The sequence below is a fragment of the Pseudomonas shiyinii genome (assembly GCF_056725765.1).
Genome location: NZ_CM161522.1, coordinates 3,356,512 through 3,469,859, shown reverse-complemented (window position 1 = coordinate 3,469,859; position 113,348 = coordinate 3,356,512). Strand labels below are relative to the sequence as shown.

Annotated in this window: 99 protein-coding genes, 2 tRNA genes and 3 pseudogenes (2 of these 104 only partly in view); 66 read left to right on the top strand and 38 right to left on the bottom strand. The window is 64.1% G+C overall.

The genetic code is table 11. The features are described from left to right. Positions 1-780, bottom strand: partial view of a proline--tRNA ligase gene (locus ACXHGZ_RS15585; RefSeq protein ID WP_368829737.1) — the start only. 936 nt of this gene lie to the left of the window's left edge; only the first 780 of its 1,716 coding nucleotides appear in the window; its start codon is at positions 778-780; the stop codon falls past the left edge of the window. Positions 781-940: 160 nt separating this feature from the next. Further along, entirely contained in the window at positions 941-2,257 is a 1,317-nt protein-coding gene (locus ACXHGZ_RS15580; RefSeq protein ID WP_480460515.1) for an OprD family porin, read from the bottom strand. A gap of 707 nt (positions 2,258-2,964) precedes the next feature. Between ACXHGZ_RS15580 and ACXHGZ_RS15575 the strand changes: the two genes are divergently transcribed. Beyond that, positions 2,965-3,384, top strand: a complete 420-nt coding sequence (locus ACXHGZ_RS15575) for an HIT family protein (protein WP_480460514.1) — start codon at positions 2,965-2,967, stop codon at positions 3,382-3,384. Between the two features lie 4 nt (positions 3,385-3,388). Further along, a complete protein-coding gene (locus tag ACXHGZ_RS15570) occupies positions 3,389-3,595 on the top strand; it encodes a SlyX family protein (protein WP_480460513.1) in 207 nt (68 codons plus the stop codon). A gap of 52 nt (positions 3,596-3,647) precedes the next feature. Here the strand turns inward: ACXHGZ_RS15570 and ACXHGZ_RS15565 are convergent, their stop codons facing one another. After that, positions 3,648-4,241, bottom strand: coding sequence for a cold shock domain-containing protein membrane protein (locus ACXHGZ_RS15565; protein ID WP_480460512.1), 594 nt, complete (start codon positions 4,239-4,241; stop codon positions 3,648-3,650). A gap of 264 nt (positions 4,242-4,505) precedes the next feature. Between ACXHGZ_RS15565 and ACXHGZ_RS15560 the strand changes: the two genes are divergently transcribed. The 18 genes from ACXHGZ_RS15560 (at position 4,506) to ACXHGZ_RS15475 (ending at position 18,125) form a co-directional block, all read left to right on the top strand. Continuing rightward, on the top strand, positions 4,506-4,979 hold the full coding sequence (locus ACXHGZ_RS15560; RefSeq protein ID WP_480460511.1) for a Dps family protein: 474 nt from the start codon (positions 4,506-4,508) through the stop codon (positions 4,977-4,979). A 179-nt stretch (positions 4,980-5,158) separates the two neighbouring features. Next, positions 5,159-5,485 carry a ribbon-helix-helix domain-containing protein gene (locus tag ACXHGZ_RS15555; RefSeq protein WP_480460510.1) on the top strand — a complete coding sequence of 109 codons (327 nt, stop codon included), beginning with the start codon at positions 5,159-5,161 and terminating at the stop codon, positions 5,483-5,485. A 93-nt stretch (positions 5,486-5,578) separates the two neighbouring features. Then, positions 5,579-5,800 (top strand): FmdB family zinc ribbon protein, encoded by a 222-nt coding sequence (locus ACXHGZ_RS15550; RefSeq protein WP_043209521.1) that lies wholly within the window; start codon positions 5,579-5,581, stop codon positions 5,798-5,800. Positions 5,801-5,894: 94 nt separating this feature from the next. Next, positions 5,895-7,670, top strand: a complete 1,776-nt coding sequence (aspS, locus tag ACXHGZ_RS15545; protein WP_324818467.1) for an aspartate--tRNA ligase — start codon at positions 5,895-5,897, stop codon at positions 7,668-7,670. A 108-nt stretch (positions 7,671-7,778) separates the two neighbouring features. Further along, on the top strand, positions 7,779-8,531 hold the full coding sequence (locus ACXHGZ_RS15540; RefSeq protein ID WP_480460507.1) for a YebC/PmpR family DNA-binding transcriptional regulator: 753 nt from the start codon (positions 7,779-7,781) through the stop codon (positions 8,529-8,531). Between the two features lie 188 nt (positions 8,532-8,719). Beyond that, positions 8,720-9,244, top strand: coding sequence for a crossover junction endodeoxyribonuclease RuvC (ruvC, locus tag ACXHGZ_RS15535; RefSeq protein WP_084854481.1), 525 nt, complete (start codon positions 8,720-8,722; stop codon positions 9,242-9,244). Positions 9,245-9,353: 109 nt separating this feature from the next. Then, the gene (gene ruvA, locus ACXHGZ_RS15530) at positions 9,354-9,971 is read left to right on the top strand and encodes a Holliday junction branch migration protein RuvA (protein WP_480460505.1); all 618 of its coding nucleotides are present in this window, start codon (positions 9,354-9,356) and stop codon (positions 9,969-9,971) included. After that, complete coding sequence (ruvB, locus tag ACXHGZ_RS15525; protein WP_084854483.1) at positions 9,968-11,014, top strand: Holliday junction branch migration DNA helicase RuvB; 1,047 nt, start codon at positions 9,968-9,970, stop codon at positions 11,012-11,014. Before ruvA ends, ruvB begins: the two co-directional genes overlap by 4 nt. A 125-nt stretch (positions 11,015-11,139) precedes the next feature. Beyond that, entirely contained in the window at positions 11,140-11,592 is a 453-nt protein-coding gene (gene ybgC / locus ACXHGZ_RS15520; protein WP_084854484.1) for a tol-pal system-associated acyl-CoA thioesterase, read from the top strand. 2 nt (positions 11,593-11,594) lie between these two features. Next, positions 11,595-12,290: a protein TolQ gene (gene tolQ / locus ACXHGZ_RS15515; RefSeq protein ID WP_084854485.1), complete on the top strand. Its 696-nt coding sequence runs from the start codon at positions 11,595-11,597 to the stop codon at positions 12,288-12,290. A gap of 14 nt (positions 12,291-12,304) precedes the next feature. Next, on the top strand, positions 12,305-12,757 hold the full coding sequence (gene tolR / locus ACXHGZ_RS15510) for a protein TolR (RefSeq protein WP_084854486.1): 453 nt from the start codon (positions 12,305-12,307) through the stop codon (positions 12,755-12,757). Continuing rightward, on the top strand, positions 12,757-13,833 hold the full coding sequence (gene tolA, locus ACXHGZ_RS15505; RefSeq protein ID WP_084854487.1) for a cell envelope integrity protein TolA: 1,077 nt from the start codon (positions 12,757-12,759) through the stop codon (positions 13,831-13,833). The genes tolR and tolA overlap by 1 nt, the downstream gene beginning before the upstream one ends. Before the next feature lie 26 nt (positions 13,834-13,859). Beyond that, positions 13,860-15,131, top strand: coding sequence for a Tol-Pal system beta propeller repeat protein TolB (gene tolB / locus ACXHGZ_RS15500; protein ID WP_216356221.1), 1,272 nt, complete (start codon positions 13,860-13,862; stop codon positions 15,129-15,131). 54 nt (positions 15,132-15,185) lie between these two features. After that, positions 15,186-15,686 (top strand): peptidoglycan-associated lipoprotein Pal, encoded by a 501-nt coding sequence (gene pal / locus ACXHGZ_RS15495; RefSeq protein WP_084854489.1) that lies wholly within the window; start codon positions 15,186-15,188, stop codon positions 15,684-15,686. Positions 15,687-15,692: 6 nt separating this feature from the next. Then, positions 15,693-16,490: a tol-pal system protein YbgF gene (gene ybgF, locus ACXHGZ_RS15490; RefSeq protein WP_480460502.1), complete on the top strand. Its 798-nt coding sequence runs from the start codon at positions 15,693-15,695 to the stop codon at positions 16,488-16,490. A gap of 160 nt (positions 16,491-16,650) precedes the next feature. Continuing rightward, positions 16,651-17,298, top strand: a complete 648-nt coding sequence (gene queE / locus ACXHGZ_RS15485) for a 7-carboxy-7-deazaguanine synthase QueE (RefSeq protein WP_480460500.1) — start codon at positions 16,651-16,653, stop codon at positions 17,296-17,298. Between the two features lie 15 nt (positions 17,299-17,313). Continuing rightward, positions 17,314-17,988, top strand: coding sequence for a 7-cyano-7-deazaguanine synthase QueC (queC, locus tag ACXHGZ_RS15480; protein WP_480460498.1), 675 nt, complete (start codon positions 17,314-17,316; stop codon positions 17,986-17,988). A 61-nt stretch (positions 17,989-18,049) separates the two neighbouring features. After that, positions 18,050-18,125 (top strand) — tRNA-Lys (locus tag ACXHGZ_RS15475). 139 nt (positions 18,126-18,264) lie between these two features. Here the strand turns inward: ACXHGZ_RS15475 and ACXHGZ_RS15470 are convergent. The 7 genes and pseudogenes from ACXHGZ_RS15470 to ACXHGZ_RS15440 form a co-directional block, all read right to left on the bottom strand. Then, positions 18,265-19,566 carry an NAD(P)/FAD-dependent oxidoreductase gene (locus ACXHGZ_RS15470; RefSeq protein ID WP_480460496.1) on the bottom strand — a complete coding sequence of 434 codons (1,302 nt, stop codon included), beginning with the start codon at positions 19,564-19,566 and terminating at the stop codon, positions 18,265-18,267. 60 nt (positions 19,567-19,626) lie between these two features. Then, the gene (locus ACXHGZ_RS15465; RefSeq protein ID WP_480460495.1) at positions 19,627-21,189 is read right to left on the bottom strand and encodes an amino acid permease; all 1,563 of its coding nucleotides are present in this window, start codon (positions 21,187-21,189) and stop codon (positions 19,627-19,629) included. 726 nt (positions 21,190-21,915) lie between these two features. Further along, the gene (locus ACXHGZ_RS15460; protein WP_480460494.1) at positions 21,916-23,685 is read right to left on the bottom strand and encodes a phosphoethanolamine transferase CptA; all 1,770 of its coding nucleotides are present in this window, start codon (positions 23,683-23,685) and stop codon (positions 21,916-21,918) included. 120 nt (positions 23,686-23,805) lie between these two features. Continuing rightward, positions 23,806-24,753: a cation diffusion facilitator family transporter gene (locus ACXHGZ_RS15455; protein ID WP_480460493.1), complete on the bottom strand. Its 948-nt coding sequence runs from the start codon at positions 24,751-24,753 to the stop codon at positions 23,806-23,808. A 120-nt stretch (positions 24,754-24,873) separates the two neighbouring features. After that, positions 24,874-25,386: pseudogene (locus ACXHGZ_RS15450) on the bottom strand (methyl-accepting chemotaxis protein); the annotation flags it as partial. A 393-nt stretch (positions 25,387-25,779) separates the two neighbouring features. Continuing rightward, a pseudogene (locus ACXHGZ_RS15445) lies at positions 25,780-26,781 on the bottom strand (PDC sensor domain-containing protein); the annotation flags it as partial. Between the two features lie 283 nt (positions 26,782-27,064). After that, the gene (locus tag ACXHGZ_RS15440; protein WP_480460491.1) at positions 27,065-28,417 is read right to left on the bottom strand and encodes an APC family permease; all 1,353 of its coding nucleotides are present in this window, start codon (positions 28,415-28,417) and stop codon (positions 27,065-27,067) included. A 505-nt stretch (positions 28,418-28,922) separates the two neighbouring features. Here ACXHGZ_RS15440 and ACXHGZ_RS15435 point away from each other — a divergent pair. Together ACXHGZ_RS15435 and nadA are read left to right on the top strand one after the other, a co-directional pair. Beyond that, positions 28,923-30,431, top strand: coding sequence for a YdgA family protein (locus tag ACXHGZ_RS15435; protein ID WP_480460489.1), 1,509 nt, complete (start codon positions 28,923-28,925; stop codon positions 30,429-30,431). Positions 30,432-30,682: 251 nt separating this feature from the next. Continuing rightward, positions 30,683-31,741 carry a quinolinate synthase NadA gene (gene nadA / locus ACXHGZ_RS15430; RefSeq protein WP_084854500.1) on the top strand — a complete coding sequence of 353 codons (1,059 nt, stop codon included), beginning with the start codon at positions 30,683-30,685 and terminating at the stop codon, positions 31,739-31,741. Positions 31,742-31,851: 110 nt separating this feature from the next. On the opposite strand, the gene ACXHGZ_RS15425 is transcribed toward nadA, so the two are convergent. After that, positions 31,852-33,288, bottom strand: coding sequence for a M48 family metalloprotease (locus ACXHGZ_RS15425; RefSeq protein ID WP_084854501.1), 1,437 nt, complete (start codon positions 33,286-33,288; stop codon positions 31,852-31,854). Positions 33,289-33,406: 118 nt separating this feature from the next. Between ACXHGZ_RS15425 and ACXHGZ_RS15420 the strand changes: the two genes are divergently transcribed. Both ACXHGZ_RS15420 and ACXHGZ_RS15415 read left to right on the top strand, forming a co-directional pair. After that, positions 33,407-33,646: a sulfurtransferase TusA family protein gene (locus tag ACXHGZ_RS15420; protein WP_480460486.1), complete on the top strand. Its 240-nt coding sequence runs from the start codon at positions 33,407-33,409 to the stop codon at positions 33,644-33,646. A gap of 21 nt (positions 33,647-33,667) precedes the next feature. After that, positions 33,668-34,738, top strand: coding sequence for an AI-2E family transporter (locus ACXHGZ_RS15415; protein ID WP_480460484.1), 1,071 nt, complete (start codon positions 33,668-33,670; stop codon positions 34,736-34,738). A 118-nt stretch (positions 34,739-34,856) separates the two neighbouring features. Here the strand turns inward: ACXHGZ_RS15415 and ACXHGZ_RS15410 are convergent, their stop codons facing one another. Together ACXHGZ_RS15410 and ACXHGZ_RS15405 are read right to left on the bottom strand one after the other, a co-directional pair. Further along, on the bottom strand, positions 34,857-35,330 hold the full coding sequence (locus tag ACXHGZ_RS15410) for a peroxiredoxin (RefSeq protein ID WP_368829732.1): 474 nt from the start codon (positions 35,328-35,330) through the stop codon (positions 34,857-34,859). Between the two features lie 10 nt (positions 35,331-35,340). Continuing rightward, the gene (locus ACXHGZ_RS15405) at positions 35,341-35,901 is read right to left on the bottom strand and encodes a glycine cleavage system transcriptional repressor (protein WP_196144914.1); all 561 of its coding nucleotides are present in this window, start codon (positions 35,899-35,901) and stop codon (positions 35,341-35,343) included. A 259-nt stretch (positions 35,902-36,160) separates the two neighbouring features. Between ACXHGZ_RS15405 and dapA the strand changes: the two genes are divergently transcribed. The 13 genes from dapA to abaF all read left to right on the top strand — a co-directional run bounded on the left by dapA (position 36,161) and on the right by abaF (position 54,870). Beyond that, entirely contained in the window at positions 36,161-37,048 is an 888-nt protein-coding gene (dapA, locus tag ACXHGZ_RS15400; RefSeq protein WP_084854506.1) for a 4-hydroxy-tetrahydrodipicolinate synthase, read from the top strand. Positions 37,049-37,065: 17 nt separating this feature from the next. Continuing rightward, entirely contained in the window at positions 37,066-38,181 is a 1,116-nt protein-coding gene (bamC, locus tag ACXHGZ_RS15395; RefSeq protein WP_084854507.1) for an NlpB/DapX family lipoprotein, read from the top strand. Then, positions 38,182-38,940 carry an MBL fold metallo-hydrolase gene (locus ACXHGZ_RS15390; protein WP_480460481.1) on the top strand — a complete coding sequence of 253 codons (759 nt, stop codon included), beginning with the start codon at positions 38,182-38,184 and terminating at the stop codon, positions 38,938-38,940. Between the two features lie 29 nt (positions 38,941-38,969). Further along, positions 38,970-39,680 carry a phosphoribosylaminoimidazolesuccinocarboxamide synthase gene (gene purC, locus ACXHGZ_RS15385; RefSeq protein WP_043213139.1) on the top strand — a complete coding sequence of 237 codons (711 nt, stop codon included), beginning with the start codon at positions 38,970-38,972 and terminating at the stop codon, positions 39,678-39,680. Positions 39,681-39,772: 92 nt separating this feature from the next. Further along, positions 39,773-39,862, top strand: a tRNA-Ser gene (locus tag ACXHGZ_RS15380). Between the two features lie 384 nt (positions 39,863-40,246). Beyond that, on the top strand, positions 40,247-46,552 hold the full coding sequence (locus ACXHGZ_RS15375; protein WP_480460480.1) for a hypothetical protein: 6,306 nt from the start codon (positions 40,247-40,249) through the stop codon (positions 46,550-46,552). Further along, positions 46,549-47,136, top strand: coding sequence for a hypothetical protein (locus tag ACXHGZ_RS15370; protein ID WP_480460478.1), 588 nt, complete (start codon positions 46,549-46,551; stop codon positions 47,134-47,136). The genes ACXHGZ_RS15375 and ACXHGZ_RS15370 overlap by 4 nt, the downstream gene beginning before the upstream one ends. Beyond that, a complete protein-coding gene (locus tag ACXHGZ_RS15365; RefSeq protein WP_480460476.1) occupies positions 47,133-48,974 on the top strand; it encodes a YncE family protein in 1,842 nt (613 codons plus the stop codon). Before ACXHGZ_RS15370 ends, ACXHGZ_RS15365 begins: the two co-directional genes overlap by 4 nt. Continuing rightward, a complete protein-coding gene (locus ACXHGZ_RS15360) occupies positions 48,950-49,537 on the top strand; it encodes an SCO family protein (protein WP_480460474.1) in 588 nt (195 codons plus the stop codon). The genes ACXHGZ_RS15365 and ACXHGZ_RS15360 overlap by 25 nt, the downstream gene beginning before the upstream one ends. Then, on the top strand, positions 49,534-50,949 hold the full coding sequence (locus tag ACXHGZ_RS15355) for a cytochrome c/ABC transporter substrate-binding protein (protein WP_480460472.1): 1,416 nt from the start codon (positions 49,534-49,536) through the stop codon (positions 50,947-50,949). The genes ACXHGZ_RS15360 and ACXHGZ_RS15355 overlap by 4 nt, the downstream gene beginning before the upstream one ends. Beyond that, entirely contained in the window at positions 50,927-52,447 is a 1,521-nt protein-coding gene (locus tag ACXHGZ_RS15350; RefSeq protein ID WP_480460470.1) for a hypothetical protein, read from the top strand. Before ACXHGZ_RS15355 ends, ACXHGZ_RS15350 begins: the two co-directional genes overlap by 23 nt. Positions 52,448-52,627: 180 nt before the next feature. Continuing rightward, positions 52,628-53,290, top strand: coding sequence for a GntR family transcriptional regulator (locus ACXHGZ_RS15345; RefSeq protein WP_480464069.1), 663 nt, complete (start codon positions 52,628-52,630; stop codon positions 53,288-53,290). Between the two features lie 218 nt (positions 53,291-53,508). Further along, positions 53,509-54,870: a fosfomycin efflux MFS transporter AbaF gene (gene abaF / locus ACXHGZ_RS15340; RefSeq protein ID WP_480460469.1), complete on the top strand. Its 1,362-nt coding sequence runs from the start codon at positions 53,509-53,511 to the stop codon at positions 54,868-54,870. Positions 54,871-54,971: 101 nt separating this feature from the next. On the opposite strand, the gene ACXHGZ_RS15335 is transcribed toward abaF, so the two are convergent. The 6 genes from ACXHGZ_RS15335 to ACXHGZ_RS15310 form a co-directional block, all read right to left on the bottom strand. Then, on the bottom strand, positions 54,972-56,258 hold the full coding sequence (locus tag ACXHGZ_RS15335; protein ID WP_480460467.1) for an NAD(P)/FAD-dependent oxidoreductase: 1,287 nt from the start codon (positions 56,256-56,258) through the stop codon (positions 54,972-54,974). Positions 56,259-56,334: 76 nt separating this feature from the next. Further along, positions 56,335-56,994, bottom strand: coding sequence for a GntR family transcriptional regulator (locus ACXHGZ_RS15330; protein WP_324815160.1), 660 nt, complete (start codon positions 56,992-56,994; stop codon positions 56,335-56,337). 108 nt (positions 56,995-57,102) lie between these two features. Further along, positions 57,103-58,680: an aldehyde dehydrogenase (NADP(+)) gene (locus ACXHGZ_RS15325; RefSeq protein ID WP_480460465.1), complete on the bottom strand. Its 1,578-nt coding sequence runs from the start codon at positions 58,678-58,680 to the stop codon at positions 57,103-57,105. 111 nt (positions 58,681-58,791) lie between these two features. Continuing rightward, on the bottom strand, positions 58,792-59,739 hold the full coding sequence (locus tag ACXHGZ_RS15320) for a dihydrodipicolinate synthase family protein (protein WP_084858010.1): 948 nt from the start codon (positions 59,737-59,739) through the stop codon (positions 58,792-58,794). A gap of 70 nt (positions 59,740-59,809) precedes the next feature. Continuing rightward, complete coding sequence (locus tag ACXHGZ_RS15315; RefSeq protein ID WP_324815152.1) at positions 59,810-60,742, bottom strand: 4-hydroxyproline epimerase; 933 nt, start codon at positions 60,740-60,742, stop codon at positions 59,810-59,812. A 152-nt stretch (positions 60,743-60,894) separates the two neighbouring features. Further along, the gene (locus ACXHGZ_RS15310; protein ID WP_480464067.1) at positions 60,895-61,608 is read right to left on the bottom strand and encodes a PAS domain-containing protein; all 714 of its coding nucleotides are present in this window, start codon (positions 61,606-61,608) and stop codon (positions 60,895-60,897) included. A gap of 476 nt (positions 61,609-62,084) precedes the next feature. On the opposite strand from ACXHGZ_RS15310, the gene ACXHGZ_RS15305 reads away from it, so the two are divergent. The 3 genes from ACXHGZ_RS15305 (at position 62,085) to ACXHGZ_RS15295 (ending at position 65,288) form a co-directional block, all read left to right on the top strand. Further along, positions 62,085-63,707, top strand: coding sequence for an APC family permease (locus ACXHGZ_RS15305; protein WP_480460462.1), 1,623 nt, complete (start codon positions 62,085-62,087; stop codon positions 63,705-63,707). Positions 63,708-63,803: 96 nt separating this feature from the next. After that, positions 63,804-64,820 carry an Ldh family oxidoreductase gene (locus ACXHGZ_RS15300; RefSeq protein ID WP_480460460.1) on the top strand — a complete coding sequence of 339 codons (1,017 nt, stop codon included), beginning with the start codon at positions 63,804-63,806 and terminating at the stop codon, positions 64,818-64,820. A 276-nt stretch (positions 64,821-65,096) separates the two neighbouring features. Then, the gene (locus tag ACXHGZ_RS15295) at positions 65,097-65,288 is read left to right on the top strand and encodes a DUF4223 family protein (RefSeq protein ID WP_084858005.1); all 192 of its coding nucleotides are present in this window, start codon (positions 65,097-65,099) and stop codon (positions 65,286-65,288) included. Between the two features lie 152 nt (positions 65,289-65,440). Here the strand turns inward: ACXHGZ_RS15295 and ACXHGZ_RS15290 are convergent, their stop codons facing one another. From ACXHGZ_RS15290 to ACXHGZ_RS15265, 6 genes are all read right to left on the bottom strand, one after another. Further along, positions 65,441-65,932, bottom strand: a complete 492-nt coding sequence (locus tag ACXHGZ_RS15290) for a GNAT family N-acetyltransferase (protein WP_480460458.1) — start codon at positions 65,930-65,932, stop codon at positions 65,441-65,443. A gap of 93 nt (positions 65,933-66,025) precedes the next feature. Next, complete coding sequence (locus tag ACXHGZ_RS15285; protein WP_480460456.1) at positions 66,026-66,496, bottom strand: Lrp/AsnC family transcriptional regulator; 471 nt, start codon at positions 66,494-66,496, stop codon at positions 66,026-66,028. Positions 66,497-66,520: 24 nt separating this feature from the next. Continuing rightward, positions 66,521-67,828, bottom strand: a complete 1,308-nt coding sequence (locus ACXHGZ_RS15280; RefSeq protein WP_480460455.1) for an NAD(P)/FAD-dependent oxidoreductase — start codon at positions 67,826-67,828, stop codon at positions 66,521-66,523. Positions 67,829-67,959: 131 nt separating this feature from the next. Then, entirely contained in the window at positions 67,960-68,799 is an 840-nt protein-coding gene (locus ACXHGZ_RS15275) for a transporter substrate-binding domain-containing protein (protein ID WP_084858001.1), read from the bottom strand. Positions 68,800-68,837: 38 nt separating this feature from the next. Then, positions 68,838-69,599: an amino acid ABC transporter ATP-binding protein gene (locus tag ACXHGZ_RS15270; protein ID WP_324815134.1), complete on the bottom strand. Its 762-nt coding sequence runs from the start codon at positions 69,597-69,599 to the stop codon at positions 68,838-68,840. Between the two features lie 15 nt (positions 69,600-69,614). Beyond that, on the bottom strand, positions 69,615-70,580 hold the full coding sequence (locus tag ACXHGZ_RS15265) for an amino acid ABC transporter permease (RefSeq protein ID WP_368829717.1): 966 nt from the start codon (positions 70,578-70,580) through the stop codon (positions 69,615-69,617). Between the two features lie 327 nt (positions 70,581-70,907). On the opposite strand from ACXHGZ_RS15265, the pseudogene ACXHGZ_RS15260 reads away from it, so the two are divergent. From ACXHGZ_RS15260 to ACXHGZ_RS15245, 4 genes and pseudogenes are all read left to right on the top strand, one after another. Next, positions 70,908-71,939, top strand: a pseudogene (locus tag ACXHGZ_RS15260) (HAMP domain-containing protein); the annotation flags it as partial. A gap of 114 nt (positions 71,940-72,053) precedes the next feature. Continuing rightward, positions 72,054-72,794 carry a methyl-accepting chemotaxis protein gene (locus ACXHGZ_RS15255; RefSeq protein ID WP_418889830.1) on the top strand — a complete coding sequence of 247 codons (741 nt, stop codon included), beginning with the start codon at positions 72,054-72,056 and terminating at the stop codon, positions 72,792-72,794. A gap of 204 nt (positions 72,795-72,998) precedes the next feature. Then, positions 72,999-73,631, top strand: coding sequence for a hypothetical protein (locus ACXHGZ_RS15250; protein WP_084858355.1), 633 nt, complete (start codon positions 72,999-73,001; stop codon positions 73,629-73,631). A 16-nt stretch (positions 73,632-73,647) separates the two neighbouring features. Continuing rightward, positions 73,648-74,277, top strand: a complete 630-nt coding sequence (locus ACXHGZ_RS15245) for a helix-turn-helix transcriptional regulator (RefSeq protein ID WP_480460453.1) — start codon at positions 73,648-73,650, stop codon at positions 74,275-74,277. A gap of 52 nt (positions 74,278-74,329) precedes the next feature. Here ACXHGZ_RS15245 and ACXHGZ_RS15240 read toward each other — a convergent pair whose 3' ends face one another. Further along, positions 74,330-75,055, bottom strand: coding sequence for a TorF family putative porin (locus ACXHGZ_RS15240; protein WP_480460452.1), 726 nt, complete (start codon positions 75,053-75,055; stop codon positions 74,330-74,332). Positions 75,056-75,292: 237 nt separating this feature from the next. Continuing rightward, the gene (locus ACXHGZ_RS15235; protein WP_480460451.1) at positions 75,293-77,014 is read right to left on the bottom strand and encodes an amidohydrolase; all 1,722 of its coding nucleotides are present in this window, start codon (positions 77,012-77,014) and stop codon (positions 75,293-75,295) included. A gap of 244 nt (positions 77,015-77,258) precedes the next feature. Here ACXHGZ_RS15235 and ACXHGZ_RS15230 point away from each other — a divergent pair, with 244 nt between their 5' ends. The 3 genes from ACXHGZ_RS15230 (at position 77,259) to ACXHGZ_RS15220 (ending at position 80,805) form a co-directional block, all read left to right on the top strand. Continuing rightward, complete coding sequence (locus ACXHGZ_RS15230; protein ID WP_480460449.1) at positions 77,259-78,188, top strand: LysR family transcriptional regulator; 930 nt, start codon at positions 77,259-77,261, stop codon at positions 78,186-78,188. 153 nt (positions 78,189-78,341) lie between these two features. Next, a complete protein-coding gene (locus tag ACXHGZ_RS15225) occupies positions 78,342-79,412 on the top strand; it encodes a C45 family autoproteolytic acyltransferase/hydrolase (protein WP_480460448.1) in 1,071 nt (356 codons plus the stop codon). Between the two features lie 58 nt (positions 79,413-79,470). Continuing rightward, positions 79,471-80,805: an MFS transporter gene (locus tag ACXHGZ_RS15220; RefSeq protein ID WP_480460447.1), complete on the top strand. Its 1,335-nt coding sequence runs from the start codon at positions 79,471-79,473 to the stop codon at positions 80,803-80,805. A gap of 120 nt (positions 80,806-80,925) precedes the next feature. On the opposite strand, the gene ACXHGZ_RS15215 is transcribed toward ACXHGZ_RS15220, so the two are convergent. Beyond that, the gene (locus ACXHGZ_RS15215; RefSeq protein WP_480460446.1) at positions 80,926-81,816 is read right to left on the bottom strand and encodes a LysR family transcriptional regulator; all 891 of its coding nucleotides are present in this window, start codon (positions 81,814-81,816) and stop codon (positions 80,926-80,928) included. Between the two features lie 317 nt (positions 81,817-82,133). Between ACXHGZ_RS15215 and ACXHGZ_RS15210 the strand changes: the two genes are divergently transcribed. The 6 genes from ACXHGZ_RS15210 to moaB all read left to right on the top strand — a co-directional run bounded on the left by ACXHGZ_RS15210 (position 82,134) and on the right by moaB (position 91,334). Next, positions 82,134-84,695: a type VI secretion system Vgr family protein gene (locus ACXHGZ_RS15210; RefSeq protein ID WP_480460444.1), complete on the top strand. Its 2,562-nt coding sequence runs from the start codon at positions 82,134-82,136 to the stop codon at positions 84,693-84,695. After that, entirely contained in the window at positions 84,692-86,716 is a 2,025-nt protein-coding gene (locus tag ACXHGZ_RS15205) for a T6SS effector phospholipase Tle3 domain-containing protein (RefSeq protein ID WP_480460443.1), read from the top strand. Before ACXHGZ_RS15210 ends, ACXHGZ_RS15205 begins: the two co-directional genes overlap by 4 nt. Next, positions 86,713-88,377, top strand: coding sequence for a type VI lipase adapter Tla3 domain-containing protein (locus tag ACXHGZ_RS15200; RefSeq protein ID WP_480460442.1), 1,665 nt, complete (start codon positions 86,713-86,715; stop codon positions 88,375-88,377). Before ACXHGZ_RS15205 ends, ACXHGZ_RS15200 begins: the two co-directional genes overlap by 4 nt. A 69-nt stretch (positions 88,378-88,446) precedes the next feature. Beyond that, positions 88,447-89,982: a type VI lipase adapter Tla3 domain-containing protein gene (locus ACXHGZ_RS15195; protein WP_480460441.1), complete on the top strand. Its 1,536-nt coding sequence runs from the start codon at positions 88,447-88,449 to the stop codon at positions 89,980-89,982. Next, positions 89,982-90,251 carry a PAAR domain-containing protein gene (locus tag ACXHGZ_RS15190; protein ID WP_480460440.1) on the top strand — a complete coding sequence of 90 codons (270 nt, stop codon included), beginning with the start codon at positions 89,982-89,984 and terminating at the stop codon, positions 90,249-90,251. The genes ACXHGZ_RS15195 and ACXHGZ_RS15190 overlap by 1 nt, the downstream gene beginning before the upstream one ends. Positions 90,252-90,794: 543 nt before the next feature. Continuing rightward, the gene (moaB, locus tag ACXHGZ_RS15185; RefSeq protein WP_084858368.1) at positions 90,795-91,334 is read left to right on the top strand and encodes a molybdenum cofactor biosynthesis protein B; all 540 of its coding nucleotides are present in this window, start codon (positions 90,795-90,797) and stop codon (positions 91,332-91,334) included. Positions 91,335-91,364: 30 nt separating this feature from the next. Here the strand turns inward: moaB and ACXHGZ_RS15180 are convergent, their stop codons facing one another. Next, entirely contained in the window at positions 91,365-92,264 is a 900-nt protein-coding gene (locus ACXHGZ_RS15180) for a bestrophin family protein (RefSeq protein ID WP_480460439.1), read from the bottom strand. 20 nt (positions 92,265-92,284) lie between these two features. After that, a complete protein-coding gene (gene moaA / locus ACXHGZ_RS15175; RefSeq protein WP_324817413.1) occupies positions 92,285-93,289 on the bottom strand; it encodes a GTP 3',8-cyclase MoaA in 1,005 nt (334 codons plus the stop codon). Positions 93,290-93,568: 279 nt separating this feature from the next. Here moaA and ACXHGZ_RS15170 point away from each other — a divergent pair, with 279 nt between their 5' ends. Further along, a complete protein-coding gene (locus tag ACXHGZ_RS15170) occupies positions 93,569-95,893 on the top strand; it encodes an FdhF/YdeP family oxidoreductase (RefSeq protein WP_480460438.1) in 2,325 nt (774 codons plus the stop codon). A gap of 261 nt (positions 95,894-96,154) precedes the next feature. On the opposite strand, the gene ACXHGZ_RS15165 is transcribed toward ACXHGZ_RS15170, so the two are convergent. Next, positions 96,155-96,613, bottom strand: a complete 459-nt coding sequence (locus ACXHGZ_RS15165; protein WP_224456519.1) for an Lrp/AsnC family transcriptional regulator — start codon at positions 96,611-96,613, stop codon at positions 96,155-96,157. 156 nt (positions 96,614-96,769) lie between these two features. Between ACXHGZ_RS15165 and ACXHGZ_RS15160 the strand changes: the two genes are divergently transcribed. After that, positions 96,770-97,951 carry a trans-sulfuration enzyme family protein gene (locus ACXHGZ_RS15160; protein WP_480460437.1) on the top strand — a complete coding sequence of 394 codons (1,182 nt, stop codon included), beginning with the start codon at positions 96,770-96,772 and terminating at the stop codon, positions 97,949-97,951. An 87-nt stretch (positions 97,952-98,038) separates the two neighbouring features. Here ACXHGZ_RS15160 and ACXHGZ_RS15155 read toward each other — a convergent pair whose 3' ends face one another. Further along, the gene (locus tag ACXHGZ_RS15155; protein WP_084858373.1) at positions 98,039-98,272 is read right to left on the bottom strand and encodes an HP1242/YdcH family protein; all 234 of its coding nucleotides are present in this window, start codon (positions 98,270-98,272) and stop codon (positions 98,039-98,041) included. Positions 98,273-98,537: 265 nt separating this feature from the next. Here ACXHGZ_RS15155 and ACXHGZ_RS15150 point away from each other — a divergent pair, with 265 nt between their 5' ends. From ACXHGZ_RS15150 to ACXHGZ_RS15135, 4 genes are all read left to right on the top strand, one after another. Beyond that, positions 98,538-100,178, top strand: a complete 1,641-nt coding sequence (locus ACXHGZ_RS15150) for a phosphoethanolamine transferase (RefSeq protein ID WP_480460436.1) — start codon at positions 98,538-98,540, stop codon at positions 100,176-100,178. Between the two features lie 79 nt (positions 100,179-100,257). After that, entirely contained in the window at positions 100,258-101,388 is a 1,131-nt protein-coding gene (gene rnd, locus ACXHGZ_RS15145) for a ribonuclease D (protein ID WP_324817005.1), read from the top strand. Continuing rightward, positions 101,388-101,681: a YcgL domain-containing protein gene (locus ACXHGZ_RS15140; protein ID WP_043215465.1), complete on the top strand. Its 294-nt coding sequence runs from the start codon at positions 101,388-101,390 to the stop codon at positions 101,679-101,681. The genes rnd and ACXHGZ_RS15140 overlap by 1 nt, the downstream gene beginning before the upstream one ends. A gap of 78 nt (positions 101,682-101,759) precedes the next feature. Continuing rightward, on the top strand, positions 101,760-102,692 hold the full coding sequence (locus ACXHGZ_RS15135; protein ID WP_480460435.1) for a D-2-hydroxyacid dehydrogenase: 933 nt from the start codon (positions 101,760-101,762) through the stop codon (positions 102,690-102,692). 118 nt (positions 102,693-102,810) lie between these two features. Here the strand turns inward: ACXHGZ_RS15135 and ACXHGZ_RS15130 are convergent, their stop codons facing one another. Further along, positions 102,811-103,404: a nitroreductase family protein gene (locus ACXHGZ_RS15130; RefSeq protein WP_465001325.1), complete on the bottom strand. Its 594-nt coding sequence runs from the start codon at positions 103,402-103,404 to the stop codon at positions 102,811-102,813. Between the two features lie 145 nt (positions 103,405-103,549). Between ACXHGZ_RS15130 and ACXHGZ_RS15125 the strand changes: the two genes are divergently transcribed. Together ACXHGZ_RS15125 and ACXHGZ_RS15120 are read left to right on the top strand one after the other, a co-directional pair. Further along, on the top strand, positions 103,550-103,999 hold the full coding sequence (locus ACXHGZ_RS15125; protein ID WP_084858377.1) for a YcgN family cysteine cluster protein: 450 nt from the start codon (positions 103,550-103,552) through the stop codon (positions 103,997-103,999). Positions 104,000-104,047: 48 nt separating this feature from the next. Further along, positions 104,048-105,256, top strand: a complete 1,209-nt coding sequence (locus tag ACXHGZ_RS15120; protein WP_480460434.1) for a hypothetical protein — start codon at positions 104,048-104,050, stop codon at positions 105,254-105,256. Positions 105,257-105,272: 16 nt separating this feature from the next. On the opposite strand, the gene ACXHGZ_RS15115 is transcribed toward ACXHGZ_RS15120, so the two are convergent. The 3 genes from ACXHGZ_RS15115 to ACXHGZ_RS15105 all read right to left on the bottom strand — a co-directional run bounded on the left by ACXHGZ_RS15115 (position 105,273) and on the right by ACXHGZ_RS15105 (position 106,677). Further along, complete coding sequence (locus tag ACXHGZ_RS15115) at positions 105,273-105,608, bottom strand: YgaP family membrane protein (protein WP_084858379.1); 336 nt, start codon at positions 105,606-105,608, stop codon at positions 105,273-105,275. Between the two features lie 158 nt (positions 105,609-105,766). Further along, positions 105,767-106,237, bottom strand: coding sequence for an RNA methyltransferase (locus ACXHGZ_RS15110; RefSeq protein WP_480460433.1), 471 nt, complete (start codon positions 106,235-106,237; stop codon positions 105,767-105,769). Positions 106,238-106,305: 68 nt separating this feature from the next. After that, positions 106,306-106,677 (bottom strand): YajD family HNH nuclease, encoded by a 372-nt coding sequence (locus ACXHGZ_RS15105; protein ID WP_084858381.1) that lies wholly within the window; start codon positions 106,675-106,677, stop codon positions 106,306-106,308. Between the two features lie 131 nt (positions 106,678-106,808). Here ACXHGZ_RS15105 and ACXHGZ_RS15100 point away from each other — a divergent pair, with 131 nt between their 5' ends. Further along, positions 106,809-107,084, top strand: coding sequence for a hypothetical protein (locus tag ACXHGZ_RS15100; protein ID WP_480460432.1), 276 nt, complete (start codon positions 106,809-106,811; stop codon positions 107,082-107,084). 63 nt (positions 107,085-107,147) lie between these two features. Here ACXHGZ_RS15100 and ACXHGZ_RS15095 read toward each other — a convergent pair whose 3' ends face one another. Further along, positions 107,148-109,190 carry a S9 family peptidase gene (locus ACXHGZ_RS15095; RefSeq protein WP_480460431.1) on the bottom strand — a complete coding sequence of 681 codons (2,043 nt, stop codon included), beginning with the start codon at positions 109,188-109,190 and terminating at the stop codon, positions 107,148-107,150. Positions 109,191-109,392: 202 nt separating this feature from the next. On the opposite strand from ACXHGZ_RS15095, the gene ACXHGZ_RS15090 reads away from it, so the two are divergent. The 3 genes from ACXHGZ_RS15090 to ACXHGZ_RS15080 are packed head-to-tail and all read left to right on the top strand — an operon-like array spanning position 109,393 to position 111,211. Continuing rightward, positions 109,393-109,887 carry an MFS transporter gene (locus ACXHGZ_RS15090; protein WP_480460430.1) on the top strand — a complete coding sequence of 165 codons (495 nt, stop codon included), beginning with the start codon at positions 109,393-109,395 and terminating at the stop codon, positions 109,885-109,887. Between the two features lie 16 nt (positions 109,888-109,903). Then, complete coding sequence (locus ACXHGZ_RS15085) at positions 109,904-110,677, top strand: class II glutamine amidotransferase (protein WP_480460429.1); 774 nt, start codon at positions 109,904-109,906, stop codon at positions 110,675-110,677. A gap of 12 nt (positions 110,678-110,689) precedes the next feature. Beyond that, entirely contained in the window at positions 110,690-111,211 is a 522-nt protein-coding gene (locus ACXHGZ_RS15080) for a DUF2937 family protein (RefSeq protein ID WP_480460428.1), read from the top strand. 108 nt (positions 111,212-111,319) lie between these two features. Here the strand turns inward: ACXHGZ_RS15080 and ACXHGZ_RS15075 are convergent, their stop codons facing one another. Next, positions 111,320-112,231, bottom strand: coding sequence for a LysR family transcriptional regulator (locus ACXHGZ_RS15075; RefSeq protein ID WP_084858387.1), 912 nt, complete (start codon positions 112,229-112,231; stop codon positions 111,320-111,322). Between the two features lie 130 nt (positions 112,232-112,361). On the opposite strand from ACXHGZ_RS15075, the gene ACXHGZ_RS15070 reads away from it, so the two are divergent. Next, positions 112,362-113,348, top strand: the 5' portion of a protein-coding gene (locus ACXHGZ_RS15070; RefSeq protein WP_324817761.1) for an MFS transporter. Its footprint extends 300 nt past the window's final position; the window shows 987 of its 1,287 coding nt (coding positions 1-987); its start codon is at positions 112,362-112,364; the stop codon falls past the right edge of the window.

Sequence of the window (113,348 nt, the reverse complement as noted above, 5' to 3'; positions counted from 1 at the left end):
GGCATCGGGCGTGTCGACCAGGCGCAGCTCCTCGGTGGGGGCAGGGCGCACGGTTTCACGCGGGATGGCTTCGGCCTTCTCGATGTTGGCGGCGTAGTCGGAGCTGTCGCTGAAGATCACATCGTCTTCGCCGGACTCGGCCAGGACATGGAACTCATGGGAGTAGCTGCCACCGATGGAGCCGGTGTCGGCCTGCACCGGACGGAAGTCCAGGCCCAGGCGGGTGAAGATATTGGTGTACGCCTGGTGCATGCGGTCGTAGGTTTCCTGCAGGGAAGCCTGGTCGGCATGGAAGGAATAGGCGTCCTTCATGATGAATTCGCGGCCGCGCATCAGGCCGAAGCGCGGACGGATCTCGTCACGGAACTTGGTCTGGATCTGGTACATGTTCAGCGGCAGCTGTTTATAGCTGGACAGCTCGTTGCGCGCGAGGTCGGTGATGACCTCCTCGTGGGTCGGGCCAACGCAGAACTCGCGGTCATGGCGGTCCTTCAGGCGCAGCAGCTCCGGGCCGTATTGTTCCCAGCGGCCGGATTCCTGCCACAGCTCGGCGGGCTGGATGCTCGGCATCAGCACTTCCAGGGCTCCGGCGGCATTCATTTCCTCGCGGACCACCGCTTCGACCTTGCGCATCACCCGCAGGCCCATCGGCAGCCAGGTGTACAGGCCGGAGGCCAGCTTGCGGATCATGCCGGCGCGCAGCATGAGCTGATGGCTGATGACCACTGCGTCGGCAGGGGTTTCTTTCTGGGTGGCGAGCAAATATTGACTGGTGCGCATGGTGAGCCGTGTCGATTGCCTAAGACGTTGAAATGACCCCGCATTGTACGGGGGCGAAGCGAAGGCGTACAGGATGCCCCAGGGCGGGGCGCTTGTCAGCCAAGAAAAAGCCCGGCGATCGCCGGGCTTTTCCAGTGCGGGGCAAATGCAAGCCAGGGGCTTACAGGATGCTCAGCGGGTACTCGACGATCAGGCGCAGTTCGTCCAGCGATGGGGAACCGTAGTAGACACCATCGGAGGAGCGGTAGGTGGCCTGGCGTACGCGGAAGCTCAGGTCTTTGGCCGGGCCTTCCTGCAGCACGTACTTGATGTCGATGTCGCGTTCCCATTCCTTGCCGTTGCTGGTGCCGGCGACGTTGGCGTCGGTACCGCGCACGTAGCGAGTCATGAAGGTCAGGCCTGGGATGCCGTATTCGGCGAAGTTCAGGTCGTAGCGAGCCTGCCAGGACTTCTCGTCTTCGGCGTTGAAGTCGGAACGGGCAACGGAGTTGGCCAGGAAGATACTGCCGCCACCATCGACGCCATAGGCATAGTCGCCGTCACCGGTGACTTTCTGGTAGGCCAGGGTGAAGGTGTGTGCGCCAATGTTGTAAGCGCCCGAGAGGCTGAATGCGCGGTTGTCGAGCTTGTCGCCGTCAAAGGCGCGAGCGCGGTCACCATCGCTCTTGGTGTCATAGATGTTGAAGTCGAACACCAAGCCTTGCTTGTCGGAGATTGGCAGGGCCCAGTTGACGTTGGCGTAATATTTACGCCAGTAGTCTTCAACCTTGGAGTAATACAGGCTGGTGCTCAGGTTATCGTTAAAGGCATAGGTGCCGCCAACGATGTTGGCTTCTGTCAGGCCAGGGTTTTTGATGCCGGTGTCGCCGTCGCGGCCGCCGATGCTGTCCTTATAGGTCTGGGCCTGAGCGTTAAGGCGTGTGAAATGACCGGCATTCAGTTCGAGGCCTTCGATTTCGTTGCTGGTCAACAGGAAGCCTTCGGCGACTTCTGGCAGCAGGCGGCTATCATCGGTAGCGAAGACCGGCAGGGCGGTGAATTGTCCGCCATACTTCAACACGGTGTCGGAGATGCGCAGTTTCACGGCGCCGTGAGCTTCAGAGTAGTCGTCTTGCGCACGACCATCCTCGCCGAGTGGGAACAAGCCTGTGCCCGCGCGGCCGCGACCGCTGTCCAGTTTGACACCCAGGAGTCCGATCGCATCCACACCGACACCTACGGTACCCTGGGTGAATCCGGACTCGAAGGTGCCCACGAAACCTAGGCCGGTCTCTTCCACGCGGCTCTGACGGTCGCCGGTATCGGGATCCCGGTCATTGTTACGGAAGTCACGGCTGAAATACAGCATACGGGTCTTGACGTTCAGCTGGCTGTCTTCGATGAAACCCTTGGATTCATCCTGCGAAGAGGCCAGGGCCAGCTGCGAGGTCCCTGCCGCGACGGCCAGGGCGATCATGCTCCACTTCATCACGCGCATCGTGATTTGCTCCTTTGGTTTTAGGAAGAGTACCGCTGCGCCCAGGTTTTTTAGTTATAGGGGCAGCTCTTTCTTTTTATGTCGGCGAAAATGTATATCACGCTGACTGTGCTTGGCGACAAAGAAAAAACAACCTTTTGATAACTTTTTCACAATGTCGCTTTTAGTTAGATCCGTGTCGCAAATCACGCCCTTTTCAGGGTCGTACAACGCCAGCGCCGTTATCACTCTCGTCACAAATGTGTAACAAACATAAGTAAGCGAGCGAAACTCCCTGGAAATCCATGCCGCTGTTGTTATTTGTCGCGTACCTGCCGGTTGCAGGCATCGTGCCGACTTGAATGACAGGGAATGCAACAAGCGTGCTCAAAATCACGAACTCTTCATGAAATTTTCACATCCGCTGCGGACGAGGCGAGAAAACCTCCGCAAACACGGGGCGAAGCATGTCTGATGGTGTGCCAGGAGTCGCATGGAGCGCCTGCGATAAAACCTGCCATTGAAGTCAATGTGTTACCGCCACTTGTTAATCCGAGTAGAAAGCAGTGGGGCGTATCGCGCGGGCGGGCCTCCTTTTGGTGCGAAAAGTAGCGCAGTGTTACCGCGGTGAGCACAACAGTGCTCCTGCCAGGGTGCTGAAGCAGGGTATCCTTGGCTTCATTGGCCCGTAGTGCCCGCTGGGCCGTTTCACGTTGAGGAGGTTTGCCGTGTTTGTCCTGGATTCGCGTCTGCAACAGGATTCCCTGGTGTTGGGAGATCTGCCGTTGTGCCGGCTGCTGTTGAGCAAGGATGCCAACTACCCCTGGTTCATCCTGGTGCCGCGGCGTGCCGAGGTCAGCGAGCTGTTCCAGCTGAGCGAGGCCGACCAGCAACAGTTGTGGAAGGAAACCACCTACCTGGCCGAGACCCTCAAGGGGTGTTTCGCGGCCGACAAGATGAACGTGGCCACCCTGGGCAACGTGGTCAGCCAGCTGCACATGCATGTCATCGTGCGCCGCCGTGACGATGCCGCCTGGCCGGCTCCGGTGTGGGGGCGCCATCCTGCGGTCGACTACACCCCGGAGCAGGTCGAGGCGATCCGTCAACGCTTGCGCGCGGTATTGAACGAAGACTTCAAGGAGGCCTGACGCCATGTCGCTGGAGTCGAGAGTCGTCGAGCTTGAAAGCCGTCAGGCGTTTCAGGATGACACCATCCAGGCGCTTAATGACGTGGTGGTCGAGCAGGCCCGCGTGATCGAGCGCCTGCAGTTGCAGATGGCCGAGTTGATCAAGCGCTACGAGGAAATGGTGGGGCCGTACGGCAGCGAGGGAGAGGAGGCGCCACCGCCTCATTATTGAAGTGCGGCCAATGGCGTGGCGGGCAAGCCGCTACGCCACGAACCGCCCAGGGTCAGCGGCGGGAGACCGCGACCACGTCTTCGGCCTGCAGGCCCTTGTCACGGTGCATCACCGAGAACTCCACGCGTTGGCCTTCGACCAGCACGCGATGCCCTTCGCCACGGATGGCGCGAAAGTGCACGAAGATATCGTCACCCGAGTCGCGGGAAATGAAGCCGAAACCTTTGGAGGTGTTGAACCACTTGACTGTGCCGGTATCGCGCTTGCCGCCATCCTGGGTGACGCCCTGGCTGGCGCGGGGCTTGCCGATGCTGCGGGCGAAGCCTGCGCCCAGGTGCAGGGCGACGGCGGCGACGGCGCAGAGCAAGGCAGGCAGGTCGCCCAGCTCCGGGCGGGCCAGCAGCGTCACGGTCTGCAGGACCACGGCCAGCACCAGCAGGGCGCAGGCCAGGTATTGCAGCTGCTGGCGCAGGCCTTTGTAGTAGTGTGGCAGGGCTGGGGCCAGGAGCAGGTTGAGCAGGCCGAGCAAGGCCAGGTAGACGGCTTCAGGTTGCTGGAGGAAAGGTGTAGCTTCGGTTTTGAGGCTGGGTATGAGCGATAGCAGCAAAGCTGCCACGCCCGTCACCAGATGGACGATCTTGAACATTTGGGTTGGCTCACATTGATAAGGCCGATCACAGGAAGAGCTGCCAGGGTGGTGCGCAGGTGTAAGGCGCGATCACACGGTTGGCAGCCTATGCACCCGGCAATGACAGTCCGCACGGGTGGCACGGTGCCTATTTAACAGCAAAGGCCGGGGGTTCTCAAACCGCGAGGGATGGATTGCCCTGGGTCACAGGCAGGAACGGGTAGGTCTGATACAGTTTGTGATGCCCACTTGATGACCAAGCCTTGTGAAAAGGAGAGATCCATGGCAATCGATATCGGTATCAGCGAAGAAGACCGCAAGTCCATCGTCGACGGGCTTTCACGCCTGTTGTCGGATACCTACGTGCTGTATCTGAAAACCCACAACTTCCATTGGAACGTCACCGGCCCGTCATTCCGTACCCTGCACTTGATGTTCGAAGAGCAGTACAACGAGCTGGCCCTGGCGGTCGATTCGATCGCCGAGCGGATCCGCGCCTTGGGCTTCCCGGCGCCGGGCTCGTATGCCTTCTATGCGCGCCATTCCTCGATCAAGGAAGAAGAGGGCGTGCCGGCGGCGGACGAGATGATCCGCCAGTTGGTCCAGGGCCAGGAGGCGGTGGTGCGTACTGCGCGCAGCATCTTCCCGGTGGTCGACAAGGTCAGCGACGAGCCGACGGCCGACCTGCTGACCCAGCGCATGCAGGTGCATGAGAAAACCGCCTGGATGTTGCGCGTGCTGCTCGACGGCAATTGATCGCCCCGCCGTAGGGCGATGCAAGGCCTGGTTCCGCGACCGGAACCAGGCTGCTCCATTTCCTCGAGGAAGGTTTTGCCACTGCTCTCCAGGCGCCTGCGGCGCTTTATTGGGCGCGCCCCTCGTGCACAGCACTTGGGTGTCTTCCCAGGCGATGGAGTGGTGCGGTGGATATAAGGATGCAGCAAGGCAAGCGTGGTGCTTGCCAGGGAAAATGGCCGGGCAAGCAGTGCGTTGACCCGTTCAGGGCTGATTTCGACATGGTGCAGGTCAGGCCGGTCTCGCGTTCGGTCCGGCTCAATGGCTTTGCCACCTGCCTGCGCCTGGAAGTGGTGTACTGGCGGATCCTGGAGCGGATCGCCGAGGCCAATCAGTGTACGGTAAGCGCAGTGTTGTCCTATGTGGACCGGGAAGTGCACCTGCGTCATGGTGGGGTGCGCAACTTCAGCGGCCTGGTCCGGGTCATCTGCGTGGCCTGGTTGCTCGATCCGCCCAGCATGCGTTGATCGCCAGGCGGGCTGCACGGCTGTCCTTAACCATATATAATCCCGCTTTTCACTGCCCCCGGCAGTCAGCGTTGTGGTTGACGAGAGACACCCATGCCCCTTTATGACTATCAATGTGCATCCTGCGACCACCGTATGGAGGTGTTGCAGAAGATCAGCGCCGCGCCGCTGACCGATTGCCCGGCGTGCCAGGCGCCGGCGCTGAAGAAGCTGTTGTCGGTACCCGGTTTCCGCCTGAGCGGCAATGGCTGGTACGAGACCGATTTCAAGACCGGGGCGAAAAAGAATCTGGCAGGCGGCGACAAGGCCGACTGAGTTGAATTGCAGTGACCGGGTCTTGCAGTATTAGCCCCTCAGGGCGGCCAGACCTCCACCGAATACACGAATCACGAGAAGCGAAACCACCATCATGATGCGCAGCCATTATTGCGGCCAACTGAACGAGCGCCTGGACGGCCAGGAAGTCACTCTTTGCGGCTGGGTCCATCGTCGTCGCGACCACGGCGGGGTGATCTTCCTCGACATCCGTGACCGCGAAGGCATGGCCCAGGTCGTCTTCGACCCGGATCGCGCCGAGACTTTCGCCAACGCTGACCGCGTGCGCAGCGAGTACGTCGTGCAGATCACCGGCAAGGTGCGCCTGCGTCCGGAAGGCGCGGTCAACCCGAACATGGCCTCTGGCGCCATCGAAGTGCTGGGCTACGAGCTGACCGTCCTCAACGAGGCCGAGACTCCGCCGTTCCCGCTCAACGAATACTCCGACGTGGGCGAGGAAACCCGCCTGCGCTACCGCTTCATCGACCTGCGGCGCCCGGAGATGGCCGACAAGCTGCGCCTGCGTTCGCGCATCACCAGCAGCATCCGCCGCTACCTGGACGAGAACGGCTTCCTCGACGTCGAGACGCCGATCCTGACCCGCGCTACCCCGGAAGGTGCCCGTGACTACCTGGTGCCGAGCCGCACCCACGCCGGCAGCTTCTTCGCCTTGCCGCAATCGCCACAGCTGTTCAAGCAGCTGCTGATGGTGGCCGGCTTCGACCGCTACTACCAGATCGCCAAGTGCTTCCGCGACGAAGACCTGCGTGCCGACCGTCAGCCGGAATTCACCCAGATCGACATCGAGACCAGCTTCCTCGACGAATCCGAGATCATGGGCCTGACCGAAGGCATGATCCGCAAGCTGTTCAAGGAAGTCCTGGACCTGGAGTTCGGCGAATTCCCGCACATGACCTATGAAGAGGCCATGCGTCGCTACGGCTCCGACAAGCCTGACCTGCGTATCCCGCTGGAACTGGTCGACGTTGCCGACCAGCTCAAGGATGTTGACTTCAAGGTCTTCGCCGGCCCGGCCAACGATCCTAAGTGCCGCGTCACCGCCCTGCGTCTGCCAGGCGGCGCCAGCATGCCGCGCAGCCGTATCGACGAATACACCAAGTTCGTCGGCATCTACGGTGCCAAGGGCCTGGCGTACATCAAGGTCAACGAACGTGCCAAGGGCGTCGAAGGTCTGCAGTCGCCGATCGTCAAGAACATCCCCGAGGCCAACCTCAACGTGATCCTCGATCGCGTGGGTGCAGTCGATGGCGATATCGTGTTCTTCGGCGCCGACAAGGCCAAGATCGTCAGCGAAGCCTTGGGCGCGCTGCGTATCCGCCTGGGCCACGACTTCGAGCTGCTGACCTGCGAGTGGGCGCCGATGTGGGTCGTTGACTTCCCGATGTTCGAAGAGAACGACGACGGCAGCTTCAGCGCGCTGCACCACCCGTTCACCGCGCCCAAGTGCACCCCGCAGGAGCTCGAGGCCAACCCCGCCGGTGCTCTGTCCCGTGCCTACGACATGGTCCTCAACGGCACCGAGCTCGGTGGTGGTTCGATCCGTATCCATCGCAAGGAAATGCAACAGGCCGTGTTCCGCCTGCTGGGCATTGGTGCAGAAGAGCAGCAGGAGAAGTTCGGCTTCCTGCTCGACGCCCTGAAGTTCGGCGCGCCGCCCCACGGTGGCCTGGCCTTCGGCCTGGACCGTCTGGTGATGCTGATGACCGGCGCCCAGTCGATCCGTGAAGTGATCGCCTTCCCGAAAACCCAGAGTGCCGCGTGCGTCATGACCCAGGCCCCTGGCCTGGTGGATGCCAAGGCCCTGCGCGAGCTGCACATCCGTCTGCGCGAGCAGACCAAGGTCGAGTAATCGGCCCGGGCGCTTCCCGATGGAGGCGCCCACGCGCTTCGGCGCCGTTTTCTCGCGTTCCGCCCTTCGGGGCGGAACCTGTTTCTGTTTGAAGGATTTGGAGACGTTATGGCTGGTCATTCGAAGTGGGCAAACATCAAGCACCGCAAAGAACGCCAGGATGCCAAGAGAGGCAAGATCTTCACCAAGTGGATCCGCGAGCTGACCGTCGCCGCCAAGCAGGGCGGCGCCGACCCGGCCTCCAACCCACGCCTGCGCCTGGCATTGGACAAGGCCCTGGGCGCCAACATGAGCCGCGACATCATCGATCGCGCCGTCGCCCGTGGTGCCGGTACCAACGAAAGCGACAACGTCGAGGAACTCAGCTACGAAGGCTACGGCCCCGGTGGCGTGGCGATCATGGTCGAGGCCATGACCGACAACCGCAACCGTACCGCGGCCGCTGTGCGCCATGCCTTCGCCAAGTGTGGCGGCAACCTCGGCACCGACGGCTCGGTGGCCTACCTGTTCGAGCGCAAGGGGCAGATCAGCTTCGCCGCCGACCTGGGCGTGGACGAAGAGGCCTTGATGGAGGTGGCCATGGAAGCCGATGCCGACGACGTGGTTGGCAACGATGACGGCTCCTTCGACGTCTTCACCTCGTTCAACAGTTTCTACGCGGTACGCAACGCCTTGGAGGAAGCCGGTTTCAAGGCTTCGGACGCCGAGATCGTGATGCAACCGACCACCAGTGCCGAGCTGGACCAGGAGGGCGCCGAGAAGGTGCTCAAGCTGATCGACATGCTCGAGGACCTGGATGACGTGCAGAACGTCTACTCCAATGCCGAAATCTCCGACGAGATCATGGAAAAACTCGGCTAAGGTATCTGGTTTATCCTGGCATGGCTCGTTGAGCCTGCGGCCCTTTCGCGGCACAAGGCCGCTCCTACAGGTACAGCGACGTTCCTCAGGTCGGCGCGATGTCTGTAGGAGCGGCCTTGTGCCGCGAAAGGGCTGCAAAGCAGCCCCAGGGGCCGCGCGCGTCGTATTCTTTATCTATTGCAGGCGTTATGACTCTGATTCTTGGTATCGACCCCGGCTCGCGCATCACCGGCTTCGGTGTGGTGCGCCAGACTGCCCGTGGCTGCGAGTACGTGGCGTCTGGCTGTATCCGCACCGGCAGCGGCGAGCTGCATGAGCGCCTGCAGATCGTGTTTCGTGGTGTCAGCGAAATCATTCGCCAGCACGGGCCCGTGACCATGGGCATCGAGCGAGTGTTCATGGCGCGCAATGCCGACTCGGCCCTCAAGCTCGGCCAGGCGCGGGGCGCGGCCATCGTCGCCGCCGCCGAAGCCGGCCTTGAGATCGCCGAGTACAGCGCCAGCCAGGTCAAGCAGGCCGTGGCAGGTACCGGCGGCGCCAACAAGGAGCAGGTCATGCTGATGGTCATGCACCTGTTGAAGCTGACGCAAAAACCGCAGGTCGACGCCTCCGACGCCCTGGCCATCGCCCTGTGCCATGCCCATACCCGCTCCAGCCTGGTGCCCCACGGCCTGGCCACGGCGCGGCGAAGAGGCGGGCGCTTGCGTCTTTGAGCGCTTCATGCGCAGATACAAATTTTGTCCGGGTGAAACGTTCACCCGTTGCATTTGCTGATAGGGTTGAGCGGTCTTCGACCGGCTCCCCGAGAGGAAGGATCGGAACGTGATTGGACGTTTGCGCGGCACCCTGGCGGAAAAACAGCCGCCGCACCTGATTATCGACGTCAACGGCGTGGGCTACGAGCTGGAAGTGCCGATGACCACCCTGTATCGCCTGCCCAAGGTCGGCGAACCGGTGACCGTGCATACCCACCTGGTGGTGCGTGAAGATGCGCACCTGCTCTATGGCTTCGCCGAAAAGCGCGAGCGCGAGCTGTTCCGCGAGCTGATCCGGCTGAACGGGGTTGGGCCGAAGCTGGCGTTGGCGCTGATGTCCGGGCTGGAAGTGGACGAGCTGGTGCGCTGCGTGCAAGCCCAGGACACCTCGGCCCTGGTGCGTGTGCCGGGCGTCGGCAAGAAGACCGCCGAGCGCCTGCTGGTCGAGCTCAAGGACCGCTTCAAGGCTTGGGAAACCTCGCCTGCCATGTTCACCCTGGTGTCCGATGGCCCGCTGCCGGTCAGTAGTGCCTCCACGGCCGAAGCCGATGCGGTCAGCGCCCTGGTCTCCCTGGGCTACAAGCCCCAGGAGGCGAGCAAGGCGGTATCGGCGATCAAGGACAAGTCTGGCCTGAGCAGCGAGGAGCTGATTCGCCGTAGCCTCAAAGGGATGATTACCAAGTGATCGAAGCCGACCGACTGATCGCCGCCAGCGGGCGCGACCGCGAAGACATCCAGGACCGTGCGATCCGCCCGCTGCGCCTGGAGGAATACATCGGCCAGCCGGTGGTGCGCGAGCAGATGGCACTGTTCATCCAGGCGGCCCGTGGGCGCAACGAGTCCCTGGACCACACCTTGATCTTCGGCCCGCCCGGCCTTGGCAAGACCACGCTGGCCAACATCATCGCCCAGGAAATGGGCGTGTCGGTCAAGAGCACCTCGGGCCCGATCCTCGAGCGCCCGGGCGACCTGGCGGCCATGCTGACCAACCTCGAGCCCCACGATGTGCTGTTCATTGACGAGATCCACCGCTTGTCCCCGGTGGTCGAGGAAGTGCTCTACCCGGCGATGGAAGACTTCCAGCTGGACATCATGATCGGCGAGGGGCCGGCGGCCCGCTCGATCAAGCTGGACCTGCCACCTTTCACCCTGGTCGGTGCCACCACCCGTGCCGGCATGCTGACCAACCCGCTGCGCGATCGCTTCGGTATCGTCCAGCGCCTGGAGTTCTACAGCAACAGGGACCTGGCCACCATCGTCAGCCGTTCGGCCAACATCCTGGGCCTTGTGATCGAGGACGAAGGCGCCTATGAGATCGCTCGCCGGGCCCGTGGCACCCCGCGGATCGCCAACCGCCTGCTGCGTCGGGTGCGCGACTATGCCGAGGTGCGTGGCAAGGGCGAGATCACCAAGGCGGTGGCGGACATGGCACTGAACCTGCTGGATGTCGACGAGCGTGGCTTCGACCATTCCGACCGTCGCCTGCTGCTGACCATGATCGAAAAGTTCGACGGTGGCCCGGTGGGGGTCGACAACCTGGCGGCAGCCATCAGCGAGGAGCGCCATACCATCGAGGACGTGCTCGAGCCATACCTGATCCAGCAGGGCTACATCATGCGTACGCCACGCGGGCGTGTGGTCACCCGTCACGCCTACCTGCATTTCGGCCTGAACATTCCCGGCCGCTTTGCCGAAGGTGGCGAATTTTCCGATCCCGACGATGAATGACAGATCGAATTGGGGTTTTCGTGGTCCTACCGCTGGCACGCCCTTGCGGCGCTGGCAATAAGACATTATCGATGCAAAAACAGTTGCCGGGGCGGATTGGCAAGCTGAGGAGTAAGCACTAGAGTATGCGCGCGCAAAAAGGCCTGGAACCGTTCGCCCACCGCTGTCGCGTCTATTACGAGGACACCGACGCAGGTGGCGTGGTGTATTACGTCAATTACCTGAAATTCATGGAGCGTGCACGCACCGAGCGGCTGCGGCACCTGGGGTTTTCCCAGGCCGAGCTGGCAGGCCAGAACCTGCTGTTCGTGGTCCATTCCAGCGAAGCGCGCTACCACGCGCCGGCGCGGCTGGACGACGCGTTGCGGGTGACCGCGCAAGTACTTGAATTGAATCGCGCCAGCCTGCGCTTCGTGCAGCAGGTCTGGCGGGAAAAGGATGAAACGCTGCTCTGCGAGGGGCAGTTCCTGGTGGCCGCCGTGCGCGCCGACACTTTCAAACCCCGGGCCATACCCCAAGAGCTGCGCGACGCCTTTCTGGCGGACGGCACGGGTACTCAATCGAACGCAGGAGAATAAGCGTGGAAGCTAACGTCGTCGACCATACCTCCATGTGGAGTCTGGTCAGCAATGCCAGCATTGTGGTGCAGCTGGTGATGCTGACCCTGGTGGCAGCCTCGGTCACCTCATGGATCATGATCTTCCAGCGCAGCACCATGCTGCGCGCCGGTCGTCGTGCGCTGGATGCCTTCGAAGAGCGCTTCTGGTCGGGCATCGACCTGTCCAAGCTGTACCGTCAGGCAGGCAGCAACCCAGACCCGGATTCCGGCGTCGAGCAGGTGTTCCGTGCCGGCTTCAAAGAGTTCTCGCGCCTGCGCCAGCAGCCGGGCGTCGACCCGGATGCGGTCATGGAAGGCGTTGGCCGTGCCATGCGCGTAGCCATCTCCCGCGAGGAAGAGAAGCTCGAACAGAGCCTGCCGTTCCTGGCCACCGTCGGTTCCACCAGCCCGTACATCGGCCTGTTCGGTACCGTCTGGGGCATCATGAACTCCTTCCGCGGCCTGGCCTCTGCCCAGCAGGCGACCCTGGCCACCGTGGCCCCGGGTATTGCCGAGGCGCTGATCGCCACTGCGATCGGCCTGTTCGCCGCGATCCCGGCAGTCATCGCCTACAACCGTTTCTCGGCCCGCAGCGAAGTGCTGATCGGTCGTTACTACACGTTCGCCGACGAGTTCCAGGCGATCCTGCACCGCAAAGTACACACCAGCGAAGAGTGATCAGGTAGAAGCCCATGGCCCGAGTTCGCCACAAACGCAAGCCGGTCGCCGAGATGAACGTGGTGCCCTACATCGACGTGATGCTGGTGCTGCTGGTCATCTTCATGGTGACCGCTCCCATGCTCAACCAGGGCGTGAAGGTCGACCTGCCCAAGGTTTCCAGCGAAGCCTTGCCCCAGGACAACAACGTTCAGATCCTGACCATCTCGATCAAGGCCGACAAGACCTACTACTGGAACCTCGGCAGCGAGGTCGACACCGACAAGCAGATGGACAAGGCCATGACCTTGCCGGAAATGACCGACGCGGTGACCAAGATCATTGCCGCCGGTCGTGACCAGGGCAAGCAGACCCAGGTCTTCATCCGTGGCGACAAGGCCGTCGACTACGGCGCGGTCATGGGCGCCATGGGTGGGTTGCAGAAGGCCGGTGTCGGTAACGTTGGCCTGATTACCGAGGCGCCCTGATGCAACAGCGAGAGCCATCCGCCTCGGAAAGCTACTTCTGGCCCAGTATCTGGGCCATCGGTCTGCATGTGCTGGTGTTCGCGATGCTGTTCGTCAGCTTCGCCATGACGCCGGAACTGCCGCCGTCCAAGCCTATCGTCCAGGCCACGCTCTACCAGCTCAAGTCCAAGAGCCAGGCGACCACCCAGACCAACCAGAAGATCGCCGGGGAAGCGAAGAAAACCGCTTCGCGCCAGACCGAAGTCGAGCAGCTGGAACAGAAGAAGGTCGAGCAGGAAGCCATCAAGGCCGCGGAACAAAAGAAAGCTGACGCCGCTCAAAAGGCCGAAGAGGCCCGAGAGGCCGCCGAGGCGAAGAAGGCTGAAGAGGCTGCCAAAGCCGCCGAAGCCAAGAAGGCCGCCGAGGCCAAGAAAGCCGAAGAGGCGAAGAAGGCCGCCGAGAAGCAGCAGGCCGACATCGCCAAGAAAAAGGCCGAGCAAGAGGCGAAGAAGCAGGCCGAGGAAGAAGCCAAGAAGAAGGCCGCCGAGGAGGCGAAGAAAAAAGCCGCCGAGGAGGCCAAGAAGAAAGCAGCCGAGGACGCCAAGAAGAAAGCGGCGGCCGAGCAGGCCAAGAAAAAGGCAGCTGAAGACGCCAAGAAGAAGGCGGCGGCAGATGCTCAGAAGAAAAAGGCCCAGGAAGCGGCCCGCAAGGCAGCGGAGGACAAGAAAGCCCAGGCCCTGGCCGAGCTGTTGTCCGACACCACCGAGCGGCAGCAGGCCCTGGCCGATGAGCGTGGCGATGAAGTGGCCGGCGATTTCGACGACCTGATTCGCATGCGGGCAGCCGAAGGTTGGGCACGTCCGCCGTCCGCACGCAGGGGCATGACGGTAGTCCTGCAGATCAACATGCTGCCCGATGGCACCATCACCAATGTCAGCGTGGCGCGCTCCAGCGGTGACGGCCCGTTCGACGCCTCGGCGGTGGCAGCAGTGAAGAACATTGGTCGTTTGACCGAAATGCAGGGCTTGAAGCCGAACGAGTTCAATCCGTATCGTTCATTCAAGATGACATTTACACCTGAGGATCTTGCGTTGTGATTAAACGTCTGAAAGGACTGCTGGTCATGCTCTGCTGCGTGGCAGGTATGGCCGTGGCAGAGGAAAAGAACATCCTGGTCACCAGCGGCAGCGACCGGGCGACCCCGATCGCGGTGGTGCCGTTCGGTCTGCAGGGTGGCAGCGTGCTGCCGGAAGACATGGCCGAGATCATCGGCAATGACCTGCGCAACTCCGGTTACTACTCGCCCATTCCACGGCAGAACATGATCAGCCAGCCGAGCCAGGCCAGCGAAGTGATCTTCCGTGACTGGAAGGCCTTGGGCGCCCAGTACGTGATGGTCGGCAGCATCGTGCCGGCCGGCGGTCGTCTGCAGGTGCAGTACGCCCTGTTCAACGTCGCCACCGAGCAGCAAGTGCTGACCGGCAGCGTCGCCGGCGGCGTCGACCAGCTGCGCGACATGGCGCACTACATCGCCGACCAGTCGTTCGAGAAGCTCACCGGCATCAAGGGCGCGTTCTCCACCCGCATGCTGTACGTGACCGCCGAGCGCTTCTCTGCCAACAACACCCGCTACACCCTGCAGCGCTCGGACTACGACGGTGCCCGCGCCGTGACCCTGCTGCAGTCCCGCGAGCCGATCCTGTCGCCGCGCTTCGCGCCGGACGGCAAGCGTATCGCCTATGTCTCGTTCGAGCAGAAGCGTCCGCGCATCTTCGTCCAGCACATCGATACCGGTCGCCGTGAGCAGGTCACCAACTTCGAAGGCCTCAATGGTGCCCCGGCCTGGTCGCCGGATGGCTCGCGCCTGGCCTTCGTGTTGTCCAAGGACGGTAACCCGGACATCTACGTGATGAACATGGGCTCGCGCCAGATCACCCGCGTCACCGCCGGCCCTGGCATCAACACCGAGCCGTTCTGGGGCAAGGATGGCAACACCCTGTACTTCACCTCCGACCGTGGCGGCAAGCCGCAGGTGTACAAGACCTCCATCGGTGGTGGTGGTGCCGAGCGCGTGACCTTCGTGGGCAACTACAATGCCAACCCGAAACTGTCGGCTGACGAGAAGACGCTGGTGATGATCCATCGCCAGCAGGGTTTCACCAACTTCAAGGTGGCTGCGCAGGACCTGGAGCGTGGAAGTGTAAAGATTCTTTCGGACACCAGTCTTGATGAGTCTCCCACTGTTGCGCCAAACGGCACCATGCTAATCTACGCCACCCGCCAGCAGGGCCGGGGAGTCTTGATGCTCGTCTCTCTCAACGGACGCGTGAGGCTCCCGCTTCCTACCGCGCAAGGCGAAGTCAGAGAACCGTCCTGGTCCCCTTACCTGAACTGATTGCGGCGTAACACTATTTGCTTAACACACTGGGGTTTCATTAGGAGTTTCACGATGGAAATGCTGAAGTTTGGTAAATTCGCTGCGCTGGCTCTGGCCATGGCCGTAGCTGTAGGTTGCTCCTCCAAGGGCGGTGACAACGCTGGCGAAGGCGCCGCTGTTGACCCGAACGCTGGCTACGGTGCCAACACCGGCGCTGTCGACGGCAGCCTGAGCGAAGAAGCCGCCCTGCGCGCAATCACCACCTTCTACTTCGAATACGACAGCTCGGACCTGAAGCCAGAAGCCATGCGCGCCCTGGACGTTCACGCCAAGGACCTGAAAGCCAACGGCAACCGTGTTGTCCTGGAAGGCCACACCGACGAGCGCGGTACTCGCGAGTACAACATGGCTCTGGGCGAGCGTCGTGCCAAGGCCGTTCAGCGCTACCTGGTTCTGCAGGGCGTTTCCCCTGCTCAGCTGGAACTGGTTTCCTACGGCGAAGAGCGTCCGGTTGCCACTGGTGGCGACGAGCAGTCCTGGGCTCAGAACCGTCGCGTAGAACTGCGTAAGTAAGTTCCTATGCGTATGTGCCGTCGTGCTGTAACCGTCCTCGCACTCAGCCTGCCGCTTGCGGCCTGGGCTGAGGTTCCCGTAGTAGATGACAACGCGAGCGGCTATCCGCCTGCGGGTTATGGCACGAGCGGCGCCTATGCCGGGGCAGGGGCTTCGACCCCTGCCTCTGCACAGGGCCAGCTGTTCATGCAGCTGCAGCAGATGCAGGACCAGATTTCCCGCCAGCAGGGCATCATCGAAGAGCTGCAGAACGATGTGGCCCGTATGAAGCAGGAAAGCCTGGAGCGTTACAAGGATCTGGACAGCCGCATCAACAGTGGTGCTGCGCCTGCCCAGGCTCCCGAGAATTCTTCCACCGGTGGTGCCGCCGCCGGTGCTGCCGCTGGCGCCGCTGCCCAACAGTCGGCCGCCAGCAGCGAACCCGGTGATCCGGCGAAAGAGAAGCTCTATTACGACGCCGCTTTCGACCTGATCAAGCAGAAGGACTTCGACAAGGCCAGCCAAGCCTTCGCCGCCTTCCTGCGCAAGTACCCTAACAGCCAGTACGCCGGCAATGCCCAGTACTGGCTTGGCGAGGTGAACCTGGCCAAGGGCGACCTGCAAGGTGCCAGCCAGGCCTTCGCCAAGGTCGGCCAGTTGTACCCCAAGCACAGCAAGGTGCCTGACTCGCTGTACAAGCTGGCGGATGTCGAGCGTCGCATGGGCCACACCGACAAGGTCAAGGGTATCCTGCAGCAGGTCATCACCCAGTACCCCGGCACCTCCGCCGCGCAACTGGCCCAGCGCGACCTGCAAAAGCTCTGAATATCGCCTGACGAAAGAAACCCGCGCTTGTCGCGGGTTTTTTCGTTAGAATCTTGGCCCTTTTTTCGTAAACACGCTGTTGCGGATAACGCTATGTCGAGTCCGTACCAGTGCCTGACGGAGGCGGACAGCCTGTTTAGCTGTCACGCCCGTGGCGACCATGCAAGACACATTACGCATCACCGAAGTCTTTTACTCGTTGCAGGGTGAAACACGAACGGCGGGGCTGCCCACCGTATTCGTGCGTCTCACCGGCTGCCCTTTGCGCTGCCAATACTGTGACAGTGCCTACGCCTTCAGCGGCGGCACCCTTCGTACCCTTGACGATATCCTCGAGCAGGTGGCGGGCTTCCGGCCGCGCTATGTCTGCGTGACCGGGGGCGAACCCTTGGCCCAGCCCAACGTGCTGGCGCTGTTGCAGCGCCTGTGTGACGCCGGCTACGAGGTGTCCCTGGAAACCAGCGGTGCCCTGGATATCGCCCGCGTCGATAACCGCGTCAGCCGCGTGGTCGACCTCAAGACCCCGGGCTCGGAGGAGTCGCACCGTAACCGCTACGAGAACATCGAGCTGCTGACCCGTAACGACCAGGTCAAGTTCGTGATCTGTTCCCGTGAGGACTACGACTGGGCGGTCTCGAAACTGATCCAGTACAACCTGGCCGAGCGCGCAGGCGAAGTGCTGTTTTCGCCCAGCCACCACCAGGTCAATGCCACCGACCTGGCCGACTGGATCATCGCCGACAACCTGCCCGTGCGCTTCCAGCTGCAGTTGCACAAACTGCTGTGGAACGACGAGCCTGGCCGCTGATAAAGGAGTATGAACATGACTGAGAAACGTGCGGTAATCCTGCTGTCTGGCGGCCTGGACTCGGCCACCGTGGTTGCCATGGCCAAGGCCGAGGGCTATAGCTGCTACACCATGAGCTTCGATTACGGCCAGCGCCACCGCGCCGAGCTGAACGCTGCAGCGCGAGTTGCCCGAGACCTGGGCGTGGTCGAGCACAAGGTGATCGGCCTGAACCTGGACGGCATCGGTGGCTCGGCCCTGACCGATACCAGCATCGATGTACCTGAGGCACCTGGCGAGGGCATTCCGGTCACCTACGTGCCCGCCCGAAACACGGTCTTCCTGTCCCTGGCCCTGGGCTGGGCGGAAGTGCTTCAGGCCCGCGACATCTTCATCGGCGTGAACGCCGTGGACTACTCGGGTTACCCGGATTGCCGTCCCGAGTTCGTCGAGGCGTTCGAGCGCATGGCCAACCTGGCCACCAAGGCGGGCGTGGAAGGGCAGGGCTTCCGTATCCAGGCCCCCTTGCAGAACCTGAGCAAGGCGCAGATCGTCCAGGCCGGTATCGCCCGGGGCGTGGACTACAGCCTCACGGTGTCATGCTACCAGGCGGACGACGACGGCCGTGCCTGCGGCAAGTGCGACAGCTGCCGCCTGCGTGCCGAAGGCTTCAAGGCGGCGGGTGTCGGGGACCCGACTCGATATTTTTAAAAAAAGTTGCGATGGGGTGTTGATTTCCCGTTAGAAATCAGTATTATACGCGCCATCCAACGGGTCGTTAGCTCAGTTGGTAGAGCAGTTGGCTTTTAACCAATTGGTCGTAGGTTCGAATCCTACACGACCCACCATATATGAAGAGCCCGCCTTTCAAGGCGGGCTTTTTCATTTGCGCGTCATTCAGATAGATCCGGCAGCTCCTGGTGTTGCGACTGTAGGCGAGGGCCTGGCCCTTGATCGCGGGGGCATGACCCTTCTGGATGCGCAGGCTCAACCTTCTCCAACCCTGTTCAGCCGCCGTGCATCGAAGGCATCGATCGTTTGGTACGCGGTATAGGTCGCCTGCGCCGCCAACAAACCGGCAACACCAAAGGTACGGGTCAAGCCAAACTGCCCGAACCCTGCCGGTACAGGCAACCTGCGGGCGATGGCATCGGCGAGCACCTCGCCGGCCACCGTGGTGGGCGCCATGCCGTGGCCGCCGAAACCTACCGCATGCCAGATGCCGTTGTCGTCCTGGCCGATCTGCGCCATCTGATGGCGTCCGTAGCTCATCAGGCCACCCCATGAATAGTCGATGTCCACGTCCTCGAGCTGAGGGTAGACCGTGACCAGGTCGGCCTTGAGCAGCTTGGCGATGGCTTCGGGGCCGCGATCGAGGATGGAAATACGCCCGCCCCACAGGATCCGACTGTCCTTGAGCGGGCGGTAATAGTCGAAGGCGAAGCGGGTGTCGTAGATCGCCGACTCGCAGGCGATCGCGTCCTTCAGCCTCTCGCCCAATGGCTGGGTGGCGACCACGTAGGTGGCGATGGGCAACACTGCGCGCTCCACTGGGCGATAGACGCCACGGGCGTAGCCGCCGCCGGAGAACACCACTTCTTCGGCATGTACCTCGCCGCCCTCGGTTCGCACGACATATTTGCCGGCGCGTCGTTCGATCGCCAGCACCGGAGAGTGTTCGAACAGGCGCGTGCCGAGGTCGGTAAGCGCGCGTGCCACGCCGCAGACGTATTTGAGCGGATGGAAGTGGAAGGCATTGCGCTCGAGCAGCCCACCGTAATAGCGGTCAGTCTTGAGCATTTCTTTCAGCTCGCCGGGCGCGATGTGTTCCCACTCCACGCCGTAGGCTTCTTTCATCAGTTGGCGGGGCTTTTCCAGGCGCGACGGGTCATTGAACCAGTTGGCCAGGATCACCCCTTTGTCCACCAGGTCGCAGTCGATGCTGTAGTGGCGGGCACGGCTGCGGATCAGCTCCACCGCGTCGAGCGTCAGTTGGTACAGGCGCCGCGCCTCTTGTGCGCCCAGAGTATCGAGCAGGGCACCGTTGCCCAGGCTGTAGCCGCCGAAGACGAAACCGCCGTTGCGCCCGGAGGCGCCATGCCCCACCCGGTGCGACTCCAGCACCACCACGTCGGTGACGCCACGTTCGGCCAGGCCCAGGGCGGTCGACAGACCTGCCAGGCCGCCCCCCAGGATGCAGACGCGGGTGTCGGTACGGCCGGCGTGGGCCGGGTAGGAAACCCGATCGACGGAGGCTTCGTAGAAGGATTGAAGGAAATCGGTGCTCATCGCAAGGTCCATGCGGTAGTGGCGCCGGGCAGAAGGCTGCCGACGCCGTGCCAAAGGGTGTCAGGCGGTAGTCTGGGGGCTGGCGATCGCCAGGTTGCTGGCATCGCTTTCGGCGCTGTGGCGCGCCTGCCGCCGGCGAACCTCGATCACGCTGAAGTCCATATCCCGGTAGCGGACGATGCGCGAACGGGTGATCAACTTGTGGCCAAGCCACATCACCGCGAACAGCACCAGGCCGATATAGGTCGCGGTGGCGCCCATCCAGTCGATGCGGTCGCCGATGAACGCCTGGTAGTTCTGGCCCAGCATCACCACCATGCACAGGGCGAAGGCGAAGAACGGCCCGAACGGGAAGAACTTCGAGACATAGGGCAGCTTGTCCAGGCTATGGCCCTGCAGTTTGTAGCCGCGACGGAAGCGGTAATGGCTGATGGCGATGCCCAGCCAGGCGATGAAGCCCAGCATGCCGGAGGTATTGAGCAGCCACAGGTAGAGCTTGCCGGGGCTGAACAGGAAGCTCAGCAGGCACAGGCCGGCCACCACCGAGGTGGCCAGCAAGGCCCACACGGGTGTGCCCGAGCGGGTGACCCTGGCGAACAGCGCGGGCGCCTTGCGCTCCACGGCCAGGCTGTAGAGCATGCGCGAAGAGGCGTACATGCCGGAGTTGCCGGCCGAGAGCACCGAGGTGAGGATCACGGCATTCATGATGGCCGCAGCGGCCAGCATGTCGGCTTTTTCGAAGATCAGGGTGAAGGGGCTGATGGTGATGTCCGAAAGCCCGTCCTTGAGCAGGCGCGGGTCGGTATAAGGAGTCAGCAGGCCGATCACGATGATGGTGCAGACATAGAACAGCAGGATGCGCCAGAAGATCTGGCGCACCGCCTTGGGAATGTTGCGCCCGGGGTTTTCCGTCTCCCCGGCGGCGATGCCGACGAACTCGGTGCCCTGGAACGAGAAGCCGACGATCATGGCCACCCCGATCAGCGCAGGCAGGCCACCGGCGATCGGTGCGTCGCCGATCTGCCACAGGTGTGCGCCGCCATCTTGGCCACCTTCGACGATGCCCATCAGCATCAGCACGCCCATGACGATGAAGGCGATGATGGTGATGACCTTGATCAGCGCGAACCAGAACTCCGTCTCGCCGAAGCAGCGCACCGAGGCGACGTTCAGGACGAACAGCAGGCCCAGGAACACGGCGCTCCAGATCACCCCGGGTGTGTCCGGGAACCAGTAGGCCATGATGATCTGTACGGCGACCAAGTCCACGGCGATGGTCACTGCCCAGGAATACCAGTAGTTCCAGCCCAGGGCGAAGCCGAAGCTTTCGTCCACGTACCGTGAGGCGTAGGTAGAGAACGAGCCGCTGACCGGCATGCAGGCGGCCAGTTCGCCCAGGCTGGTCATCAGGAAGTACACCATCAGGCCGACGATCGCGAAGGCGAGCAGGGCGCCGCCGGGCCCCGACTGGGCGATGGTGGCGCCGGAAGAGACGAACAGGCCGGTGCCGATCGAACCGCCGATGGCGATCATGTTCAGGTGGCGGCTGTTGAGAGTGCGTTTCAGACGGCCCGCGGGCGTGTTCGCGGCGGTTGAACGTGCGTGTTCATTGGATTGGGTCATGGGCAACCTATTTGACCTCGTTCAGTTTGAGTTTTTTGTTCTTGTTCTGTCCTGGCTGGCGCGTCGTGCTTCGCGCGGGCCAGGCTGTACGGCCCAAGGTTCAAGAATTCGCTCGCCATCAATGGCGGGCGAATTCATTGACCGGGGTCAGTATCGGCGTGCGAAGTGCTGCCCAACAAACGACCTTTAGGCACTAAATCATTCTGTTTTGGAATGAAGTCGGCGAAGGATGAGTTTTATGATGACTAATTGGTCATATGGCGAAATGCCGGTTTAGAGCGTCTGTGCGGGGATGTGTTGCGTCAGAATGTAACGTGCTTGTGTCGCTTTGAGCGTTTTGACGATCGGATCTATCAAAATGACAGGAAAAAAATTCAGTTTATTAGGGCTGTAGGTGTGGGTTTTTAAAGCGATCGTCTCGGTAGCTTCGGTGGCCTGGAAGATCGAGCGCCGCCCGCGCGGCGCATCGCGAGCTGCGCTCGCTCCTACGTTTGTTTACGGCCAGTACTGCCTGTGACAAGCGCGCGCGACCGCCTGGTTCGTACGACACAATCTCGCGTCTGGCGCCAAAGCGTCCGCGCGAAAATGCCACAGGATGGATTGGCCCGAACAAATGTAGGAGCGAGCGCAGCTCGCGATGCGCCGCGCGGGCGGCGCTCGATCTCTCAGGCACCGCCTGCCTAGGATTTGCCACAGCGATAGGGCCGCGACGCGGCCCCGGGGGGATCAGCCTTCGTGGGGCTGGGCGCGGCTGGTGATGGCGGCTTTCTGTTCGTGCACGGCCTTGTCCTGCGGCAGCTGGTCGAACTCGCGCAGGCCGTCTTTGCGATACGGGTCGCCGATCCAGCGCGGCGCCACCAGGAACTGCGGGCTCACCAGGCTCTTGGCCGGCTCGAAACGGTCATAGCTGAGCCCGGCGAGGTCGGACAGGGTATGGATCAGGTGCGAGCTGCTGTAAGGCCGGTCGGTCATCGCCTGCAGGTCGCGAGGGTGCTCGGCTTGCCAGCTTGGCGAGGTCCATAGCAGGAACGGGATGGTGTACATCGGCCGGGTCGGCGCGTTCTCGTTGCGGCCCAGGCGATCGTGGTCGCCGGAGCTGTAGACGTCTTCACCATGGTCGGAGAGGTACAGCAGGAACCCATTGGGCGTCGACGCCGAGTAGCGCTGGATCAGGCTGGAGACCACGTGGTCGTTGTACAGCACTGCGTTGTCGTAGAAGTTGTAGGTTTCCACCTGGCTGGGGGACAAGCCAGCAGGCACGCCCTGGCTGTCCTTGAAATGCTCGTAGGCATCCGGATAGCGGTAGCGATAGTCCATGTGGGTGCCCAACAGGTGGACGATGATGAACTTCCTCTGCGCCGGGTCCTGCAGTGCCTTTTCGAACGGTGCGAGCACCACTTCGTCATACTGGCTGGCGTTCTGGTTACGCTGGTTGTTCAGGTAGACCGGCACATCCGTCTGCTGGGAGAAGGTGGTCAGCATGGTGTTGCGCTTGGTCATCGTCTGCTGGTTGGTGATCCAGAAGGTTTTATAGCCCGCCTGTTTCATCAGGTTGATCAGCGAAGGGTCGGTCAGGAAGCGATCCGGGTTCTTCTGGTCGCCGAAGGTCAGGATCTGCTGCATCACTTCGATGGTATAGGGCCGTGGCGACACCACGTTGCGGAACACCGTCAGTTGCTTGTCCTTGCTGGCCAGGGCGTCGAGGTTGGGTGTGGTCGGCCGGTCGTAGCCATACAAGTGCATGTGTTCACGGGTGGTCGATTCGCCCAGCACCAGCACCAAGGTGCGCGGCGCGTCGCCGCTGCTGTCCTTCAGGCCCTGCAGGGGTGGCAGCGAGGCGTTCTGCTCGAGCAGCTTCTGCATGTTGTCCAGCTGCTGGCGGTATTGCTGGTAGCCGACCAGCAACTGCCAGGGCACCGCAGGCTCCATGCGTAGCTGGACCTTTTCCAGCGCATCGGCAAAGTTGCGTTCCTGGGTCACCATCTGTTTATAGAAGGGGTAGACCAGGTTCGCCGCCAGCAGCAGGACCACCAGCGGCGCCCGGCTGCGCAGGGGCAGGGTGACCGGGCGCACGCGCTTCCACAGCAGCACCGCCACAACGGTATACAGCAGCAGCGCCAGGCACAGCCCGACACTGAAGTACTGGCTGAAATATTCCCCGGCTTCGGCGGTGTTCGATTCGAACATCACGAAGATCACGCTCTGCGAGAACTCCTGGCGGTAGATGCCGAAGTAGCTCAGGCCCACCAGCGAGGCGGCCCAGAGCACAATGCCGATCACCGCGCTCAAGGTGCGGGTGTGGCGCGGCAGCAGCAATACCGGGGCGAACCACAGGGTGCTGAGGAAAAGCGAGTCTCGGAAGCCGGAAAACCCGGTGGTGCCGCTGAACATCAGCAGCGCCTGGGTGACGCCGGAGAAATACCAGAAGAACAGCAAAAGCCAGCCCAGGCCGGCCCAGTCGATGCCTTTTCGCGTTGTTGGGGTAGTGCTTGCCACATGCGCCTCGTCGAACCTTGATGACAGCCGGGTGTGCCGGCTGCCGGAAAGGCTGCGACGCTAATGGAGCGGCTGTGAAAATAACGTCAACCGTTCATGGAAAAAGCGGTGGCCTGGCACCTATTCGGCCCATTCCGGATCGCCGGTGAATACCACCGTGAGCCAACGGTCCGGCCCTTCGCCGCCAATGGCTTCGCCGATCTCGTCGCGCAGGGCGTCCCACTCGGCGATGGTGCGGGCGGCCATGGTGGTCGGCACGATGAAGTACAGCTCGATCTCCCGCGAGCGACCGACCTTGGCCACATAGGCGCGGTACGACTGCAGGCCGTGCCGCCCGACGAAGGCCTGGGCCACGTCATCGACGTGTTGCTTGAGGTCGCTCGGGGTCACCAGGAACATTTCCGCCAGCGCCTGGCGCACCACCGACATCGGCAGCGGGATGATCACCAGGCACACCAGGGCCAGCACGGCCGGGTCGATGTAGGGCGAAAGCCAGGCCCACTCGGTGCCTTGCACCAGGTAGCCGAAGCAGAAGGCGACCAGCAGGGCGGCGGTGATGCTGGCCGACATCACCCAGCCCTTGACGTCCATGCGCACGAAGTCCGAGCCCAGCGTGCGGTTGGCGCGGGCCTCGGCGATGGCGATGGCCAGGCAGGCGACGACGGTGACTGCGGCATACACCAGGGCGACACCGAATTCCAGGTCGCGGCCGCCTTCGAGCAGGCTGCTGATGGCGTTGATCAGGGCGTAGGCCGCCACCCCGGTCAGCAGGATGCCGTTGAGCGCCAGGACCATCGGCTCCAGGTGCCAGAAGCCCATGGTGAAGCGCTCGCGCAGCTTGCGCGACATGCGCTCGGCACGGGCGTGGGAGGTGATCAGCTTGACCACCACCAGCGACAACCCGCTCATGCTGGCGTCCACCAGCGAATAGACACCATCGAAGACGATCGAGAACGAGCCTGACGCCAGGCCGAAGGCGATGCCGATCACGGCGATGAACAAAGTGACGGCGATGGACGTGCGTAGCACGCCCTGTTCGCTCGTCAGGTCGAAAAGCGGTTTTCCCATCATGGGCTCCCTGTCTGATTTCACCGTCCCCCTGTAGGAGCGGGCTTGCCCCGCGATTGACCGCGAATGCAGGCTCGGCCCAATCGCGGGGCAAGCCCGCGCCTACAGGGAAAGCAGTGGCTATACCTTGAACTGTTCCATCAAGGCTTGCTGCTGGTTGGCAAGCTGGTTCAGCGCCTGGCTGATCCGCGCCGACTCGTCAGCCTGGCCCGACAGCGACTCGGTCACATCGCGGATGCCGGCGACGTTGCGGTTGACCTCCTCGGCCACCGCGCTCTGCTCCTCGGCCGCCGAGGCGATCTGCAGGTTCATGTCACTGATCACCGCCACCGCTTCGCCGATCCGCTGCAGGGCAGGCAGGGCCTGTTCCATGCGCGTGGCGCTGTCCCGGGCCTGGCGCTGGCCTTCGTGCATGGCGCCGACCACATCATGGGTGCCCTGCTGCAGGCCTTCGATCACCTGGCGGATTTCCTCCACCGAAACCTGCGTGCGCTGGGCCAGGCCGCGCACCTCGTCGGCGACCACGGCGAAGCCGCGACCGGCCTCGCCCGCGCGGGCGGCTTCGATGGCCGCGTTCAGCGCCAGCAGGTTGGTCTGCTCGGCGATGGCGCGAATCACCTCGAGCACCGTGCCGATCTGCTCGCTGCGCCCTGCCAGGGCGCGTGCCTGGTCCATGGCGCTGTCCATGTCTGCCACCAGCCGATCGATGGCTTGGCGGGTCACGGCCACCAGCTCCAGGCCTTCGTGGGTGGCCTGGTCAGCGCCGCGTGCGGCCTGGGCCGCCTGGGAAGCATTGCGGGCAACGTCCTGGGCGGTGGCGCTCATCTCGTTGGCGGCAGTGGCCACCTGTTCGATTTCCCGCCGCTGTTGCTGCATGCCGCCGCTGGTCTGGCTGGCGATGGCCGCAGACTGGTCGGCCGTGCCTCGGGCCTGCTGGAGCGAGCCCTTGACTTGGGCGATCACCGGCTGGAGCTTGTCGAGGAAGCGGTTGAACCAGCCGCTCAACTGGCCCAGTTCGTCCTCGCGGGTGTAGTCCAGGCGTCGGGTCAGGTCGCCTTCACCGCTGGCGATGTCGCGCAGGCGTTCGGCCACGGCGAGGATCGGCCGGGTCACGCCGCGGGCGGTCAGCCACACCAGCAGCAGGCCGAGCACGGCTGCCGCAAGGCCGACCAACAGGCTGGTGAGGTTGGCGGCCTGGTTGCGTGCGTCCAGGCGTTGGTTGAGGGCCACCGCAGGTGCCTGCAGCACGGCCTCCGGCAGCTCCAGCAGCACCTGCCAGGGCGTTGCCTCGGGAATCGGTGCGAATGGGCGGGAGATGCGCATCAGGCCGTTCTCGAGCTGTTCCACCGGCTGGCCGGCGGCCATCGCGGTCGCAAGTTCACGCGCCTGTTCGCCGTAGGCCTGGGTCACCGTCTTGCTCAGTTGTGCGTTGTCCTGGCTGTGGCCAGCCAGAAGGCCTGCGGGGCTGACGATGCTGACCTGGCCCTGGCCGTCGAACAGCTCCTGGCGGCCTGCCAGACTCAGTTGCTGCAGGTTGTCCAGGCCAATGTCCAGGCCGACCACGCCGACCACCTGGCCGTTGTCCAGCAGCGGCAGGGCGATGCTGGTCATCAGCACCTGGCGGCCGTTGACCTCGTCGAAATATGGGTCGAGCACGCAGGGCTTGGCGGTTTCCAGCGGGCAGGTCAGCCAGCGGTTGTAGGGCGAGCCATTGGCCGCGGTGCTGGTGTCGGCCAGCATCGATTCGGGCATGGTCTCCGACTCCAGTGTCCCGGGGCTGGGCTGCGACCAGTACAGCGAATAGCGCCCGCTGTCGTTGCTGCCCTGGGCATCCTGGCCGATGAAACGGGCGTCCTGCTGGTCCAGTGCGTTGGGCTGGAACACCAGGTACAGGCCAATCAGGTCGCGGTTGCCGGCCAGGGCCGCGCGGGCCTGGGCGCTCAATTCGGCGCGCAGGTCGTCGCCGCCGCGGGCCCTGAGTACCTGCACCAGGCGGGCGAAACCATTGCCGTACTGGTAGGCGTCCATGAAATAGCGCTGGATGCGCAGGGCCTGGGTTTCGGCATGGGCCTGCAGGCGCAGGCGGGCGCTATGGTCCAGCAGCTCGGTATTGGCCTGGAAGACCTCGGTCGCGCTGCGTCGGGCCTGGGTCAGGGAAGTGGCGACCAGCAACGCGACGATCGCCAGCAGGCACAGGCCGGCGAGCAGGGTGATTTTCCACTGGATGGAGAGGCGGCGCAGGGACATGGGAGCTTTCCTTCTCGTCAAGGACAACGCCCGCGTCAGGCGCGGGCGTTGTCGGCAGGCAGTCTCATTCGGCCATGTAGCTCGGTGGCGATACCCGGAATGCCTTGGTCAACCAGGCAAGGTATAGCACGCCGGCCAGCGCCCAGACGCCGCCGAACAGCAACGAATGTACGTCCAGGTTCAGCCAGAGCCTGGCGATGATGCAAAAGCCGATGGTGGGCAGTACCAGGTACTTGAACTTGTTCGCCAGGCCTTGGTTCAAGCCTTCTCGCAGGTAGCAATGGCTGATCACCGAGAGGTTGACGAAGCTGAAGGCCACCAGTGCGCCGAAGTTGATGATCGAAGTGGCAGTCACCAGGTCGAAGAAGATCGCCGACAGCGCGATCAGGCCGACCACGGCGATGTTCAGCACCGGCGTCTTGTAGCGGGGGTGCAGGCGGGCAAACAGGCCTTGGGGGATCACGTTGTCGCGGCCCATCACGTACAGCAGGCGCGAGACGCTGGTCTGCGACGCCAGGCCTGAGGCGATGGTGTTGATCACGGTGCACACCAGGAAGATCGACTGGAACAGTTTGCCGCCGACATACAGGGCGATTTCCGGTAGGGCGGCTTCCTGGTCGTGGAAGCGTGCCATGGTCGGGAAATAGGCCTGGATGTAGAACGAGATGAAGATGAACATCGCGCCGCCGATCAGGGCGACCAGGAAGATCGCGCGGGGGATGACCTTTTCCGGCTGGCGGGTTTCTTCCGAAAGCGTGGTGACCGCGTCGAAGCCCAGGAACGAGAAGCATAGCACGGTGGCGCCGGCGATCAGGGTGTTGAGCTGGGTCTGGTCGTTGGCGAACGGCACCAGTGTCCAGCTGGTGCCCAGGCCTTCACCTTGGTTCAGGCCGCGAATGCACAGGTAGGCGAACACCGCCATGATCACCACCTGTACGGCGACGAACAGGCCATTGAAACTGGCCACCAGGTTGATGCTGCGCATATTGATCAGGCTGATCAGGGTGACGAAGCCTGCCACCCAGACCCATTGTGGTACTTCCGGGAACATGGCCGAGAGGTACAGCTTGGCCAGCAGGGCGTTGATCATCGGCAATAGCAGGTAGTCCAGCAACGAGGCCCAGCCCACCAGAAAGCCCATGTGCGGGTTCATGGCGCGCTGGGTGTAGGTGTAGGCCGAGCCGGACTGTGGGAAACGGCGTACCAGGGTGCCATAGCTCACCGCAGTGAAGAGGATGCCCAGCAGCGCCAGGATATAGGCGCTGGGCACGTGACCGGCGGTGATGCCGGAGACGATGCCGAAGGTGTCGAACACGGTCATCGGGGTCAGGTAGGCAAGGCCGATGATGACCACCTGCCACAAGCGCAGGGACTTGCGGAACTGGACGTTGCCGTTGGCGCTGTGGTCAGTCTGCATGCGGGCGGCGCTCCTGGAGCTGGACGACAGGCACGGTGTACGGCAGGCACGGCAAGGGCGAGCGGGTGGGCTCCATGTTGTTCACCTTTTGTTGTAGGAGCGGATCGGGGCGCGACGAGCGTTTGTATCAGGGCTGGCAGGGCCTGTACGTCGAAGGCGGCGCGTGGGGGTTGGGTCGGACGGAGGTCATGATCGTCGGCGCGGTTCTTCTTCGTTTGTAGGCGCTGGGTGGGTGTGAAAAATAAAAAACGAAGGGCGAGTTTGTGTCAAGTGAAACGTGACAAGATGTAACATTAGTGAAGATTTATCGTTATTTTTATAGATTGACAGCCTTTTTGTAGGGTTTATCGATATTTAGGCCGATGTTTGTGTTCGTAAAAATTTACGATTCGGTGTTTCGCGCGTCACGGGTCGGGCATCAGGTTGCCAGCAGTGATAATCTTCGCCTCCCGCGTGGCGTCGCCCGCTGCGCATCCGCCCTTATGGACAGCAATCGGTTCTATTCATGAAGAAATCAGTAGGCATTCTTTCCGGCCTGGCCGTTGCCATCGCCCTCGCCACCACCGCCGGCGCCTGGTACACCGGCAAGCAGCTGCCCGCGGAGCTCGAGCGTTCCGTCGCCCAGGGCAACGAGGAATTGAAAAAGGCCATGGCCGGCACGGGCGGCAGCATGACCGTCGAGCTGGTCTCGCTGGAACAGCACTTCTTCACCAGCACCGCCCACTACCGGCTCAAGGCCCAGAATGTCTGGCTCGGCGAAGGCGAGCCGCTGAACTTCGACCTGGGGGTGACCGACCAGATCGAGCATGGCCCGTTTCCTTGGTCGCGAGTCAAGCGCCTGAACCTGGCGCCGGTCATGGCCACCAGCAACAGCCAGCTGGACAAGGACGATTTCACCGCCTCCTGGTTCGCTGCTGCGGGCGATCAGTCGCCGGTGACCGGCCAGGTGAGCCTGGGCTACGACGGCAGCCTGTCCAGCGACATCCGCCTGGCGCCCCTGAAGCTCAGCGAAGATGACGGCAGCAGCCTGGACTTCTCCGGCATGCGTGTGCTGCTGCGGGGCGACCGCAAGGGCCAGGCGGTGCGCATCGATGGCAAGGCCGAGCGCCTGGAGATGAACCTGGTCGGTGCCGACCAGGCGCCGGTCAAGTTCCTGCTCAATGGCTTCAAGGTCACCGGCGACCTCAAGGGCACCGGCCATGACCTGGTGTATGTCGGCAACTTCGACATGGCGCTGGCCGAAACCCAGGTCACCCTGGGCAACAGCCAGGATGTCCTGGTGCTCAAGGGCCTGGAGCAGAACAACCGCTACGATGCCGAGGGCGAGGATAAGCTGTCCGGCCGCCTGGAATACAAGGTCGCCGACATCACCTATGCCGGGCGTGCGGTGGGCAGCGGGCAGATGGTCTGGAGCATGAAGTCCCTGGACATCCCGGCCATGCAGGCGCTGATCGCCTGGTACCAGACCCGCATGCCGGACATCCAGCAGGCAGCCGCGCAAGGTGAACAGTTGCCCGCGCTCGACCTGAGCCCCGAGGAGCAGGCCAAGGTCCAGGCCGATGTGCAGAAGATGCTCGCGGCCAAGCCGCAACTGGCCCTGGAGAACCTGTCGTTCAAGACCGCCAATGGCGAGAGCCGCTTCAACCTGGCGGTCGACCTGGCCAGCCCGGCATCCTTCGACCTGCCGGCCGACCAGCTGGGCAAGCAGATCGTCACCCGCCTGGAGGGCAAGCTGTCGGTGTCCAAGCCGATGGTTGGGGACCTGGCGACGTTGCAGGCGCTGCTCGATGGGCAGACCGACGCCCAGGCCATTGCCCAGCAGTCCAGCCAGGCCGGGGAAATGGTCGGCATGATGGCGCTGCAGAGCGGCATGGCCACGGTGGAGGGTGATAACGTGGTCACTCGTCTGGACTACGCCGATGGCATGGTCGACTTCAATGGCCGCAAGATGACCGTCGAAGAGTTCGCCATGCTCCTGAGCGCTCACCTGGCGGCACTGTCGCCGCAAGGCTGAAGCCTATCCTGCGAGGTCTTGCCCCACGAGAGGAGCGGGGCAGACCGACGCCGGGCTCCGGTCGCTGCCCCGGGCTACAAAAAGCCCTTTTGCATTGCCTCGATTGTCTGTAGCCTTCGGCCTCCGATAATACGCCGTGCCCGCAGGTGGGCCGCGATGGCCAGGCTGGCCATCCGGCACCTTCAGCCAACCTGCCAGGGCCGGGTGATACACTCGAGTGACGCGCATATGCGCCCGCAGGTCCCGTGATCATGACCCAGATTTCCGAACGCCTGTTGGTTCAAGCCCATCTTGACGCCAAGCAGCCCAACCCGCTGACGCCGCAGCAGGAGGCCGAATACCGTGCGGCCATTGCGGCCGAGCTCAAGGCCCAGAACGCCGTTCTGGTCGCCCACTACTACTGCGACCCCGTGATTCAGGCCCTGGCCGAGGAGACCGGTGGTTGCGTATCCGACTCCCTGGAGATGGCCCGCTTCGGCAAGAACCACCCCGCCAGTACGGTGGTGGTGGCCGGTGTGCGCTTCATGGGTGAGACGGCGAAGATCCTCACGCCGGAAAAACGCGTGCTGATGCCCACCCTGGAAGCCACCTGTTCCCTCGACCTGGGGTGCCCGGTGGAAGAATTCTCGGCGTTCTGCGACCAGCACCCCGAACGCACCGTGGTGGTCTACGCCAATACATCGGCGGCAGTGAAGGCGCGGGCCGACTGGGTCGTCACCTCGAGTTGCGCCCTGGAAATCGTCGAAAGCCTGATGGACAACGGCGAGACCATCATTTGGGGCCCCGACCAGCACCTGGGCCGCTATATCCAGAAGCAGACCGGCGCCGACATGCTGCTGTGGGATGGTGCCTGCATCGTCCACGAGGAGTTCAAGTCGCGCCAGCTGGCCGACATGAAGGCGCTGTACCCCGATGCGGCCGTCCTGGTCCACCCGGAGTCGCCGGAGTCGGTGATCGAGCTGGCCGATGCGGTGGGTTCCACCAGCCAGTTGATCAAGGCTGCCCAGACGCTGCCGAACAAGACCTTCATCGTCGCCACCGACCGGGGCATCTTCTACAAGATGCAGCAGCTGTGCCCGGACAAGGAGTTCGTCGAAGCGCCGACCGCCGGCAACGGCGCGGCGTGCCGTAGCTGTGCGCACTGCCCGTGGATGGCGATGAACACCCTCGAGCGCACCCTCGACTGCCTGCGCAAGGGCAGCAACGAGATCTTCGTCGACCCGGCGTTGGTGCCCAAGGCGATCAAGCCGTTGAACCGGATGCTGGACTTTACCCAGGCTGCACGGTTGAAGTTGTCCGGTAACGCCTGAGCCGACACCCAGCGAGGCTGCTTTGCAGCCCTTTCGCGGCACAAGGCCGCTCCTACAGGGGGGACGCTAACCCTTGTAGGAGCGGCCTTGTGCCGCGATGGGCCGCAGACCTAGCGCCCCATCATCTCCTTGACCATCCGCTGCTGCTCCAGGATCTCCCGCTGGCGCTGGTCGATCTGCGATGCCAGCGGGAAATTGCTGCCCGCACGGCGCTTGGCGTAGTCCAGCTGCTGGATGGCCTGGTCGAAATCGCCCACTAGGGTGAAGTACTCGGCGCGGGCCCGGTGCAGGCCGATGGTGTTGCCCGACAACCCGCGCACTTCGGCCACGTCGTACCACACGTCCGGGTCGTAGGGGCGGCGCTTGATCAGGTCGTCCAGCACCTTCTCGGCTTCGGCCGGGCGGTTCTGCTTGATCAGCAGGTCGGCGCGGACCTGCTGCAGCGGGTAGTTGCTCGGGTACAACGCACGCAGGCGCTCGACCCGCTGCTGGGCATCGGCCAGGCGGTTGTTGGTGATGTCCAGGTCGACCTGGGCCAGGTTGTAGGTGATGTCGTTCGGCGCCTTGGCCAGCAACGGTTGCAGGTTGGCCCGCGCTTCGTTGAGCTGGCCGCCCTTGATCTGCGCGATGGCCAGGCCGTAGCGCGCGGCGTCGAGTTTCGGGTCTTCGTCGAGCTGGGCGCGGAAGCGCTTGGCGGCAAGGCCTGGCGTGCCTTCATAGATCAACGCGACGCGGGCGCGGATCAGCTGGTAGCGCGCGCTGTCCTCCACGCCGCCCTTGGGGGCCTGCTCGGCACGGTTGCGGGTGTCGGCGATACGCGACTCGGTGACCGGGTGGGTGAGCAGGAATTCCGGAGGCTTGGCGTCGTAGCGGTACTGGCGGGCCAGGCGCTCGAACATGGTGGGCATGTTGCGCGGGTCGTAGCCGGCCTTTTCCAGGTTCTGGATGCCGATGCGGTCGGCTTCCTGTTCGTTCTGCCGGGAGAAGCGACGCTGCTCCTGGATGGCTGCGGCCTGGGTGCCGGCGATCACGCCGATGCCGGCATCGCCACCACCGCCTGCCGCCAGCACGATACCGGCCAGCAGCGCCGCCATCATCGGCAATTGCATGCGCTGCTGGGCCTCGACGCCGCGGGCGAAGTGGCGCTGGGACAAGTGCGCCAGTTCGTGGGCCAGCACCGAGGCGTATTCGCCTTCGGTCTGGGCGTTGAGGAACAGGCCGCCGTTGACCCCGACGATCCCGCCTGGCGCCGCGAAGGCGTTGAGCTCGCGGCTGTCGATCAGGATGAACTCCAGGCGCCGGTCCTGCAGCTGGCTGGTCTCGGCCAGCTTGTATACGCTGGTCTCGACGTAGTCCTTGAGCTGCGGGTCGTTGAGCTGGTTGACCTGGCCGCGCAGCAGGCTCAGCCAGGCCCGGCCCAGTTGATGCTCCTGCTGGGGAGATACGATCGCGGAGCTGGCATCACCCAGTGACGGCAGGTCGTCGGCATGGCCGGGCAGGGCCATCAGGCAGGCCAGCGTCAACAGGGTAGGGCGCAGTAGATTCATGCACGAAGCTCGCGTCGGTCAAAAAGCCTACTGTAGCCGGCTCACACGTTGGCGACCAGTGGCGTTATCCTACCGAACTTGTCTGCAATGCAAGATTGCCCCGCCAGGAGATTACCGGATGATTGACACCCCGACCTGCGACGCCGAGCTGGATGCCAGCGGGCTGAACTGCCCGTTGCCGCTGCTCAAGGCGAAGATGGAACTCAACCGCCTGGCCAGCGGCGCGGTGCTCAAGGTGATCGCCACCGATGCCGGTTCCCAGCGCGACTTTCGCACGTTTGCCCAGCTCGCCGGTCATACGTTGCTTCGTGAAACCGCCGAGGCCGGCATCTATACCTACTGGCTGCGCAAGGCCTGAGCCCCACCCCAAGGATCGTCAATGTTCAAAGTGCTTCGCGACTGGATGCAGCGCTACTTCTCCGATGAGGAGGCGGTGGTGTTGGCGGTCCTGCTGTTCCTGGCCTTCACCGTGGTGCTGACCTTGGGCGGGATGCTCGCGCCGGTATTGGCCGGCATGGTCCTGGCCTTCCTCATGCAGGGCCTGGTCAATGCGCTGGAGCGTCTGCACGTGCCGACCCGGCTGGCCGTGTGGATAGTGTTCGCGCTGTTCATGGGCGCCCTGGCGGTGTTCATGCTGGTGCTGGTGCCGCTGCTCTGGCACCAGTTGATCACTTTGTTCAACGAGCTGCCGGGCATGCTGGGCAAGTGGCAGTCGCTGTTGCTGTTGTTGCCCGAGCGCTACCCGCATCTGGTATCGGACGAGCAGGTGCTGCGCGCCATCGAGTCGGTGCGCGGCGAGATCGGCAAGTTCGGCCAGTGGGCGCTGACCTTCTCCCTGTCGAGCCTGCCGCTGCTGGTCAACGCCATGATCTACCTGGTACTGGTGCCGATCCTGGTGTTCTTCTTCCTCAAGGACCGCGAGCTCATCGCCCGTTGGGTCAGCGGTTACCTGCCGCGCCAGCGCACCCTGCTGAACCGGGTGGGCGACGAGATGAACCGGCAGATCGCCAACTACATCCGCGGCAAGGGCATCGAGATCCTGATTTGCGGCATCGCCACCTACATCGCCTTCATCAGCCTGGGGCTCAACTATGCGGCGTTGCTGGCCTTGTTGGTGGGGTTGTCGGTGGTGGTGCCCTATGTCGGGGCGGTGGTGGTGACCGTGCCGGTGACCTTGATCGCGCTGTTCCAATGGGGCTGGGGCGATCAGTTCATCTACCTGATGGCCGTGTACGCGATCATCCAGGCACTCGATGGCAATGTGCTGGTGCCGTTGCTGTTCTCCGAGGCGGTCAGCCTGCACCCGGTGGCGATCATCTGTGCGGTGCTGCTGTTCGGCGGGCTGTGGGGGTTCTGGGGGATCTTCTTCGCCATCCCGCTGGCGACGTTGTTCAAGGCGGTGCTGGATGCGTGGCCGAGGCAGGAGCCTAGCGTTTCACCGATGCTTTGAAGTGGCTGGGGCCGCTTTGCGGCCCTTTCGCGGCACAAGGCCGCTCCTAAGAAGCGCGCAATCCTCTGTAGGCGCGGCTTTGTGCCGCGAAAGGGCTGCAAGGCAGCCCCAATCGATCTCAAGCCTTATTCAGCGCCTGTGCCGCGGCCAACACCGCATCCACGTGCCCGGGCACCTTCACCCCACGCCATTCCTGGCGCAGCACACCGTCCTTGTCGATCAGGAAGGTGCTGCGGTCCACGCCCATGTATTCCTTGCCATACAGCTTCTTGAGCTTGATCACGTCGAACAGCTGGCACAGGGCCTCGTCCTTGTCGCTGATCAGCTCGAACGGGAAGCCCTGCTTGGCCTTGAAGTTCTCATGGGACTTGAGGCCATCGCGGGACACGCCGAACACCACGGTGTTGGCGGCCTGGAAGGCTTCGTGCTGGTCACGGAAGCCCTGGCCTTCGGTGGTGCAGCCCGGGGTACTGTCCTTGGGGTAGAAGTACAGCACCACCTGCTTGCCCTTGAGCCCGGCAAGGCTGATGGCCTGGCCGCTGGTGGCCTGGGCCTGGAAATCGGCGACGGGTTGGTCGAGTGCTACGGCCATGGGAGCTTCCTTACATGGGGTTCTGTGGGCGCCAGGGTTCGATCAGCGCGTCCAGGTTCAGGGCGTCGGCGAAATCCAGGAACTGGTCGCGCAGCCAGCTGATCTGGGTGCCGGCCGGCAGGATCACGGTGAACTGGGCATTGAGCATGCTGCTGCCGGTCTGGGGCGCCAGGTAGGTGTCGCAGGTCATGCTTTCCAGCTCGACGCGGTGGTCGAGGAAGAACTGGCACAGTTCGCTGACGATGTCCGGGCGATAGGCGGCGCTCACATAGGCCACGTAGGGCAGGGCTTGCGGGCGCACTTCCTGATCGGCACTGCGCACTACGTCGAGGGTCAGACCGTGCTTCTTGGCCAGGCCCGGCAGGACGGCCTCCAGGCGGGCCAAGGCATCCCAGCTGCCACCGACTTGCAGCACCACGGCGCTGGTCTCGCCGTGACGGGTCAGGCGCGAGGTGATCACCGCGCAGCGATTGTCGAAGGCGGCGCGGCTGAGGACATTGGCCAGCTCCATGGGGTTGGGCCCCAAGGCACTGATGACGAGGAACTGTTCGCGGACGGTGGGGGTGGACATGCAGCATTCCTAAAGCGATGAGCGGTCGGCACAGGACAGGCGAAAGCCTCCTGTCGGCAGGGCCCCGGGCTCGCAATCGAGGTCGTGGACGCTGGCGCGGAGCATTGTCGACGGCCCGGCGGGCCACGCTGCGCCGATCAAAGGGAGAAGGGTAGCGAAAAGCAGCGCCGAGGGGAATGCTCCGCCCACCTGCGTCGCTTGTGCAAGGCCGATGGCGCCAGTACCATTACCGCTCTCTTTTTCCGGCAGGAGCAGTTACATGATTGCGGGCAGTATGGTGGCATTGGTCACACCCATGGATGCACAAGGGCGTCTTGATTGGGACAGCCTCGACAAGCTTGTAGACTTCCACCTGGAAAAAGGCACCCACGCGATCGTCGCGGTCGGCACCACCGGCGAGTCCGCCACCCTGGATGTCGAAGAGCATATCCTGGTCATCAAGCACGTGGTCGAGCGCGTCAAGCGCAGCAACCATCGCGTCCCGGTCATCGCCGGTACCGGTGCGAACTCCACTGCCGAAGCCGTCCACCTGACCCAGAACGCCAAGAATGCCGGTGCCGACGCCTGCCTGCTGGTGGTGCCGTACTACAACAAGCCGACCCAGGAAGGCCTGTACCAGCACTTCAAGCACATCGCCGAAGCCGTCGACATCCCGCAGATCCTCTACAACGTGCCCGGCCGCACCTCCTGCGACATGCAGGCCGAGACCGTGATCCGCCTGTCGAAGGTCAAGAACATCATCGGCATCAAGGAAGCCACCGGCGACCTGGTGCGCGCCAAGGCCATCCTCGACGGCGTCGACAAGGACTTCATCGTCCTGTCCGGCGACGACCCGACTGCCGTCGAGCTGATCCTGATGGGCGGCAAGGGCAACATCTCGGTCACCGCCAACGTCGCCCCGCGCGAAATGGCCGACCTGTGCGAGGCCGCCCTTGAGGGCAATGCCGAGAAGGCCCGCGCAATCAACGAAAAACTCATGCCGCTGCACAAAGACCTGTTCTGCGAAGCCAACCCGATCCCTGTGAAGTGGGCGTTGGTGGAGATGGGCCTGATGCAGAAGGGCATCCGCCTGCCGCTGACCTGGCTGAGCGAAGGCTGCCACGAAAAAGTCCGTGCGGCCCTGCGCCAGTCCGGCGTACTGGTTTAATCGAGGAAGTACACCGCATGAAGCGACTGGCTGGTCTCTCCACCCTTGCCCTGATCATCTCCAGCACCAGCGGTTGCGGCTGGCTGTGGGGCGAGGATGGCTATTTCCGCGACCGCGGCAGCGACTACCTGCAGGCGCACCCCACCGCGCCGATGCAGCTGCCGCCGGACGCCAGCAACGTCAAGCGCCTGGACCCGCTGCTGCCGATCCCGCGCAACGTCGCCGACGATCACGCCACCGGCGAGTTCGAGGTGCCGCGCCCGCAGCCGCTGACCGCAGCGGCCGAAGCAAGCGATTTCACCCTGCAGCGCAGCGGCAGCAGCCGTTGGGTGCTGGCCCAGCGTGCCCCGGCCGAAGTCTGGCCGGTGGCCCGCCAGTTCTTCGAGGACAACGGCTTCCGCATCGCCGAAGAACGCCCGCAGACCGGTGAATTCAACACCACCTGGCAGCGTTTCGACGAGCTGTCCGCATCCCTTGGCCAACGCCTGGCCAGCGCCTCCAGCAGCCCAGACAGCGAAGTGCGCGTGCGCGTTCGCATGGAGCCTGGCGTGCAGCGCAACACCTCCGAGGTGTACATCGTCAGCGTCGAGCGCCCGGCCGGCAGCACCGCCGAGCCTGAGTTCCCGTCCAGCTCCGCCAACACTGCCGCCGACGCCCTGCTGGTCGACGAGATGCTGGCCAGCATGAACCGCAGCGCCGAGAAGGGCGGTTCGGTGTCTCTGCTCGCCGCCCGCGACTTCGACGCGCCAAGCCGCGTCAGCCTGAGCGAAGACGGCAGCGGCAACCCGGTGCTGTACCTGGGCGCCGACCTGGACCGTGCCTGGTCCAGCGTGGGCCGCGCCCTGGAGCAGGGCGAGTGGCGGGTCGAGGACATCAACCGCAGCCTGGGCCTGTACTACATCAACCTGTCCGAGAAACCCGACGACAAGCAGAACCAGCCAGGCTTCTTCGGCCGCATGTTCGGCAGCGAGCCGTCCAAGGAAGAGCGTGAAGCCCGTGCCGAGCGCTACCAGGTTCGCCTGAGCAAGGTGGGCGAGAACGTCCAGGTCACCGTCGAGAAGAACATCAACACCGTGGCACCAGCCGATGTGGCCCGCCGCGTGCTGAGCATGATTCAGGACCACCTGGGCTAAGTGCGTTTCGCGGTACTTGGAAGCGGCAGCCAGGGGAACGGCACGCTGATCGCCCATGACGATACCTTCGTCCTGGTCGATTGCGGTTTTTCCCTGCGCGAGACCGAGCGGCGCCTGGCGCTGCTCGGTGTGTCTGCGGCACAGCTGAGCGCGGTGCTGGTCACCCACGAACATGCCGACCACGTGCATGGCGTGGGGCTGCTGGCGCGGCGCTACAATGTACCGGTCTATCTCAGCCAAGGCACCCTGCGCGGCATGCGCAAGCCGGTGGAGGCGACGGGTTTCCTGCGTTGTGGCGACAGCCTGCGCATCGGCGCGCTGGAGGTCAGTGCGAACCGGGTCGAGCATGATGCGTTCGAGCCGCTGCAGTACGTGTTCAGCGATGGCCGCCGACGTTTCGGCATGCTCACCGATCTGGGCTCCTACGACAGGTACCTGCTGGACCGTTACCAAGGCCTGGACGCCCTGCTGATCGAGGCCAACCATTGTCGTGACCTGCTGGCCCGGGGGCATTACCCGCACTTCCTGAAACTCAGGGTCGGCGGCAACCAGGGGCATTTGAACAACCACCAGGCCGCGAGCCTGGTGGCCGAGCTGGGCTGGCAACACCTGCAGCACCTGGTGCTGGCCCACCTCAGCAGCAAGAACAACCGGCCACAACTGGCCCGCCAGTGCTTCGTCGACACCTTGGGGTGCGACCCGGACTGGCTCCAGGTGGCGAACCAGGAACACGGGCTCGACTGGCGCGAAATCGCCTAGCCCACCTACTCAAGCAAGCGGAGCCCATCATGGAAAAACGCGAAGAACTCTACCGCGGCAAGGCCAAATCGGTTTACAAGACCGACGACGCCGACCGCTTGATCCTGCTGTTCCGTAACGACACCTCGGCGTTCGACGGCAAGCGCATCGAACAGCTCGACCGCAAGGGCATGGTGAACAACAAGTTCAATGCCTTCATCATGCAGAAGCTCGAAGAAGCCGGCATCCCGACCCAGTTCGACAAGCTGCTGGGCGACAACGAATGCCTGGTCAAGAAGCTGGACATGATCCCGGTCGAGTGCGTGGTGCGCAACTACGCCGCCGGCAGCCTGGTCAAGCGCCTGGGCGTGGAGGAGGGCATCAAGCTGGAGCCGTCCACCTTCGAGCTGTTCCTGAAGAACGACGAGAAGGGCGACCCCTTCATCAACGAATCCCACGTCGTGGCCTTCGGCTGGGGCACTGCCGAGCAGCTGGCGACCATGAAGCAGCTGTCGCTGAAGGTCAACGAAGTGCTGAGCAAGCTGTTCGACGACGCCGGCCTGCTGCTGGTCGATTTCAAGCTGGAGTTCGGCGTGTTCCACGGCCAGATCGTCCTGGGCGACGAGTTCAGCCCGGACGGCTGCCGCCTGTGGGATAAAGAAACCCGCAAGAAGATGGACAAGGACCGCTTCCGCCAAGGCCTGGGTGATGTCATCGAAGCCTACGAGGAAGTGGCCAAGCGCCTGGGCGTGCCGCTCTAAGCGCCTCGCTCACGCAAGCGCCTGATACCACGCGAATTTTTTTCAAAGAAGGGTTTGCCTTTCAGGAAATCGCTGGTATCATGCGCGCCACTGGAGAGATGCCGGAGTGGTCGAACGGGACGGATTCGAAATCCGTTGTACTGGCAACAGTACCTAGGGTTCAAATCCCTATCTCTCCGCCATACATGTGAAGCGCAAAGCCCCTGTTTTCTGAGAAGAATTCGGGGGCTTTGTGTTTTCGGTGCCAGCGTTTATGACCCTACCTTCTCTTTCCAGCCCGCTGTAGGCCGTCGTGGACGCCTCTTCGGGTGTCCCGCCCCAAGCCCCCTTTCCTTGCCGGGCCGATATTAATGTGCCACTGCGAATTGTATGTTTTCGGTACGAACGGTCATACGCTCGCAGGACCAGTGATCTAGAGTACAGCGCAGGAATCAAGCCCTGCTGGATCTAGTCCGGGCGCTGTCGTTGAGCGGATGCTCCAAGGAGTGTGCCCCGAGCGGGGATTCTGTGCTGTTTCGGTTGTGTCGGCGAAGTTTGTCGGTGCTGCGCGAAAGAGGAGAGAGTCCATGCGTTCTGCCTGCCATTGGCTTGCCCTGGGCGTTCTGGGCACTGCCAGCGAACTGGCCTTCGCTGCCCTCGCCGGGGCATCTGCCGGCGCGCCTTCTCCTGTTTTGTGCCAACGCACGCTGCGGGCCGAAGTGGTGGCGCTGGAACAGGCCTACGTACTCAATCGCTTCGGTGCCTTCAACCCGGCCGGCATGCTCTACGCGCTGCGCCGCGATGTGGTGTTTTCCGGCCACCCAACGATCGCCGATGGTACGCCGGTCGATGACGACAACTTGAGCGAGGCCCCTGGGCATGTACGGCTGCGCCCCGACAAGCGGCCGCGCCCGCTGGTATTGCGCGCCAACGAAGGCGACTGCCTGGAGGTGCGTTTCCATAATTTGCTTCTGCCTGGGGTACCTGAGGAGCGCAGTAACCTGCCCGAGCAGTATTCGGGCAAGGTGCCCGCGCACATGGAGGACAACTACGGCACGGTCTACCCCGCTAACGGCAGCGATGGCCGCAACCTGGTGCGCGCCACATCGGTGAGCAACGACTTGCCCTACACTCGTGCTGCGGCTTTCCATGTCAACGGCCTCAACTTCGTGCCGATGCACGCCGACGAGTGCCCGCTCGCCACCGCCCGGCACGCTTGGGTATGTGGCGCCGACGGTGACAACGTCGGCCTCAATCGTGCGTTGGTGAACCCGGCCACCGATGCCGTGCTGCGCCAGCGCCTGGAGCAGCAGGGCGGCCAGGTGTACCCCGGGCAGAGTGCCGTGTACCGTTTGCAGGCGGTGCGCGAGGGCACCTATTTCGCCTATTCCACCGGCGCCAGCGTCGGCGGGGAGGGCGATGGCGGGCAACTTGGCGCAGGGCTGTTCGGCGCGGTCAACGTGCAGCCGCGGGGGGCTCGCTGGTACCGCTCGCAAGTCACCCACGCCGACCTGAAGGCGGCCAGCCGACCGGCCGCGCAAGGCGGGCATCCGTTCGCCAACCTCGATTACGACAATGCCCGCTACGACAGTGGGCCGCAGGCGGGCATGCCGATCCTGGCCATGCTCGACGGGGACGAGATCGTTCACTCCGACCTCAACGCCATCGTCGTGCTGACCGGCCAGGCGCCCGACCATAACGACACCACCGGCCCCGACCGCCATTGCCAGGCTTATGCCTTCGGTAACAGCTGTGGCCATGCCTACCGCGAATTCACCGTGATCATGCACGATGAGATCAAGGCGGTGCAGGCATTCGCGGAACTGGAGGATGAGTCCAACCCACTGTTCTACATCCGCGACAACATGGGCGTGAACTACGGCGCTGGAGGAATGGGCGCCATGGTGCTGGCGCGCAACCGCCGCACAGGGCCGGCCAAGAATTGCCCGGAGTGTCGCGCCGAGGAGTTTTTCCTCAGCTCCTGGGCCAACGGCGACCCTGCGCTGCTGCTGCGCTGGAGCGACGACGGCCGCAAGCCGGTCGGAGCGCTGTACCCCGACGACCCGTCCAACGTGCATCATTCCTACCTCAACGATGCGGTGCGCTTTCGCAATATCCATGCAGGGCCCAAGGAAACCCATGTGTTCCACCTGCACGCCCACCAATGGGTGCAGAACCCCAGCGCCGCCGGCTCCACCTACCTCGATTCGCAGACCATTTCCCCCGGCGCCACCTTCAGCTACGAGATCGAGTTCGGTGGGTCGGGCAACCGCAACCTGACGCCCGGCGATTCGATCTTCCATTGCCACCTCTACCCGCACTTTGCCCAGGGCATGTGGGAGCTGTGGCGTACCCACGATGTATTCGAGGATGGCTCCGACGCGCGCAAGCTGCCGGACGCCGAAGTGGTGAGCGGCACGGAAAGCCCCGCGCTGGTACCGATCCCGGGCTCTGCGCTGGCGCCGATGCCTACCGAACAGTTCGCCGGCTACCCGTTCTACATCCCGGGTGAGCCCGGCCACCGACCGCCGCAACCACCCAAGGACATGGATGTGGTCGACGGCCAGCCGGTCAACGGCGGCCTGCCGCGCCACGTGCTCACCGGCTGGGAGAACAAGGGCAACCTCACCGAGCGTGCACTGGCCAACCAAGAGGTGCTGGAAGCGGCACTGGCCAAGGGCACGCCGAGTGCGCAGCTCAATGCCCGGCGAGTGTTCGAGCAGAACCCCAATGCGTTGTATGCCTTGGCCGAGGAGTGGAAATCCATCGCTGGCATCAAGCTGCTCGATGAAGAGGGCGAGCCCAGTGAGCGCACCGCGATGGCGTTTCATGCCGGCACCCTGAGCGCGCCGGGGCTGGAGCCGGTCAGCGAGGCGGGCGACCCGCGCAACCCGTTGTGGGAGCAAGCGTCGCGCGGCTACAAGTCGAGCCGCGTCAGTACCGTTGCGCAGCAGGATCCACCCGAAGGGCCTCCGGTGTTCTGGGTCAATGGCCGTGCACCGGTGGCCGGCGCACCGTTTGCCGACCCGTGTCCGGCCCCGGCACCCGTGCGCGACTACCGCGTGGGCGTGATCCAGACCGAGCTCACCGTCAACCGCCATGGCTGGTTCGACCCGCAGGCGCGCATTCTCTCGTTGGAGCAGGACATCAAGGACATCATCGACCCCAATACCCGCGCACGGCTGCCCGAGCCTTTGTTCTTCCGGGCCAATTCCGGCGACTGCATCAACTTCAAGCACAGCAACTTCGTGCCCAACGCGCTGGCGCTGGACGACTTCCAGATCTACACCCCGACCGACACCATCGGCCAGCACATCCATCTGGTGAAGTTCGACGTGACCGCCTCCGATGGCGCGGGCAACGGCTGGAACTATGAAGACGGTACCTTCTCACCCGAGGAGGTGCGCGAACGCGTGCATGCCTACAACGACACCGCCGGTGCACGCGGCGTCGCGCCGTTGGCACTGCGCACCCACCCGCTGTTCGCCGCGCCCTGCGCGCCAGGTAATGCGCGTTGCGCGGCGTTGAAGAAAAAAGGCACCTGCCCTGCGAACGCGGCCGAGCTGCCTCTCAAGACCCTTGCCGAGAAGCACCCGTACTGTGGCGCCCAGCGCACGGTGCAGCGTTGGTACGCCGACCCGCTGCTCGACCCACGCAATGGCCGCGACTACACCCTGCGTACTGTCTTCACCCATGACCACTTCGGCCCCAGCTCGCACCAGCAGCATGGCCTCTATGCTGCACTGATCGTCGAGCCGAGCAACTCGGTGTGGTTGCGGCTGGACGCCAAGGACCTCGACTGGAGCAAGCTGTGCAGCCGCGATGCGGCGCTGCGGGACAAGGAGCGTGGCAAAGTGATCGGCGGCGCCAACCTTTCCCAGTGGACCATCGAGCTGGACAAGCGCTGCAAGGTTCGCGCTCCCGACCCTGCTGCCCGCGCGGTGGCGGCCAACGAGTTGCGCGAGCCGCTCAGGCTACGCGAAGACGGCGGCCCGACATCCTCGCGTGCCAACATCGTCTCGCCGCAGTGCCTCTGGGGAGGCGTGCCGACACCACAGCAGAGCGGTTCACGCAAGGATTCCAACCCGCTCGATCCAGCCCGCACCGATGCCAAGCTCGACTGCCCGCCAGCGCTGCGCGCCCACGACACCCGGCGCGAGTACGCCCTGGCATTGGCCGATTTCTCGATTCTCTACAACGCCGCGCTGGAGCCGATCAACCCGGAGGACCCGGACCGTTCGCAGATCCGCCTCGGCCACCGTCAGGTTGCCCTCAACCAACCGCGTCCGCTGGCCATCTCGTCGGAAGACCCGGGCACGCAACTGATCAACTACCGTAACGAGCCGGTACCGCTGCGCATCACCGAACGCACGCCGAACAAGCAACTGGGCGGGTTCGACTACCGTCAGAAGGACTGCCCGCCGGGGCGCTACGATTGTGTCGGCGACATGGCCAACGTGTTCAGCACCAAGGTGCATGCCGCGCCCGACCGGCTGCTCGCCACACAGCCCTATGGTGCTCTGGTATCGCCGCGTACGCGGCAGATCCTCAAGCAGGCCGGCATGGGTAACAAGCTGGACAAGACCCTCGCCGATATTGAGCGCTGGCGCCGGGACTTCAATTGCGCGCTCTATCCCGCCACGCAACTGCCGGGTGCCTGCCGGCTGCAACGTGAGGAGCCCTGGCGCATGCTGGGCGACCCGGCTACGCCTGTGGTCGCCGGCTACGAAGGCGACCCGTTGTACATCCGGCTGATCCAGGGAGCCCAGGAGGCCCAGCATGTCTTCGCCATGAGCGAGTACAAATGGTCACGCGAGCCGGACAACCCCCGCTCCGGCTGGACCAGCGCCCAGCCATTGGGCATCTCCGAGCACATGGAGTTCGACATCAGGGTCAACCCACTGGCCACTCCGGTACTCGACTCGCTGTATTTCGGCTCTTCGGTCGACCAGCTATGGGACGGCATGTGGGGGCTGGTGCGCAGCTATGGGCGCAAGGACACCCCGGCGCAGGACGGCCAGGCCCCGGTCAGCAAGCCGATGCTCCAGGCGGGCATTGCCCGACTCGACGGCTTGCCCGGTAACCCGGTGCCGTTGCCGCCACGGCCGGCGGATGACCAGGCGTCGCTCCGAGTGTGCCCGGCCGGCAGCCCGCAGCTGTTCTTCGATATCAGTGCGGTGCGGGCCTGCGAGCTGACCGGTGGGTGCGGCGCGGGCCGGCGCGGCATTCCCTATAACCTGCGCCTGCGCCTGGACGATCCGAATGCCATCCTCTACGTGCGCAACAATCGCCTGCCCGGCGAGGATGAGCCCAAGGGGTTCTACGATGACCTGGTGGAGCAGGACGAGGCCCTGGCCGAGGCGGCCGCCCCGTACCTCGACGCTGGCCAGTTGAACCGCTTCATCCTCACCCAGCTGCGCCAGCAGGTGCAGAGCGGTGCGCGGCCGATCGAGCCGCTGGTGCTGCGGGCGCCCGCGGGCGCTTGTCTGTTCGTCAAGCTGCGCAACCATCTGCCAGCGGTGCTGCCGGATGGCCCGGTGGTCGATGGCGAGCGCACCACCGCGCATTTCAGCGACAACTTCATGTCGATGATCCTCGACGGCTTCAACTACAACCAACTGCGCATGTCCTCGAGCATCGGCCTCTCGGCACCGATGATCGCCCGCTATAGCCGCGACGCCGATGGCGCCAATATCGGCAGCAACGGCCGCCGGGATGCCGGGCGCAACGACCCCGCCCAGGACCGCCCGCAAGGCAACCTGATACCGCCTTGTACCGCCGATGCGGCCGACGATAGCGCGTGTACCTCGGCATCGTTCGCCATCTGGTACGCCGGTGAGTTCCGCATGGACGACCAGGGCCGGCAGATACCGACCCCGGTGGAGTTCGGCGCCTTGCCGTTGAGCAGCTATGCCGATGTGATCAAGCACCCGGCGCACGGCGCCATCGGTGCACTGGTGATCGGCCCACAGGGCAGCACCGTGTGCCGCTCGGAGCAGGCCGAGGAGCGTGAGGCCGACCGTCGCAGCGACATCAGTGCCACGGTCTGCTTCTCCCCGACCCTGGACAAAGACGGTAACACCATCCCTGAACGGCTGCGTGAGCAACGCCGCTACCGCGACCTGGTGCTGGTACTGCAGGACGCGGTGGACGCCAAGATTGACGGCAACCGGCTGGAGAACCTCGCCGGTGCCGAGGAGCCGGACGACTATGGGGCCAAGGCCGTCAACTACCGCAGCGAGCCGCTTTGGGGGCGGCGCGGCGGCGACCCCTCGGTGCCCTTCGAAGACCGCAACCAGCTCGATTACGCCGCGGTGCTCAGCTCTAAGGTGCAGCGCAACGACGCTACACTCATGCCGGTCAGCCCCGCCAGCGCCGACCAGCAGGTCACGGCGCAAGGCCCGCAGGAGGCGGCGCGGGACATCCGTTGCCAGGCGGGCATCGACCTGCTGGCGCAACCCTTGCGCCATGTCTGCGACCCCGAGACGCCGCTGTTGTTGGCCCGGGCCGGCAGCGAGGTGCGCCTGCGCATTGTCCACCCCGGCGGCCATACCCGCCAACAGGCGATCGCGCTGCATGGCCATGAATGGGACCCGATGCCCTATCACCTGGCCCGCGACCAGCAACCGGGCAATGCCGGTGTACCGGTGCCGTTCGCCAGCCATGCCGAGGCAGTGGAGCATGGCTGGATCAACCAGGGCAGCTACAACGGCGTTGGCCCGCTGATGAGCGCCAACCTGCTGCTCAAGGCCGGTGGCCGCCAGGGCATGGCCATGGACTACCTGTGGCGCAGCCAGGCCAGTTTCGTCTTCGACGGTGGGGTCTGGGGCCTGCTGCGGGTGACGCCCGGGAACACTGACGGTGCCCAAGCCCCTCAGGAGGACAAACCATGAGCGCGGACCTCGAAGCGGTGCTCGACCGCGATGCCTTGAGCGCTGATTGCCAGACGGCTTCGTGGCAGTCGTTCGCCGACTTCAACGGCGGCATCCAGCCGCTCACACAGGAAGTGTCGGTCAGTGGCCGCTATCGTGCGTTCGTCATCGGTCAGCAGCGCATCACCATCGTTCGCAACGGCCCGACGTTGGTGTACTCGCAGTGCCGCGACGGCCTGTTCGGCTACAACTTCGACGTCGACGAACCCTTGCTGCTCGGTTCGATCCGTGGCGCGGGCGAGCTGATGAAGCCTGTGCACTTGAAGTTCTCCCAACCGGTCAGCAAGGTCGGCGCATGCCTCTCCGCCAACGGCAACCTCGGTGACTACTACATCGCCTCGCTGAAGGTGCGTCTGGACAATGGCCTGTGGTTCCGCCTGGTGGCGCCCTCGGTCGCCCTCAGCCAGCAACGTGGCAGCGCGCCGGCGCTCGGCGCCAAGGCCGGCAATGGGCGAAGCATCGACGAGGTCAAGTTCGACCTGATCGACGCCAACAACACCGGCCAGTTCAAGCGCGTGGCCGTCGGCCGGGTGTATTTCCTGTGATAAGCCGCGCAGGCCGGTTGCTCGCCTTGCTGGCCTTGGCTGCACCGGCTTGGGCCGGCGAACCGACGGTGCTGCGTGCCACCGAGGGTGGGGTGGCGGTGGAGCTCAGCTACCAGGCCTTGCACGAGGGCAATGGCCTGACCCGCATCAGCCTCAGCGATGCGCGCAGCGGCCAGCCCATCGAGGGCGCGCGGCCGGCGGCGTGGATGCTCAGGCGACATTCCGAGCAGGTCGCCAACGAGCTGGGGTGCGCGTTCAAGGCACAGTCGCTGATGGCCGGCTCGCTCGGGTCACGGGCCGACATCGACCTCAACGGCTACCGCCTGGTGACGCTCAACCAGGACGACACCGTGGCGTTCATCAACCCCCACGTGGGCTTGCGCAACAGCAAGCTCGAATCCATCGTCCAGTTGCCGTCCCGCGGTTACGACTGGGTATGGCTGGCCCAGGCGCAACGGCTGTTTGTCAGCCTGCGCGAGGTTGGCAAGGTAGCGCTGGTCGACAGCCTGACGCGGCGCCTGGTCGGCCTCGTCGATACGGGGGAGGGCAGCCTGCCGACACGGTTGGTGGCCGACCCCGATGGGCGCAAGGTTTGGGTTGGCCTTGATGGCGCCCGTGAGCTGCTGGCGCTGGATGCCACTGACGGTCGGATACTGGAGCGACGGGCGCTGGGTGCGGGCCCGCACACCCTGGTGGCCGACGCCGATGCCCGATGGCTCGCCGCGACCAATGCCGAAGGCAACAGCGTGTCGCTGATCGAGCGCGTCGGGGGCCGTGTCATCACCGTCGAAGTGCCTGGCACACCGGTGGCCAGCGCCTGGAGCGTGGCGGCGCAACGGCTGGTGGTGCTGGCCATCAACGCCGGCACGTTGAGCCTGGTCGAGCCGGGCAGTGGCAAGGTCGAACGCATCGCCCTGCGGCCCGGTGCGCAAACCCTCGGGCTGTTCGACGAAGGGCGCTACGCGCTGGTGCTCAATGGCACGGCCAACCGCCTCAGTCTTATCGACCTGGCCACTGCCCGGCGCGTCGATGAGCTGGAGATCTCTGGTTACCCCGACCACCTGGGTTTTTCGCGGGACTTCGCCTATGTGCGCAGCCAGGGAACGGCCGACATGCAGTTGGTGAACCTTGGCGAGGCGCGGGGCGGCAAGCTGGTGACCGTCAGTGTGCCTATGGGACGGGGCGCTCCGGCTGAAGTGGCCCAGAGCCAGAATGTCGCCAGCCCGATGGCTGCGGCGCCGGAGGGCAACGGCATGCTGGTGGCCAACCCGGCCGATGCGATGATCTATCGCTATGTGGAAGGGATGATGGTGCCGGTGGGCAGCTTCAGCAATTATCGAAGGCCCATGCGAGGCCTGCTAGTGCTCGACAGCAGCCTGGTGGAGCGCCGGCCAGGACGCTTCGAGGCCGCGACCCGGGTCGAGCACAGCGGACGCTACGACGTGGTGGTGCGCAACCTGCAACCCTCGATCACCCATTGTTTCGTGCTCGACCTGCAGGGCGTGCCAGTGGCGCCGCAAGAGCACCCGTCGGCCACGCCGAAGCTGCAGGCGGTACATGCCAGCACGGCGGATGTCGCACAGGTCGAATTCGCCTTGCGCGATGCTGCAGGCAAGGCGCTGGACACCGCCGACGTCACGCTGCTGGCAGTGCAATTGCAAGGTCCCTGGCAAGGCCGCTCGGCGGCGATCCCGTTGGGCGAGGGACGTTATCGCGCCGAGCTGCGAGGCTTGCGTGATGGGCGCTTCGAGCTGCTGGTGCGTGTGCCGGCGCTGGGCACGGGCTATGAGCGTGGCCGCCTCGGCACGTTGCATTGGCCGTTGGAGGTAGCGCGATGAAGCGCCGCGCCCTGTTCACCACGCTGCTTGCCGGGGCCTGTGTGTGCTGCCTCTGGCCCAGAGGGCTGTCGGCGGCGGACTGGCTGGGGCCGCCGACGTTGCCGGATGTGACGCTACTCGACCAGCATGGCCAGCCGTGGCGCCTGGCCGACGTCTTCGCCGACCGCCTGGTCGCGGTCGGCTTCATGTTCACCGCCTGCACCACGCTTTGTCCGCCGCAGACCGCCTTGATGCGCGAGACCTACCGGCGGCTGAGGGGCGAACCGGGCATGGAAGGGCTGCGGATCGTCTCGATCACGGTCGACCCTTATGGCGATGGCCCGGAGCAGTTGCGCGCCTATGCCGAGCGCTTCGAGCTCTCCGGGCCGGACTGGTTGCTGCTCACCGGCGAGGCGGGCGACATCGCCCGGGTGCTGCGCGCGTTCGAAGTGCGCTCGACGAACCTGAGTGAACACCCACCGTTGCTGTGGCTCGGTGACACCCGTCGTGGCCGCTGGACCCGCACCTCGTCGCTCAACCCGCCGCAGGCGATGGTCGAGCTGCTGCGAGAGCTGGCCACATGAAGTGCGTGGTAGCGCTGCTTGCCGTGGCACTGACCGGGTCGGCGCTGGCGGACGAGGCTGCGCTGCAGTTGGGGCGTGCGCTGTACCGGGGCGAGCAGGCGTTCAGCCAGGCACCGCGGCTAAATGGCGTCGAGCTCGCCGGCATGGCCTGTATCCAGTGCCACGGCAGTGATGGTGCCGGCCTGCGCGAAGGCGGCGTCCAGGCGCCGGCGCTGCAATGGCACTTGCTGATGCTGGGCAACCTGGATGGCCCCGGCTACACGGACGCAGACGCGGTGCTGGCGGCCATTCGCCAAGGGCGTGGCCGTGCACAGCGCCCCTTGAAGGCCCCGATGCCGCGCTTTGCGCTCAGCGCCGACGAAGGCCGGGCGCTGGTCGCCTACCTGCGGCAACTGGGCGATAGCGGCGATGGCCCGGCGGGCGTCACCGACGAACGCGTCACCGTCGGCAGTGTGTTGCCCTTGAGCGGGCCGCAGGCAGCGGTCGGCCGGCTGGTGCGTGGCACCTTGGAGCAGCGTTTCGCCGCCCTCAATGCCCAGGGCGGCCTGTTCGGTCGGCGGGTGGAGCTGGTGGTGGCCGACGCGGGGGCTTCGCCGGCCAGTGCCTCGCGGGCTGCCCGCGAGCTGCTCACGTCTGGTGTTGCACCTGTGTTCGCTTTGGTCGGTAGCCTGCTGCCCGAGCCGGATGCCGAGTTGCGTCGGCTGTTGGCGCAGCGCCAGGTAGCGATGGTCGCGACGCTGGGCGTGCCGCGGGAGGACTCCACCCAGGTGCAGCTCAGTTATCTGTTGCCCAGCCTGACCTCCCAGATTGGCCGGTTGGCCGCGGAGCTGGCGCGCCAGTGCCCTGGGCCTGAAGATGCGACGCTGCTGCTGCATCACCCTGACGACCCCCTGGCGGCCCGGCTCGGGCGCGATCCGGCCTTCCGCATGCTGGCCATCAGCGATAGCCGGCAGTTGCACGAGCAGCTCTCGGGCACAGGAGCATCCCGCGTGCTCGCGCTGCTCGACGCCAGGTGGCTGCGCGAGGTTCGCACGCAACTGCTGCAACGGCCGGCCCCTGTTTGCCTGGGGAGCCTTGCGGTGGTCTCCGGGGCGCCGCAGCAACAGCCCACGAGCCCATTGCGCGAGTGGGTAGCGTTGCCGATGCCCGAGCCCGTGTCGCCGGGCGATGGCCTGTCGGCCAACCAGCACTTGTGGGCACTGCTGGCCGATACCGCCGCGCAGACGTTGATCGAAACCTTGGCCCGCAGCGGCAAGCGCCTCACTGCGGAAAACTTCATCACCGCCCTCGGCACGCTGCAGCACTTCGAGCCCAGCCCAGGCGTGGTGCTCAACTTCACCCGGCAACAACACCACGGCTTTGCTGTCGGCCTGTGGACAGGAGGCGACCATGGCTACACGCAACGGCAATGAACATCGGCCGGTTTTCCAGTTGCTCGCGTTGGCCTTGCTGCTGCTCGGCGGGCCGGGCGATGCGCGTGGCGAAGACCCCAACCCATCGTTCCTGCTGACCGGTTACCTGCAGGTGCTGAAGGTGGACGATGCCAGCGATCCACTGTCGGGCGGCAGCCTTACCGTCAATGGTGTACAGGTGATCTTGCCGAGGAACCTGCTGATCACCATGCCCGGGCAATACCTGACGCTCAGTGACCTGTTCCGTGGCAAGCAACCGGGCTGGGGCCAGGCCCTGGCGCCGACCCGGCCGGCCAGCGGTCTGGCGCTCGCCGACACTCCGCCGCCTGCGCTGCCGGTGATGGTCCAGGCGCTGGGCAACATGGTCGCCGGGCAGTACATCGCCGGCGTGGTCAACTTCATGCCGCAGGGGTTCAATGAAGAAGGTGAAGGTGCAGGCTTCATCCGTGCAATCGACTATGCCAAAGGCGAGCTGTTGGTCGGCGCACCCACGGGTAACGCCACGGCGCGGGTGCGCATCAATGATGCGTTGGGTGTCTATGGTCGCAAGAACAGCGAGAAGCCTGGGGGTGAGTTGATCGACGACCGCTTTACCTCCGACCCCGGTAACGCGCCGGTGACCGCGAGCACCGGCTTCCCCATGTGCATCCCGAGGGTCGCTCCGCCGGCGAACGATGCATTGTGCCCGCTCGGCAACCGTCGTGGGGGAGGCGATCCGGGCCAGCCCGGCCGGTTCACCTGTGGCCCGGTGGCCGCCGAGCCGACGGCCGCGCCGCTTTCGGGCTGCGACCCGAAAAAGCCGGCCCCGCTGATGGTCGGTGACTACATTACCTACAGCGGCATGCCGATCACCGATGCGCCCGGTACCTCGTTCGTCGCCGCCCATGCGTTGCAGGCGTTGGCGGGCATTTATACCTCACCGCGTGTCGACCCGGCATATGTGCTGGTGGAAGTGGCGTTGGTCGGTACACTGGGAGAGCCGTTCCTCGGCATCGACCAGGAGCAGACGTCTCGCTTTCGCATTGTGGGGTTCACCACCGACCCGGCTCGGCGTGTGGATGTCTTCGTCATCGACCAGGACGGTGACCAGGAGAAGGAGCGCCGGCTGACGACCCTGACGCCGCAACCCACCGCACAGATCGGGCGTATCCGTATCGACCTGCCGGCCAAGGCCAATTTCCTGCCGGTCACGCGGGACGTGCGCATCCGCATCGAGGGGCACAGTTCGAGCAAGGTCGTCGGCGGCCACTTGGACTCCGGGCAGTACACGCTGCCGGTGTCGGGTTACATCGCACCGGAAAACACCCGCTTCGGCATCCCGCGCCTACCGGTGGGGGTACCGTTCGAAAGTTTCTGTTTCCTGAAAAACGGCGGCGGTGCGCTGGCGACCCTCGGCCGCGAGGGCTCCGATCCGAAGATCGGTCGCCTCGAGCCGTTCCCGGCGTCCGGGCATGCCAACGCACAGCCGATGGCCGACGGCACCCGGGCGTGCCCGTGAAGGGGCTTTGAGCGGCCTGTGCCGCGATGTGCTACGAGCGGCCTTGGGGCCTGACGACGTGGTGTGCCGTTACCGCCGCTGCTACAACCGATGCGGCACAGGCCTCGCGGGCGCTTGGGAGGGGCGCTGGGTATCGTATAAGATATTCGCCTCAGCGCCTTGTTGGATAACCTCGTGTCCATCTTCCCAAGCAAAGCCCCGAACCTCGGCGTGGCCCCCTCGACCTCCGAAATCATCGCCAGGCACCTGCGCGAAGCGATCATTTCCGGGCGGCTTGCCGAAGGCGAGCCGGTGCGCCAGGACGACATCGCCCAGGCCTTCAATGTCAGCAAGATCCCGGTTCGCGAAGCGCTCAAGCGCCTCGAGGCGGAAGGCCTGGTGGATTTTCATCGCAACCGAGGCGCGCTGGTCACCAAGATCTCGGAGCCTGAGCTGGCCCAGATGTTCGAGGTGCGGGTACTGCTGGAGGTCAAGGCGATCCGCCTGGCGGTGCCGAACATGACCGAAGAGACCTTCTTGCGCGCCGAAGGCATCTGCGCCGAATTCATCGGCGAAGAGGATATCGGTCGTTGGGCCGAACTCAACTGGGCGTTGCATGCGTGCCTCTACGAGCCTGCGCAACGGCCGTTCCTGGTGGGCCTGATCCGCTCGATCCACGACAAGGTGGAGCGTTATCTGCGCATGCAGATGAGCCTGTCGGCAGGGAAGGAGCGGGCCGATCACGAGCACCGTGATATCGTCGCCGCGTGCCGCCAACGGGATGCGGACCTCGCTGCCCGGCTGATCGAAGACCATATCAACGGGGTTTGCCAGAGCCTCTACGAGCATCTGCCTCACACCTGAGCGTGATCCTTTCTGTGGCACCCCCCGGTTCGTTGCTTCCTCTCGTAACACCTCCTTGACCCTTCATCTTCCCTGCCACTGGCCTGGCTGCCTTGAATACCGCGGCCCGTGCAAGGTCGGTCGCGTGATGGCCTCATTCTTGCTCGGATAAAATCGTATACGAAATACGATATAACAAAATTTGACCGTCCTACACCGATCAACGGAGCGAGACATCGATGACCCCTACGACCTCTGTGGCATCCAAAACGCTTGACCGCCCGGCGGAGCATGCGCCTGCCGGTATCAAAAGAGTGGTGGCCGCCGCCATGGCGGGCGCCGTGGCGGAGTGGTATGAGTTCTTCCTTTATGGCACGGCGTCGGCGCTGGTCTTCGGCCAGTTGTTCTTCCGCCAGACCGGTAGTGCGATGGACGGGATCATCGCCGCCTTCGCGCTTTACGCCGTAGGTTTCCTGGCGCGCCCCATCGGCGGCCTGGTGTTCGGCCACTACGGTGACAAACTGGGGCGCAAGCACCTGTTGCAGATCAGCCTGGTGGTGGTGGGCATCACTACGTTCCTGATGGGCTGCCTGCCCACCTTCGAGAAAATCGGCTATGCCGCGCCGGTGTTGCTGGTGGTGCTGCGCCTGATCCAGGGCTTCGCCTTTGGGGGGGAATGGGGTGGGGCGGTGTTGCTGGTGTCTGAGCACAGCCCGGACAACCGGCGTGGTTTCTGGGCGAGCTGGCCGCAGGCGGGGGTCCCGGCTGGCAACCTGATCGCCACTGTCATCTTGCTGATCCTGTCGTCCAGCTTGTCGGAGGCGCAGTTCCTCGACTGGGGCTGGCGCGTGGCGTTCTGGTTCTCCGCCGTGGTGGTGCTGATCGGCTACTGGATCCGCAAGCGGGTCGACGATGCGCCGATCTTCAAGGAGGCCCAGGCGCGTCAGCAAAAGGTCACCCAGGCACAACTGGGCGTCGTCGAAGTGCTGACCAAGCACTGGCGCGCGGTGTTGGTCGGGATCGGCGCGCGCTTTGCCGAGAACATCCTTTACTACATCGTGGTGACGTTCTCCATCACCTACCTGAAGCTGGTGGTGCACAAGGACACCTCGCAGATCCTGCTGCTGATGTTCGGTGCGCACCTGCTGCATTTCTTCATGATCCCGGCCATGGGCTACCTGTCGGACATCATCGGGCGCAAGCCGGTGTACCTGATCGGTGCGGTGTTGACCGGTCTTTGGGGCTTCGTCGGTTTCCCGATGATGGATACCGGCAACGAATGGCTGATCATGGCGGCGATCACGCTGGGCCTGGCCATCGAGTCGATGACCTATGCCCCCTATTCGGCGTTGATGGCCGAACTGTTCCCGACCCATGTCCGCTACACGGCGCTGTCGCTGTGCTACCAGGTGGCGCCGATTTTGGCCGGATCGCTGGCCCCCTTGATCGCCGTGACCCTGCTCAAGGAATACAACAGCTCGACGCCGATTGCCTGGTACCTCGTGGCGGCGGCGGTGATATCGATCGTAGCGGTGGCCGTCACCCGGGAGACCCGTGGCAAGTCGTTGCGGGAAGTGGATGCGGAATCGGTGGGGCAGTGATGCCCGAAGGCCAGGGGCTCATGTGGCCCCTTCTATATAGTGGCTGCCATGCAAGAGCCCGCCCCTGTGTGGGGCGGGCTTGCCGCGATGGCGGTGGGACGCTAGAAACGATCCAGCCGGTAGGGCGTGAGGGAAGGCAGCGAGGGGATGCCCGGTGGAACCTGCCCGGCCATGGACGCCACCATTTCCGCAGTGGTCGCCGCCTGGGTCAGCCCCAGGTGCTGGTGGCCGAAGGCGAGCAGCACGCGGCCGTCGCAGGCCTGGTCGATCACGGGTAATGAGTCGGGCAGGGAAGGGCGAAAGCCCATCCAGGTGCTCGCGGCTTCGATATTCAATTCATTCTTGAACAGGCCCTGGCTCAGGCGATGAAGCTGCCAGGCACGTTGCATGTTGGGCGCGCGCTCCAGCCCGGCGAACTCCACGGTGCCTGCCAGGCGCAGACCGCCTTGCATAGGCGTCATGATGAAGCGCCGCTCCATGAAGGTCACGGCCAGGGGTAGGCGGTCGTGCTCGTGGGGCAGCATCAGGTGGTAGCCGCGCTCGGTGTCCAGTGGGACTGTCTTGCCGGTGAGTTGTCGGGTGAGCTTGGCCGAATGGGCGCCGCAGGCGATCAATACCTTGCGGGCTCGAACCTCGCCGCTGCCGGTGCGTAGCGCCACGCCGTCGGCTACCAATTGGCCGCTGTCGACGTGTTCCTGGGCAAAGCGCACGCCGTTTTCCCGGGCGGCCTGAACCAGCGTCGTCACTACCAGGTGCGGATCGATGAAATGCCCGGTCGCGGGGAAGAACAGCCCGCCCTGGATCGACTCGGCCAACTGCGGCGCGGTGCGTTGTACGGCGGCGGCATCCCAGAACTCGACGGGCACGCCCTGGGCCTGCATCTTCTGCTTGAGGGCCTCGATGGCGCTGCGTGATTCAGGGCGCTCGAACACCAGCAGCGAGCCGTCGTCCTTGAGGAGCTGCGCATGCCCGATCGAGGCCAACAACCGGCGCCAGGCATCGAGGCTGGCTTCGTTCAGCGCGCGCAATGCAGCGACGCTGTTGCGGTAGGGGCGCTGGCGCAGGTTCAGCAGCAATCGGGTGAACCAGGGCAAGGCCTTGGGCAGGTAGCGCCAATCCAGGCGCAGCGGCCCCATCGGGTCCAGCAGCATGGCCGGCAGGCGCTTGAGGATGGACACGTCGGCAATGGGAAATACCTGCTCGGTGGCCAAATGGCCGGCGTTGCCGAACGATGCACCCTTGCCCGGTTCGTCCCGATCCAGCACCAGCACGCGGTGCCCTTGGCGGGATAGAGCGAGGGCACAGGCGACGCCTACGACCCCTGCGCCGACCACGGCGATGTCATAGGCGTCGTTACTGGCGGCACGGTGAAGTTCGTCAGAATGCATCCGCTACCTCGTGATCGTAGATTTTATACAATTGGTTTGTCCGAACCACGCCCTGGAAAATGCCCAGGGCGCGGGGTCAGTGGTTCAAGCTGTTTTCCAGGACCGCGACGATGCCCTCGCAGGCTTCACGGATATGGCGGTCCAGCAGGCGGCAGGCCGCCTCGATGTCTTTGTTGCGGGCAAACTCGAGCAACTCGCGGTGCTCTTTCTCGGCCTTCTGGATCTCCCGCGTATAAAGCAGCTGCATGCGGATATAGCGGTCGCACTTGGTGTTCAGGTGCGTGATCATCGCCAGGGTTTCCGGCAATTGGGCGGGCGAGTAGAGCGCGGTGTGGAAGGCGAAGTTCAGCTCGCTCCAGTTGTCGATATCGCTGCCCGAGTCCAGTGCGGCGTCGTATTGGTCCAGCAGGCGCTCGGCGCGGTCCAGTTCGCTTGGGGTCAGCTTCGGGATGGCCTGCGCCAGTGCCCTGCATTCGAGCAGCACGCGCAGGTCGAACAGTTCGCGGATGGTGGCCGTGGAGAGTTCGGTGGTGAACGCGCCCCGGTGGGGGTGGAACTCCACCAGGCCTTCGGCCTCCAGGGTCAACAGTGCCTCGCGCACCGGAATGCGGCTGACGTCGTAGTCGCGCGCGAGCGCGTCCTGGCGCAGCTGGGTGGCGCCTTTGAACTCGCCGCTGAGTATCCGTTTGCGAAGATCGTCCGCAACGTGCTGGGCACGTGTCTTGAAGCTAGCCATAGTTACTGTTCAGGGACCCGGTTGGAATTTGCATATTGTATGCAAAAGGGCCTGGCAGCATCCACCGACGTGGCGCGGGGCTGTCGGTGGAGGTCTGCCCATGGCCGGTCAGTGCTCTCGCTGGCCATTCACCAGGCGGCCGAGGTTCAGCGGGTTGCCCTGCTTGATCGCTGGCGGCAGCAGGTCGTCCGGGAAGTTCTGGTAGCACACCGGGCGCAGGAAACGCAGGATCGCCGCAGTGCCCACCGAGGTGCTGCGGGCATCGGAGGTGGCCGGGAACGGGCCGCCATGGACCATGGCATCGCACACTTCCACGCCGGTCGGCCAGCCATTGACCAGGATTCGCCCGGCCTTGCGCTCCAGCGTCGGCAGCAGGGTGGCGACCGCTTCGCTGTCGGCAGCATCCATATGCACCGTGGCGGTGAGCTGGCCTTCGAGCTGCTCGGCTACCTGGCTGGCCTGGGCCAAGTCATCGCACTGGACGATCAGCGAGGCGGAGCCGAACACTTCGGCCTGCAGGGCGTGGTCGCGCATGAAGTCGCTGGCGCTGCTGACGAACAGGTGAGACTGGCACTGGTTGTGGCCTTCGCCTGCGACACCTTTGGCCTGCAGGTGGGCATTGGCATTGCTGGCCAAGGCCTGGACGCCGTTGCTGTAGGTCTTGTAGATGCCTGGAGTTAGCATGGTCTGGGCCGGGCTTTTGCTTATGGCGTCAGCGGCGGCGGTGATGAAGGCGTCCAGGGCGGCGCCTTTTATAGCAATGACCAGCCCAGGGTTGGTGCAGAACTGGCCCGCGCCTTGGTTGAGCGAGACGACGAAACCTTCGGCCAGGGCGGCGCCACGGTTGCGCAGGGCCGACTCGAACAGGAACACCGGGTTGATCGAGCTCATCTCGGCATACACCGGGATCGGCTCCGGGCGTGCCTGGGCGGCCTGGGTCAGGGCCATGCCACCGCTGCGCGAGCCGGTGAAGCCCACGGCCTTGATACGTGGGTCGTTGACCAGGCCGATACCGATTTCGGTGCCCGAGCCGTACAGCAGCGAGAACACGCCTTCGGGCAGGTCGCACTCGCGCACCGCCTGCTGGATGGCACGGCCGACCAGCTCGCTGGTGCCGGGGTGGGCGCTATGGGCCTTGACGATCACCGGGCAGCCCGCCGCCAAGGCCGAAGCGGTGTCGCCGCCGGCCACGGAGAAGGCCAGGGGGAAGTTGCTGGCGCCGAACACGGCCACCGGGCCCAAGGGGATATGGCGCTGGCGCAGGTCGGGGCGTGGCAGGGGCTGGCGTTCGGGCAGGGCTTGGTCCACGCGCACGTCCAGCCACTCGCCGGTACGTACAGTGCGGGCGAAGGTGCGCAGTTGGAAGCAGGTGCGGCCGATCTCGCCCTGGATGCGGGCTTGCGGCAGGCCGGACTCGGCCACGGCGCGCTGGACCAGCGTGTCGCCAAGGGCCTCGATGTGCTGGGCGATGCGTTCGAGGAAGGCCGCGCGGGCTTCCAGCGATGTCTCGCGATAGCGGTCGAACGCGTCCCAGGCGAGGCTGCAGGCGAGCTCGACATGCTCGCGGCTGCCACCGAGGTAGGCCGGTTCGAGCCGCTCATTGGTGGCAGGGTTGATGGCATGGACCGGTGCTTGCGTGCCGGCAACGGCGCGTTGGCCGATCAGCAGGTTACCTGAAAGACTCATGGGGCTCTCCTGAGGTCGAGAAGACGGAAATTCCCGCGCCAGACAGGGGCGGGGGAGAAAGACGGCACGCCGGCAGGCGTGCCGCCTCAGGGAGATGAAGCAGGCGTGGGATCAGGCCAGGTTGTTTTCAGCTACCCAGCTGGCGTACCACTGACGGAACTGCGCGTACTGGTTTTCCGCGTAGCGGCGCTGGGACTCGCTCAGCACGTCGGTCTCGTTGAAGTGCAGGGTGTATTCCTTGTCGCCGTTGAGCACCATCAGGTGCTTGTAGTACAGCACCAGGTCGACGCCTTCGTCGAACGAGGACAGGATGGCCAGGGCGCCTTCGAGCTCCAGCGCCAGGCGACGGGCCTTGGCGTCGCCGGCGGCGGCCTGCTTGCACAGTGCGATCAGTTGCAGCACTTCACGCGGCAGGGCGTTGCCGATACCGGTGATGGCGCCGGTGGCGTTGCACTTGACGAAGCCATGGAACACCTGGGTATCCACGCCAGCCATCAGCGTCACTTCGTTGTCCTTGGAGGTGATGAACTCGGCCGCATAGCTCATGGCTGCCGCGCCACCGAACTCCTTGAAGCCGATCAGGTTCGGGTGCTCGCTGCGCAGTTCGAAGAACAGGTCGGCGCGGGTGGCGAAACCGTAGTGGGGGCTGTTGTAGATCACCGCCGGCAGGTTCGGCGCGGCTTCCAGGATGGCCTTGAAGTGCGCCTTCTGGGCCGGGATCGACGAGCCGCGGGAGAGCACGCGCGGGATGACCATCAGGCCATGGGCACCGACCTTGGCGGCATGGGCTGCGTGGGAAACCGCTTCGCGGGAGTTGACCGCGCCGGTGCCGACGATGGTCGGGATGCCGGCGGCGACCAGGCGCGCCACGCCTTCCTGGCGCTCGGCTTCGGTCAGCAGCGGCCAGTCGCCCATGGAGCCGCAGTACACCACCGCGCTCATGCCGATATCGATCAGCTCACGGCCCTTTTTCACCAGCGCGTCGAAGTCGGGCTTGCGCTCTGGGGTGCAGGGGGTCATCAGGGCAGGAATGCAGCCGGTGAAGATATTGTCAGTCATTGTGGGCTCCTTGAAGCATTCATTCAGGTCGGTGGTCAGGGGTGTCGCGTCGTAAGGCGACGTGCTCGGGTTACTGGCAGATGCCCCAGGCGAAGGGGTCCTGCTCGTCGATCAGCAGTTGGCTGTCTGCCGTGACATGGGCACGGCCGGTGATGGAGGGGCGAATACGTTCGCCTTCCTGTTCGTAGCGGCCTTCGAAGCGGCTGCCGGTGATGCTGGCCTGGACCCAGGCCTGGCCCGGTGCAAGCTTGCCGTCGGCGGCCAGGCAGGCGAGCTTGGCGCTGGTACCGGTGCCACACGGCGAGCGGTCATAGGCCTTGCCCGGGCACATCACGAAATTGCGGCTGTCGGCCTGCGGGTCAGCGGCAAAGAGCTCGACGTGGTCGATCACGCCGCCGTCCTCGCCGTAGATGCCGTTGGCCTCCAGTGCTTGCAGGATGGCCCAGGTATAGGCGGTCAGCGCCTCGACATTGCCCAGCTCCAGGGTCTGGCCATGTTCGGAGACCAGGAAGAACCAGTTGCCGCCCCAGGCGATATCGCCCCGCACTTCGCCGTAGCCTGGCACCTGTACCGGTACATCGTGACGGTAGCGGTAGGCTGGCACGTTGCGCACGGTCACCGAACCATCGCTGTGCAGGGTGGCTTCCACCGGGCCGACGGGGGTGTCGATCTTGTGCGCGCCCGGCTCGATGATGCCCAGGTGGTGCAGCGACGCGACCAGGCCGATGGTGCCGTGGCCGCACATGCCCAAGTAGCCGGTGTTGTTGAAGAAGATCACGCCGCAGGTAGCGCCCGGCGAAACGGGCTCGCAGTACAGGGCGCCGACCAGCACATCGTTGCCGCGGGGCTCGAGCAGGGTTGCGCGGCGCCACTGATCGTGCTCGTTGCGCAGGTGATCGCGCTGCTGGCTCATGGTCTGGCCGGCGAGGGCAGGGAAGCCGCTCATGACCAGGCGGGTGGGTTCGCCGCCGGTGTGGGAGTCGATGACATGGATGCTTTTCATTGAAATTATGGATCCTCTGCAAGCATCAGCCGGAGGGCTGGGGGGGGGGCGGATTGCAGATTTTATACAATGTAGATTTTATACAATCAAGCCTCTCACACGTTTTTATCGCCACCACGCCGACATCGTAGGAGCGGGCGGGCCCGAGTCGATCAGCCGCGGGTCGCCTGGCGATACTGGCGCGGTGTGAAGCCGGTCATGGTCTTGAACTGCCGGGAGAAGGCGCTGTGGTCGGAGTAGCCGCAGCGCAGCGCCACCTCGGTGATCGGCAGCTCGGAATGCAGCAACAGGTGCGCCTGCTCCAGCCGGGCCTTGTGGATCATCTGCCGCGGCGTGAGGTGGAAGATCCGCTTGCAGTAGCGCTCCAGCTGCGCCACGGACAGGCCGGCGACCGCGGTGAGGTCATCGAGGGTGATCGGGCGGTGGTAGTGCTCGCGGATGTAGGCATCCACCGCCGACAACCGCTGGTACGCCGGGTGCGCCTGGGCGGCGGACTGCAAGTCGACGGAAATCCCGATCAGGCCCATGACCTCGCCCTGGCGGTTGAGGATCGGGCGCTTGTGGGTCAGGCACCAGCCCGGTTGCTGTGTCCCGTACAGGTGCACTTCCAACTGGTCCTGCAACACCAGGGCGCCTTCGAGCACGCGCCGGTCCTGCTCGGTGTAGCCCGGCCCGAGCTGCGCCGGAAAGACCTGCGCGCTGGTGCGCCCCAGCAGCGGGGTGAGGGACTTCAAGCCGCAGCGCTCCACCAGCGTGCGGTTGGCCATCAGGTACCTGGCTTGCGCGTCCTTGACGAAGATCACGGCGTTGGGGATGGCATCGAGCATGGGTTGCATCAGCGAGATGCAGCCCATGAGCTCCTTCATGTTCTTCGGGCGATGGGCGCTGAGGCCTTCGCTGAGGGCGGCGAAATGCGACTCGGGCATGGTGGCGGTCCTGCAGGTTGGGAGCCCATCCCTGGGGCGTGTGGCACGGGGCAGATTGTTTTTTTCAGGATGCCTGCACAGGGCAGCCCGGCGTCAAGCAGCGGATGCAAATTGTGCCGAATTCGTCATCAGGGTTGATGAAAACCATCAAGCAATCCTGGCCGCGATCAGTTCAACCTAGAAAAGAACGAGCGTGCCTGGCACCTCCTCGACCCTGACTCCTGCCCGGCGGCCATAGACCATCCGCCTGTCTGGAACGGGCTTTTGCAACCTATCGCTGAAACAGGAAACGCCGCTTGCGCCATCGCGACAAGCGTCACTCCTCGAACCCAGAGGCCTTTGCTTCACCTGCGAACGACCACGATCTCCAACACAGTTTCTGCCTATTTCAATAATCCACAAAAAAGGGCTTAGCTATGTCAGGCCAAGGTAAATTCAAGAAACAACTGTCGCTGATGGACTTGACGTTCATCGGCCTGGGCGCAATCTTCGGCTCCGGCTGGCTGTTCGCTGCCAGCCACGTCTCGGCCATCGCCGGCCCGGCGGGCATCATCTCCTGGCTGATCGGCGGTTTCGCCGTGCTGCTGCTGGGCATCGTCTACTGCGAACTGGGCGCCGCCTTGCCACGCGCCGGCGGCGTGGTGCGCTACCCGGTGTTTTCCCATGGCCCGTTGCTGGGCTACCTGATGGGCTTCATCACCATCATCGCGTTCTCGAGCCTGGTGGCGATCGAAGTGGTCGCCTCGCGGCAGTACGCCGCGGCCTGGTTCCCGCAGCTGACCAAGCCTGGTAGCAACGACGCGACCCTGGCCGGCTGGCTGGTGCAGTTCGCCCTGTTGTGCCTGTTCTTCGTGGTCAACTACCGCAGCGTCAAGACCTTCGCCAAGACCAATAACCTGATCAGCACCTTCAAGTTCATCGTGCCCTTACTGGTCATCGTCGTGCTCTACAGCTTCTTCAGCCCGGAGAACCTGGAAATCCAGGGCTTCGCGCCGTTCGGCATGTCCGGCATCGAGATGGCCGTGTCCGGTGGCGGCATCATCTTCGCCTACCTGGGCCTGACGCCGATCATCTCGGTGGCCAGCGAGGTGCGTCACCCGCAACGCACCATCCCGATCGCGCTCATTCTTTCCGTGCTGCTGTCCACGGCCATCTATGTGCTGTTGCAAGTGGCGTTCCTCGGCAGTGTGCCGACCGAAATGCTCGCCAACGGCTGGGGCCAGATCAGCAAGGAATTCTCGCTGCCGTACCGTGACATTGCCATCACCCTGGGCGTCGGCTGGCTGGCCTATCTGGTGATCGCCGATGCGGTGATCTCGCCGAGCGGCTGCGGCAACATCTACATGAACGCCACGCCGCGGGTCATCTACGGTTGGGCGCGTACTGGCACCTTCTTCAAGGTGTTCACACGCATCGACGAGGGGTCCGGCATTCCACGCCCGGCCCTGTGGCTGACCTTCGCCATGTCGATCTTCTGGACCTTGCCGTTCCCGTCCTGGGAGGCGCTGATCAACGTGGTGTCCGCTGCGCTGGTGCTCAGCTACGCGGTGGCGCCGGTCTCGGTCGCCGCCCTGCGCCGCAGCGCCCCGGAGCTGGTGCGTCCGTTCCGGGTCAAGGCCTTGGGCGTGCTGGGCCCTGTGTCGTTCATCATCGCCTCGCTGATCGTCTACTGGTCCGGCTGGAACACCGTGTCCTGGCTGCTCAGCCTGCAGATCCTGATGTTCCTGGTCTACCTGCTGGCCGGGCGTTTCGTGCCCACCGAGCACCTGTCGCTCAAACAACAGGTGCGTTCCTCGCTCTGGCTGGTGGGCTTCTACGCGATGATCATCGTGCTGTCCAAGCTCGGCAGCTTCGGCGGCCTGGGCGTGTTGGCCCATCCGCTGGACAACGTCATCGTCGCCCTGTGCTCGCTGGGCATCTACTACTGGGGCGCCTGCACCGGCGTGCCGGCCCACCTGGTGCGCCTGGAGGCCGATGAAGAAGACGAGCCCCACGCGCAACCTGCCGTGAAGGGGTTGAGCACTGCACACGCCAGCTGACCCGACGCCCCGCGATCCAGGGCGAAAGCCCTGGTCACGGCGCCGTGATGGCACAGCCGTGTCCGCAGGGGGCGCGTTGTTCCGAGGAGAAAAAACATGAACCAGAATGATTCCGTCCACCTGAGCCTCGAGGAGGTCCATGACCTGGCGGTCAATGCCCTGCACGCCAATGGCATGTCCATGGCCCACGCCCAGGCCATTGCCGAGGTGATCACCCAGGGTCAGCGCGACGAGTGCCATTCCCATGGCCTGTACCGGGTACTGGTGTGCGTGCGTTCGCTGCGCTCCGGCAAGGTCGACCCGGCAGTGTTGCCGACGGTGCACGACCAGGGCCCATCCATCGTCAAGGTGGATGCGCATCAGGGCTATTCGCTCCTGGCCTTCCAGACCGGCCTGCCGGTGTTGGTGGAGAAGGCACGGCAGCAAGGGATCGCAGCGCTGGTCATCCGCAACTGTTTCCACTTCTCGGCCCTGTGGCCGGAAGTCGAGGCCATCGCCGCCCACGGGTTGGTCGGCCTGGCAATGACTCCCAGCCACAGCTGGGTAGCGCCGGCCGGTGGCAAGCGCGGCGTGTTCGGCACCAACCCCCTGGCGTTCGCCTGGCCGCGCCCGGGCAACGAGCCGTTCGTGTTCGACTTCGCGACCAGCGCCATCGCCCGTGGCGACATCGAACTGCACGCCCGCCAGGGCAAGCCGATCCCCGATGGCTGGGCGCTGGACAGCGATGGCCAGCCGACCAACGATGCGAGCGCGGCGCTGGCGGGTGCGATGCAAACCTTCGGCGGCCACAAGGGCTCGGCCCTGGCGGCGATGATCGAATTGCTCGCTGGCGCGCTGATCGGTGACATGACCAGCCTCGAATCCATGGCGTTCGATGCCGGCGCCGGTGCCACGCCGTGCCATGGCGAGCTTTTGCTGGCCTTCGACCCCAAGGCCTTCCTGGGGGACGATGTCGAAGCCGGGATGCAGCGGGCGGAACACCTGTTCGCCGCGATCACCGAACAGGGTGCACGCCTGCCTTCCCAGCGTCGCTTCAGTGCCCGCAAGCGATCGCAGGCGCAAGGGGTTTGGGTCAACCGGCAGGTGGTCGAGGAGGTGCGTCAATTGCTTTGAAGCGGCCAAAATGTGAAGAGGAACAGGCCAGCGAGTTGAACTTCACAAGTTGCCTTTCGTGATGCAAGTCACACTTTCGAGCGGTACTTTTGTATGACGAACAGGCATTCAATTGAGTGGAAATACTAAAGGGGATCAAGGATTTGGATTGATAAACAAGCCGTTGTAACCGTTCAACTAAGCCTGTGCACATTGGCAATTCTTTTTTTTGAACGCGTTTGCTAATATCGCGGCGCCATCAGTACGGTGGTGAATTATAAATTAAAGGATTTAGTAATGAAAAAGCTGATCAAGGCCACTGTTGCTGTCGCTGTCGTTTCCGGCGTGGCGCTGCTCTCCGGTTGCACCGGCCAAGTCTTCAACCAGCAGAAGAACTGCTCGTACGACTACCTGTTCCACCCTTCGGTTTCCATTTCCAAAGTTATTGGCGGTTGCGGTCCGATCGACAAGCTGCCGCAGCAGCAGTAATTCTGGAACACACCGTTTTCGGTGTGATCAAAAACCCCAGTCATCCTATGGCTGGGTTTTTTTTTTACCGGGTCCGGCCCTATCGCCGGCAAGCCGGCTCCCACCTGTCCTGCGCTATTTTTAGGGATAGCGCCATACCGGCTTGCACGCTTTCAACCCAAGTGCTTGGCCATTTCAGCGGTGGCGTTCCACCCCTGCGCCAGATACACCGGCCTGCCGGCCTCGGTGGCATGCAGCACGGCGAACGCTATGTCGCGCCGGGCGAACTCGGCCTCGGCCAGCTTCATCAACGCTGACGCCAGGCCGCGGCGCCGGTAGTCGGGTTCGACGAACACGTTCAACACATAGCCACGTTGGTCGCGGGTCGGGTGGGCCGGGTGCGGTGGCCAGTCGATGCTCATCAGGCCGATGGCGGCGGCGACCTGCTCGCCCTCTACCAAGGCGAAGCCGTAGTAGCGGCCATCGCCCAGGCGCTGTGACAGCCAGGGCCGAAAATGCTCGGTCATCTGGCGAAGTTGTTCAGGATCGCCGGCGGCCTCCAGGAACATCCGCTCGCGGTGGCGGCAGATCACGTCCAGATCGTCGAGGCCGAGGCGGCGGACCTTCAGGCCCGCGCAGTCGATATTGCCGGGGACTTCGTTCATGGCATGCCCTCCATCAGTGGGCTCGATGCTAGAGCAGCCACCAGGCGGGTGTTAGCTACAGATCGCCTTGAAATACGCCATACAGGCAGGGCGCTACAACTCCAGGCGTCGGCTGAACTTGGTTTCCATGACGATATGCGAGGCCGTGTGGGCCACACCCTTGATCATATTGATACGGGTGAGCTCGGCGTTGAGCTCGCCCAGGGTGTGGGTGGCCAGGTGGATGATGAAGTCCGACTCGCCAGACACCGCATACACCGCCTGCACCGCCTCCATCTTGCGCAAGGCGGTCATCACGTCGGTGTAGCTCTTGTTGGTGCAGGAGGTCATGGTGAAGCAGTTGATGGTCTGGCGCAGCTTGTCCTGGTCGATGCGCACGCTATAGCCGGTGATCACCCCGGCTTTTTCCAGGCGTTGGATGCGCTCTTGCACCGACGAGCGCGCCACGCCGAGCTTGCGTGCCAGCGAGGCGGTGGGTTCGCGGGCGTTGGCCTGCAGCAGGGCGAGCAGTTGCCTGTCCTTCTCGGTCAGGCTGAATAGGGTGCCGGGGGTCTGCGCATCCATGGGGGGTGATGGCCTCGGTCGGTTTCATGGCTTGAGGGCGGCCCGCCGATGCGAACGTGCTTCCTGGAACATGTCCATCAGCTTGAGGCCGGCATAGACTGTTTGCGCTGCGGCCGGGCCGAAGGGCCCGCCATTCCATTCCAGGCCGTAGGCATCGAACAGCCGATGGCGATCGGTTTCACCGCAGATGGCCTCGGCGACCACCCGCGCACCGATGGGAGCGGTGTTCATACCATGGCCCCCGAACGATGTACAGGACCACAGCCGCGGCCCGATGGGGCCGATGTGCGGCATCTTGTGGCGTGCATAGCCCATCAGCCCCGACCAGGCTTTTTCGATCTTCAACCCTTGCAGTTGGGGGTAGACGGCCAGGATGTCGCGGGTCAACAACTGCCCCAGGCGTTTTTCATCCTGCAGGTTACGCGTGGTGATATGACCGCCCCACAGCAGGCGATCGCCATCGACGATGCGGTAGTAGTCCGAGGCACGGCGGTTGTCGCCCACGGCATCGGTGGTGCGCACCACATCCCTCAGACGTTCGCCCAGGTGCTCGGTCAGCACCACGTAGGTGGCAATGGGCAGGAATGCGCGGCGCAGGCGGCCGAACTCCGGGCCGCCATAACCGCCGCAGCAATACACCACATCGGCACAGTCGACAGTGCCGTGTCGGGTCTGGACCCGGTGCCGGCCCGCGCGGCTGTGCACCTGCACCATCGATGAATGCTCGTGGATCCGACCGCCCTTGTCTTCGATCCGCTTGGCCAGGCCCAGGCAGTAGTTCAACGGATGGAAATGGAAACCATGGCTGTCGCGAAGGCCCTGGAAGTACCGATCGGTATTCAACTGGCCACGGATTGCCTGGGTATCGAGGTAGTGCAGGTCGAAGTCGAACTCACGTGCCATGCGATCGCGCAGGCGCTGCAGGTTGTCGGCGTCGTCGTAGCGCACCACGCTGAGCTTGCCGGTGGTCGGGGCGCAGCCCTCCAGCTGGTGCTCGGTGATCATGTCGCGCACGATGTCGACCCCTTCGAGCGACAGCTTGAACAGCGATGCCGCGGTGTGGGTGCCGCAGCGTCGCTCGATGGCCGATAAACCTTCCGACCAGCCTTGCAGGACGAACCCACCGTTGCGGCCCGATGCACCCCAGGCGATGCGTGCAGCCTCCAGCAGCACCACCGACCGCCCCCGCGCGAGCAGCTCCCAGGCGCAGCTCAGCCCCGCCAGGCCGCCGCCGATGATGCAGACGTCGGCCTGGACGGTGCCCTGTAGCGGTGGGCGCGGTGGGGCAGGGCGCATGGTGGCGGTGTAGTAGTTGTTGCTGTAGGTGGACATGGGATGGGTCATCCTTTGGGCACAGGGAGGCCATGCGCCCTGCGTGAGGTAAGGGCGCCAGTTCGGTGGTTTACAGGTGTTGGGGGCTGCGCTCGCCGGCCGCTTCCCTGCGCGGCGGCGCATTACGACGGCTACTGCACTTTGGTGAGGTCGGCGCCGTACCATTTTTCAGACAACTGCTTGAGCGTGCCGTCGGCCTTCATACCGGCGACGATCTTGGCGAGCTCGGCGCTGAAGGCTTCGTCGCCCTTGTCCACGGCGATGGCCAGGGGTTCGTAGTAGGCCGGCTTGCCTTCCACCGGCACGATGGGATAGCCGTGCTTGATCGCCCCCATGATGGTCGGCAACGCCGAGAGGGTGGCGTCCAGGCGGGTGCCGTTGCCGATGCGCAGGTCGTCCAGCGGGCCCATGCTGTCGCCGTAGGTCTGCACGTCACCCGGTTGCACGTCATAGCTGAAGGGCGGCACGTCCTGGGCGTCTATCTTCAGCCGACGGTTGATGTAGTCCTCGGAGGTGGTGCCGGCCTCGACGCCGATGACCTTGCCGTTGAGGTCGGCGGCCTTGGTGCCGGCGGCATCCTTGTGCACCGCGAACACATAGGGCGTGTAGTAGTAGATGGCCGGGAAGTCCAGGACCCGGCTACGCTCGGTGGTCGGTGTCATGGAGCCGACCGACAGGTCCCAGCGGCTGGACCAGTGCCCGGCGGTGATGATGCCGTACTCCGGCGTGACGAAGGTCACCTGGCTGCCCAGGCGGCGGCCGATTTCGTTGGCCACGTCGATGTCGAAACCTTTGAGGGTGTTGTCCGCGTCGAGGAACGACTGGGGCGGCCAGTTGGCAGCGGTGGCCACCTTCAGCACCTTGCTTTGCTGGATACGTTCCAGGGTCGCGCCGGCCCAGGCCGCGCAGGTGGTGATCGACAGGGCGCCGGCGACAGCGGCGGCAGCGAATAGGCGAGCGACTGAGGTCATCGGTAGGTCTCCGGTTACACGGTTGTTGTTGTCGGATGTCAGTGGCTGAGGATTTGCGAAAGGAATTCCCGGGCGCGTTCATGCCGCGGGTTGTCGAAGAAGGCCTGGGGCTCGGCCTGTTCGATGATGCGACCCTGGTCCATGAAGATGATCCGGTCCGCCACCTTGCGGGCGAAGCCCATCTCATGGGTCACGCACAGCATGGTGATGCCGTCCTGGGCCAGCTCGCCCATCACGTCGAGCACTTCCTTGACCATTTCCGGGTCGAGCGCCGAGGTCGGTTCGTCGAACAGCATGATGCGGGGGCGCATGCACAGCGCACGGGCGATGGCCACCCGTTGCTGCTGGCCGCCGGAGAGCTGGCCGGGAAACTTGTCGGCCTGGCTCTTGATGCGCACCCGGTCGAGGTATTCGTAGGCCAGTTCGCGTGCCTTGGCCTCGCTGAGCCGGCTGACCAGGCGTGGGCCGAGCATGAGGTTCTCCAGTACGGTCAGGTGTGGGAACAGGTTGAACTGCTGGAACACCATGCCGACCTGGCGGCGAATGGCGGCCACGCTCGTGGCGCTGCGGGTCAGGGCATTGCCGGCGATGAGCACCTCGCCTTGCTGGAAGTCCTCCAGCAGGTTAAGGCAACGAATCAAAGTGGACTTGCCGGACCCGGACGGGCCGCAGATGACCACGATCTCGCCGCTGTCGATCTGTAGGTCGATACCCTTGAGCACATGGAAGTCGCCGTACCATTTCTGCAGGTCGCGGATCGCCACCGCTGGCGAAACCGCGGGTGTGTGGGCCAGGTTCATCGAAGGGCTCCTTGTTCAGCGGTGGGCGCGGTCGAAGCGCTTTTCCAGGCGGGCCTGGACGGTTTCCAGGAGGATCGACAGCAGCCAGTAGAGCACGGCGGCGGTGATCAGCATTTCCAGATGGCGGAACTCGGCACGCCCCTGGGTGCGGGCGAGGAACATCAGCTCCCAGACGCCGATCACCGATACCAGCGAACTGTCCTTGAGCATGGAGATGAACTGGTTGCCGGTTGGCGGGATGATCAGGCGCATGGACTGCGGCAGGATCACTCGGGTCATGGTTTGCAGGGGTGTCAGGCCGATGGCCCGGGACGCTTCCCATTGACCGCGTGGAATGCTGCTGATGCCGGCGCGGAAGATCTCGGTCATGTAGGCGCCATAGCACAGCGACAGCGCCAGGACCCCTGCCGGCACGGCCCCGACCACATAGCCGAGCTGGGGGATGCCCAGGTAGATCAGGTAGATCTGGATCAGCAGTGGTACGCCGCGGAAGAACGAGGTGTAGAAGCTGGCGATGGCAATGGCAAAACCGTTGGAGGACAGCCGAGCCGTTGCGCCCAGCAGTGCCAGGACGAAGGCGATGGCGATGGACAGGGTGGAGACGTAGACGGTGGTGAACACCCCTTGGGTGATCATGAAGCCGACTTTGCTGGCGATGAAACTGTAGGACAAATTGAAGGTATCGAAGAACAGCAGGAACAGCACCAGCAGCTCGCACCACACCGTGATGACCTGGGCACGCAAAGGGAAGCGGCCGAGGATGAACAGGTTCAGCACCAGGGTGACGGTGAGGGTGCCCGCCACTGCGATATCGCGCAGCAAGGGGGCATGCAGGTCGAGAACGATCGGGCCCATCAACCGGGCCAGGCCGCTTTCGCCCAGGCCGGTGAACAGCGCCAGGGTGAAGATCGCCACGGCGATTGCGCCCATGAATGCGACGTTATCGGTCGCCCGAGGTTTGACGATGTGGTCTTTGTACATGTGTCTGCCTCTGCGGAGCTGGGCTCCTCTTGTTGTTGTGGGGCCATTATGGGCGCGCACAATGCCGGTAGGCAGACGTCGAAATGCTTGTTATCGGTCTTTTTCAAGATCGATTGTTCGGATCATTCCCCTACAAATGTTCAAGGGCCCGGCCAGTGTACGCTCGGCTGTTTTTACGGTGTTGAGTAGGAAAAATGGCTGGATGCTTGTATGAAAAATCGCTACAGCGTTCAAGATTCATACACAGCCAGCCGATAGGGAAGCGAGAGTCCCGCCATCGAGTCATGGGCGTGCGATAAAAAGAACAATCCATCCAAGGTCCGGAACATGAACCTGAAATTCCGCCACAAGGTACTGCTCAGTGCCTGCGGCGTCGTGGTATTGGCGTTTGCCTTGTTCACCCTCTACAACGACTACCTGCAGCGCAACACCATCCGCCAGAACATCGAGTCTTCCGTGCAGCAGGCTGGCGCCTTGACCGCCAGCAGCGTGCAGAACTGGATGAGCGGGCGCATCCTGATGCTCGAGAACCTCGCCCAGGACATCGCTCAGCAGGGCATCGGCGAACATGTCGCCGGTCTGGTCGAGCAACCGTCCTATACGCAGAACTTCCTCTTCACCTACCTCGGCCAGGCTGACGGGGTATTCACCCAGCGGCCATTCGTGGAGTTGCCTGAAGGTTTCGACCCACGCAAGCGGCCTTGGTACGGCGAAGCCGCCAATGCCGGTGGCACGGTATTGACCCCGCCTTACCAGGGCACCGTCGGTGGCTTGATGATGAGCATCGTCACGCCGGTCAAGGCCAAGGCCAGCGGTGAGCTGCTGGGCGTGGCAGGCGCCGACCTGAGCCTGGATACCCTGGTGCGGTTGATCAATTCGGTGGACTTCGGCGGCATCGGCCATGCCTTCCTCGCCGACCGCAACGGCCAGGTGATCGTCAGCCCTGACCAGGACCAGGTGATGAAGAACCTCAAAGACATCTACCCCGAGGCCGCCTTGAAGGTCGAGCCGGGCATGCAGGACGTCACCTTGAATGGCCTGGACCGCATCATTTCCTTCGCCCCCGTGCAGGGCCTGCCCTCGGCCCAGTGGTACATCGGCCTGTCCATCGACAAGGACAAGGCCTACGCAGGCCTGAGCCAGTTTCGCACCTCGGCGATCATCGCCATGCTCATCGCCGTGGCCGCCATCGCCGGCCTGCTGGGCCTGCTGATCCCGGTGCTGATGCGCCCGCTGACCACCATGGGCCGCGCCATGCAGGACATCGCCGAAGGCGAAGGCGACCTGACTCGCCGCCTGGCAGTGCAGCACAAGGACGAGTTCGGCGAACTGGCCACTTCGTTCAACCGCTTCGTCGAGCGTATTCACGCCTCGATCAGCGAGGTGTCCTCGGCCACCCGCCTGGTGCATGACCTGTCGGAGAAGGTGGTCCACGCCTCCAACGCCTCGATCATCGGCTCCGAGGAGCAGAGCATGCGCACCAACAGCGTCGCCGCGGCGATCAACCAGCTGGGCGCCGCCACCCAGGAGATCGCCCGCAACGCCGCCGACGCCTCGCAGCATGCCAGCGGCGCCAGCGACCAGGCCAACGACGGCCGTCAGGTGGTGGACGATGCGATCAACGCCATGACCGCGTTGTCGCAGAAGATCAGCGAGTCGTGCGAGCAGATCGAGGCGCTCAACGCCAGCACCGACGAGATCGGCAAGATCCTCGACGTGATCAAGGGCATCTCCCAGCAGACCAACCTGCTGGCGCTCAACGCCGCCATCGAGGCGGCTCGTGCCGGCGAGGCCGGGCGTGGGTTCGCGGTGGTGGCTGACGAGGTGCGCAACCTGGCTCATCGCACTCAGGAGTCGGCCGAAGAGATCCACCGCATGATCACCGGCCTGCAGGTAGGCTCGCGCGAGGCGGTGTACACCATGAACGAAAGCCAGGTGTCCAGCGAGCAGACCGTGCAGGTGGCCAACCAGGCCGGCGAGCGGCTGGCCAGCGTGACCCAGCGCATCGGCGAGATCGACGGCATGAACCAGTCGGTGGCCACCGCCACCGAGGAGCAGAGCGCGGTGGTCGAGAGCCTGAACCTGGACATCACCCAGATCAACAGCCTCAACCAGCAAGGGGTGGAGAACCTCAATGAAACCCTGCGCCATTGCGATGCCCTGAGCCAGCAGGCGGGGCGTCTGAAACAGCTGGTGGGCAGCTTCAGGATCTGAGGCGGCCCCATCGCCGGCAAGCCGGCTCACACAGGTCTGGCGATGTCTCTGAAAACAGCGCAGGACTGGTGGGAGCCGGCTTGCCGGCGATGGACGCGAAGTAGCCTCAAGACCATTGATCGGAATCTCAGGCAGCCACTAATAAAAACATATTTTGATGCTTAAATTATTCTTGTCAGTCCAATCCCACCCGAGGGTGCTGCCATGAATCTCAAGATCGCCGCCTTGCTGCTGCTGGCCCTGTGCGCCCAGCCAGCCTGGAGCCAAACTTCTGCCCCCGCTGCTTCTCCCACCACCGACTCCGCCGCGCTGACCACGCGGCTGGCCCTGCGCGACCTCTGGGTCGAGCATGTGTTCTGGGTCAGGAACTACGCCATGGCCAACCAGGCGGGTAACCACAAGCAAGCCGAGGTCGCCGCCAAGCAGGTGGTGGGCAATGCCACCACCATCGCCAACAGCATCGCCCCGCTGTACGGCCAGCCCGCCGCCGACCAGTTGCTCAAGCTGCTGGCCGGGCACTGGGGCGCCGTGAAACACTACAGCGACGCGACCGTGGCCAAGGACAAGGCCGGCAAGCAAACGGCCATCAACGAGCTGTCGAGCAATGCCAAGGCGTTGTCTGCCTTCCTGGCCAAGGCCAACCCCTACCTGCCGGAGCAGACCCTGCTGTCGATGCTTACCGCCCACGGCGGGCATCACCTGTCGCAGATCGACCAGTTCGCCGCCGGTGACTATGCCGGCGAGGCGCAGACCTGGCAGATGATGCGCCAGCACATGCAGGCCTTGGCCGATGCCCTGGCCGGCGCGCTGGTCAAGCAGTTCCCGGACAAGTTCTGAACAAGGAGGCAACCCGATGCTCGAAGGCTTGGGCCGTACCCAGCAGGACCTGCTCAACGCGTTGCTCTACCAGCCTGGAGGCATGAGCATCGACGAGCTGTCGCAGGCCCTGGCGGTCACCCGCACCGCGGTGCGCCAGCACCTGGCGGCGCTGGAGCGTGACGGCCTGGTCCAACGCGGCGCCACCCGGCCTACCGGGCGGCGCCCGGAGCAGTTGCACCAGCTCACCGACCACGCCCGGGAGCTGTTTCCACGGCAGTATCCGCTGCTGGCCAACCTGCTGATCGACGAAGTCGCCGGGCTGATCGGCCAGGACGCGCTGTTGGCGTTGATGCGCAACCTGGGGCGCAAGATGGCCGAGGGCATGGAGCAGAAGGTGGTCGACGAGGCACGCATCGTCGAGCACATGAACAATGCCGGCTACGAGGCGCAGGTGTTCTTTCGTTCGTCCGGCGAGGCTGAGATCGTGGCCCACAACTGCGTGTTCCACCACCTGGCCAAGGCCCACCCGGTGGTGTGCGAGCTGGACCTGGCGTTGATCGGGGCCTTGGGCGGGGGGGTGGCGGTGCATCAGGAGTGCATGTTGCGTGGTGGGGCGGTGTGCCGGTTTTCGCTCAAGGCGCCAGGTGAGCCACATCAGGCTTGATTGGGGCAGCTGTGCAGCCCTTTCGCGGTACAGCCGCCCCAGGTGCTATCGATCAGAAACCTTTGCTGACCGAGGCAACCAGCGTGGCCGAGCAGACGTCCTTGAAGCCCAGGTAGCTGGCACATTCTGCCTGGGACAGGTTGGTGTCGATGTAGCTGAGCGACCAGTCCAGCGACAGCATCGTGCGGCTCAGTTCCACTTCCCATTCGTGGTAGGCGTTGCGGCTGCTGCCGTCGTTGGCGAACCAGCTCGGGTCCTTGTAGTCGTTGCGCCCATAGCGCACTTCCAGGCCGATGTCATGGGGCAGCAGGGTGCCATAGCCGACATAGTTGTAGAGCATCGACTGGTCGCCATTGAAGTCGTCCGAGTAGTTGCCGCCCAGCAGCACACCCCAGGCACGCAGTTCAGCATGATACTCGCCATAGTTGAAGTTGCCCTGGCGCGGGTAGACGTACTTGATGTACGAGGTGTCGAGGGTGACATCGTCGCTGATCTGCCAGAAGTAGCCGGCGTAGTAGTCCAGTTCCTGTCGGGTGCGGCTGCCGAAGCCGAAGTCGACGTTGGAGCTCCAGACCCCGGCGTACAGGCCGCTGCTGTGGGCGAGGGTCAGCGAGCCTTGCAGGGCCGGGTCGTTCTGGCTCTGGGAGATGCCGCGGGTGCGGTAGTCGCTGAAGATGCCGACCTTGGCCTCGAGGCTGAAGTCGTCGTTGAGCTCAATGGCGTGGGCGAACGGGGTGCAGACGAGCAGGCCGCCTGCGATGAAGGTGCGTGGGCGCATTCGAGGGTTTCCGTTATTGTTTTTGTGTGGGGTGTGGCAGGGCGGGCTTTATCGCGGGGCAAGCCCGCTCTCATAGAGCAACGCCTAACTATTTGGGTTTGCAGGCCCTTTGTGGGAGCGGGCTTGTCCCGCGATTAGGCCGGGCCCGGTATCACCGTCGCCTGGCAAGGGCTTCGCCCTTGATCGCGGGACAAGTCGGACCGCCGCACCGCCGCTCCCACAGGGGCTGCGAAGCGATCAGCGCGCGTAGATCTGCTTGCCGGCAAACCAGGTCTGTAGCACCTGGGTGTCACGCAGTGCTTCAGGCTCGACGGTGAGCACGTCGCGGTCGAGGACGATCATGTCCGCCTGCTTGCCGACCTTGAGCGAGCCGACCTGCTGTTCCAGGCGCATGGCCCGCGCGGCATTGAGGGTGTAGGCCTGGAACATGGTTTCCCGGTCGATGGCCTCCTCGGCGTTGAGCACACCCTTGGGGCCCTTGCGGCTGACCGCCTGGTAGATCGCCTTCCACGGCTCCGGCGTGGTGATCGGCCAATCGCTGGCCCCGGCGATGGTCGCGCCATTCTTCAACAGTGAACGGGCCGGGAAGGTATGCATGAAGGCTATGGCGTCGACATACGGCTTGACCAGCTCGAGGTTGTTCTCGTCGGCGCTGGCCCAGTACAGCTGCATCGAAGCGATCACGTCCAGGCCCTTGAAGCGGGCGTACTCCTTCGGGTTGACCATCTGCAGGTGGGTGATGGAGTGAGGGATGCCGCTGTGGCGCTCGCGTCGAGCCTGCTCCACGCCGTTGAGCGCCTCGCGCACGGCGCGGTCGCCGATGGCGTGCACGTGCACCAGCCAGCCGCGGGCATCGGCGGCGCTGACCAGCTCGCCGAAGTGTTTCGGGTCCAGCAGCAGTTCGCCGTTCTGCCCGGAGTTCTTGTAAGGCTCGAGCATGGCTGCGGTCTGTGCCGGGGCCTCGGCAACGCCGTCGGCGAACACCTTGATGCCCGGCAGGGTGAGGTTTTCCACGCCGAGGAACTGCTGGCGCACCTTGTCCAGCTCGTCCAGGTCGGCAGGGCGCGCCTTGGAGTCGGCCATCAGCAGGGCGGCGACGTGGGCGGTCAGCTCGCCGCGCTCGGAAAGGGCCTTGTAGACCGGCAGCACGCCCAGCGAATCGTTCTTGACGTCGGCCCCTGGCAGTTCGTTGGCCAGTGGGTCCATCCAGCCGGTGATGCCCAGCTGCTTGTTGTAGTCCAGGGCCATGCGCCCGGCGGTCATCAACGTGTCGTGGCTCAGCGGTGGCAGCAGGTCGGTCACCGGGTAGTAGCTGGCATCGGCGAGAAACCCGTTCGGGGTACCGTCCTGGTGCTGGCCGATGGTGTTGCGTGCCTCGGCAGGCAGCGCCGCGATGGTCTTGGCATCGATCCCGGCGCGCTCGAGCATGGCCTGGTTGGCCCAGCCGGTATGCATGTCGTTGGCCGCCAGGAGGATCGGCTGCCTGGCCCATTCGCCATGGTTGAAGCGTTGCTCCAGGGCCGGAATGTCGTCCCAGTAGGTGCCCGGCACGCCACCGACGGAAAGGAATTCGCCACGCACCGCCTTGCCATCCTGGCGCCACTGGCGCAGGCGCTGCTCCAGCTCGTCGAGGGGCAGCTGCTCACCGGCCAGGTTGGCCAGCTCCAACTGCAGGCCGCCCTTGATCGCATGGGAGTGGGAGTCGAGCATGCCTGGCATCAGCACCTTGCCGCCCAGGTCGATCACCTGCGTGCCACTGACCTTCAGGCGCAGCACGGCCTGGTCGGAACCCACCGCGACGATCTTCTGGCCCTCGACTGCCACGGCCTGCTGCAACGGCTGGCCTGGCTCGGCGGTATAGACCTTGGCGTTGTGCAGGATCAGGTCGACCGCCGCGAAGCCCGGCAGGGCGGTGCAGGCCAGGCCGGCGCTGATCGCCATCTTCAGGAGCTGCTTCATTCGATGCCTCGTTCTTGTTGTGATGGGGCCGCAGCCTAGCCAAGGCGCAAGGGCGATTAAATGCGACGGCAGGCACAACTTTTTTCGCGCTGGGGAAATAATCCGTCGCCTATGATTGCCGTGGTACAAAGCCCGGGCATGCCGGTGCCTATTCAAATCGCGCGGCATTTGCCGATTTGATGAAAAGGCGCAGATACTCGCCGCGCCTTCGCATTGCCTCGCTTGTGCCGAACAGGAAGAAACCATGGACAAAATGACGGCCCTGACCATTTTCGTCGCCGCCGCCGAGCACGGCAGTTTCAGCCGTGCCGCCGAGCAGTTGGGCAAGACCCCCTCGGCCATCACCAAGGCCGTCGCCCACCTGGAAACCGAACTGGGCGTGCGCCTGTTCGAGCGCACCACCCGGCGCATGGCGCTCACCGAAGCCGGCACCCTGTACCTGGAAGGCGCGCGCCAGGCATTGATGCACCTGCAACTGGTGACCGAGGAAGTGGAACAGCTGCAGCACGCGCTGCGGGGCACCTTGCGCATCACCGCGCCGCCGTCGTTCGGCCCGGCGTTTCTCAACCAGGTGTGCTGCCGGTTCATGCGCGAACACCCGCAGGTGCGCCTGGAGGTGAACCTCAACGATGCCAATGAAGACCTGATCGACGGCGGCTACGACCTGTCGCTGCGCGACGGCCCCACCGACCAGCCTGAACTGATCGCCCAGCCGCTGATCGAGAACCGCGTGATCCTCTGTGCCAGCCCCGACTACCTGGCCCGGCGGGGCGACTCGATCACCCTGGAGAACTACGCCCAGCACGACTGGCTGCTGCTGCGTCACCCGTTGCTCAACCGCAGCTACTGGTGGATCGAGCAGGGCGGGCAGACCCTGCGCGTGCGCCAGCCCACGCCCAAGTTGGTCAGCGACAACTTCGACTTCCTGCTGGCTTGCCTGCTCGATGGCCAGGGCCTGCAGTTCGTGCCCACTTGGTGCGCCGCCCCCTACCTGGCCAAGGGCCAACTGGTGGAAGTGCTGCCCGACTACTGGCGGGCCTTGAGCGCGTTCGGGCCCTGGGTGCATGTGCTGTACCTGCCGCACCGGCGCAACACGCGCAAAGTGCAGGCTTTCATCGCCTTGCTGCACGAACACCTGCGGGGGCAGGGCCTGGAGGCGGCTGAGCGGGGCTGAGTTTTTCCGCCTGGGCACAAAAGTTGTGCGGGGTGTGACGATGATCGGCGGGAGGCGGCTCGCTAGGCTAAGGGTGGTCGCCTGAGCAGGCATTCCACTCTTTCCCAAACAGCAACGATGCCTTGAGCCCGCTGTACCAGGAGTTCCCCCGCAGTGAAGATCCACACCCTCGTCACCGACATCCGCAACCCCGCCGAGCGCGGTCGCCAGATCGGCGAACGTTTCGCCGAGCAGATCCGCCAGACCACCCAGCTGTACCTGGACTTCTTCCCTCGGGTCGGCGTGTCGCTGCGCGAGGCCCAGCGCATCGGCGAGAACAGCCTGGCAGCCCTGGAAGCCTGGAGCCCGAACCTGGCGGCGGAAGTGGTCGGCATGGCCAGGGGAGCGGACCTTGCGCTGTGGCAACTGGCGAGCTTGAACGCACGCACCGAGGTGCTGGCCGCTCGCACCCGCCACAGCGAATGTTCCACCACCGTGCACGCACCTCGCGGTCCGCGGGCACCGCAGACCCTGCAGACCTGGGACTGGCACGACAGCCTCTGCCCTCATGGCCTGATGCTGGGCCTGCACACCGAACGTGGCATGCAGGTCAAGCTGTTCTGCGAATTCGGCATGCTGGCCAAGCTGGGCGTGAACAGCGCAGGTCTGGGCCTGCACTTCAACATCCTGCACCACACCAGCGACAACGACAGCGGCGGGGTGCCGGTGCATGCCATTGCCCGGCGCCTGCTGGAGGACGCGAGCAGCGTCGAGGAAGCCGTGGAGCTGGCGCGTTCGGCGCGGGTCAGCGCCTCGACCGTGCTGACCGTGTTCTCCCGCGAGGACTGCAGCCCACGCGCGGTGAGCATCGAGCTGAGCCCCGAGCGTACCGCGCTGGTGCTGCCACGCGAGGACGGCTGGCTGCTGCACACCAACCACTTCCTCGACCCGCAATTGAGCCTGGGCGAGCACGTGGCCGACCGCGCTGACACCCAATGCCGCCTGGGCCACCTGGAACAGGTGATAGGCCAGATGGGCAGCAACGACCTGCGCGCCCGCGCCGAGGCCATGTGTGGCGCCGAAGGCGACAGCGCACCGATCTGCTTCCACCCGGACATGGCCATGCCGGATACCGAACGCTGGGAAACGCTGCTCAGCGTCGGTATCGATACCGAGCACTGCTTCCTGGACTACGTGGCGGGCACGCCGCTGCAATTGGCCAAGGCCGGCTTCGAACGTTTCTGAGCCAACCCGGTGCCGCTGCCTGTCGTGGGGCGGCACCCGCAAAACGAGAACAACAACAATGCATGCGGAACATTCCCTCCCTGCGTCATCCCGGTCTGCGTTGCGGACCTTCTGCGTCTCCGGCCTGGGCACTGCGCTGGAGTTCTATGACTTCATCATCTATGGCACGGCGGCGGCGCTGGTGTTTCCCCAGGTGTTCTTCCCGCAGATGGACCACCTGACCGCGACCCTGGTGGCCTTCAGCGCCTTCGGTGCCGGCTTTTTCGCACGCCCCTTGGGTGGGCTGGTCTTCGGCCACTTCGGTGACCGTATCGGCCGCCAGAAGGTGCTGGTGGCGACCTTGCTGCTCATGGGCCTGAGCACCTTCCTCATCGGCTGCCTGCCCAGCCACGCCAGCATCGGCGTGATGGCGCCGGTCCTGCTGGTGCTGCTGCGCCTGGTCCAGGGTTTTGCCGCAGGCGGCGAGTGGGGTGGTGCCGCGCTTTTCGGCATCGAGTCGGCACCACCAGGCAGGCGAGGGCTGTGGGGCAGCTTCACGAGCATGGGCATCGGCGTCGGCGGCATCCTTGGCGCTGCGGTGTTCGCCATCGTCAGCGCGGCCTTCGACGACAACCTGGTGGACTTCGCCTGGCGCATCCCGTTCTGGCTCGGTGGCACCCTGGTGCTGATCGGCCTGTATGCCCGCCTCAGGGCCCCGGCGCCGCTGGCGGCACCTGCCGCCAAGCCGGTACGTGCCCCTCTGGCCGAGGCGCTGCGCCAGCGGCCACGGCAATTGCTGCTGTGCACCGGCATCGCCTTCGGTTACTGCACCATCGCCTATATCGGCAGCACATTCTTCCTGACCTACGCCACCCAGGTGGGCTACGGCAGCACCCAGGCGTTGATGTTCGACCTGACCCTGTCGATCGCCATCGTGCTGTCGGCACCTTTGTTCGGCTACCTGTCCGATCGCTTGGGCCGGCGCACGGTGATGGTGTTCGGTGCATTGGTCATGGCGCTGGGGCTGTTCGCCTTCTTCGCCCTGGTGGGCATGCAGAGCTTTGCCATCGCCCTGTTCGCCTACAGCCTGACCGGCCTGCTGATGGGGGCGACCCAGGGGCCGATCCCGGCGTTCCTCGGCGAGCAGTTCCCGCGCAGCATGCGTTACTCAGGGATCTCTGCCAGCTACCAGATCGGTGCGGCGCTGGGCGGCGGCACGGCCTCGAGTATCGCTACGGCCATTCTGATCCTCACCGACCACGACCCGTTGGGCGTGGCGTTGTATGGAGCCGGGGCGCTGGGGTTGGTGGCGGTGTGTTCGTTGATGTTGCGCGAGACGTCGCGGCTGAGCATGGCGCAGATCGACGAGGAACCTTCGGGGTGTGCTGTAGAGGCGGTGTTGGCCCGGCATTGATGGACAGGGGCTGCTGCGCAGCCCTTTCGCGGCACAAGGCCGCTCCTACAGGTCTCGCGCTGGCTCTGTGAGCGGCCTTGTGCCGCGAAAGGAGCGCGAAGCGCTCCCCGGACACAGGCCTCAGGGCGTGGCAGTGAACAACGCCTTGGCTTCGGCGAAACATTGCTCGGCAATCGCCGAGCGTGGCTCGCTGCGGCGCAACAGCAGCCCCACCGGGCTGTGGATGCTGGCATCGGCGATCGGCAGGATGCGCATGTGCTCGGACAGCTCCTCCAGCCCACAATCCAATGGCATGACGGCGCAGCACATGCCGGTATTGATGGCCTGGATCAGCTGGAAGGTGGAGTCGCTCTCCAGCACCGCGGCCGGTTCCAGGCCGCGGCTACGCAGGCTCAGGTCCAACGACTGGCGGTAGTGCATGCCTTTGCTCAGAAGGCCCAGCGGCAGGTTGGCCAAGGCTTCCCAGCGCAGCGCGGGCGTGTCGAAGTTAAAGTAGCGGGTGTCGTGCAGCAGGCCCATGGTAGTGGTGCCCAGCTCGATCACTTCGAAGAAGCTGGCGTTGACCTGGTCCAGGTAGCAGATGCCAAGGTCCAGCTGGTTGCGGCTCAGCCCATCGATGATCTGCTCGGAGCTCAGCGAACTGAGTTGAAAGTGCAGCTCCGGAAACTTTTCGCGCAGCGGCAGCAACAGCTGCATAGGGTTGAAGCTGGCCAGCGGCACGGTGCCCAGGCGCAGGCTGCCGACCACTTGGCCGCGGCAACTGGCGGCCTCGGCCTGCAACCCATCGTGGGCGGCGAGCAAGGTGCGGGCCCAGGCCAGGATGCGCTCGCCGGCCTCGGTGAAGCCTTCGAAGCGCTGGCCACGCTTGACCAGCACCAGGTCCAGTTCGTCCTCCAGGTTGCGCAGGCGCATGGACAGGGTCGGCTGGGTGATATGGCACAGCGCCGCGGCCTGGCCGAAGTGGCGGGTCTGGTCGAGGGCGATGAGGAACTTGAGCTGCTTGATGTCCATGGTACGGCCTGATGGAAGCGGGATGGGCAGACCTTAACCAAGTCTTCCGGCGCTGGCCAATGCTTAATGCGGTCGGCTCAGCATTGTCTGGTGGAATAGGTCAACTGTTCAATTGTTTGTTTTTTGCTGCTTTGTTGTCAAAAGTTTTCTTGGTGTTTAGCTTTTGGCTATTTCTTGTGTATGGAGTTTTTTATTTGTAGGAACTTTCCTGGTTTTCTTAACGATTTGAAATGAAATATAAGTTGGTTGCGCTTGGATATTCGCGTGTAAAAATAGAGGGCGTTTTCATTGCCTCTTTCACGGTCGAGTAGAGTAAAGTGCAAATGGACTTAGAACGGGTGTTTTCGCCTCAACACCGCCGCCTGATCAAACTGACCACGCCCCTCGATGGCGAGCAGGCCTTGCTGCTCGAGCGCTTCAGCGGCAACGAAGGGCTGTGCACGCTGTCCGGTTTCGAGTTGTGGTTGCTCAGCCAGGACGCCTGCATCGAACTCAAGTCGCTGATCGGCCAGCCGGCGAAGTTGGAAATAGCACTGGCGGGCGGCGGCACCCGTTATATCCATGGCCATATCACGATGTTCAGCCTGCAACGGAGCGATGGTGGGCTGGCCTATTACCAGGCGAAGTTGCAGCCCTGGTTGTGGATGCTGACGCGGCGCATCGACTCGCGCATCTTCCAGGGCCAAACCGTGGAAACGGTGATCGGCACGGTCCTGGCCCACTACGGGGTTTTGGCACGCTTCGAGTTCCGCCTGTATCACGCCCTCAAGCCCCACAGCTACCTCACCCAATACCGTGAAACGGACCTTGCCTTCGTGATGCGCCTGATGGAGCAGGAGGGGCTGGTCTTCTACTTCGAGCATACCGCCGACGGCTATACCCTGATCATCACCGACTGCTCCCAGATGCTGGGGCCGCTGGCCGAGCAACCGCAGGTCCGTTACCACAGTGCCTGCGTCACCGAGCCCACCGATTCGATCACTCAATGGCGCAGCCAACGTGAACTGCAGCCGGGCAGGATGGCCCTGCAGACCTTCGACTACAAGCAACCTCGCAATCGGCTGCCTATCCAGATGGACACCTTGAACGAGCAGGGTGACTGCGGGAGTTACGAGGTCTATGAGTTCCTGGGCGCCCGCAGCCACCGCACCGTGGACGAAGGCAACCTGCTGGTGCGCAACCGCCTGGAGGCCATCGAAGCCCAGGCCAAGACCTTTCGCGGCAGCAGCACCTGCCGGGCCATGCGCCCGGGCTACACCTTCGAGCTGACCGGGCATTTCGACCACGACCGCGAGGCGCAGGCCAAGCGCGAGTTCCTGCTGCTGTCGGTGACACATCGCGGCTGTAATAACTACCTGTCGGACCAGCCTGCCGACTACGACAACGATTTCGTCTGTATCCGCAAGAAGATCCCTTACCGCCCCCCGCTCAGCGTGCCGCGCCCCACCATCAACGGGCCGCTCAGCGCCATCGTGGTGGGCCCGGAGGGCGAAGAGGTGTTCACCGATGAACTGGCGCGGGTCCAGGTTCGCTTTCCCTGGCAGCGAGGTGACAGCCTGCCGGAGGGTACCACCTGGCTGAGGGTGGCGATGCCCAGCGCCGGCAGTGGCTTCGGTCACCAGTTCGTGCCACGCATCGGCCAGGAGGTGCTGGTTTCGTTCATGGCCGGTGACATCGATCGGCCAGTGGTCACGGCGGCGCTGTACAACGCCGAGCAGGTTCCGCCGCGCTTCAGCAAGGCCGTTGGCCTGCCGGGCAACCGGGCGTTGTCGGGTATCCGGACTCAGGAGCACAAGGGGCGCGGCTTCAACGAGTTGCTCTTCGATGACACGTCGGGCGCAGTGCGCACCCGCCTGGCCAGTACCCACCAGTCCACCGCGCTGAACCTGGGCAAGCTCACCACGCCGCGCACCGACGGGCGTGCCCAGCCCCGTGGCAGCGGCGCCGAGTTGCGCACCGATGCCGCCATCGCCCTGCGTGCCGCCCAAGGCATGCTGCTGACTACCTATGCGCGCCGCGACGCCACGGGGGCGCAACTGGACCGCCAGGAGCTGCTGCAGCTGCTGGCCGACTGTGGCGAGCTGTTCAGGGCCTTGGGCCAGACTGCTGCGGCGCGCGGTGGCGAGGCGGTGGACAGCCAAGGGAGCGATGCCGTGCGCCAGGCCCTGGCGCAATGGCCGGCTGCGGACAGCGACGCGACGGGCGAGCCGTTGTTGGCGTTGGCTGGCGAGGCCGGGATCGCCAGCGCGACCCCGCGTTCGCAGCTGCACTACGCCGGCGGGAACCATGACACCACTGCCCAGGACAACCTGCAGCTCACCAGTGGTAGTGCCATGCGCCTGCAGGCCGGCCAGGGGATCAGCGCCTTCGCTCAGGACGGCGGCATCAGCGCCATTGCCAACCGCGGCAAGGTGCAGGTCCAGGCCCAGGACGACGACATCGCCCTCAATGCACAAAAGAACCTCCGCTTCTCGGCCGTTGAAGGCGAGGCCGTGGTCACCGCGCCCACCATCCGCCTGGTGGCCGACGACGGCAGCTACATCAAGATCGGGGGCGGCATCGAGATCGGTACCCAGGGCAAGGTCACGGTGAAGGCCAGCGAGCATGACTGGACCGGCCCCGGCACCGATGCTGCCCAAGCCCCGGTCTTCAGCCGCGACCCGGCGGCCCAGCGCTTGCTGTTCCACTACGCGGGGCATGCCGAGGACAGTGTCCGCCTGGCAGCCAGCCATGCCTACCGGATCACGCTGGAGGACGGCAGCACCGTGCAGGGTCGTACCGACGCCAGCGGCCGGACCGAGCGCGTCGAGCGCGACCAGATGCACCAGGCCCAGGTGGCTGCCCTGCGTGACAACGGCTCGAAAGGAGGCGCGCAATGAAGGGGGTCGAGCACTGTGTCGTAGCGGGGTGCAAGACACGCTTGATCCCCAACTCGAATACCGATCGCAGCTTGGAGGTGCCCGCCGACCTGCCGGGGGTGGTGATCTTCCTGCATGGGGTGAATGACCCGGGCGCGTCGTACGCGTCGGTGGAAGAAGGGTTGTGTCAGGGCGTCAACGAGCGCCTGGATCGGCCGGATCTGAAGGCGGGGCAGTATGGGACCGTTTACCAAAAGGCCATGAAGCGCGCTCCCGAGGAGCGCGATACCGATGACAAGACCGCGCTCGACGATCCCGATACGCATCTCTACAAGCGCGACACGGACGACCCCAAGACCCGTAGCCTGATGATCCCGTTCTACTGGGGATATCGCGCTGCACCGGAGGAGATAAAACGGGACGAGGAGGACAATCCCGTCAAGCTGCGTGATCAGTACCAGGACGTGTTCGAAAACCGGCTGGACAGGCATTTCGCCAAGGGCGGCGGCTTCTTCGCAAACGCCACCAACAATCTGCTGGAGATGTATGGCGAGGGGTTCGGTGCCTTCAAGCGTCAAGGGGCGCAACTTGCCTTGCCCAATACCTTGTTCATGGGCAGGGGCCCTCATCGTCGTTATTTCGTGCTGGCCGCTACCCGTCTGGCCATGCTCGTCAGCGAGATCCGGCGTGTATCGCCCGACGAGACCATCACCATCATCGGGCATAGCCAGGGGACCCTGATCACCCTGCTGGCCCAGGCCATGCTGGTGGACAAAGGCCAGCGCTGCGCGGACACGTTGATCATGGTGGATACGCCGTACAGCGTGCTGCCGAACGTGACGCCCAAGCACCACGACACGCTGTCCACCTTGCTGCGTATCGTCAAGGCGGTCACCGCCACGCCTCACCCCGAACCGCCCTTGTCTGCATTGCGCGATCCCCAGACCTACGGCGGCCGCACCGGCCCCCGTTGGTCGCCGACCCAAGGTTCACGCAAGGACAAGGTCGGCAACCTCACCGTTTTCCCCGAGCGGGACAACCGCGGCAAGGTGTACCTGTATTTCTGCCCGGAAGACACCACCGTGGCGCTGGATGACGTAAAGGGCATCGGCACCTACGGCGTGCCGGACACCCTGCCGGATGGAACGCCCGCGATGCAGGCGTTGCACCCGTTGCGCTTCTACCAGCGGCTGTGGACCAAGCGCCATCGCAATGGCAAGCCGGTACGGGTGGGGGAAGCGGCCGGGCCGGACAAGCTGCGCGCCAAGGGTGAGCACCGCTATCCAGGAAACAACCTGTTCGTGGGCTTTGCCTCCCAGGGGGGCATGGCCGTGGGCGAAGAGCGCTTGATCAATGGCGAGCCGCTGAATCCACCCCATGCACCGCACATGTTCGGAGGTGAGGCGCAACCCGGCTCACCTGAACAGTCCGGGCTCGACAGGCCGGACGACGTGAGCATCAGCAATGCCCTGGGTAATCCGGTGGCTCGTTTCCAGTGGCGGAAGATCGCTTCGGTGCCCGCACGGATCGACCTGGAAAAAGCCCGCGCTGCCTGGAACAAAGGCAAGGAACCCGGCGACCAGACCGGCGCCCTCAAGCAAGAGCGCAAATACGGTAACTGGGTGCTGGGCACGCCGGATTATTTCGACATTCTGCGAGAGGAAACACCCAACGAAATCCGAGCACGGATGAGGGTCGATCTCGATGTGCTGGAAAAAAATAGTTACCACTCGGCCGTGTTGCGTAGCCCGGAAAATCATCGGTGGGTGACGGCGATGGATATTGCGATTGGACAGGCGCATTGCCTGGATGATCCGGAGTTGCGGGAGGTGTTAGTGGCGATTGCGGATTGGAAGATAGATAAGAGAAGGTTTTTGAAACTCGAAAATTTACCAGGCTGGTCGCGACTGAGTGATGAAATCCAAGGAATGGTAAAAGCGAGCAGTGAGTACTACCAAAAAGGTATTTTCCCATCTTCCGATTTGGTATCTCTGGTGCCTCCTTCTCTAATCGTAAGTCCTGAAGGTGAGGCTGTTCTATGATGGATGACCTTTTGCCGGTTAGAACGCGACCTAAGCTTAAAGTTTATTTATTGCTGTCCGGGCTGATGGTTGTACTTTGGCTTGGGCTTCTGATGGTGGTTTATGTGAAAGGGCAGGCGCTTGGTGTGGCTTATCGTAACGTTACGTCCCTGTTGGCTCTGGGTATCTCATCCATTGTCGGTATTGTTGCTCTGGTTTTCAGTATCCATTGGTGGTGGAATGCGGTAGCGAACGAGAAGGCAAAGCTAGCTAAGCATAGAGCTGAGATTTTAGCCGCATTATCGGAGCAAGAGTCTACTTCCGCAAAAACTTATGCTCTCGAAATGCGCGGCGTAGGGCTTGCTATTCATCAGGATGCGCAGTCTAGAATATGGAAATTTATCCAGGATAAAAATTCAAATTTCACATCGGTCTATTCAGATGATCCAATGGATTATCCAGACTCTTTAAGTTCTAGGGAAATCTCTAGTGAAATAAAAGTTCGATTAGCATTCAAGCACTCGGCTAGTGAATCAGTCGCTTATTGGCCAATTCCCGTTTTTGCCCTAGGACCGCCTGTTCCTTATGCCAAGGGGGACGAGGCCGCCGGACTGATCAACTCTGGTCGTAATGCCGCAACGCTGGGCGTCACGCTATTTCTCTGGCAAAACGACGAGAACACCAGCCATGGTCAAATTATGATCGAACGACTGTTCAAATTTTTTGAGGATAATCCGGCTGTTCCGCAGGCGTTGATCGTGAGTGAAGATGGTGATGTGGTACGTGATCTTTATCGCAAGCCCGGTACACCTGGTCTCCAAGATGTTCAGGTCGTGCCGACAATATATGAGAGCATGACGGGGTTGTTGGTTGCTCGGTCGGACCGAGTCAATCGCTATGTCCGCCCCTATTCAATAAATCAAGCCGAGAACAATCAAAGCAAGAAAACGGATTTAGGCAAGCTGTGGGATTTCTATTGGGAGCAAAGCAGAGCATTCGACAAGTGGTATGAAGAAATAGAGCTCTCCAAGGGGAATAAGCTTTCAATTGCACCGACAATGTCCGCCACCTACTGGCAATCTAAGCTTCCCGAACTCTGGAAAACCATCAGCAACCGAGGCCCCGGCCATTTCGAGCCTTCTCCCTGGCTACCGGTCCGCTGGGCCCAGCATCAGGTCGATGAGTTCGACGCCTCACCGGTACTGGGCTATCTGCACCGCCCGATCAAAGTCCCGATGCAGGATGAAAACGGCAAGCGCCTGAAACCCGCGCTTCAGGCCAAGGCCCTGCAAGCCGGCTGGCTGGAGGCATTGGACACTTTGCCCAAGGGACACAAGCCGGTGCGGGTGTTCTACGACACCACGGACAACCTCGAAGCTGAAATCGCCCTGACCAACGCCCTGCATGAGCTCAATACCGACGGCCACGGCCTGGACATTGGCAATGTGGAAGAGGGCTACGACATCGGCCGCCGCCTGGGCAATACCGGTGTCAGCAGCGCCCTGGTGCAGATCAACCTGGCATGCATCGCCAGCTACCTGGACGGCGGCACGAGTGCAGTGGTGTACGCCGGTGCGGACGGCAGCCTGACGGTGCAGATGATCCGCCCGCCAGATGAGGCGCGCAAAGAGAAGAACCGCAAGAATCGCGGTGTTGATCCTTTTAGCTACGGTTTGCCCTAATGAGCCATTTTATTTGCAGGGTGATTGACAAAGGTTGCTAAATTCGAATGAAAGGGTAGGGAGTTGGACGTGACTTATCGGAGTTCCGCGCCCTTATTGGCTTTGGGTATTTCATCCTTCTTCGGAGTTGTCGCTCTAATTTTCAGCATTCATTTGTGGCTCAATGCGTCGGCGAGCGAAAAAGCCAAGCTTGTAGCCAGTAGGGCTGAGCTTGAAGCCAAAATCATGAAGCAGAATGCCATGCATACGCAGAATTTTGCATTGGAAATGCGTGGGGTTGGGCTTGCGATCCACAAAGACGCTCAAGCCAGGATATGGGAATTTATAAAAAATAAAAATGACAACTTTCTGTCGGTTTACTCGCGCGATCCTAAGGATTACAGTGATTCCATTACGACCAGAATATCTTCCAGTAAGATAAAAATGATCTTGGCTTTTAAAGGCTCAGCCGGCGAATCAGTAGCCTACTGGCCCATTCCGGTGTTTGCCTTGGCTCCGCCTAATCCATATGGCAGTGCATACCGAGCTGCTAACTTGATTGGCTCTGGTCGTAATGCGGCTACGTTGGGTGTCACTCTGTTTCTATGGGAGGGAGACGAAAATACTACGCATGCCCAAGCGATGATTGAGAGGTTATTTAAGTTTTTTGATGATAATCCTAGGGTGCCTGAGGCTCTGATAGTTAGTAAGGATGGTGATGTGGTGCGCAATATGTATCGCAAGCCAGGTGCGCCGGATTTGCGTAGCGCTCCAGGAGTGCCTGTTATATATGAAAATATGATGGGTTTGTTGGTTGCGCGATCTGATCGAGTAGATCGCTATATCCGCCCTTATGCCATCAGTCAAGCGGAAAATAATCAAAACAAGAAGACGGATTTGGGAAAGCTGTGGGCTTTCTATTGGGAGCAGAATAGAGCGCACCTATATTGGTATCGGGACAAAGAGCGAGCCAAGGGCGTTGAATATCCTATACCACCACTTATGTCCACCGCCTACTGGCACTCCAAACTCCCCGAACTTTGGAAAACCATCAGCAACCGAGGCCCCGGTCATTTCGAGCCTTCTCCCTGGCTACCGGTCCGCTGGGCCCAGCATCAGGTCGATGAGTTCGACGCTTCACCAGTACTGGGCTATCTGCACCGTCCGATCAAAGTCCCGATGCACGATGAAAACGGCAAGCGCCTGAAACCCGCGCTTCAGGCCAAGGCTTTGCAAGCCGGCTGGCTGGAGGCATTGGACACTTTGCCCAAGGGGCACAAGCCGGTGCGGGTGTTCTACGACACCACGGACAACCTCGAAGCTGAAATCGCCCTGACCAACGCCCTGCATGAGCTCAATACCGACGGCCACGGCCTGGACATCGGCAATGTGGAAGAGGGCTACGACATCGGCCGCCGCCTGGGCAATACCGGTGTCAGCAGCGCCCTGGTGCAGATCAACCTGGCATGCATCGCCAGCTACCTGGACGGCGGCACGAGTGCAGTGGTGTACGCCGGTGCGGACGGCAGCCTGACGGTGCAGATGGTCCGCCCGCCGGATGAGGCGCGCAAAGAGAAGAACCGCCAGAATCGCGGTGTTGACCCTTTCAACTACGGTTTGCCCTAATGAGCCATCCTATTTGCCTGGGTGACCCTACCAGCAGCGGCGGCCGCGTGGTGGTCTGCCAGCTGGCGGGGTCCCATACGATCAAGGGCAAGACGCCGGCTGTGCTGGGCGACAAGGCCACCTGCCCGAGGCACAAGGGGGAGTTCGCGTTCATCGAAGGCCACCCGACGCGGCGGATGAACGGGATTCCCGTGGTGCTGCAAGGGCATCGTCTAGCGTGTGGCTGCCAGGGTGTTGCGTGCCATGCTATGGATGTACGGGTGTCTTGACCCTGTGATGCTCGAAGTGGAGCAGACGCTGCCTTGGCACTGCGATGGCAGGGGCGGCCCAATCGCAGGCTCCGCCAGCTCTCATAGAACAACGCATGACCATTTGATTTGCGGCACCCTGTGGGAGCGGGCTTGTCCCGCGATCAAGGGCGAAGCCCTTGCCTGGCGACAGTGATATCGGGCCCGGCCTAATCGCGGGACAAGTCGGACCGCCGCACCGCCGCTCCCACAGGGGCTACATTGGCCGCTTGTTCTCTGCGTGACAGCGCAGCCCGAAGGGCTGGGTAATCGCCCATGAAGCAAGCGGAGCCTGGGCCGTATTGGCACGGCTGAGAAGTGTTAAACCAAAAGGTAATTTGAGCCTGTCCAGCACCATGGAAACTCCCACAGGACCCGCTAATTCCCTCAGGGCATCTGCATCGCAGCAGACAGGGCGCTGGGATTGATAGAGGGCCTCGATAACCCGGTTCGCCATATCGATTGGACGTCACCCGGCCTAGGCCCTAGCGTGGCATGACAATGCCCTTTCGTGAGGAACCCCAGGTGAGTGTGAAACCGGACGCGGTGTTCGTACCGCTCAACATCGCCGTGCTGACCGTCAGCGATACCCGTACCTTCGACAACGACACCTCGGGCGAGCTGCTGGCTACGCGCTCGGTGGAGGTCGGCCACCGTCTGGTGGCACGGGCGCTGCTCAAGGATGACCTCTACAAGATCCGCGCCCAGGTCGCCCAGTGGATCGCCGATGAACAGGTGCAGGTGGTGCTGATCACCGGTGGCACCGGGTTCACCGGGCGCGACAGCACGCCCGAGGCGGTGGGCTGCCTGCTGGACAAGCGCATCGATGGCTTTGGCGAGCTGTTCCGCGCGCTGTCGATCCTCGATATCGGTACCTCGACGGTGCAGAGCCGGGCCTTGGCCGGGTTGGCCAACGGCACGTTGGTCTGCTGCCTGCCGGGCTCGACCGGGGCTTGTCGTACGGCCTGGGAAGGGATTCTGGTGGAACAGCTCGATGCGCGGCATCGGCCATGCAATTTCGTGCCGCACCTGAAGGCGGTGGGGATGTGTGAGAGTCGGGGGTAGGTGGGGGGCTGCCTGGCAGCCCCGTCGTTCTCAGCTCAACACATGATCCACCGGCACCAGCGCCGGCGGCAGCGGTTCATGCCCCAGCGCCGACAGTACGTCGCGCTCCAGGATACGCACCATGGCATCGGTGGGCAGGTCGTTTTCGTCACGGCCGAACGGGTCTTCCAGCTCGTTGCCGATGGCATCCAGGCCGAAGAAGGTGTAGCTGATGATGGTGGTGAAGATCGGTGCCAGCCAGCCCAGCGGCTCGGCCAGGGCGAACGGCAGCAGTACGCAGAAGATGTAGCTGGTGCGGTGCAGCAGCAACGTATAGGGGAAGGGCAATGGTGTGCCCTTGATCCGTTCGCAGGTGGCCTGGACTTCCGACAGGCCCACCAGGCGTTGTTCGAGCAGGGTGTAGCGCCATTCGCTGATCGACTGGTGCTCGGCCAAGCGTGAGCAATGCTCGCCGACCTGGCGCAGGATGCCGTCGCAGGTATTGTGCGGGCTGATCCTGGCGCCCTGGTCCAGCCACGGCCGAGCGGCGGCCAGCTCATCCTCGTTGCGCAAGCGGGCGTTGAGCGCATGGGCGAAGCCGCACAGGCCGCGCAGCAGTTCGGCACGCAGGCGCTCGTCGGCGATCGCCTGGCTTTCGCGGATGAACGAACGTATCTCGATGATCATCCGCCCCCAGGCCTTGCGGCCCTCCCACCAGCGGTCGTAGCAGACGTTGTTGCGAAAGCTCATGAAGATCGACAGCGACAGGCCCAGCAGGGTGAAGGGCGTGGCGCTGACCGGGTAGAAGAAGGCCGGGTAGTGATGCTCGATCAGCACGATCAGGGCGGCCAGCAAGGTGACCATCAGGCAGCGCAGGGCGATGCGCTTGACGATCGAGCCCTTGAGGGTGAAGAGCACACGCAGTACATCGGGACGGGGATGGACGATCATGGTGTTCCAGAGGCGGGCGATCAGCCGCCGGTCATGTTCATGAAGCGCAGGATCTGTACCTCGCCGCCCACCTCGAAGTGGTGGCGGTAGGGCTTGAGGTGCATGGCGTCGCGGATGGCTTTTTCCAGGCGTTCGGCGTCGCCGGGGTGGGCGCGCAGGATCTGTTTGAGGTCCATCGAGTGCTCGTTGCCCAGGCACAGCAGCAGGCGGCCTTCGACGGTCAGGCGCACGCGGTTGCAGGTAGCGCAGAAGTTGTGGCTGTGCGGCGAGATGAAGCCGACCCGGGTCTGTGGTGCCTCGGCGACCCGCCAGTAGCGCGCCGGCCCCTGGGACGATTCGGCCGACTCCACCAAGGTGAAGTGTTCGGCGATGCGCGCGCGCACTTCGTCGCTGGAGCAGTACGACTCGCCGCGCTCGTGCTCGTCGATCACGCCCAGGGGCATTTCCTCGATGAACGAGATATCCAGTTCGCGCTCGACGGCGAAACGCACCAGGTCGACGATCTCGTGGTCGTTGCGGCCCTTGAGCACCACGCAATTGAGCTTGGTGCGCCGGAAGCCCGCGCGGCGCGCGGCGTCGATGCCGGCGATGACCTGGTGCAGGTCGCCGGTGCGGGTCAGGCTGCGGAAACGTTCGGCATCGAGGCTGTCGAGGCTGATGTTCAGGCGCGACACGCCGGCATCGAACAGCGGCTGGGCGAGGCGACCCAGTTGCGAGCCGTTGCTGGTCAGGCACAGCTCGCGCAGGCCGGGCAGGGCGGCGATACGCCCGCACAGCTCGACGATGCCCTGGCGTACCAGCGGCTCGCCGCCGGTCAGGCGGATCTTGCGGGTACCCAGGGCGACGAAGCGCTCGGCCACCTGGTACAGCTCCTCGAGGCTGAGGATCTGTTGGCGCGGCAGGAACTGCATGTCCTCGGCCATGCAGTACACACAACGGAAGTCGCAGCGGTCGGTGACCGACATCCGCAGGTAGTCGATGCGCCGATTGAAGCCGTCGATCAGTGCCTGGGTGTTCTCTTCCACGTTCATGCTCTGGGTATTGGGTGAGGCGGCGTGTCGCCGCAGGCAACCTCCAAGCTATAACCTGCGGGCACCCTCGTCAAATTGCTTTCCCTGACTGTTCGATCAGCCCTGTCTATCACGGCTGCAGGCCGCGGCCTACAAGGGCTGCACGTCATGATCGAGAGGGCTTATCACGCTTTAAGGTATTTCGATTGGACGGCTCTAGGCCGGGGTCCATAGGCTGGATAAACACCGGACCTGACCAGCCGGTGCCTTTTCAAGAGCGTGAGGACCCATCGCATGAGCCAAGACGAACATATCAGGGACTACAAGGGACCGGCCGCCGGCTGGGGCGCACTCAAGAGCGTGACCAAGAGCTGGCTGGGCAGCGACAATGCCTTCAAGAACCTGCGGGCCATGCTCAAGACCAACCAGAACGGCGGTTTCGACTGCCCTGGCTGCGCCTGGGGCGAGTCGCCTGAGAGCGACATGGTCAAGTTCTGCGAGAACGGCGCCAAGGCCGTCAACTGGGAGGCCACCGGCCGCTCGGTGGACCCGGCGTTCTTCGCCAAATACAGCGTCAGCGCCCTGGCCGCCCAGACCGACTACTGGCTCGAGTACCAAGGCCGGCTGACCCACCCGATGCGCTACGACGCCGCCACCGACCACTATGTGGAAACCACCTGGGACGAAGCCTTCGCCCTGATTGCCCGGCACCTCAACGCACTGGAGACCCCAGACCAGGCCGAGTTCTACACCTCCGGCCGGGCCAGCAACGAGGCAGCGTTTCTCTACCAGCTGTTCGTGCGCGCCTACGGCACCAACAATTTCCCTGATTGCTCGAACATGTGCCACGAAGCCAGTGGCGTGGGCATGGCCGATACCTTGGGCGTAGGGAAGGGCACGGTCGTCTACCATGATCTGGAACTGGCCGACGCGATCTTCGTCATTGGCCAGAACCCGGGCACCAACCACCCGCGCATGCTCGAACCGCTGCGCGAGGCGGTCAAGCGGGGCGCCCAGGTGGTGTGCTTCAACCCGCTCAAGGAGCGTGGGCTGGAGCGTTTCCAGCATCCGCAGCACCCGTTCGAGATGCTCAGCAACGGCTCCGAACCCACCAATACCGCCTACTTCCGCCCGGCCCTGGGCGGCGACATGGCAGCGATGCGCGGCATTGCCAAGTTCCTGTTGCTGTGGGAGCGCGAAGCCCAGGCCAAGGGCGAGCCGGCGGTGTTCGACCACGCCTTCATCGCCGAGCACACCGATGGCCTCGAGGCCTACCTGGCTGCGGTGGATGACACCTCCTGGGAACATATCGTCGAGCAGTCGGGCCTGAGCCTGGCCGAGATCGAGCTGGCCGCGCGCATGTACCGCAAGGCGGAGCGGGTGATCATGTGCTGGGCCATGGGCGTGACCCAGCATCGTCACTCGGTGCCGACGGTGCAGGAGATCGTCAACCTGCAGCTGCTGCGCGGCAACGTCGGCAAGCCCGGTGCGGGCCTGTCGCCGGTGCGCGGCCACAGCAACGTGCAGGGCGACCGCACCATGGGTATCGACGAGAAGCCCCCGGCCAAGCTGCTCGATGCCCTGGAAAAACGCTTCCAGTTCAAGGTACCGCGCGAGCACGGGCATAACGCGGTGCTGGCGATCAAGGCCATGGAAGAGGGCCGGGCCAAGGTGTTCATCGGCCTGGGTGGCAACTTCGCCCAGGCGACGCCGGATACCCCGCGTACCCACGCGGCGATGCGCAACTGCGCGCTGACCGTGCAGATTTCCACCAAGCTCAACCGCTCGCATCTGGTCACCGGTGGCGATGCGTTGATCCTGCCATGCCTGGGCCGTACCGAGATCGACCTGCAGGCCGAAGGGCCCCAGGGTGTCACCGTGGAAGATACCTTCAGCATGGTGCATATCTCCCACGGCCAGCTCAAACCCCGTTCGCCGCACCTGCGTTCGGAGCCGGCGATTATCGCGGGCATCGCCAAGGCCACCCTGGGCGACCGGCCGATCGACTGGGAGTACGCCGTCGCCGACTACAGCCGTATCCGCAACATGATCGCCGAGGTTATCCCGGGCTTCAGCGGTTTCAACGAGCGTCTGCAGCACCCCGGCGGCTTCCACCTGGGCAACACGGCATCCGAGCGCGAATGGCGCACGGCGACTGGCAAGGCGCGCTTCACCGCCAGCGAGTTGCCTCGGCAGTTGGTCAATGCCCAGGTGCTGGCCCGTGGCGACAACCCGGACCTGATCCTGCAGACCCTGCGCTCCCATGACCAGTACAACACCACGTTGTATGGCCTGGATGACCGCTACCGGGGTGTGTTCGGCCTGCGCGAAGTGGTGTTCGTCAACGAGGCGGACATCCGCCGCCTGGGCTTCGAGCCGGGCGAGCACGTGGACATGGTGTCGCTGTGGGAGGACGGCCGTGAGCGTCGGGTGTCGGGCTTCCACCTAGTGCCCTATGACCTGCCCGAAGGCCAGGCGGCGGCCTACTATCCGGAGACCAACCCATTGGTGCCGCTGGAAAGCTATGGCGAGGGCACCTACACGCCGACCTCGAAGTTCGTGGCCATCAAGCTGGAGAAGACGCGGGCCAGGAACCGGATCGAGGCGAGCGTGGCCTGATCCAGTGGGGCTGCTGCGCAGCCCAATCGCCGGCAAGCCGGCTCCCACCCGGACAGTGTTGACGTCGTACCTGTGGTGGAGCCTGCGATGGGCCGCAAAGCGGCCCTTGAGTCTGGGGGATCCAGCGTTTGAGGGCTTGGGGCTGCTTTGCAGCCCATCGCAGGCTGTCGCCAGCGCCCACCGAGATCGCGCCGCTCTCAAGACTTGCGAAGTCCCTGTGGAGCCGGCTTGCCGGCGATTGGGCCGCAACGGCCCCGTTGGTCATCGATGCACCGGGTACGCCGTGGTGTACTTCATCTGTTCCATGGCGAAGCTCGACGTGATGTTCGACAGGCCGTCGGTGCTGGTGATGAGTTTCTTGTAGAACCGGTCGTACGCCGCGATATCGCCCACCACCACCCGCAGCATGTAGTCCCAGTCGCCGGACATGCGATACACCTCCATCACCTCTTCGAACCCCGTCACCACCCGGGCGAACTGCTCCAGCCAGGCGCTGTCGTGGCGCTGGGTCTTGAGCTGGACGAACACGGTCAGCCCCAGACCCAGGCGCTCGGGGTCGAGCAGGGCGACGCGGCCTCGGATGTAACCCTCGTCCTCCAGGCGCTTGACCCGCTTCCAGCAAGGCGTGGTGGAAAGATTGACGGCTTCGGCCAGGTCCTTGAGGGACATCGAGGCGTCACGCTGGAGGAGGGTAAGGATGTGTTGGTCAAAACTGTCCATATGCGATGGCCGGTCGGTGCGAGAAAAAGTTTCTCGAGACTAGCGCGATCGGGGTACGAAAAGAATAGCCGGCACGGGCGTGGCGCAGGTTCATTCCCGTTCGGCGGCGCCCCACCGGATATGCGATAGTGGTGCTTTCCAACCTCAGCAGAGTCAATGGACCCGACCATGTCCGAAAAGCCGCGCAATTTCGCCACCCGCACCATCCACGCCGGCGAGCAGTCCAGCGTCGCCGACAATGCCATCTTCCCGGCCATCGTCACCACCAGTTCGTTCATCAAGCGCGGCCTGGACGACAACCCCGAATACGCCTACAGCCGAGTCAGCAACCCGACCCGACATGCCTACGAAACCTGTGTCGCCGCCCTCGAGGAAGGCGCAGGTGCAGTGGCCACTGCCTCGGGCGTGGGGGCCACGGCCACCGTGCTCGAGCTGTTGTCCAAGGATGCCCACGTGGTGGTGATGAACGGGGTCTACGGCGGCACCTTCCGCCTGATGGAAGACTACCGCAGCCGTACCTCGGGCCTGAGCACCACCTATGTCGACCTCAATGACCTGGACGCCGTGGCTGCGGCCATCCGCCCCGAGACCCAGCTGATCTGGATCGAGTCGCCGACCAACCCGTTGCTGCACCTGGTGGACATCGAGGCGGTCTGCAAGCTGGCCCGCGAGCGCGGCATCCTCACCTGCATCGACAACACCTTCTGCTCGCCCTGGAACCAGCGGCCGATCACCCTCGGCGTGGACCTGGTGATGCATTCGGCGAGCAAGTACATCGGCGGCCACTCCGACCTGATCGGTGGCGTGGTGGTCGCCGCCAACGACGAGCTGCTCAAGCGCCTGCGGCGGATCAGCATGGCCGTCGGTGCGATCCAGGGGCCGTTCGACTGCTACCTGGCCCTGCGCGGGCTCAAGACCCTGGACGTGCGCATGGAGCGCCAATGCGCCAATGCCCTGCGCGTGGCGCGCTTCCTCGAGGGGCACCCGCAGGTCGAGCAGGTGTACTACCCGGAACTTGAAAACCACCCGCAGCATGCGCTGTGCAAGCGCCAGATGCGCACCGGCGGCGCGGTGGTGGCGATGAAGATCAAGGGTGACCGGGCTGCGGTCAACCGCTTGGTGGAGGCGTTGTCGATCTTCGTGCTGGCCGACTCGCTGGGTGGTGTGGAGAGCATGATCAACCATTCCTGGAGCATGTCGCACAATTCCTTGAGCCCAGAGCAGAAGGGGCAGATGGGCATCAGCGAGAACCTGCTGCGCCTGTCGGTCGGGATCGAGGACTACCGCGACCTGATCGAGGACCTGGACACGGCGCTCAAGGCTTCGGCCGAGAGCTGAGGTAGTCGCGGGTGAACCCGCTCCCACAGGGCATGCAGTCCAATCTGTGGGAGCGGGTTCACCCGCGAAGGGTATCGGTCTGTGTAATCACCTTGCCGGATGAACGATCCGTTCGATCTTGTCCTTGAGCAACAAGCGCTCCTTGCGCAGGCGGTTCACCGCATCGTCGGCAGTGCCGTTACCTTCGGCGGCCACCACCTCCTTGTCCTTGGCGTTGTACTCCTTGTGCAGTTGATGGAGCGTCTGGTCCTTGTCGATCAGCGCCTGGAAATCGTCAGCGGAAATGTGCAGGTCAGCGAGCAGATCATGCGGGACTGGCATTTCTTCACCTCGGGTCAGGGGTTGGCAAAAAGTCCTGAACCTTGAGGATAGTCGCCTTTGCCCGGTTGCGGAGGGAGGGTGCGCCAAGGGGCCGCACGCAGTACCGGCAAACATGAAATTCATTTCATCTGGAAAACCCGCACCGTCCATTATTCGTTGGCGTCTTTTTCACGAAAAATTGATGGCACGCTTTCTAGAGTTCGGCCAACTTCCCCGGTGCCCCGCCTGGTGCGACGGCCGATAATAACTCTCATCTGCGAACATCATGCCGAACTTCAAAACCCTGCGGGCCGAATGGGTCACGTTGCTGGCCAGTCTTTACCTGTTGATCGGTTTCAACACTGCGCTGTGGGAGCACCTGCAGGCCGTGGTACCGCCCGGCGTGGTGGGGCTGTGGCTGCTGTTGGCATTCGCCGTGCTGATGTTCTTCGCGTTCAATCTCATCCTCACATTGGTGGCGTTCAAGTACGTACTCAAACCGGTGCTGATCTTGTTGTTCATGAGTGGCGCGGGCGTCGCCTACTTCATGAACCAATATGGTGTACTGGTCGACACTGGCATGTTTCGTAATATCGCCGAGACCAATGTCACGGAAGTACGGGACCTGCTTTCCCTGAAGTTTGCCCTGTATATGATCCTGCTCGGCATGTTGCCTTCATTACTGGTGTGGAAAGCGCCCATCGCCTATCGCCCCTGGCACCGCGAGCTGTTCGGCAAGCTGGTGGTCAGCGGCGCGTGCGTCGCGGCCCTCGGCTCGGTGGCACTGGTCAACTACCAGGGCCTGGCCTCGCTGTTTCGCAACCACCACGAGATCCGCCTGATGCTCACCCCGAGCAACATCGTCGGGGCTTCGTTCGGCTATGTCAGTGAACGCCTGGGCAGCGCCGCCCGTCCATTCCAGCATTACGGAGAGGACGCCAAGCGCGACAGCGCCGCCTGGCAACGCCACACGCGTAAGTCGCTGACCGTGCTGGTGGTGGGCGAGAGCGCCCGGGCGCAGAACTTCGGCGTACTGGGCTACGACCGCGACACCACCCCGAACCTGGGCAAGGAGCAGGGCCTGCTGGCGTTTTCCGATGTGCATTCGTGCGGCACCGAGACCGCCGTGTCGGTGCCATGCATGTTCTCCGGCATGCCGCGCAAGGACTACGACGCCCGCGTCGCCAAGAACCGCGAGGGGCTTCTGGATATCCTCCAGCGTACCGGCCTCACCGTGCAGTGGCGCGACAACCAGTCCGGCTGCAAAGGCACCTGCGACCGGGTGCAGTTCGTCGACGTCAGCAACCTCAAGGACCCGAACCTGTGCGCTGACGGCGAGTGTCGCGACGAGATCCTCCTGCAGGGCCTGGGCGACCTGCTCGACCACCTAGACCACGACACCGTGCTGGTGCTGCACCAGATGGGCAGCCACGGCCCCGACTACTACAAGCGCTACCCGGCAAGCGCCCAGCGCTTCACCCCTGTGTGCCAGAGCAATGCCCTGAACCAGTGCGACGAGCAATCGATCATCAACAGCTACGACAACACCCTGGCCTATACCGACCAGGTGCTGGCCTCGCTGATCGACCTGTTGCGCAGCCGCCAGGACAAGGTCGATACGGCGATGATCTACCTCTCCGACCACGGCGAATCCCTGGGCGAATACAACCTCTACCTGCACGGCACCCCCTACATGCTGGCCCCTGAGCAGCAGCGTCACGTGCCATTGTTGATGTGGTTTTCCGACAGCTACCGCCAGGACTTCGCCCTCGACAGCGACTGCCTGGGCCGCTTGCGCGACGCGCCGTTGAGCCAGGACAACCTGTTCCATTCGATGCTCGGCCTGTTGCAGGTGCGCACCGAGGTCTACCAGCAATCGATGGACATGTTCGCCAGCTGTCGCCCCTGGATGACCGCTGACCGTTGATCAAACCAAGGATGGCGCAGGTTTCACCCCCAATGCCCGCGCCGTATATACTGCGCGCCAATATTTGTGGGAGAGCCTCGTGGCCATAGAAATACACTGGATACGTGACGACCAGACCCTGGCCGAACACTGCCGGGGCTGGCACGAACTGCCCTTCGTAGCGCTCGACACCGAATTCATGCGGGTCGACACCTTCTACCCCAAGGCCGGCCTGATCCAGGTCGGTGAAGGCAACCGGGCGTACCTGATCGACCCGTTGCTGATCCGCGATTGGCAGCCGCTGGCCGAGCTGCTCGACGACCCGGGCGTGGTCAAGGTGCTGCATGCCTGCAGCGAAGACCTGGAAGTGCTCCTGCGCCTGACCGGCAAGCTGCCGCAACCGCTGTTCGACACTCAGCTGGCAGCCGGCTACCTGAACATCGGTTTCTCCATGGGCTATTCGCGCCTGGTACAGGACGTGCTGGGCCTGGAGCTGCCCAAGGGCGAGACCCGTTCGGACTGGCTGCAGCGCCCACTGTCGGATACCCAGGTCAGCTATGCCGCCGAAGATGCCGTGCACTTGGCCGAGCTGTTCAGCGCGCTGCGGCCACGGCTATCTGACGACAAGTACGCCTGGGTGCTGGAAGATGGCGCCGAGTTGGTCGCCCAGCTGCGCCGCGAGGTAGAACCCGAGACCCTGTACCGCGACGTCAAGCTCGCCTGGAAGCTGAACCCACAGCAACTGGCGGTGCTGCGCGAGCTGTGTGCCTGGCGCGAGCGCGAGGCGCGCAGCCGCGACCTGCCGCGCAATCGTGTACTGCGCGAGCATTCGTTGTGGCCCATGGCCAAGAGCCAGCCGGACAACCTCTCGGCCCTGGCCAAGATCGACGACATGCACCCGCGCACCATCCGCCAGGACGGCCAGTTCCTGCTGGATCTGATCAAGCGCGCCGCGAGCCTGCCGGCCGAGCAGTGGCCGCAGGCCTTGCCCGAGCCGTTGCCGATCGAAGCCTCGGGCATGCTCAAGCGCCTGCGCGCGGTCGGCCAGGCCGAAGGCGAGCGCCTGGGCATCGCGCCGGAGCTCATGCTGCGCAAGAAAACCCTCGAAGCCTTGCTCAAGAGCGGCTTCCCCAACGGCCCCTATCAACTGCCCGATTCGCTGCGCGGCTGGCGCCGTGAGCGCATGGGCCAGGCCCTGCTGGACAACCTGGCGGGCGCCGGAGAATCCTGATGAAACGTATCTGCTCGATCTACAAGAGCCCCCGCAAGAACGAAATGTACCTCTACGTGCTCAAGGCCGAAGGCCTGGCGCGCGTTCCAGAAGCCCTGCTGCCGTTCTTCGGCACCCCCGTGCATGCCTTCGACCTGGTGCTGACCCCCGAGCGCAAGCTGGCCCGGGAGGATATCGCCAAGGTGCTGGAGAACCTCGACAACCAGGGCTACCACCTGCAGATGCCGCCGCCCGAGGACGACTACATCGAGCACTTGCCCGAAGAGCTGCTGCGCCGCAACGACCCGGCCTGATTCCGGCCTGGTCCCCATCGTTCGTCAAGCGGCCCGCCTGTCGGGCCGTCTTCGTTGTTTGCCAAGGTTGTTTCGTACATGCGCGTTCTGATCGCTGAACAGGATCATGCCAACTATGCCCGCCTGCTCGGCGAGGCGGCGCCGACGCTGGAGATCGTCACCAGCAATGATTCCGCCGAGCTGGCGCGCCAGGCCGCCGGTTGCCCGGTTTGGCTGGGCCAGCCGGACCTGCTGGCCAGCCTCCTGCGCCAGGGCCATCGCCCCGAGTGGATACAGTCCACCTGGGCCGGCATCACCCCGCTGCTGGCCGACGGGCTGCCACGTGACTATCGCCTGACCCGTGCCGTGGGCATCTTCGGCCAGGTAATGGCCGAATACATGCTCACCTACATGCTGATTCACGAGCGCGATGTGCTGGCGCGCCTGGTCAGCCAGGTCGAGCGGCGCTGGGACGATCGCCCGGGGCGCAGCCTGGAGGGGCGTCGGGTGCTGGTGGTCGGCACGGGCGATATCGGCCAGCGGGTGGCCGAGTTCCTGGTGCCGTTCGGGGCGATCCTTCACGGTATCGCCAGCCAGGCGCGGGAACAGGCGCCGTTCGTCGAAGTGGCCGGGCTCGCGGATCTGCCTCGCATGGTGGAGCAGGCCGACTACGTGCTCAACCTGCTGCCGGACACCCCGGCTACCCACGACTTGTACGATGCGGCGCTGTTCAAGCGCTTCAAGCCCAGCGCACTGTTCATCAATGCCGGGCGCGGCGTGGCGGTGGTCGACGCCGACCTGGTGCACGCCTTGAAGGAAGGCCACCTGGCGGGGGCGGTGATCGATGTCTGCCGCCAGGAGCCGTTGCCCCGGCAGCACCCGTTCTGGACCGCCTGGGGCCTGCTGCTGACCGGGCACAGCTCGGCGCCCACTTCGCCGGCGGCAATGGTGCGGTTGTTCGTCGAGAATGTGCAGGCGTACCAGGCGGGGCAGGGGTTGCGCGGGGAAGTGGATTTCTCGAGGGGCTATTAATCTGCATTGACTGCATTGGCCCTATCGCCGGCAAGCCGGCTCCCACAGGTACGACGTCACCGCTGTCCGGGTGGGAGCCGGCTTGCCGGCGATAGGTCCAGTGCAGCCAGCACAGGGATCAGAGGCTGAAATCACCCTCGGCCGCCAACTCGCTCAACGGCCGGCGCGGGCTTGGCATTTCGCGGGCCTGCAGGGCCTCGGCCAGGCTGGCCTTGTCGCCCAGCTTGCCGATCGCGACCATGGCATGCAGCACGTAGCCTTCGGGAATCTTCAGCTCCTGGCGTGCCAGGTCCTGGTCGAAGCCGGCCATGCCGTGGGTGTGCCAGCCGCTGATGCTGGCCTGCAAGGCCATGTGCCCCCAGGCTGAGCCGGTGTCGAAGGTGTGCCACAGCGCTGGTCGTTCCTCACTGGCGCCGGGAGCGGCGAAGGTGGTCTTGGACATCACCAGCACCAGGGCCGAGGCATGCTGCGCCCAGCTGCGGTTGGCTTCGTTGAGGATGCCCAGGTAGCGCTCCCAGTTCGCCGTGTCGCGGCGCGCATAGAGGAACCGCCAGGGTTGCGAGTTGAAGGCCGACGGTGCCCAGCGGGCGGCTTCGAGGAAGCTCAACAGGGTTTCCTCGGAGATGGCCTCGGCGGTGAAGGCCCGTGGCGACCAGCGGTTGATGAATTGCTCGTTGATCGCATAGTCGGCGATGCGTGGGTTGGCGCTCATGGCTGCTCCTGCAAAGGGACGGGGAAAGCGCGCACGCTACTGCGTCCAGCCGGTACTGACAAGCGGTCTGGCATTGGCCCCGGACAGGCTCTAGACTGGCGCCGCCGCGCGCCGCGGATTGAAGTTCAATGCAGGAACACGTGTGATGATCGCCGACAACGCGCCCTTCTGGCGGCGCAAGACCCTTGAACAGCTCGACCCGCAAGAGTGGGAGTCGCTCTGCGATGGCTGCGGGTTGTGCTGCCTGCAGAAGCTCGAGGACGAGGACGACAACAGCGTCTACTACACGCGCATCGCCTGCAAGCTGCTGGACCTGACCACCTGCCAGTGCAGCGACTACCCCAACCGCTTCGCCCAGGTGCCCGACTGCATCCAGCTCACCCCCGGCAAGGCCGACCAGTTCAAATGGCTGCCGAGCACTTGCGGCTATCGCCTGGTCAGCGAAGGCAAGGACCTGCCAGCCTGGCACCACCTGGTGTGCGGCGACCGTACGCAGGTGCACGAACAACGTATCTCCCAGTCCGGGCGCATGCTCAGCGAGCATGATGTCGACGAAGACGACTGGGAGGATCACCTGATCTTCCGCGCGAGCTGAGCGACTCGCGCCTGCCTTTACTTTCGCCTCTGGAACAAGGAGTTCTGCATGCGTTGCCATCTGTTGTGGGTCCTGGGTCTGGTGGCCTGTGCGCCGGCCTGGGCCAAGAAGGTCGACCTGGACTACCAGGTGCGCCTGTTGCCGGCCAGCGGCCAGGCCGAGGTGCAATTGACCCTGGCCGATGGCAGCGCCGTGCGCAGCCTGGATTTCGACCTGGGCAAGCAGGGCGCCTACAGCGACTTCCAGGCCGATGGCCAATGGCAGGTACAGGGCGAGCGGGGCGTCTGGCACCCGGCTGCGGGCAAGCCCCGGCTCAGCTATCGTGTGCAGCTGGACCAGAAACCACGCGGCGGTGCCTACGAGAGCCGTATAACCCCGGACTGGGCGCTGCTGCGCGGTGACCAGTTGGTGCCGCCGGCGCGCCTGGACCAGCAGGATGGCACCGAGCTGGTGGCGCGCCTGACGTTCGAGCTGCCGGCCGGCTGGAAAAGCGTCGAAACCGCCTGGCCGCGCATCGGCAAGCAGAAGTTTCGCATCGACGATGTCTCGCGGCTGTTCGACCGGCCCACCGGCTGGATGCTGGCCGGCAACCTGGGCAGCCGCCGCGCGCGCTTGGGCGATACCGAAGTGACCGTGGCCGCGCCGCAGGGGCAGGGCATGCGTCGGATGGACACCCTGACCCTGCTGACCTTCGTCTGGCCGCAATTGCAGGCGGTGTTCCCGCGCAACCCGCCCAAGCTATTGCTGGTAGGCGCTCGCGACGAGATGTGGCGGGGCGCGCTGGCCGGGCATCATTCGATCTACCTGCACAGCACCCGCCCGCTGATCGGCGAGAGCGGCGCCAGCCCGCTGCTGCGTGAGCTGGTGCAGCTGTTCGCCCAGGTCAACGACCGTGACGGCAGCGACTGGCTGGGCGAAAGCCTGGCCGACTACTACGCCACCGAAGTGCTGCGCCGCGCCGGCGGCATCAGCGACGACCGCTATGAGGCCTGGCAGGCACGCCTGCACAAGCGTGGCGCCAAGGTTTCCCGGCTGCGTGGTGAACACGCCGATGTCGGCCAGGTTGCCCGAGGCGTGCTGCTGCTCCAGGCGCTGGATCGCGAGATCCGCCTGCACACCCACGACAAGCGCTCGCTGGACGATGTCACCCGGGCGTTGATGCGCTTGCCCAGTGTCAGCACCGAGGAATTCATCCAGCTCAGCGAGAGCGTGCTGGGGGGGCGGTCCGAGGTGCTGGAGAGCAAGGTCCTGCGTTGAGAAAAGGCCTGCCGCCTCAGCCCTTGGCCTTAGTCTCGACGCCGGTCACCGTCACGCCCTGTGTTGCCGCCTCGGCGCTGGCCTTGAGCGCCTTGAGCTCTGCCGCGCCGCGTTCGATGTCCCCGCGAAGTCGCAGGTAATCGGCCCGGTGTCGCTGCCACCAGGCCTTGGTCGAGCAGTGCCCACTGACGCCCCGGGCCAGGGCCATGCCACCCACCACGATCTGCAGCAGGCCGACCAGGCCGCCGTGGCGCAGGCCCTTGCTGATCATCAAGGCGCCGCCGGCCAGGGAGCTGGCGCGCTCCCAGCCGTGGACGTTGCGTGTATGCACAAGCAAAGGGGTATCGCGCATGACGAACTCTCCAGTTGAGGTGTAAGCAGCTGACCCGCTGCACCACCTGCCCGTTCAGTTCGATTGCCGGGTGGTGCGGGACAGGCCCTGCGCCAGTGCTGGCCCTATCGCCGGCTTGCCGGCGATAAGGGCGGTACTGGCTATGCAAGGCCACCTTCTTATTTGAATTTGGGCCCCGAGCGGGTATTGAGCCCCTTGGCCATGCGGTCGTACAGCACCACGTTCACGGTCGCCGCCAGGTTCATGCAGCCCTGGGTGGGGATGTAGATGGTCTCTTCGCACCAGGCGCGCACGCTCGCGTCGAGGCTGCCGTCTTCGGGGCCGAAGATATAGAGGGCGCGGTCAGGGTGGGTGTATTCGGGAAGCGGGCGTGCACCTTTGACCAGCTCCACGGCCACCGGGGTGCACCCCAAGGGGATGATGCGCTGCAGGTCGTCGATGCCGATCAGCGGGATGTCGTAGTGCACGCGCTTGGTGTCGGTGACGAAGTCGCGGGCGCGCTCATAGCGCTTGCCGGTGTAGAACACCGAGTTGACGCCATAGCAACCCGCCGCACGCATCACCGAACCTACGTTCTCAGCGGACTTGGGGTTGAACAGGCCAATGCAGCTGTACCGTTTGTTTGCCACGTACCGGGGCCCTTCGCAAAAAGCGCGATTATACGGGCTCACCGGCAGCAGCGGGGGGCGATTCGGGGTCAGTCCTTCTTGAGCAGGCTCGCCAACCCGGCAAACGGGTTGTGGGTGGCCTTGGCGATGCTCGGCGTGCTGGTGGACCCTTCACTGAAGTACTGCTGGTCGGTGTAGCGCGAATGCTCGTTGTCGTGGCAGTACAGGCACAGCAGTTCCCAGTTCGAGCCGTCCTGGGGGTTGTTGTCGTGGTTGTGGTCGCGGTGGTGCACGGTCAGCTCCGACAGGCGCTTGCCGGAGAACTCGCGGGCGCAGCGGCCGCAGACATGCGGGTACATCTTCAGGGCCTTGTCGCGGTAGCCCATTTCCTTGTCGCGCTTGGCGTCGGCAAGGATGCGCTCGAGGCGGGCGGTGGCGGCGGAGGTGGAGGCCGAACTCATGGTGTTACCTTTGTTGTAATCGGGTAGATGACGGTTATGTCACTGAGTCTAGCGCGCCTGGGCCCTGCTCGGACAGGCGAAAACGCCTGATTGGGCATAGCCTGTAGGGATACCCTGACAGGAGGTTGCCGATGGTTCATGCGATCCTCGCCGCGCTGATTCTCGCCGCCACGCCGCTGGCCGACGCGGCTGGCCAGCAGCCTCGGCTCCTCACGCCGGTGCCCGGTGCACCGGGTACGCCGACGCCGACCCCCTATCCACAGATCACTCCGAGCACGCCGCCCAAGGCCGGTGACAACCAGCCCGGCGCGCCGCTGCTGCCGCCGATGCCGGTGCCCGGGCCGCCCAAGGACCAGCCGTTGCCGGGGTTGCAGGAGCCGCCGAAACAGCCACCCAGGCAAGACTGAAACGGCCTCGTTGTGGGGGCGGGACAAGCCCCACAGGAGGCCGCGGATCCACGCGGCCTGTGGCTACACCACGCCCAACTCGTTGAGCACGAACGCGTATTCCAACGCCACATCGCGTAGCCCCTGGTATCGCCCGCTCATGCCGCCGTGCCCGGCGCCCATCTCGGTCTTGAGCAGCAGCAGGTTGTCGTCGGTCTTGCAGGTGCGCAGTCGCGCCACCCACTTGGCCGCTTCCCAATACTGCACGCGGCTGTCGTTGTAGCCGGCGACCACCAGCATGGCCGGGTAGGCCTGGGCCTTGACGTTCTCGTAGGGGGCATAGGCCTTGATCCGCTGGTAGACCTCCGGCTCCTCTGGGTTGCCCCATTCGTCGTACTCGGTGACGGTCAGCGGCAGTTCCGGGTCGAGCATGGTGTTGAGCACGTCGACGAACGGCACCTCGGCGATGGCGCAGCGGAACAGCTCCGGGCGCTGGTTGAGCACTGCTCCCATCAGCAGGCCGCCAGCGCTGCCGCCGCTGATGGCCAGGCGTTCGCGGGTGGTCACGCCCTCGGCGATCAGGTGCTCGGCACAGGCAATGAAATCGTCGAAGCTGTTCTGCTTGTGCGCCTGCTTGCCGGCCCGGTACCAGGCTTCGCCCAGCTCGCCGCCACCGCGCACATGGGCGATGGCGAAGGCCACGCCGCGTTGCAACAGGCTCAGGCGGGCGTGGGAGAACCACGGGTCGAGGCTCTCGCCGTAGGCGCCATAACCGTAGAGGTACAGCGGTACGCACTGGCCCAGGTCGTCGCGCCGGCGCACCAGGCTGATGGGGACGCGGGTGCCGTCCTTGGCCACGGCCCATAGGCGTTCGCTGACGTAGTCGTCGGCATCGAACTCGCCCAGTACCGGGGTCTGCTTGAGCACAACCTGCTCGCCGGAGGCCAAGTCCAACTGGCGCACCTGGGCCGGTCGGTTGAGCGCTTCATAGCGCAGCCGCACACGGGTGCTGGCGAACTCCAGGCTGTCCTGCACATACAGGCTGTAGGCGGCATCCGGTAGCTCGACACGGTAGGGCACCAGGCCCTGGGGCCGCACTTCGATGATTGGCAGGCCGCCTTCGCGCAGGCTCAGGGTCAGGGCGCTGGCATTCAGGCTCAGGCCTTCGAGCATGACCTGGTCGCTGTGCGGTACCAGCACCTGCCATTGCTCGCGGCTGGGCACCTGCTCGGCCGGGGCTTGGAACAGGGCGAAGTTGATGCCGTCCTGGTTGCTGCGGATGAACCATCGCCACTGGCCGTCGAGCTGGCCATGGTCAGGGAAGTACTCGTGGCCCTCGACCCGTGGTGCCAGGCAGGTGAAGGCCGCATTCGGGGTCGCGGCATCGAGTACCCAGGCTTCACTGGTGGTCTTGCTGTTGAGCAGCAGCACCAGCTGGCGCTCGGAGCTGGCCCGGTAGCAATGCAGGAAGAAGCGCCCGTCGGGCTCTTCGAACACGGTCTGGGCCTCGCTGCTGCCCAAGGTATGGCGACGCAGGCGCCAGGGGCGGTGGGTGTCGTCCAGTTCGGCGAAGAACAGCGTCTGGCTGTCGTTGGCCCAGGTCAGGCTGCCGTCGCAGTCGTCGAAGGGCAGGGCGGTGACCGTGCCGCTGGCCAGGTCCTTCACGTACAAGGTGTAGATTTCGTCGCCACTGGTGTCGAGGCTGTAGGCCAGCAGGCGATGGTCGGGGCTGACGTTGAAGGCACCCAGGGACAGGAAGCCGCCATTGGCCAGGGCGTTGGGGTCGAGCAGCAGTTGTTCCTGGCTTTGGTCGACGGTATTGGAGTCATCGGCTGGGCGTGGGCAGCGGTAGTGACGCGGGTATTCATCGCCGGCCGTGGTGCGGGTGTAGTACAGGTAGGGGCCCCAGGGGGAGGGGAGCGACAGGTCGGTTTCGAGGATGCGTGCCTTGATTTCCTCGAACAGCTGTTCGCGCAGGGGCGCCTGGTCGGCCAGGCAGGCTTGCTGGTAGGCGTTCTCGGCCTGAAGGTAGGCGAGTACCTCGGGCGTGTCTCGCTGCTGCAGCCAGGCATAGGGGTCGGTGGCGTTGTCTTTGCGAGCGACGGGCGGCTGGGGCTTGTTGGGCATTGGGGATCTCTTGGCTGGGGCTGCATGCCCTGGCGCTGTCGCCGGCAAACCAGCTCTCCACAGGTACTGCATAAGCCTCGAGGGCAGCGTTGAATCTGTGGGAGCCGGCTTGCCGGCGATTGGGGCCGGGACAGGGAGACGCTGTGTGCGCCCTGAAAAGTGTTTATCATAGGCATCTCTTTACCTGGCTTGCACGAACACCATGACCGAGAACGACTATACGCTCGCCTGGGGCCTGTATGCCCTGGCTGCCCTAGGCTGCCTGTGGGTAGGCCTCAAGCTCACCGGTTGGATGTGGCGCTGGCTGCGCGAACCGCTGCGGGTGGTCCTGGCAGTGCTGCTGCTGACCCCGACCATCGTTGACCCGGTCAAGGAGAGCTTCGCCCCGGCCATCGCCATCACCGCCCTGGATTTGGCCTTCAAGGTCGGCAACAACGCTTGGCGTGCCGCTTCGGACCTGGCTATGTACGGCTTGATCGCGTTCATCCTGTATGGCGTTTTCGTCCTGGTGCGCTGGCCGTTGGAAAAGCGCGCCCGTGAACGCCGGGCCAAGGCTGATGCCGTCGCCCAGCGCCAGGCCGTCGAGGACGAGCAGGTGACCGCCCGCGCTTCGGTGGTTGCCGAGCGCCACGACCGCTACCGCGACGACCCGCAGCCGGTGGCCACCGGCCGCGGCCGGGTCGAGCCACGGTTGTAGGCGGAGGGCCTGGAGCATGTGCGAACTGCTGGGCATGAGCGCCAACGTTCCCACCGACATCGTCTTCAGCTTCACCGGCCTGATGCAGCGCGGCGGCCGTACCGGCCCGCACCGCGACGGCTGGGGCATCGGTTTCTACGAAGGGCGTGGCCTGCGCGTGTTCCAGGATCCGGCAGCGAGCAGCGAGTCGGAGGTGGCCAACCTGGTGCAGCGCTACCCGATCAAGAGCGAAGTGGTCATCGGGCATATCCGCCAGGCCAACGTCGGCAAGGTCTGCCTGTCCAATACCCACCCGTTCGTGCGCGAGCTGTGGGGGCGCAACTGGTGCTTCGCGCACAACGGCCAGCTTGGCGAATTCCAGGGCCAGGTCACCTTCTACCGGCCGGTAGGCGACACCGACAGCGAGGCGGCCTTCTGCGACCTGCTCAACCGCGTGCGCGCCGCCTTTCCGGAGCCTGTCGAGATTGAACAGCTGCTGCCGGTGCTGGTCGAAGCCTGTGCCGGGTACCGCGGCAAGGGCGTATTCAACTGCCTGCTCAGCGATGGCGACTGGCTGTTCTGCTTCTGCTCGACCAAGCTGGTGCACATCACCCGGCGCGCGCCGTTCGGCCCGGCGCGTTTGAAGGATGTCGACCTCAATGTCGACTTCCAGTCCGAAACCACCCCCAACGACGTGGTCACGGTGATCGCCACCGAGGCCCTGACCGACAACGAGACCTGGCAGCGCTACGAGCCGGGTCAATGGGCCTTGTGGCGCCATGGCGAATGCATCGCCCACGGGCAGAGCTAGGAAGCCAGTTGCATGTTCAGAGGTTACCTGCGGTTGTTGCTGTTCACCTTCGGCCTGCTGGCCGGGCTCCAGGTACCGGGGCTGATCAAGGATTACAGCCAACGGGTCGAGGCGCACCTGTTCGAGTCGCGCGAGGCGCTCGATGGCTTCCGGCAGACCGCCGAACGTTTCTTCAACGGTGACCTCCAGGCACTGGTGCGCCATTACCGCACCAGTGACGACCCGGTGTTCAACAGTGACGCCAACAGCATCGAAAGCCTGCTGGTTCGCAACCAGCTGCTGGAAAAGGAATGGCAGGCATTGCAAGCGCCCTGGCCGAGCCGCACCTGGCATGTGCTGGTGCAGGCCGATCCGCAACTGCGTGACGAGACGCTCAAGGGCTACAGCTACCAGGTGCTGTTGGTGCCCGAGGCTATCGGCTGGGGGCTTGGCGCGGGGTTCGTGCTGGCGTTGCTGGTCGAGAGCCTGCTGGTGGGGCTTGGCTGGGTGGTGCTTGGCGGTCGGCGCAAGGCTGTCAAAGAGAGTTGGCGCTAGGCCTGGGGCCGCTTTGCGGCCCTTTCGCGGCACGAGGCCGCTCCTACAGGTACGTGGCCTGCGCGGCCTTGCGCCGCGAAAGGGGCGCGTAGCGGCCCCAGGGGCCTGTCAGACCAGCACGATCCGCTGTTCCCCCACATCCCGCGCATAACGCTCCAGCACCTGCTTGCACACCCCTACCACCTCATCCACCAACGCCACGCCGGTCTGCCAGGCCACCACCAGCTCCAGGCTCGGCGGTGGCTGCAGCCCGCCCAGCAACACCAGCTCGCCCCGGGCCAGCTCGGCATCCACCAGTGCCGGCGGCAGGGCGCCGATGCCGAAGCCATCGCGCAGCAGGCGCGTGATGGCCGCCACCGAGTTCACGCAGTTCAGCCGTGGCGCCTGGGCACCTGCGGCCTGCAGCAGGCTGAGCACTTCCTGGTGCGGACGGGAGTTCTTGGAGAAGGTGACGATACGCTCCCGGGCCAGCTCCGCCAGCGAGGCGTAGTCGCGGTGTTGCAGGGAGCCCGCTGCAACGACCCAGCCCATGGGGTAGCGTGCCAGGTCGGTGCTGCGGATCGACTCCTGGCGCAGTAGGTCGGTCTGCAGGATCACATCGAGAAAGCCTTTTTGCAGCTGTTCGCGCAGGTTCAGCGCGGTATCGGCCACCAGTTCGATCTCCACCTGGGGGTAGCGCTCGGTGAGCTCGGCCACCAGCGCGCTCATCCAGGTATGGATCACCGTGTCCATGACGCCGATGCGGATCCGCCCCACCTTGGTCCTGTCGCTGTCCAGTGACTGCTTCATGGCCTTGGCGGTATCGAGCATGCGTTCGGCGTACTCCAGCACCTTGCTGCCTTCCGGGGTCAGGCTGACGCCGCGGGAGTCGCGCAGCAGCAGTTTCACCCCAAGGTCCGCCTCCAGCGCGGCGATGCGGCTGGACACCGACGCCTGGGTGGTGAACAGCTTCTCGGCGGTGAGCCTGAAGCTCTTGAGCCGGGCGACCCAGACGAAGGTTTCGAGAAAGCGCAGATTCATGATCAGTTTTTCTTGTTCCAGACCGGCGGTTTTTATCGTTGGACGCTGCCCCCGCAGCCTTTGAACAATGATACCCAGGCCGCGACGCCAGGCGTCGTCCATAAAACAATACCAACAAGCCGAGGCATTCATGAACCCAACCGGCGTGCAGCAGCAGGCGCCCACCCGCCCGTCCACCGGCCCCTTCGCCTGGTACCGCGACATCGACCGTCAGCAGCGACGCACCTTCTGGAGCTGCAAGATCGGCTACGGCCTCGATGGCATGGACACCCAGATGCTGAGCTTCGTCATCCCCACCCTGATCCTCATGTGGGGCATCACCACCGCCGAGGCTGGGCTGATCCACACCAGCACGCTGATCGCCTCGGCCCTGGGCGGCTGGATCGCCGGCATCCTGTCCGACCGCATCGGCCGTGTGCGCACCTTGCAGCTGACGGTGCTGTGGTTCGCCTTCTTCACATTCCTCTGCGGCTTCGCCCAGAGCTACGAGCAGTTGCTGGTGGCGCGTACCCTGATGGGCTTCGGCTTCGGTGGTGAATGGACCGCCGGCGCAGTGCTGATCGGCGAGGTGATCCGCGCCCAGGACCGTGGCAAGGCCGTGGGCATGGTGCAGTCCGGCTGGGCCATTGGCTGGGGCCTGACGGCCATCCTGTATGCGCTGCTGTTCTCCGTCCTGCCACCGGAGCAGGCCTGGCGCGCGCTGTTCCTGCTGGGCATCGTGCCGGCGGTGTTCGTGATCTTCGTTCGCCGCCTGGTCAAGGACCCGGAGGTCTATCGCGAGGCCAAGGCAGTGGAGAAGACCGAGGCGCCGTCGCGCTTCTACGAGATCTTCGCCCCAGGCATGCTGTGGACCACCTTGCGCGCTTCGCTGCTGACCACCGGGGCACTGGGAGGCTACTACGCCATCACTTCCTGGCTGCCGACCTTCCTCAAGAACGAACGCGGCCTGAGCGTGCTGGGCACCGGTGGCTACCTGGCCATGGTCATCATCGGCTCCTATGTCGGCTACGTGGTCAGCGCGTACCTGACCGACCTGCTCGGCCGCAAGAAGAACTTCATCCTGTTCGCCGTCGGCTCGTTCGTCATCGTGCTGCTCTATACCCAGATGCCGGTGAGC

Excerpts from the sequence above, each read along its gene's own strand:
- aspS (WP_324818467.1), top strand. The coding sequence starts at position 5,895 with ATGATGCGCAGCCATTATTGCGGCCAACTGAACGAGCGCCTGGACGGC.
- tolR (WP_084854486.1), top strand. The coding sequence starts at position 12,305 with ATGGCCCGAGTTCGCCACAAACGCAAGCCGGTCGCCGAGATGAACGTG.
- ACXHGZ_RS15370 (WP_480460478.1), top strand. The coding sequence starts at position 46,549 with ATGAGCGCGGACCTCGAAGCGGTGCTCGACCGCGATGCCTTGAGCGCT.
- ACXHGZ_RS15330 (WP_324815160.1), bottom strand. The coding sequence starts at position 56,994 with ATGGCTAGCTTCAAGACACGTGCCCAGCACGTTGCGGACGATCTTCGC.
- ACXHGZ_RS15290 (WP_480460458.1), bottom strand. The coding sequence starts at position 65,932 with ATGAACGAAGTCCCCGGCAATATCGACTGCGCGGGCCTGAAGGTCCGC.
- ACXHGZ_RS15375 (WP_480460480.1), top strand. The coding sequence starts at position 40,247 with ATGCGTTCTGCCTGCCATTGGCTTGCCCTGGGCGTTCTGGGCACTGCC.
- ybgC (WP_084854484.1), top strand. The coding sequence starts at position 11,140 with ATGCGCGCGCAAAAAGGCCTGGAACCGTTCGCCCACCGCTGTCGCGTC.
- ACXHGZ_RS15125 (WP_084858377.1), top strand. The coding sequence starts at position 103,550 with ATGATCGCCGACAACGCGCCCTTCTGGCGGCGCAAGACCCTTGAACAG.
- ACXHGZ_RS15190 (WP_480460440.1), top strand. The coding sequence starts at position 89,982 with ATGAGCCATCCTATTTGCCTGGGTGACCCTACCAGCAGCGGCGGCCGC.
- ACXHGZ_RS15075 (WP_084858387.1), bottom strand. The coding sequence starts at position 112,231 with ATGAATCTGCGCTTTCTCGAAACCTTCGTCTGGGTCGCCCGGCTCAAG.
- ACXHGZ_RS15275 (WP_084858001.1), bottom strand. The coding sequence starts at position 68,799 with ATGACCTCAGTCGCTCGCCTATTCGCTGCCGCCGCTGTCGCCGGCGCC.
- ACXHGZ_RS15420 (WP_480460486.1), top strand. The coding sequence starts at position 33,407 with ATGATTGACACCCCGACCTGCGACGCCGAGCTGGATGCCAGCGGGCTG.
- ACXHGZ_RS15295 (WP_084858005.1), top strand. The coding sequence starts at position 65,097 with ATGAAAAAGCTGATCAAGGCCACTGTTGCTGTCGCTGTCGTTTCCGGC.
- ACXHGZ_RS15115 (WP_084858379.1), bottom strand. The coding sequence starts at position 105,608 with ATGCGCGATACCCCTTTGCTTGTGCATACACGCAACGTCCACGGCTGG.
- ACXHGZ_RS15240 (WP_480460452.1), bottom strand. The coding sequence starts at position 75,055 with ATGCGCCCACGCACCTTCATCGCAGGCGGCCTGCTCGTCTGCACCCCG.
- ACXHGZ_RS15415 (WP_480460484.1), top strand. The coding sequence starts at position 33,668 with ATGTTCAAAGTGCTTCGCGACTGGATGCAGCGCTACTTCTCCGATGAG.
- ACXHGZ_RS15100 (WP_480460432.1), top strand. The coding sequence starts at position 106,809 with ATGGTTCATGCGATCCTCGCCGCGCTGATTCTCGCCGCCACGCCGCTG.
- tolA (WP_084854487.1), top strand. The coding sequence starts at position 12,757 with ATGCAACAGCGAGAGCCATCCGCCTCGGAAAGCTACTTCTGGCCCAGT.
- ruvC (WP_084854481.1), top strand. The coding sequence starts at position 8,720 with ATGACTCTGATTCTTGGTATCGACCCCGGCTCGCGCATCACCGGCTTC.
- ACXHGZ_RS15285 (WP_480460456.1), bottom strand. The coding sequence starts at position 66,496 with ATGGATGCGCAGACCCCCGGCACCCTATTCAGCCTGACCGAGAAGGAC.
- ACXHGZ_RS15120 (WP_480460434.1), top strand. The coding sequence starts at position 104,048 with ATGCGTTGCCATCTGTTGTGGGTCCTGGGTCTGGTGGCCTGTGCGCCG.
- ACXHGZ_RS15220 (WP_480460447.1), top strand. The coding sequence starts at position 79,471 with ATGCATGCGGAACATTCCCTCCCTGCGTCATCCCGGTCTGCGTTGCGG.
- ACXHGZ_RS15155 (WP_084858373.1), bottom strand. The coding sequence starts at position 98,272 with ATGCCAGTCCCGCATGATCTGCTCGCTGACCTGCACATTTCCGCTGAC.
- ACXHGZ_RS15235 (WP_480460451.1), bottom strand. The coding sequence starts at position 77,014 with ATGAAGCAGCTCCTGAAGATGGCGATCAGCGCCGGCCTGGCCTGCACC.
- ACXHGZ_RS15200 (WP_480460442.1), top strand. The coding sequence starts at position 86,713 with ATGATGGATGACCTTTTGCCGGTTAGAACGCGACCTAAGCTTAAAGTT.
- ACXHGZ_RS15540 (WP_480460507.1), top strand. The coding sequence starts at position 7,779 with ATGGCTGGTCATTCGAAGTGGGCAAACATCAAGCACCGCAAAGAACGC.
- ACXHGZ_RS15280 (WP_480460455.1), bottom strand. The coding sequence starts at position 67,828 with ATGTCCACCTACAGCAACAACTACTACACCGCCACCATGCGCCCTGCC.
- ACXHGZ_RS15180 (WP_480460439.1), bottom strand. The coding sequence starts at position 92,264 with ATGATCGTCCATCCCCGTCCCGATGTACTGCGTGTGCTCTTCACCCTC.
- ACXHGZ_RS15455 (WP_480460493.1), bottom strand. The coding sequence starts at position 24,753 with ATGGGAAAACCGCTTTTCGACCTGACGAGCGAACAGGGCGTGCTACGC.
- tolB (WP_216356221.1), top strand. The coding sequence starts at position 13,860 with ATGCTCTGCTGCGTGGCAGGTATGGCCGTGGCAGAGGAAAAGAACATC.
- ACXHGZ_RS15105 (WP_084858381.1), bottom strand. The coding sequence starts at position 106,677 with ATGAGTTCGGCCTCCACCTCCGCCGCCACCGCCCGCCTCGAGCGCATC.
- ACXHGZ_RS15170 (WP_480460438.1), top strand. The coding sequence starts at position 93,569 with ATGAGCCAAGACGAACATATCAGGGACTACAAGGGACCGGCCGCCGGC.
- ACXHGZ_RS15440 (WP_480460491.1), bottom strand. The coding sequence starts at position 28,417 with ATGCAGACTGACCACAGCGCCAACGGCAACGTCCAGTTCCGCAAGTCC.
- ACXHGZ_RS15085 (WP_480460429.1), top strand. The coding sequence starts at position 109,904 with ATGTGCGAACTGCTGGGCATGAGCGCCAACGTTCCCACCGACATCGTC.
- ACXHGZ_RS15230 (WP_480460449.1), top strand. The coding sequence starts at position 77,259 with ATGGACAAAATGACGGCCCTGACCATTTTCGTCGCCGCCGCCGAGCAC.
- ACXHGZ_RS15465 (WP_480460495.1), bottom strand. The coding sequence starts at position 21,189 with ATGACCCAATCCAATGAACACGCACGTTCAACCGCCGCGAACACGCCC.
- ACXHGZ_RS15470 (WP_480460496.1), bottom strand. The coding sequence starts at position 19,566 with ATGAGCACCGATTTCCTTCAATCCTTCTACGAAGCCTCCGTCGATCGG.
- ybgF (WP_480460502.1), top strand. The coding sequence starts at position 15,693 with ATGCGTATGTGCCGTCGTGCTGTAACCGTCCTCGCACTCAGCCTGCCG.
- ACXHGZ_RS15325 (WP_480460465.1), bottom strand. The coding sequence starts at position 58,680 with ATGAGTCTTTCAGGTAACCTGCTGATCGGCCAACGCGCCGTTGCCGGC.
- ACXHGZ_RS15425 (WP_084854501.1), bottom strand. The coding sequence starts at position 33,288 with ATGAATCTACTGCGCCCTACCCTGTTGACGCTGGCCTGCCTGATGGCC.
- ACXHGZ_RS15130 (WP_465001325.1), bottom strand. The coding sequence starts at position 103,404 with ATGAGCGCCAACCCACGCATCGCCGACTATGCGATCAACGAGCAATTC.
- ACXHGZ_RS15215 (WP_480460446.1), bottom strand. The coding sequence starts at position 81,816 with ATGGACATCAAGCAGCTCAAGTTCCTCATCGCCCTCGACCAGACCCGC.
- ACXHGZ_RS15320 (WP_084858010.1), bottom strand. The coding sequence starts at position 59,739 with ATGACTGACAATATCTTCACCGGCTGCATTCCTGCCCTGATGACCCCC.
- ACXHGZ_RS15090 (WP_480460430.1), top strand. The coding sequence starts at position 109,393 with ATGACCGAGAACGACTATACGCTCGCCTGGGGCCTGTATGCCCTGGCT.
- ACXHGZ_RS15355 (WP_480460472.1), top strand. The coding sequence starts at position 49,534 with ATGAAGTGCGTGGTAGCGCTGCTTGCCGTGGCACTGACCGGGTCGGCG.
- ACXHGZ_RS15315 (WP_324815152.1), bottom strand. The coding sequence starts at position 60,742 with ATGAAAAGCATCCATGTCATCGACTCCCACACCGGCGGCGAACCCACC.
- purC (WP_043213139.1), top strand. The coding sequence starts at position 38,970 with ATGGAAAAACGCGAAGAACTCTACCGCGGCAAGGCCAAATCGGTTTAC.
- ACXHGZ_RS15095 (WP_480460431.1), bottom strand. The coding sequence starts at position 109,190 with ATGCCCAACAAGCCCCAGCCGCCCGTCGCTCGCAAAGACAACGCCACC.
- ACXHGZ_RS15350 (WP_480460470.1), top strand. The coding sequence starts at position 50,927 with ATGGCTACACGCAACGGCAATGAACATCGGCCGGTTTTCCAGTTGCTC.
- ACXHGZ_RS15335 (WP_480460467.1), bottom strand. The coding sequence starts at position 56,258 with ATGCATTCTGACGAACTTCACCGTGCCGCCAGTAACGACGCCTATGAC.
- ACXHGZ_RS15150 (WP_480460436.1), top strand. The coding sequence starts at position 98,538 with ATGCCGAACTTCAAAACCCTGCGGGCCGAATGGGTCACGTTGCTGGCC.
- ACXHGZ_RS15550 (WP_043209521.1), top strand. The coding sequence starts at position 5,579 with ATGCCCCTTTATGACTATCAATGTGCATCCTGCGACCACCGTATGGAG.
- ACXHGZ_RS15245 (WP_480460453.1), top strand. The coding sequence starts at position 73,648 with ATGCTCGAAGGCTTGGGCCGTACCCAGCAGGACCTGCTCAACGCGTTG.
- ACXHGZ_RS15165 (WP_224456519.1), bottom strand. The coding sequence starts at position 96,613 with ATGGACAGTTTTGACCAACACATCCTTACCCTCCTCCAGCGTGACGCC.
- ACXHGZ_RS15580 (WP_480460515.1), bottom strand. The coding sequence starts at position 2,257 with ATGCGCGTGATGAAGTGGAGCATGATCGCCCTGGCCGTCGCGGCAGGG.
- ACXHGZ_RS15255 (WP_418889830.1), top strand. The coding sequence starts at position 72,054 with ATGCGCACCAACAGCGTCGCCGCGGCGATCAACCAGCTGGGCGCCGCC.
- ACXHGZ_RS15555 (WP_480460510.1), top strand. The coding sequence starts at position 5,159 with ATGCAGCAAGGCAAGCGTGGTGCTTGCCAGGGAAAATGGCCGGGCAAG.
- ACXHGZ_RS15160 (WP_480460437.1), top strand. The coding sequence starts at position 96,770 with ATGGACCCGACCATGTCCGAAAAGCCGCGCAATTTCGCCACCCGCACC.
- ACXHGZ_RS15310 (WP_480464067.1), bottom strand. The coding sequence starts at position 61,608 with ATGAAGGAGCTCATGGGCTGCATCTCGCTGATGCAACCCATGCTCGAT.
- ACXHGZ_RS15270 (WP_324815134.1), bottom strand. The coding sequence starts at position 69,599 with ATGAACCTGGCCCACACACCCGCGGTTTCGCCAGCGGTGGCGATCCGC.
- ACXHGZ_RS15265 (WP_368829717.1), bottom strand. The coding sequence starts at position 70,580 with ATGTACAAAGACCACATCGTCAAACCTCGGGCGACCGATAACGTCGCA.
- ACXHGZ_RS15305 (WP_480460462.1), top strand. The coding sequence starts at position 62,085 with ATGTCAGGCCAAGGTAAATTCAAGAAACAACTGTCGCTGATGGACTTG.
- ACXHGZ_RS15140 (WP_043215465.1), top strand. The coding sequence starts at position 101,388 with ATGAAACGTATCTGCTCGATCTACAAGAGCCCCCGCAAGAACGAAATG.
- queC (WP_480460498.1), top strand. The coding sequence starts at position 17,314 with ATGACTGAGAAACGTGCGGTAATCCTGCTGTCTGGCGGCCTGGACTCG.
- dapA (WP_084854506.1), top strand. The coding sequence starts at position 36,161 with ATGATTGCGGGCAGTATGGTGGCATTGGTCACACCCATGGATGCACAA.
- ACXHGZ_RS15080 (WP_480460428.1), top strand. The coding sequence starts at position 110,690 with ATGTTCAGAGGTTACCTGCGGTTGTTGCTGTTCACCTTCGGCCTGCTG.
- ACXHGZ_RS15135 (WP_480460435.1), top strand. The coding sequence starts at position 101,760 with ATGCGCGTTCTGATCGCTGAACAGGATCATGCCAACTATGCCCGCCTG.
- ACXHGZ_RS15565 (WP_480460512.1), bottom strand. The coding sequence starts at position 4,241 with ATGTTCAAGATCGTCCATCTGGTGACGGGCGTGGCAGCTTTGCTGCTA.
- ACXHGZ_RS15570 (WP_480460513.1), top strand. The coding sequence starts at position 3,389 with ATGTCGCTGGAGTCGAGAGTCGTCGAGCTTGAAAGCCGTCAGGCGTTT.
- ACXHGZ_RS15405 (WP_196144914.1), bottom strand. The coding sequence starts at position 35,901 with ATGTCCACCCCCACCGTCCGCGAACAGTTCCTCGTCATCAGTGCCTTG.
- nadA (WP_084854500.1), top strand. The coding sequence starts at position 30,683 with ATGACCCAGATTTCCGAACGCCTGTTGGTTCAAGCCCATCTTGACGCC.
- pal (WP_084854489.1), top strand. The coding sequence starts at position 15,186 with ATGGAAATGCTGAAGTTTGGTAAATTCGCTGCGCTGGCTCTGGCCATG.
- ACXHGZ_RS15560 (WP_480460511.1), top strand. The coding sequence starts at position 4,506 with ATGGCAATCGATATCGGTATCAGCGAAGAAGACCGCAAGTCCATCGTC.
- bamC (WP_084854507.1), top strand. The coding sequence starts at position 37,066 with ATGAAGCGACTGGCTGGTCTCTCCACCCTTGCCCTGATCATCTCCAGC.
- ACXHGZ_RS15205 (WP_480460443.1), top strand. The coding sequence starts at position 84,692 with ATGAAGGGGGTCGAGCACTGTGTCGTAGCGGGGTGCAAGACACGCTTG.
- ACXHGZ_RS15410 (WP_368829732.1), bottom strand. The coding sequence starts at position 35,330 with ATGGCCGTAGCACTCGACCAACCCGTCGCCGATTTCCAGGCCCAGGCC.
- abaF (WP_480460469.1), top strand. The coding sequence starts at position 53,509 with ATGACCCCTACGACCTCTGTGGCATCCAAAACGCTTGACCGCCCGGCG.
- ACXHGZ_RS15300 (WP_480460460.1), top strand. The coding sequence starts at position 63,804 with ATGAACCAGAATGATTCCGTCCACCTGAGCCTCGAGGAGGTCCATGAC.
- ACXHGZ_RS15250 (WP_084858355.1), top strand. The coding sequence starts at position 72,999 with ATGAATCTCAAGATCGCCGCCTTGCTGCTGCTGGCCCTGTGCGCCCAG.
- ACXHGZ_RS15435 (WP_480460489.1), top strand. The coding sequence starts at position 28,923 with ATGAAGAAATCAGTAGGCATTCTTTCCGGCCTGGCCGTTGCCATCGCC.
- queE (WP_480460500.1), top strand. The coding sequence starts at position 16,651 with ATGCAAGACACATTACGCATCACCGAAGTCTTTTACTCGTTGCAGGGT.